This window comes from Photorhabdus thracensis (assembly GCF_001010285.1).
GTDB classification, from domain to species: Bacteria; Pseudomonadota; Gammaproteobacteria; order Enterobacterales; family Enterobacteriaceae; genus Photorhabdus; species Photorhabdus temperata.
On record NZ_CP011104.1, the window covers coordinates 5,013,151 to 5,128,493 of the forward strand.

The window sequence follows — 115,343 nt, forward strand, 5'->3', positions numbered from 1 at the left end:
ATTTCAAGTCATTAAGATTAGATGTAATAAGTGATGGCCTCCGCCATCAAGCGGGTATGATAACGAAAATGATTTTCAACGAGTAGTAATTTGTAACCCGGTAACAGAAAATCAATAATAAAATGGGAGGTCTTCCCCTCCCATTGATTGATTATGAAATCCCTCACATCACAAACTATAGGATAAACACCTCAGATTGATGGCAACCACCGGTTTAACTGGCTGTAGTTTAACTTAACCCTCATTCAGGGCTGGAACCAATCATCAGCACTTTCCCATGTCTCTTGCAGAATTTCTTCAACGGCTTTCCGGTCATCGGGAGTACCACCACGGATAGAACCGGCCAGAACATGACTTACAATCGATATCCTAAACATTTCATGTCTGAAAACTTCGATATCCCAGCAAAAAGTGTCACAATAGGCGAATTGTTTTGTCCATCTTATTTGGAACCAAACCTGAGAATCCATGATACACGCACCTTCTTTTCAACGCTCACTGCTTCATCCCCGTTATTGGCTTACCTGGTTTGGTATCAGCCTGCTTTACTTGCTGGTTCTGCTCCCCTATCCCATTATTTATTGGATAGGTACCCGTCTGGGCAGATTCTCCATGCGCTTTCTGAAAAAACGCGCCAGAGTTGCTGAAAGAAATCTTGAGCTATGTTTTCCCGATATGCCTCAGGAAAAGCGCAATGAGCTGCTAATAAAAAACTTCGAATCCGTCGGAATGGGGGTATTTGAAACGGGTATGGCCTGGTTTTGGCCCGACTGGCGGGTAGAACGCTGGTTTAAAGTTACCGGAAGGGAAAATATCCAAAAAATCCAGGCTCGCGAACAAGGAATTATTGTTATCGGTATTCATTTCCTGACGCTGGAACTGGGTGCCCGAATTCTCGGTTTACTCAATCCGGGAATTGGTGTTTACCGCCCAAATGATAATCCGGTTATGGATTGGTTACAAACATGGGGACGACTGCGCTCCAACAAATATATGCTGGATAGAAAAGATGTCAAAGGCATGATCCGCTGTCTGAAAAATGGCGAAATCGTCTGGTACGCACCCGATCATGATTACGGCCCACGAAACAGCGTATTCGCGCCGCTATTTGCTGTAGAACATGTCGCAACAACCACAGGCACCTCTATACTTGTGCGTCTTTCTGATCCGGCAATGATCCCATTTACCCCCCGCCGCCTGCCTGACGGAAAAGGTTATGAATTAATTATTCAACCCGCGGTAGATGGATTCCCTAAAGGCGATGAAGTGAAAGCAGCAGCTTTTATGAACAAAGTCGTAGAACAGGAGATCTTACAGGCTCCTGATCAATATATGTGGCTACATCGTCGCTTTAAAACCCGGCCTGATGGTCAGCCTTCTCTGTACGGGCAGTCCGACAAAGTCCATTAAATATCATTAACGGCTGTTTCTTCATCTAAGAAACGGCCATAATGACTTTCACATACAGCCTAATAATCCATTATTTTATTCCAATATTGATGTTGTACCTTTTAATCTGATTTATTACCGATGTTTATATAAAAAATATAAACTAAAGTAGCTAAATAAACACGTAGCTAATAATCAAATGACTGTACTTTTTTACCTTTCATTATCACTCTCAATATCTGGCCTCTGAAAAGATTATTCATATATCATCGCTATTACTTAATTTATTACTCTAAAATCTTTTCATTTACAAAAACATGAAAAATATAAATAAGTCAATAGGGCTCATCATCACTTTAATCAACCCGTGGTGAGAAATGAGATTTCTGTCGAACTTTACTATGAAAAATGGAATATAAAGTAAGAAATATTCGGTTTGTTAATAAAATTAGCCGAAAAGTATGTTAAAAATATATTAATAAGACAGGACGTCATTTAATAAAAAAACGTGGCTTTTTGGTTTACTCTAAACCAAAGCTGAAAGAGCTTTTTAAAAGCTTGATTTGTTGCACACATGACACTCCTGGAGTGCAGTATTATAGGAAAACTTAGATGCAATCCTCCATTAACAACACAAAAAACCGAACCTTCTTCGGACATCCTTATCCATTAAGTTCCCTGTTTTTCACAGAAATGTGGGAACGTTTCTCTTACTACGGCATTCGCCCACTACTGATCTTGTTTATGGCAGCATCTATCTATGATGGTGGCATGGGTATTCCCCGTGAACAAGCCGCTGCTATCGTCGGTATTTTTGCCGGGAGTGTTTATCTGACTGCCCTGCCTGGCGGCTGGCTGGCGGATAACTGGTTGGGTCAACGTCAAGCCGTCTGGTATGGTTCGATCATTATTGCATTAGGGCATCTGTCTATCGCTCTCTCCGCTTTTTTAAGTCATTATTTGTTCTTTATTGGCTTATTACTGATCGTATTAGGTACAGGATTGTTTAAAACCTGTGTCACCGTTATGGTCGGAACTCTGTATAAAAAAGATGATCCACGTCGTGATGGTGGTTTCTCCCTATTTTATATGGGGATTAATATCGGTTCCTTCATTGCTCCTCTGACGACTGGCTTGCTGGTTCGTGACTATGGCTGGCACTGGGGTTTTGGTATCGGAGGATTGGGAATGCTGGTTGCCCTATTGATATTCCGTTTCTACGCGATCCCTTTGATGCGCCAATATGATAAAGAAGGTGGTTTAGATTCAAGCTGGGACCACCCTACAGTAAAGCGTAAAAACGTTGGAAAATGGGTTTTTACTACTGTTATCGCTATCATTGCCATTATTACTCTGCTAATCCTTGGTGTCATTCCATTCAATCCGGTAGCCGTAGCCAGCGCAATGGTTTATGTGATCTCATTTTGTGTAACACTTTACTTTGCCTATTTGTTCCTGTTTGCCGGCTTAAGCAGTAGTGACCGTTCGCGCCTGCTGGTCTGTTTTATTCTGCTAATATCTGCTGCATTCTTCTGGTCTGCATACGAGCAAACGCCAACGTCATTCAACCTGTTTGCCAATGATTATACTGACCGTATGGTGATGGGGTTTGAAATCCCGACAGTATGGTTCCAATCAATTAATGCGCTGTTTATTATCCTGCTGGCCCCCGTATTCAGTTGGTTCTGGCCCAGATTGGCAAAAAACAACATCAACCCGAGCAGTATCAGTAAATTCATTATTGGTATTCTGTTCGCTGCCGGTGGTTTTGGCGTGATGATTCTGGCTGCGCAAAATGTACTGGCAACAGGTGAAACCGTTTCTCCTTTCTGGCTGGTATCCAGTTCTCTGTTTCTGACACTCGGTGAGCTGTGCCTTAGCCCGATTGGCCTTGCCACTGTGACGCTGCTGGCGCCATCACGAATGCGTGGTCAGATAATGGGCTTGTGGTTCTGTGCAAATGCACTGGGTAATCTGGCTGCTGGCCTGATTGGTGGACATGTTCGTGCTGATCAACTGGACAGCCTGCCTGATCTGTTCTCCCGCGTCTCTCTGGCCCTGGTGATTTGTGCAGCCGTGCTGATGGTGTTAATTGTGCCCATTCGCCGCCTGCTTAATAATGCCGATAAATCAGAAATGAAAACTCAATAATATCTATAGCCAGCATAAAGCTATCTTATGATTCAGATGGCTTTATGCTCCTAACAACAAATCCATCAGTGCACTGCCGTTATGATTGATGGCTTAACTATCTGTTTTACATTCAGTGATTCCGTCTGATATGCATGATTACGTACATCCCACAATTCAACAGAATGCTGAATATTAAGCCAAAACTCAGCAGTATTCCCCAAGGCCGCAGCCAACTTAATCGCCATAGGAACAGTCAATGCGCCTTTATCATGCACAATTCTGCTTAACGTATTGCGATGAACGCCCATAGCTTCAGCCAATACATTAATTTCAATATTAAGAGGCTCCAGAAACTCACTCACCAATATGTCACCCACAGTTGCAGGGCGACGTTTTGTATTTCTCATTATTTATTTCCCTCAGTTTAATAGTTATGAGGATCCAGATATGTATCAACTGCAATACCATCAATCCATTGAAAAATAAGCCTGTATTGCCTGTTTACTCTTATTGAGCATCATCCCCTTAAATAACCATTCAAATGTTCAAAATGGTTTCCCGGAGGGATTCTTAAGTCGGCTTCTTTAACCGAAGCATCCAGAATTTGCAGTTTTCTGTATAAAGCGCTCTGTAGAGAAACGGGTATACATTTGTGTGGTAAATCTTGTTCATAAAAGCTTTCTAACCACCTATCCCTGAATTCAATCGCCATAACATCCTCGTTGTCTGTATATTACGCACAATATCATTGTGCATCAAGTCATAAAATTCTGAAAATATCATTTTGTCTTACGCAGCCTGGCTGGTGTGCAGCCATAATGCTGACTAAATGCAAAGGTAAAAGCTGACTGGGAAGCATAGCCGGAAAGAAAAGCAATATCAGTCAAAGGCTTATAACTGTTAACCAATAAATTATAAGCAAGTTTCATCCGGCATGTTTTCAAATAAGCCATTGGGCTCATGCCAGTTGCAATAAAAAGTTTGCGGTGCAAAGTGCTGGCAGATACCGCGCAAATATCGGCCATATCCACCACCGTCATTTTTTCATGCAAACGCCCGGCAAGCCCCTGATGTAGTTTTGCTACCAGGGCTGAAAGCGAGCTTATTTGTGGTAACTGAGCCAGTAGTAAACGGGCAACATCAGCATGGCAGGCGGGTAGCTGTGGGTAATTCCAACTGCCCGTTATAGCCAAAAACAAACTGCCATAACCCCTGATGGCTATGGCTAATAGTTTCAGCTGAATACCGGCGTAAATATAATGAAGGTAATTGATGAGACATATTTATTGTCGCTGATTAAGGCAGGTTTGCTGGCTTTGGCATTCAATCCTGCCGAAATAATTGTGCCAACCCGCATGTCGACTTTTTCAAAATCAGCCCACTCAATCTGTTCCATATCTTTCTCCACTCAGTATGAAATCATTATATTCACATGACCGTAGAGGAAATTCTTTCGAAAGGCTGTCAACAATTATCGACAAGCTGCTTTTTCCGGTAACTCACTCAATTCACTATTCAAATAGCTTTGAATAGTGATCATTTCTTATCAAAAAAGTTACTTCTGGTCATTCCCCCGTTCTGTTCAATTCGATTAGCGCGCTCAATATCCCGCAGGATTGAATCATTGATCCCATAATTAAATCGTTCATTATTCTGCCAGTGTTCGGCATATCTTTTTGTTTCTTTAACCTGTCTTTCCTGTTCCCATTTTTTCACAAGTTCATTATCCTCAGTGAGTTTATCCACATTCAAACGGTTGGGCTCAAGATTTTCTCTCTGCTTCATATATTCTGCTGATGGCTTATTGTCTGCCGGAATATCACTTTTATAATGGAAATTTAAAGCAAATGCCTGGAAAGAAATTGCAGATAAAATGACAAAAATGTAACGCGATCCTTTAATCATCGTATGATCCCTCTTTAAAACCATAACTCCAAACAATTATTAAATGATTATTGTCAATAAGAATCAACAACATTTACGTATAAAAAGTCAGTTATTAATATCAGGTTTACATTTTATTTAAACTGGGATTTTTCCACTAACCTAGTAGAAATTAACCCGCCGGTACCGGCGGGTTAATAGTCATTAGCATGTTCATCAGGAATACAAAATTATCATTATCACAATTAAATAGTGTTTCCTTGCCGATAAGCCAGAGCAACTGCCAAAGATTGCACTAAACACAACGTTGCAGACAGGGAACGAAATGCATCCACCTGTGCTTCTTTAACCACAAAGCAGACATCACTGAAACTGGCAAGAGGGCTAATCTGACTATCAGTAATCACTATCTGTTTTGCCCCTGCCTTCACCGCCCTCTCACTGATCATCAATGTTTCTTCTGCATAAGGGGTAAAGCTGATTGAAACGACAACATCTTCTTGCCCAATTAAGTTAATCTGCTCCCTGAACATCCCCCCCAAACCATCCACTAATAATGGACGACATTCCAGATGACTCAATGCATAAGAAAGATAAACAGCCACACTGAAAGAACGGCGCAGCCCAATAATGTAGATATTCTTAGCCTGAGCCAATAAATCTACCGCGTTTTTTAAATCTTCAGGGGCTGTTCGGGTAGCCAGCTGTTGCATAGCCTGCACATTAGAACGGGCAAATTCCTGCAAAATATGTTGTGGATCTTCCAACGGCTCCTGCTCACCATCCAATTCCCTGAATAATCTGGCTCTGTCTGCATAACTGGCAGTTTCTTCTACCATATGCACACGAAATAGCTGTTTCATCTCATTAAAGCCACTGAAATTAAACGCATTAGCGAAACGAATTAATGTTGATGGAGGAACATCAGCTTCTCTGGCTATCACAGCAACAGTATCAAAAGCCACACTATTGGTATTATCCAGCACATACTGGGCTACTTGTTGCAAGCGTTTACTCAATTCACCATAGCGTGAACGGACTTGTTCTTGAAATTCATTCAGATTCGATGCTACAGACATAAATCCCCCATAAAATTTATTGCCGGTAATTGTAATAGTTTTATCCTATAAGATGAATCATATTTCATTTTTATAGTTGAGAATGAAATACATAATCCACTCATTGTAATGGTTTATTATTATAATGATATTGATTAACAACTAATTAGTCACCGAATTACCTGTTATTCATAAAACATTACTTCGATCACACTAATTACTTATCGTTCCAAATATGATTGAAAATGAAACAAATATTTCATATATCTATTATCAAAGTTTCTGATTCAGTACAAACATTAAGATCTGTAAGAGAGGCTCAGAATGGAACAAATAAAGAATTATGTTAGCGGGCAACTCATTCCTAGTCACAGCGCCCGTTTTTCTCCTGTTTTCAATCCAGCAACGGGAAAACAGATACGTCAGGTAGCACTAAGCACAGCTTATGAAGTTGAACAAGCAATTGAAACTGCTCATCAGGCTTACAGCGGATGGTCTAAAATTTCACCGCTTAAACGCGCCCGTGTGATGTTCCAGTTCAAAACCTTGCTGGAAGCCAATATAGACAAATTAGCGCGATTGATTTCAGAAGAACATGGAAAAATCTACTCAGATGCCATCGGTGAATTAACCCGTGGCCTAGAAGTTGTTGAATTTGCCTGCGGCATTCCTCATTTGCAAAAAGGTGAACATTCCGCTAATACCGGAACAGGCATTGATAGCCACTCATTGATGCAGCCTTTGGGGGTTTGTGCGGGTATTACCCCTTTCAACTTCCCGGCAATGGTTCCTATGTGGATGTTCCCCATCGCGCTGGCTACAGGGAACACTTTCGTATTGAAGCCTTCAGAAAAAGATCCTTCTGTTGCTGTTGAATTAGCTCTGCTGCTTAAACAAGCCGGTTTACCCGATGGTGTATTTAATGTTGTCAACGGGGATAAAGAAGCAGTCGATGTCCTGCTAACTGATCCGAGAGTACAGGCCGTTAGCTTTGTTGGTTCTACCCCCATTGCCGAATACATCTATACGACCGCCTCTGCACATGGGAAACGTTGTCAGGCACTGGGCGGAGCAAAAAACCACTGTATTCTCATGCCGGATGCTGACCTTGATATGGCTTGTAACGCAATTATAGGCGCGGCTTTTGGGGCAGCAGGTGAACGTTGCATGGCACTGTCTGTTGTATTAGCGGTTGGGGATGAAACAGCAGATGCTCTGATTGCAAAACTACATCAGCAGATCAGCAAAATGTCTGTCGGACCCGCTATTAATGAAGGCAAAGAGAATGATATGGGTCCGGTTATCTCGGCCCAACACAAAGCCAAAATCTGTGACTATATCGCCAGTGGCGAAAAACAAGGAGCCAGCCTATTGATCGATGGCCGTCAACTCAACGTTCCCGGTTATGAAAATGGCTATTTTATCGGCCCGACGCTGTTTGATAACGTCACGCCAGAGATGAAAATATATCAGGAAGAGATTTTCGGCCCAGTCCTAGCCATTGTTCGTGTACCTGATTATGCCACCGCACTAACGTTAATTAATCACCATCAGTATGGTAACGGTACCGCCATATTCACCTGCGATGGAGAAACCGCCCGCCAATTCAGCGAAGATGTACAGGCCGGTATGGTCGGCATTAATGTCCCAATTCCGGTGCCTATGGCATTCCACAGCTTTGGTGGCTGGAAACGTTCGATTTTTGGTCCACTCAACGTTCATGGCAATGACGGTGTTCGTTTCTACACCCGCATGAAAACAGTCACCAGCCGCTGGCCGGAAAGTATCAGGTTAGAACATCATTCCAGCAGTTTTATCATGCCAACGATGGAATAAAGTGGAGCTCTGTGAAATGAACAAATCAACAATGACAACCGCTCAAGCATTGGTGAAATTCCTGAATCAACAATATGTGGAAGTAGATGGAGAACAATACCCATTCATCAGAGGCGTTTTTACCATTTTCGGTCATGGTAATGTTGTCGGATTAGGGCAAGCACTGGAGCAAGATCCCGGTCACTTGACAGTTTACCAGGGATGCAATGAGCAAGGCATGGCTCATATCGCAACCGGTTTTGCTAAACAGAAAAAGCGCAAACAGATTTTTGCCGTGACCTCATCTGTCGGCCCTGGCTCCGCCAATATGGTAACAGCCGCTGCAACCGCCACAGCTAACCGGATCCCGCTGTTGCTATTACCCGGTGATCTATTCGCCTGCCGCCAGCCTGATCCGGTCTTACAGCAAGTTGAACAATTCCATGACTATACCATCAGCACAAATGACTGTTTCCGCCCTGTTTCCCGTTACTGGGATCGTATCTCCAGGCCAGAACAACTCATGAGCGCGATGATTAATGCCATGCGGGTTCTGACCGATCCCGCGGATACAGGCGCTGTCACAATTTGTCTGCCGCAGGATGTTCAAGGGGAAATTTGGGATTTTCCGGACTACTTCTTCCAAAAACGGCTTCATCGTATTGAACGCCGCCCGGCATCTGTCGCCATGATCAACGATGCGGTGACACTAATAAGCCGTAAGAAAAAGCCTTTGTTAATCTGCGGTGGCGGCGTGCGCTATTCAGAAGCACATGACGCTTTCCGTCAGTTTGCAGAAAACTTCAATATCCCTTTTGCTGAAACACAGGCAGGTAAAAGTGCTGTGGTTGCCGACCATCCACTTAATTGTGGTGGTTTAGGAACAACAGGCTGTCTTGCAGCCAACCTGATAGCCAAAGAAGCCGATTTGATTATTGGTGTCGGCACCCGGTTTACTGATTTCACAACTGCATCCAAATCCCTGTTTCAGAATCCAGATGTTGAATTTCTCACTATCAACGTCGCGGAATTCGACGCCTGTAAACTGGATGCGCTTCCTGTCGTGGCAGATGCCCGGGCAGGATTAAATACCATTGCAGAGCAGCTTATTCAATCGAGTTATCGCAGTAGTTATCAAGATGAAATTCCTCAGGCGCGAGCAGTGTGGCGAAAAGAGTTAAATCGTCTGTTAGAAGTGCAGTATCAGGAAGGTTTTACTCCAGAAATCCCCGGTCATCTTGATGATAAATTAGAAGAGTACAGCCAAACATTACAAACCCGCCTGACACAGACTAGGGTATTGGGATTATTGGATAAACACCTTGAACCCGAAGCGATTATTGTTGGTGCGGCGGGTTCCCTGCCCGGCGACTTACAGCGGGTATGGCAGCCGAAACAACCGGATACTTACCATCTTGAGTATGGCTATTCTTGTATGGGCTATGAGATAGCCGCGGCTATTGGCGCCAAACTCGCCTGCCCTGACCAACCCGTTTATGCCATAGCGGGTGATGGCTCTTATATGATGCTTCATTCGGAGCTGCAAACCGCGGTACAGGAAAATATCAAGATCACCGTGTTGCTGTTTGATAACGCGGGATTCGGCTGTATCAACAACCTGCAAATGAGCCAAGGGATGGGCAGTTTTGGCACAGAAAACCGTTACCGGAATCCAGAAAGTGGTTACATGGATGGAAAACTGATTAAAGTCGATTTTGCCAAAAATGCAGAAAGCTACGGCTGCAAAAGTTACAACGTTCACGATGAACAGCAACTGTTTTACGCGTTACAGGAAGCGAGAAAACAGACCATACCCGTGTTGATAGATATTAAAGTATTGCCTAAAACCATGACACATGGCTATGAATCATGGTGGCGAATAGGAACGGCACAGGTAGCCGAGAATCCAGCTATAGAATCTGCATCAAAGAAAATAAAGGAGATGGTTGCAACCAAAATACGTCAGTATTAAAAAAGTTGATGGCCTGCCAAGAGGCAGGCCACTTTTCCTAATGACTTCCGATACTATTTTTGAAATTTTTATTTCGAAAATGAATTGCTTTATCTTTTTATTCAATCTTTATTGTTAAGCGTAGCAATGACTTAATCGAATCAGTATTTTCATTTGTTTTTAAAGGAAAAATAGTTTATTCCGGCCAGTATGAATCTTACTTTACGTGATCTGTTTAACATAAATTTAATATTATGATTACAAAATGCTATCCGGCACACAAAAATATAATTTCCAAATATAGTTAAATTGAAATAAATGTTTTATTTGATATATTCCTGAATATCCCACAAGCAGTACCCAGGTATCAAGGAGCATCTATGTTTAACATTGCATTATTTGGCGCTGGGCGTATTGGTCAGGTACATGCGGCGAATATCGCGAATCATAAAGAAACCTGCCTTTATTCCGTTGTCGATCCGAACCAAGAGAGTGCTGAATCTTTAGCACGGAAATACCAGACAAAAGTACAAGCCATTGAACAGGCAATATCTGATCCGGAAGTTCATGGTATCCTTATTGCTTCAGCGACGGACACTCATGCAGATCTCATCGAACTCGCAGCAAAGCATCACAAAAAAATCTTCTGTGAAAAACCGGTTCACCTTGATATTGAACGTGTTCATCACTGCCTTGAAACTGTTAAACAGTATCAAGTCCCCTTATTTATTGGCTTTAACCGTCGCTACGATCCGCAATTCCGCCGGTTAAAAACACTGTTTGATACCGGCATGATAGGAAAAGCCGAATCTCTGTTGATTACTTCCCGTGATCCCTCTCCTCCCTCTGCTGAATACGTCAAAGTCTCTGGTGGAATGTTCCGGGATATGACAATACATGACTTCGATATGGCACGTTTTATTATCGGTGAAGAGCCATGCTCAATATATGCCCAAGGCAGTAATCTGGTTGATCCGGCAATTGGGCAAGCCGGCGATATCGACACCGCCTTTATCATTATGAAATTCCCATCAGGGGCAATGGCAGCCATTACTAACAGCCGACGCTCCGGTTATGGCTATGACCAGCGGATTGAACTACATGGTGAAAAAGGGTTGCTTAGTGCTGGCAACATCAAAGAAAACAGCGTTGAACTCTGGGAAAACACCGGCTGTTTAGCAGCCAGACCTGAGCACTTCTTCCTGCAACGTTACCGGGAAGCCTATATTGCTGAATGGGATCATTTCGTCAATGTCATGGCTGACCGTGCCACACCAGAATGTAGTGGTTTTGACGGCGAACAGGCACTCTATCTGGCAGATAAAGCACTTGAATCCCTGCATTCCGGTAAAGAAATCAAATTATAAAACAGGCCCACACCTGAATAACTGACTCACAATTTATTTTCACAATAAAAACGGGAAAACCCCCTTTCCCGTTAGCACATTGCTGCCTGAAAACCGTAAATCAGGCGTGGAGGATAGTATGCTCGCTTTTCTCTCATTTATCGGATTTACCTTATTAGTCGCTGGTTTTGCTTATTACAAAACACATAATTCCCGCCTGACAGAATCTACTGAAGGTTATTTTCTTGGTGGTCGTTCTCTCACCGGTATTTATATCGGTAGTTCCATGTTGCTGATGAACCTTTCTACAGAACATTTAGTCGGTTTGAATGGGCTAGCATTCCGAACCGGATTTATTGTCATGGCCTGGGAAGTCATAGCCGCTATTACTATTGTTTTATTTGCTCTTTATTTCCTGCCTAAATATCTGAAACTCGGCATTTCAACCATTCCGGAATATCTTGAACGCCGGTTTGACAAAAATACCCTGCTTATTACCTCAATACTATTCCTGGCTATGTATGTCATTTCGCTGCTGCCAATTGTGCTGTATACCGGTGCGATCGCATTGGAAAGTCTATTCCAAGTTTCAAATGTATTCAGTGTCGATAAAACCACAGCATTATGGATTATGGTTTGGGGTGTCGGTGGATTAGGTGCCATTTACGCTATCTTTGGTGGTATTAAAGCGATTGCCGTCGCGGATACTATTAACGGAGTCGGCTTAATCGTTGGCGGATTAATGGTAACAATTTTTGCCCTGCTCTATGTCGGCAGTGGCAATGCCTGGCAAGGATTAGTTGAGGTTTACCAGGCTAACCCTGATAAATTTAACTCTATCGGCAGTGAGGATTCGCTGGTTCCTTTCTCCACATTATTTACTGGCTTAATTATTTCCAATATGTTTTTCTGGTGTACCAATCAATCAATCGTTCAGAAAGCCCTTGGTGCAAAAAATCTGGCTGAAGGGCAAAAAGGCGTCATGTTATGTGCCTTCTTTAAACTCATTATTCCATCCATTATTATTCTGCCAGGCATTATCGCATTCCATATTTTCAAAGGACAAATAGACAACCCGGATAATGCCTATCCACAATTGGTACATCTGGTTCTGCCTGAAATATTGGTTGGCTTTTTTGCGGCTGTCGTTGTCGGTGCCGTATTCTCCACGTTCAGTGGCGGACTTAATTCATCTGTCACACTTTTTATCGTTAATATCTACAAACAACGAATCAACCAAAAAGCAACCGAAGCTCAAACAGTCGCTGTCAGTAAATATCTGGGACTTGGATTAGCTTTAACAACCATGATTGTTGCTCCATTAGTTGCTAATGCGCCGGATGGCCTGTTCTATCTTATACAACAATTACAGGGAATTTTTAACGCTCCAATTCTCAGTGTGGTACTGGTCGGTTTAATGACTAAACGTGTACCTCCTATTGCCGCTAAACTCGGCCTGTTATTCGGTATGTCCGCTTATATTATCTGTAACTTCATTTTAAAAATTGACCTGCATTTCTTTCATTTGGTTGGTATTTTATTTGCCCTCAATATTATTCTCATGCTGGCTATTGGCTACTTCTTCCCAGCCAAACCATTTGAAGATATTTATACCGAGCAGGTAGATATTACGCCGTGGTCTATGGTGAAGCCTATTGCATGGTTAATTGTTCTGGGATCGATCTCTATGTACGTATTTCTCGCACATAATGTTCCCACAATAATAATGATTATTTATTATCTGATAGCTGCATTAATACTGCTTTATGTATTCTATAAAATGGGTAAGGCTCTATTTAGGAAGCAATAGAAAAATCTCTTCCCTGTAATAAAGGGAAGAGATGGCTTAACTAAAGCCAATACACACTTTTCACATACACCAAAATAAAGATGAAATAAAAATTTCATCCATCTACTTATTTTCATCCTTTATCCTTGGATAATGTGCAACTTATTAAAAAATTAACTATATATAACGCTATGTTACCCCAAAAATCCTGATCAGATCACAAACCGGAACTAATATTTCCAACCATATTGAATTTGAAATAAATATTTCATATAACAATTGTGCGACAACAACCAAGGTTAACGAACAAACTCTCAAGAACCTACTGCGCACAACAAACGGTTTGTCAGCTTTAATTCGGAGAAACAATGATGAAAGAGATTCGCATCGGATTAATCGGTACTGGTTACATTGGGCGGGCACATGCAATTGCTTATGCACAAGCTCCGACTGTTTTCCCTCTGTCTGGCAGACTCGTTCGTGAAATGGTAGCGGAAGTGACTACTGAACTTGCAGCAAAACAATCTGAAGCATTAGGTTTCCGGCGCTTTACCGATAATTGGCTCGAATTGGTGGCAGATCCTGATATTGATGTTGTCGATATCTGCTCCCCCAATTTCCTTCATAAAGAGATGGCGCTCGAAGCGATCAAACAGGGCAAACATGTTTATTGTGAAAAACCGCTAGCATTCAATTCAACTGATGCAAAATTAATGGCCGAAGCAGCCAAAAAAGCCGGAGTGAAAACACTGGTAGGTTTTAACTATATGAAAAACCCCACGGCACAACTGGCTAAAGAGATCATTTCAAATGGTGAAATCGGTGAAGTCGTTCATTTCTACGGCACGCATAACGAAGATTATATGGCTGATCCACTCACTCCTATTCACTGGCACTGTTTCAAAGATAAAGCTGGATTAGGTGCATTAAGTGATCTTGCTGCTCATATCATCAATATGGCGCAATATCTGGTTGGTGATATTCAAACTGTTTGCGGGGATATGGAAATCATCGTTAAAAAACGCCCGGAAGAAACAGGTTCCGGCATCATGGTGGCGGTAGAAAACGAAGATCAAGCGCATACGATGGTGCGTTTCAACAGCGGAGCAATGGGTATTATTGAAACTTCCCGTGTTGCCTGTGGCCGAAAAATGGGATTGAACTACGTCATCACCGGAACAAAAGGTACGTTGAGTTTCACGCAGGAAAGAATGGCTGAATTAAAACTTTACCGCCACGATGAACCTGCAAACCGCCAAGGTTTTAAAACTATTCTTGTCGGCCCGGAACACCCTGATTACGCACCATTCTGCAACGGCGCAGGTCATGGCATCGGCTTCAATGATCAAAAAACAGTGGAAATCAGGGACCTGATTAACGGCATCGCCAACAATCAAGAGATGTGGCCGGATTTCACCGAAGGCTGGAAAGTCTCGCGCATTCTGGATGCTATTGCCCATTCTTATAAAGAACAACGTTGGGTGAATATCACTGAAATTAATTAATTTCTCTTATTAACGTTCCACTATCGGAGCACACCATAGCAACACTTGATGTTGTACTCAATAAGGAGTTGTTCAATGGATCAGCCAAAAAAGTTTGATGTTATCTGTATGGGAAGAATAGCCGTTGACCTGTATGGTCAGCAAATCGGGGCTCGACTGGAAGACATGGGAAGTTTTGCAAAATATCTTGGTGGTTCTTCCGGTAACGTTGCCTATGGTACTGCCCGTCAGGGACTTAAATCTTCCATGCTGGCCAGAGTCGGTGATGAACATATGGGGCGTTTCCTCCGGGAAGAGTTACAACGTGTTGGTTGTGATACCAGCCATCTAATCACGGATAAAGAGCGTCTTACTGCGCTGGTGCTGCTGGGGATCAAAGATAAAACAACCTTTCCGCTGATTTTCTATCGTGACAACTGCGCCGATATGGCAATGACCCGTGATGATTTCAGCGAAGAATACATTGCATCAGCCCGTTGCCTGGCAATCACCGGAACACACCTTTCTCATCCGAATACCCGCGATGCAGTCTTGACTGCCCTTAACTACGCCCGCCGTCATGGTGTAAAAACGGTTATCGACATCGATTATCGCCCTGTCCTTTGGGGGCTGACTTCTTTGGGAGATGGTGAAACCCGTTATATCGAATCAGCACAGGTAACAGCCCAGTTACAGGAAGTATTATCGCTGTTTGACCTGATTGTTGGAACGGAAGAAGAGTTCCACATTGCGGGTGGTTCCACCGATACCATCGAAGCACTACGCAATACCCGTAAGCAGACTTCGGCTGAACTGGTCTGCAAACGTGGAGCACTGGGATGTTCTATTTTTACCGCTGAAATCCCTGATGATCTGGACGATGGCATTACCGTACAGGGCGTTCAGATTGATGTTCTCAATGTGCTGGGTGCGGGGGATGCTTTTATGTCTGGCCTGTTGCGGGGCTATCTTCATGACGAAGGCTGGGAAAAAACCTGTACCTATGCAAATGCCTGTGGCGCATTAGTCGTTTCCCGTCATGGATGTGCTCCGGCTATGCCAAATAAAAAAGAGCTTGATAACTATCTGTCACGAGCCAATCAGGTGCTACGCCCTGATTTGGATGAAACACTGAATCACCTTCACCGTATTGGCACCCGTAAAAATCAGTGGGATGAACTGTGTGTGATGGCATTTGACCACCGTACCCAATTTATCGAAATGGCCCGTCAAGCAGATGCCAGTATCAAGCGCGTTCCATTATTAAAACAACTTTTACTGCACGCCAGCCGGGAAGTTGCCGCAGAAGCAGGATTACAAGGAAAAGCGGGCCTGCTATGTGACAGCACTTTTGGTCAGGATGTTTTGAATGAAATAACGGGTCAGGGTTGGTGGATAGGCCGGCCAATAGAACTACCTGGCTCCCGCCCGCTCTGTCTAGAACATGGCTGCATCGGCTCCCAACTTATCGACTGGCCACTGGAACACATCGTCAAATGTCTGGTGTTTTTTCACCCAGAAGATGCTCCCGCTCTTCGCCTGGCACAAGAGAAAAAAATTCAGGAAATCTATGCCGCATGCGGTAAGTCCGGCCATGAACTTTTGCTGGAAGTGATTTTACCTGCGGAAATGGAACATTCAGATGAAGACTATATCCGTGCGCTCAAACGCTTTTATAACCTCGGCATCAAACCGGATTGGTGGAAACTTCCTCCTCTCAACGCCGATAGCTGGGACAAGATTAACCATTTAATCCAGCAACGGGACCCATATTGCCGCGGCGTAGTTATTCTTGGTCTTGACGCTCCACAGGAAGAGCTAAAAGCGGGTTTCAATGCCGCGGCTGGAAAATCTATCGTCAAAGGTTTTGCTGTCGGAAGAACCCTGTTCGGCCAGCCATCGCTACAGTGGCTAAAAAATGAAATTGATGATAACGAACTGATTCAACAGATAAAAACTAACTATCACAACCTGATTAGTTTGTGGCGTCAGCGCGGATAGGAACATAACAAAATTATTTCATCTTACAGGAGATTCATCATGACTGTGCAACTTGGTATCAACCCTCTGACCTGGACCAATGACGACTTACCCACTCTCGGCGCAGAAACGCCTCTGGAAACCTGTCTAACTGAAGGTCGTCAGGCAGGCTTTACCGGTTTTGAACTGGGCAATAAATTCCCTCGTCAGGCCAGCATATTAGGCCCTATTCTTGCCGCACACGATCTAAAACTGGTATCCGGTTGGTACTCCGGCGAATTGCTTACCCGTTCGGTAGCAGAAGAGATTAAAGCGGTACAATCTCACCTGACGCTGTTACGCGAACTGGGGGCGAATGTGATGGTATTTGCTGAAGTGACAAATTGTATTCACGGCGATCAGAGCAAGCCGGTTCATCTTCGTCCTCAATTTCCCGCTGATCGCTGGCAAGAATATGGTAAGAAACTGACTGAATTTGCTCGTTACACTCAAGAACAAGGGGTTCAAATTGCTTATCACCATCATATGGGAACCGTCATTGAAACTGCGGAAGATATTGATTATCTAATGGAAAATACCGGAGATGAAGTTGGGTTGTTGCTGGATACCGGCCATCTGACATTTGCTGGCGCTGATCCATTGGTGGTCGCAGAACGCTGGGTGGAACGCATCAACCATGTTCACTGTAAAGATATTCGCCTTGATGTACTCAAGGATGTGAAAAACCGCAAAACCAGTTTTCTTGATGCTGTACTGAGTGGCGTATTTACCGTACCGGGAGACGGTTGTATTGATTATCCGTCAATTTTTCAGGTACTGAAAAAACACCACTATCAAGGCTGGCTGGTGGTTGAAGCAGAACAAGATCCGGCTGTTGCTCACCCACTCACCTACGCAACGATGGGCTATAACAATTTGCGCAAATTTGCCAGAGATGCCGGATTGTTTTAAGACTTGATTCACGCAAAAGCAATGCTGAGGCAGGTAATATGTCCAAATTACTATCAAAATATCATGCACCGGATCGGAATAAACGAACTCAACATATCACACCGGAATTTGCAAACTGGAAATATGTCCACTTCGATGTTTATGAGTTAACTACAGGTGAGAAAATCACACTACCCGCATCAGAAAATGAAACCTGTCTGGTGCTGGTGGCAGGGAAAGCCACGGTTATCACGCCACATCAAAAATTTGAGCATATTGGTGATCGCATGGAGCCATTTGAACGCAAAAAGCCCTATGCCGTCTATATCACCGCGGGTGAATCTGTTGACGTTATTGCCGATACAGCTCTCGAACTGGCGGTGTGTCAGGCTCCGGGTAAAGGAAGCTACCCGACTCGCCTGATTACACCGCAGGATATTGATGCAGAAAAACGTGGGAGCGGCTTCAACCAACGCTATGTTCACAATATCCTGCCGGATAACAAACCTGCTGATAGCTTATTAGTGGTCGAAGTCTTTACCGACGAAGGCTGCACCAGCTCCTATCCCAGCCATAAACACGATACGGACAATGAACCACAGGAAACCTATCTGGAGGAAACCTATTACCATCGCCTGAATCCATCACAGGGATTCTGTATGCAACGAGTCTATACCGATGACTATTCACTGGATGAATCAATGGCGGTTTATAACAAGGATGTGGTAATGGTTCCCAAAGGCTATCACCCCGTGGCAACCATTGCTGGTTATAACAACTACTATCTCAATGTAATGGCGGGACCAACCCGCAAGTGGCTATTCACCTGGGAGAAAGACCATCAATGGGTTAACAGTGAAGAATATGCTTACAAGCATAAGAAATAACCTATATCAAGCAAAATTAACTTTTTCTAGCGCGCTCAACTGGGCGCGCTGCTGCCTGTACGGCAGTGAACTGTTATCTTGCATATGCTTTAGAACTGCAAGCTTTCTAAGCTGCCTGTGCGGCAGTGAACAACTGGCTGCACTCGTCAAAGCGAAGCGAACAGTTTCTAAGCTGCCTGTGCGGCAGTGAACCAGAGATGAATAATGTAGTAGCAAACCCATTTTTTCTAAGCTGCCTGTGCGGCAGTGAACGCCGCCGCTGTGACCCGCCGTTGTTACGTCGTTTCTAAGCTGCCTGTGCGGCAGTGAACGTTTAGAAGCCAGGAACAAAGGGGTCAAATTTTTTCTAAGCTGCCTGTGCGGCAGTGAACGTCAAATTACTGGCGGTCGTGCTGGTTATCCGTTTCTAAGCTGCCTGTGCGGCAGTGAACATAATATCTGTCACGCAAACCTTGCCATTTTGTTTCTAAGCTGCCTGTGCGGCAGTGAACAGATGGATTCATGTTCCTTCGGGGGCTTTGTTTTTCTAAGCTGCCTGTGCGGCAGTGAACTTACGTCTCCGTTGCAGTAACGGCATCTCACATTTCTAAGCTGCCTGTGCGGCAGTGAACACAACTCAGTGATAGAGTTGAATTGATTGCTATTTCTAAGCTGCCTGTGCGGCAGTGAACTATAGGGTTAGGGGAATCAGGAATCAGGTTAATTTCTAAGCTGCCTGTGCGGCAGTGAACTGGACACCAAGATATTTCTAAGCTGCCTATGCTTTCTAAGCTGCCTGTGCGGCAGTGAACTGGTTCCAATTGCCGGACTGCTCGTGATTTCCGTTTCTAAGCTGCCTGTGCGGCAGTGAACGGGTAAAGACGGATTAGCGACTCAGGCAGGTTTTTCTAAGCTGCCTGTGCGGCAGTGAACTGTTAAATACTAGCTTTAACCTACTGATTATTAAAGAGCATAGTTAAAAAAAGCGGAAAAAACCCTTTTTAGAAGCAGCGGCTAATCTCTTAAATAAATCAAAAGGTTATAATTAACCGCTAAAAAAGGGTCAAAACCAGGGGATGGTAGCTGATGCACTTAATCCATAAGAACTAAAAACTCCTGGAGTTGGTCTGTCTTCTATTGGTCCCTGTTCGACAAACAACGGAAAGCTTTGCCCTGATGACAAACTCTTAAGACTCAGAAACGGTAAATCAGTACGTTGTTCTTTGCTTATTGGGATGCATTGCCGAGCTTGCTCCTCAGTTAACCACCTCTTTTTGATCGAACGACGACGAAGCCGCTCTGCGTTGCTTTTAACCTGTACCCGGCTAACACAACGATATTGAGTGTCTTGAGGTACTGGCTGACTATCGGTCACCTCCGTATAATCCCTGAGCCCTTTTAACCAAGGTAACGCTTGTAAATCCTGCAACGCTTCGCTTGAACCGTGAATCCTCAACGTGTTCCCCAACGATTTTCCCGCACGCGGAAAGCTGACACCAATCCGCCCATTGCCCACCTGCCCCAAGGCTCGATGCAGCTTAGCAAACAACGCATCCATAAGCGTTTGCGGGCTGAACTCAAGATCAGGAAGGACGCGGATTTCAAGGTAATAATCCATCGTATCCCCTTATTCACCTTTTTCACCAAAAACACCACCACGAATCAGAATCGCCATAACGTAGTGTTGTTGCTCTACTTCTGGTGCTTTTCCTTTGACAACCCAGTTATCCAGCAGAGTATAGAAATCCATTTTTACTTTAGGCTGACGATAAGCTTTACCCCGGCTGGTTACTGAACCATAGGGTTCAACAGCTATGGGGCCAAGAGCCAACTCAGATGCATCAGGATACCAAGTATCAATAGTGCGAAGCGCATTACCTACTTTCTGTGAGTGCAACGCAGCGATCTCGTTGACCTGATACAACACTTTGCTTTTTTTACTGTTGCTGTCGAGAACTAACTCTTGAGAAGGGAAAACTTCCTGACCACAGCCTAAGTGAACAAACGCTTCAACGTTAAAGAATGTTGATCCACTACCCGCCAACCCTTCCTCAATTTCGGCAGCAAGTTTAGCCAAGTTACCTTCTGCTTTACCGAATTCACGTAAACTAAAATCTTCGCTGTTAAAGGTCCACCATTCGCCACTTTTACCCTTCACACGAACCTTAATTTCTTCTGCGCCAACCCGGTTACGCCACAAGAACCGTCCATTAGCCAGATTTTCTGCATAACGTGCAGCAAGCGTTTTAAAACCATGCTCGGCAATGTAACCGTTAATTACATTTGCCAGTTCAGCCTGATAATCCTGATCATTACATACCGATGGCGTTGAAAGATTTCCTAAAACCCGTAATGTGAAGCTCACTTTCAATGTATCGGCATCAAAAGGCAATGCGGCAACATCGACACGTTGCAGGTTTGCTTTTTGAATTTCCGCATCCAGTTTAGCCGGGTCGCTGGTTAAAGCGTTTTTCAGGCGGTTGGAAATCGTCCCTCGGACAGCTTTTTCTTGAATAGCAATAGGTTGCCACTCTTGCGCTTTCCCCCACCCCTCCCAGTCTCCTGCAAACATGACAGCATCAGAATTAGAAAGTTTACGTTCAAACGCCAGTACAGAAGCCGTTTTAATGGTTGATTTAGACATATGAATATCCTTTTTTAAATTAATCAGTCGATTCTTACTTTCTTATTGGGTTTGGATTGATGGGTAACAGACTGCTGATTGCAGCATCGGTAAACACCCTCTTGGTAATGATGACACCAAAGTAACTGGCGAATATCATTAATACGGTGTGGGCTTCTCCACTCACCTACCCCATAGATTGCTTCAACAAAACAAAATGGCGTATTAGGATCACGGGTTTTTTCTACTTTCCCTGCGGGATATAACGGCGATATAGCCTGATAACCTGTCATCAAAGGGACTAAATATCCAGAACCGGGTTTGGGAACATATTCCCAATGTGCCGGGTCGCCAATTTCAGGTTGCTTATCTTCCTGAACAGGAATAGCCCGCATTTTGATGGCAGCAAAATCAAGCCAGGCGTCGATCAATTCGACCTGTGGGTTATCTTGTTTTAATGCATTGTAATGATCAGTTAACAGTTCAGAGCGATCCAACAGGGCAAACCCCGGCAACAGACGGCGCATTAACTTACGAGTTTCCTGTTCTTGCTGCGGAAAAGCAATAACATCTACTTTAGCAATTTCAGTGATAGTACCACCTGCTAGCCTCTGAGTTTGGCAGATCTCCCATAAATGTTTTTCTAAATCTCTAGCACCTTCGTCACCATTTTCAATTTCACCAAGGCACTCAATTAATAAAGAAACCGTCATATGCATTCGGCCTTCTTCATTAAATGCCGCCGTTTTTGCTTCTTTAGTTAACGGGTTTCGGGTTAACGCAAAAACTTTATCCCTAATAGGATCAGATTGATAAGCATGTAATTGGTGGTTATGGCAGATAACGCCGCAATTTTCTAGTCTTAAATCATGGTTCTGCTGTAATTTACGTGAAAGTGCATGAGTAAACCCAAGAAAATGGGTGATTGCTGGAAAACCATAGGTTAAACCTGCAATCGCATTCGCGTTTTCCACTTTAACATGGCGCAAAACAATTAGATAACTCATGGTATCACCTCCGGTAATTCATCCTCAAATTCACGTAACCGTTTCTTAAACTCAGAAACCCACTCACGACGTTCAGGTAATTCCATTTCCAATCGCTCATGCTTCAAACTCTGGTTCAGCCAATAACTAAAATCTGCGGCTATTTCTTTTTTCCAATCGCCACCTTCACGTTCAAATCGGAATTCTTTATCTAGTTGGCAACGATAAGGATCAAGCCAAAGCTGTTGAGCACGTTTTAACTCACAATCATCACTGGCACTCCAACCTTTAAGCTCAAACAGATTTTGTATACCAGCAACATAGTTAAACAAAATATCAATAATTTGATCGACAAATTCCTGACGGAGTTTTCTGATTTTTCTATTATTCTCGATATCTTGAACAACGAATAAGTATTGCCGCATCTTTCCGATAGTTTCACGAGCTAATGAGACAAACTCACTACGCCGATCAAAAATGGACCTGCGCTCCATAGGAGGTTTGGTAATATTTAGCCAATTGGGAGAAGCACAAGATAAAAGCCAAGTGCTCCCACCTCGTACACTGTTAAGGTAAGATATATTTTGCGGCTTAGTTCCACCTATATTCTGTACAGCAGTACTAAGATAAATAACTCTAGCTTCAGGATGCCAGTATTCTTCTTTCTTCGCCTTATTAATTTCTTTAGATGACTCACCAAAACGGGCTTCGATAATATGCTGATGTATTGCATTCGCCAACGATGAAGAAAAAAGCGGGCTTAATAAATGATATTCACCGGGGCTGACGGGGAAATAGAGTTGTTTTGCCAGTTTATGTGAAGAAAGTGTTTCATCTGACAAAACTTGTCGGAATCCGTTAATCCACCGCTCAAGTTGTTGCTCGTTTTCCGCCAGCTCAGCCAGTGCCGTATAATCCTCCCGATTCAGACACTCTACCAATGAATCTTTCTGGTATTCTGTTTGCAATAATTTTGCAACATCAAGAGCCGCGGCATTTCCTACAGCATCTATTGCTGGTTTATTCAAAGCGGTAATAGAAAGATATTCAATATTTTCTTTTCCGCTTGCTGATGTTGCAAAAATACTACTGCCTTTTGCATCGCTATGAGTAAATTTCAAAGCATGCGTTACCAAGCTAATTTGTTTTGCCCGATTTGCGGCATCATCCAGCCAATTTCTTACCTCAAAACGTTCTTCCAATTCTTTGAGCTGTTCGGCAATCTCTTGTTGAGCAACAGAGATCTCCTCTGCTGAGGTTAACTTCGCCAGTTTCTTTTCCGCCTCTTTATCAAAAGCCTCCAGCTTTGACTGCTTACGACTTTCGATATAATCGACAATAAATCGGCTCAATCCATTTTCATTCATAGGCTTTTACCTACCTTATCAAAATGATTATCCAGGTGCCCGCTAAATTTAGCGCAAAAAAATGCTTTGGTACATCATCAACCAATAAATATCTTCAACCCTGACTATCATCCCATGAGAAGCAAAGTATCAAGACATCCAATCATCAATGGTTATTCATAAGATAGTTTATTTCTTCAAGAGTTCAACTTATTGTTAAAAAAATGCAATCCCACCTTTCCACTGAGTCTATGTATTGACTCCCAACTTCGGTGCAAAATAATATTTAATATAAATACTTTTGAAGGAAAATATAAAATTTTTATGTAGAATTTAATCCTCTAGACATTTATAAGTTAAAAACTGCCGTACAGGTAGCTTAGAAATATTTTTATGTCTATTACCTTAAGACAAAAACCAACTGCCGCGCAGGCAGCTTAGGCAGCGCCGCCCAGTGCGCTGCCATACACCAGGGCACGAGCATACTTTGACTGCTATTCATCCAAAGAAAACTCTTGCCCGATAATCATCGCACCAACCCGCTTTTTTAAGCTTGTTCCTTTGGCTCGGTGCCCCGCAATCGCATTGTTTGACCAGATTCAGGACGATACGACGGAATAAGGCCAGATTCTCAACTGCACCCTCCAGAACAATTCGTGAATCATCTTCTTTAAAGACCACATCAAGAATATAGTGCTGGGTATTTTCAATCCGCCAATGCTGGCGAATATAATATCCCAGTGATTTATGCTTGGGCGAAAGGGAACTCACATAATAAGACGTGTCCACCGTTCCTTTGCCATTTTGTGTCCGGTGACGTTCTACGGCGATAATGCTACGAATGGTCGGCCATTTCTCGATTAATTCTGCCGTAAATTGGGGCTTTAACTGAAACACATAACGCTCTTCACGCCGGCCATGGGCTTCTTGCTTAACTTCCGTGATAATTTTTTCTTTACCGGCATCAAACACCGCCTGAAATTGCGATTGGACGGCTTCCCACAGATGGGGTTGATTTTTTTTCACCTGAACCACGACATGGGCTTTCTTTTCGCTGATTTTTTCCAGCGTTTGGCGCTGACAATGCAAAGCATCCAGCGTGACGATGCTGCCTTTCAGGTCAAGGATATCCAACATCTGCCGCACGATACTGATTTCCCCGTTTTTCGTGGCAGTGGCTTTCTGGCTCAGGACTAATCCTTGTTCCGTATCATATGCCGTGACCAGTTGGACGGCGTTTTGCTTTTCATTACGGTAGGCGCGTCGCAGAACTTTTCCATCGAAGGCAATGACCGGTTTCCCTGCCTGTTCACGTTGTTCATTGATCCAGTTGAGCAAAGCCTCCAACAGCGAATCAAGTTCAATAGCGCGCACAATTCTGGCAACCGTGTGTCGGCATGGTATTCCACTGAGAAAGGGGCGATATTTTTTCAGCCACGTAATTTTGGCCCGACCATAAGTTTCAATATCTTGCCAACCTTCAGCGCCAGCGAGAATGGCGCTGATGACAAGAAAAATAACATCAATCAGCTCGTATTGACGATTGATGTCAGAACGAGTTTCTTTCACAACGGTTAAATGTTCAATCAGGGTCTGGTTCGGATTCATGGGCGAGTATTAAAAAGAAAAATAAGGAGAATGAGATCATATAATTACGGTTCATTCAAGGGGGGGGGGGGTAAAAAAGTATGCTCGCGCCCTGGCCATACACATCCATTACAAACTACCAATATCTTTATAAAATCCCTGTCTATAGCGACAAAATATATACACCTTCCGACCTCTTATCATATTCAACTCATTATGAGAAACGTTTGCACAATTTAGCCAGATGACAAAAAATAAAACATACCCCAAAAACCTCCCCATCCCCTTCATTCCCTATCTCCTCATTCGAATATGCTCATGGAACCAAATCAAAGTGATTACTTTTTGATCTTTATAGACATGGGAGACACCATAAATCAATGATTTTTTAAATTTTTTACATATGAAAAATTTTAAAAATACATATAAATAGGTTAAATAAAATATCAAAGCACCAATGAATAGAATTTTGAAATGCCAAGAGGGACCCATTCTAAGCGCCTCTTGTTTTGAATTTCTCTAATGACCTTATGTGTGGGCCTTAACCCACCGTAATCTGAACAGGTTTCCTTTATACGGGTTAACATATTAACCAATACGTTAATGGTGAATTTACTTACCATTTTTTTCACAACATCAGATACTTTTGGTCGAGAAACGTGCAACATCGTTGCGACTTCAGTTTGTTTCATTCATTAACCGTTCTTTGATTTGCAGTATGTTTTCTATTTCTCGTAAAGAGGTTACATGAAGTTGTTGAGCCTCTTGTTCAGTAAAACCTAATTCAGAAAATATATTATGTCCGGCTGGAGTTACCCTACGAATTTCAGTGTCAATTTTAGTGGTCATTTGATATTTCTCCGTTGCGGGATAACTACGTTGTATCGCAGGGCTAACGCATCAAAGCTCATTATATAAACAAACTCAAGGATTCGAATAAATAATCATCATTTAAACAACAGAGCCTGCGTTTATTTTCCATGCTTAACTTACGGGATTTATTCTGTTTCAGCATATTCAAAATCCATTTTCTGAGTACAGCTAAATTTTCACCGGCAAATCCTATCCGGGCCTGGAGTTTATCCTCTCGAAACGCAACATCAAGTGACCAGTGTAAATGATTCTCCACCGACCAGTGAGAGCGTGTTGCTTGCAAGGCTTTCTCCGCATTCATTGGCTGGCTACTGATATAAAATCGGACAAAATCATGCCCACGTCCTTTTTCTGTCCGTTCAGATTGGACTGCTATTATCGTCTTTGCTTTCCATTTCTGACAAATGGGCATCTGCTCACCAACAGGGAATTGCCAGCATCGGCGATGTTCCTGGCGACCATGCTGATTATCAAATTGTTCGTAGAAAGAGGGGCCGGCAAGATCTTTTGGCGTATTCGCCCAAAAAGCGTGAAATTGCGCGCTGACTTCAGCGGCCAGTGTCGGCTGATTATCTTTGACTGCCAGCAAATAATCCGCGGATTTTTCCAGAATAATCTCGGCGATTTTTGTTTGCGTTCCCGCAGCATCAATGCTCACAAGACATCCTTCCAGCGCCAATAATTGGAGAAGTTCAGGAATGGCTTTTATTTCATTGGATTTTTTCTCCACTTTTTGTTGCCCAAGGCAGAGTCCCAGTTCAGTTGACCAGACATTGACGGTATGGATACGATTAGCTCCCCGACCTTTTGCTGTTGCCCTTAACGCCTTACCGTCAACCGCCAGTTGCCCTGAAAGACCTTCCTTTTTCAAAATATGATCCACCCATTCCTGAAACAATGATTGCAGGGTACTGGCTGGCATAATGGCAAAAATCCGGTTAAAAGTGTCATGTGAGGGAACCCCATTTGCCAGGGTTAACCAACGCTTAAACCATTTTTCGCGTTCCTGAGCAAAGAGCGCAATTTCGGACCAGGTATCAAAACCACACATCATGGCACAAAGTGCCATAAAAATGACCTCAGATAGCACATGAGAACATTTTGCTTGTTGACGTGGGTCAGGTAAGGCTTCGAGGTAGTCAAACAGGGCTTTCTGAGTCATAAATAAGGCCATTATTACGGGAAGTTGTGGATAAATAACGGTAAACAGATAAGATTGCAACAAGAATAAAGCGTGGCTTATTTTGTACGGTTAATTCGTCATCTTATGGATAAAAAATGATCATGCGTTAGCCCTGCGTTGTATCGTACTTAACAGCATATCACCAAATTGGGTTTTAGGTGTTTAGTCCCAACATTTAGTTGTCAGGTTACTAAAAAACCCATTTAAAAAGAGAGTTGAATGAGTATTTAAGCGTTAAAAGATCGCGAAAATGGTTTGAAAAGTAACGATATGAATTGATTTTAATATCAAACCACATTTCATAAACCAGACTGATTAAAATAGCGTAAAAGCAAATTTAATCTGGCGTATTTAAGGTATTGTATTCTATTAATTCATTTGAAAACTTTCTTATAATCGATTATTTAACTGGTTTACGAAAAAGTTTATTGCCAGTTGAAAACGTTATTAAATCCAACTCCTTTGGGGAAATAGATTGTCTGATCAAACTACTCATATTTTTATTTATCCTTCTTTCCAAGGGGTATGAGCATGAATAAACCCAATTTTTGTTTCTCATTTTCTCGCTGATGGTTTTATAATAAGCAAGTTTTAAATTATTGTTAAAAGTCATTTTCTTAACCTCTGGTTTTAATCGGTATAAGGTTTTAACCCTTAACTTTACCACTTTTAATCCCTGCTTTTTATTAAGTTTAATTATCATGGGGCATCGTGTTTTATGTTTAATCTTCGTTAATCATATCCGCTTTTTATCTTTACTGACGCTATTTTACTGGCAATCATGAGCGGTTTTAACAAGTCATCACCCGCTGTTTTCTTTTCATAAACCAGCCGGTAAATGGCCTGATGATATAAAGAGACGCCTTTATGTTTTTTCAGATAATCACCCCGTTTTTTCCGGGTCTAAATCCTGCCAAATTAACCATTTTACTATTTTTTTATTACATGATTTTTATGGCTTGATTCGTAAAATAACGGCGAGAAAAAACTTTAATATGAACCTGTTTAAATAAAATTTTCTTCGTGCCGATTTCTTTTCAACTCTCTTTTAATGTTCAATGGAATTAGATTAAACGCAATTTCCTCTCTATCTGAAAAACTTCTTTCTTAAGTTAAATCCACCTTTTATATAAAAGTGTTGATTTCTTTACATTCCCGCTTTTAAATGATCAAGCAGGTATAAATAAATGTAGGATAACATCGCCGATAAATAAATTAAACGTGACAGAAAATAAGCTGTTTTCAGTCACATCGTTTTTTTAATCGGGTCTTAATGGGGGTCTATTTCTTTACTCTTATTTAACGGATATCTGAGTTAATCACCGATAAAAAGGTGATTATAATCGCCAAAAACGAAGGGTTTCTATTGAACAGTTTTTTAAATCTAATCATTTTTCGGTTTCCTGCCTCGTATTTAAACTTTACTATTCTCATTAAACTGATATTTAGGTTTTCTCTTTTTCCGGTATTTGATTTTTAGGTTTAAAACCAGAGAGAGCAAAAAATATGCCAATGGAATTAAAAGCAAAGCCCATTGCTTTAATCGTTTTTAATACGGCTAAACGCTATCTTTTTCACTATGCGATTAACCCCATTAAATGTTTTAATATAATCTCATATTTTTGCTATTGGGTTAACTTTACCACCGGGTTAATCGATTTAAAACTCGTTTTAAAAAAACCTTAATCACGGTTTTTACCTTTGATGATTAAAGTTTTTACCTGTTTTTTTCATGATACGCTTATCCTTATTGACCAGATTTTAAAAATACCGCATATTGTTCAGCCAATTTCGCCAAACACCCCTAAAAACGGATGATAACACCATGCTTCTCCGTCATCTTTTTCCCTAAGACAGATCTCACCAAAACGTAAACTAACATCCTTTAACTCTATCTCATAAGTATCAGCCAAATGCTGATAAATCGTCTCAGTATCAAGTTCAATCCAGATACTCACCCCCGGCGAAAACGATACTTCCGATACATAATCAAAAGATCCACTTTCTTTCATTCCTGCCGGGCCGCTGTCCAACGCCATAAACTGCGCTTTTTCACCCTCTTCTTCAAGCCATAGATAATGCAACTCATCGGGCTCAGACTGACGAAACGGCTTATGACGCTGTAATTCCGCACACCATGAAGCCTGTTCACGCCACCAAAAAGCAGCACAATAACGATAATCATCATTAGGATCACCTTGAAGCTCTTCCCACAAACGTTGATGTTCAAGATCGACCAAATTTTCAAAAGGTGAACGCTCTCCAGCATTATCGCGTTTCTTTATTCTTGGTAATGCACTGATTAGCTCATATTGGTCATGTTCTAATAACTCGCCTAAATCATGACTGGCAAGGAGGTAATCTTTCGACTCAAATCCTGGCCGACAATAAACCGGATGTTCTAAATTAGCCGCTTTAAGTGCCTTATAGTTTTTCGCCAGAATATGCAGATTGGGTATCTTTGGCTCTTTTTGCCGATGGCGTTGAATACGTCCGGCAAGTTGTATCAGCGAGCGCATTGAACTCGGTTCAGCAATACTCCAATCATAATCGTGATCCCTACCAACCTCTGCAACAGACGTTGCCACCACGACGAAAATATGATGCTTTTCCGGCATCTCCTCCAATGCCTTACGGATTTCTGCCACCTGCCACAACGCCTTTTCATTGTAACGCGTTAATGTGGAATCCAACCGATGTTCAAGATGGGAACGTATCGCCAGTGGATGCTGACTGTGATAGACACAGTAATGGATATGTACATTTTTAGAAGACGGTATCTGCAATAACCGCTGTGTTACGGCAACGAGTGGATCGATGTTTGCCATGCGAATCAAACCGATAGAAACGGTTTTGCCCGATGGGTGGATTTGATGGTGTTCCTTACGTAGTCTCAACATGGAGTGATGCATCACCTTTGCCATGGCTTGGATCACAACCTCGTCTTTATGCTTTTCAGCCGTTATCGGCACCAATTCAGCTTTACGCAATGGCACCTTTTTTTCTAAACAACCAACGCGCTTAACGATAAAAGCATCATGCTGATCTTTAAACTGTTGCGCATTGGCAACATCCCGTTGCGCCACATTATATTCATCAAACCAGGCACAACAGATATTCACCGGTGCGCCTGGCCGACCACATGCTAATTGGTAATCCTGACGTCCAGCCCGATAAGCGTTGAATAACGCCTGAATTAACGCCGGCGGCAATGTGGCCGATGAAAGCAATACCCGCGAGCCCAACAAGCCTGCCCAGTTCACCAATCGGCATAAAGCCGGTAAGTCGTTAATATCAAAATCATCCGGTTCATCCAACACCAGATCAGAAGTGAGTAATCTCAACATAGGTGCAATTTGCTTCCCGCCACGAATGCCTTCAGTAGCCGGAATTAAATGATCGATGGTCGCCACCAGTACAGGGGCACTGAGCAGTTTATTCAGTTTATTGTCTTTACTCAGCCAGTGGCTTAGGCGACCATCATCCAAGCTACCGTCATAACTGACATACTGATGTTCAGCAAATAGTGCTTCAGCAGATACACTGCCGGTATCAGGCTCAGTCCCTTTATGACGAAGCTGATGTAACTCTTTTACTGCCTGCGAACCAATAAGTACCGCCAAGTCATCTTCTTCCAGATGCAGTTTTTTACGTAACGCATCACCGGTTTGCAGCGTTAACGTCCGTAACCCTAAGGCGACAGAAAAACGGCATCCCTGTTTTTCATCGGCTAGACCATACATAATCCGTGCATTGGCAAAGGTTTTACCACAACCCGTGGAAGCCATGTTAATGCCAAAAAAGCCCTGTTCTGCTGAACGTTCGCGTAAAGCACATGCGGCATCGAACGCTTGATCCTGCCAGCGGTATTTTTCATCTTTGCTGCGTTGCTTAAATCCTTTATGACGGGTAATCGTGGGTAGCGTTTTACGAAGATGTGGCAAGCTTCGCCCCAGTAGCAAAGCATTCTGCCCAACACCAATATTATGTTCATCTAACCGTTGTTTACACTTCCCGGTGGTTCTATCGGTATTGGCAAATGCGCCATAGTTAATATCTTGCCAACCAAGGGTTGCAGGTAATGATGAATAATGATGATCGGCCAGCATTAAGACTAATCGGGACATATGGCTGGTGAAACGCTGGTTCAAATCGCCATATTGCAATAATGATGTTGATTGCAGCGCTCTGTTCGCAAATTTCTGTGCTTTCTGGCGCCAAGTCTGACTACGGATAGGTGTACCATTTAGGAATGTCCAGACATCACGTTTATCCTGATGACTCCAGTTTTTAGCCGTCATGTTGACTGAGTTCCATGATGACTCTAACTGTTTGGTCAGCCAACTCTTAATACTTTCTAACTGTGGTTCACTGGTGTATCGCTCATTATAACGAGGATAAACGGGAAGACGATGATGCGAGAGGATCAGCCAGGCGACAGTGGTTGCTAATGGCGGTAAGTTAATAAAAGGGTTTACATAGGGATCAATACCATCTTTAGTCAAGCGGGAAAGAACTTTATCCTCATCACCAGCATCTATCTGACTTAACGAAGTCAGCCACTCCTTATCATTTTGCTCCGCAACAAATGCCTGAAACAGCCGCAAAGATACCCATTCATGCCGGTACGGTTGAAACCGCCCATCTCCCAGTAAACCTTGCTGGAACAACGCATTAGCTTTACCAAAATCATGGAATAGCCCGGCGATAGCGGCCAATAAGCTGATGGCTTCAACACTGTGCCAATGATTTTCATCCTGACTTTTCAGCACATCACGTTGTGTCGTATTGGTAGGTACAATTCCTTGCTGGTTAAAGCGCCGTAAATTTCCGACAATCCATAACAATTCAGTTTGGTTTCCACTCTTTATCCAATGACAGGCAACTGCGGTATTACGGCGCGCTGTTTTACGCAATAACTTACGTAAAGTGTTCAAACCTTCCAATGTAATCGCCGTCTGCCAGGTTCTATCACCTTTTCGTTCAGCAAATTGATCCAATATTCGGCGGGTTTCAGTTAACGCTCGTTTATTGCATTGGGAGACTAAAAGAATATTCATCGCGACACCTGACTCAGTTGTTGAGCGGTTGTTTGCAGTGCATCAATCATCGTGTCCAATGCACCAGATTTTTGAAATCCACTGATGCAACGTTGACGAAACTCCTGTTCATCTTCCCCAGCCATTGCCGCGATAAATGCTTGCGGCAATACCAACGCATCTTTAATCAGATCAGCAACATCGAAAACCAAACCTCCGCGACGGGTTTTTCCATGTAACACAGCCAGACCATGCGGTAAACCAATTACCCAAGTCGCCACAGCCGCTAATCCGTAAGCCAAGTAATTACCATGATCAAGAAAACGGTTTGCTAAATCTACACCACCACCCCGTTTTGCCCGGATAAAATCGCCATAACTCACAGCCTCCGCTGCCAGCTTGTATAATGCCTTAGTCATCACAGCTTCTTGCGCCATTAGATCCTGATTATTGCGGCAATTTTCAAGGTTCTGTTCATAACGGGTGAGTAATGACAATAAACGCTCACGATTAAGCATAAAAGAGCTATCCCGAAGCATTCGACTACTCAGCCAATGTTCACGGATTTGTGCAATGCGAACTTTCTGAAAAGCAATCGCTGCTGCTAATCGTTTTTCATCATCAAACCAGAAACTCACCCAAGCTTGTAAATACTCAGTAGGGCGATATTCACTTTGTGGCGTTAGCCAAGACACATCAACCTCAACATCATTAGCTGCGAACAGCGGTGTTCCGCCGCCGCCACAAAAACCAACCAGAACACCCGCTCTGGCGAATTCACGCATTGCAGCCTGAGTAATAGATGTACCCGTTCCCAACATAATAACGGTGGTATTTGCAATTGGGATATTCCAATACAGGGATTGCTTTCCTTCGTCAGTGACATATTCAACACGGCCACCATTCACTAATACCCGACAATATTGCAGGTAATAAATATTCGAGCGTTTGGAATGCAAAATCGTTTTTAGGTCACTCGGAGAGAAGTTGTTATCCATAATTTAAGAATTACCTAAATAATTAATTTAATTTATGGAAACATTATGCATAAATTTTACACAAGGTAAAATATCGCAAATGAAAATCAAAAAAATTTACAATTCTTTGCTAAATTATTACATAACACTTTGCAAAAACAGGGATAGCTCCGAGTTTCCGATAACTGCCTGTACGGCAGTGCACGTTACATATTAACTCTAATCTATTGATTATCAAAGAACATAATGGTTAGAAAGTGATAACCCCCTTTTTATGAGAGATATTTTATTCTTCTTTAAAATCAATACATTAAGATTATATGCAAAAAAAGGGTATAAATTGGGTACCGTGCAAATATCATCATTTATAGTAAAAAATACAAATCTGGGTAGAAATTTAGTAAACATTAGGTAGGTAGACTTCTATCGTAAACTTTGCAATCACTGGAATAAGGAAATAATGCATTAGCCCACGACGATAAAGATAAGTATACATACGAATGAATTCGCCAAACAATGTGGTGCACTCATGTATGACAATAAGGTGTGAATCTTAGGAAAACTATTTAGAAACATAAGGTTAGAAAGAAGTGGCGGAGGAGGAGAGATTCGAACTCTCGGATGGTTTCCCATCGGCGGTTTTCAAGACCGCTGCCTTAAGCCGCTCGGCCACCCCTCCGCAATGGCGTGCACTATAAACAGCACCAAGACAGATGTAAAGCCCTCTCTTGTTCAATTGCCGTAAATTTACTCTTTTTCACTGTTATTGGCTTATTTTCTCCGCATATATACAGACTATCCTTGGGTATAAAAGTGTTTTTTGCTAAATTACTATCATCTTTTTTTGATGGTTAAACGATTATGTTGGTATTCGAAGGTCGTGAGATCGAAACCGATGCACAAGGTTATCTGAAAAACAGCAGTGATTGGCAGGAAGCAATGGCTTCATTACTCGCCGAACAAGAAAATATTGATTTAAGTGAGCAACATTGGGAAGTCATTCGTTTTGTCCGGGGATTTTATGAAGAATTTAATACATCCCCGGCGATCCGTATGCTGGTAAAGGCAATCGCACAAAAGTATGGCGAAGAAAAAGGCAACAGCCGCTATCTTTACCGCCTGTTTCCCAAAGGGCCAGCAAAGCAGGCAACTAAAATTGCCGGGCTACCAAAACCAGTAAAATGTATCTGATAACAATCTGGCTCAGTGGCGGACGCTAAAGTCTGCCACATTCTCCACTGCGCAGGACTGAGACGAAAAACTATCGATCCGCGCCCCCGGTGGCCCACCCTGTTCCAACCAATGGGTTAATTTATCCAGTTGCTCACTTTCACCATAAGCGACAATTTTGACGCTACCATCATGCAAATTACAGACGTAACCTGTCAGCTTATTGGATTTCGCCCAACGAAAAGTTTGATAGCGAAATCCAACCCCTTGGACCCGACCATAAACATAAATGGTTAACCCATATTTCATCATAATGCCCCCTATCTACCCAGTCACCTTGCGGTATCGCTCACATATATAGTTAAGCACGCCATTCTCGGTTGTGTTTTATATTGACTACAGCTAACCTGAAATTAGGTGAAGTCGCTCTCGCAATTATTAAAGCAAGAAAATGACTTCAACTACCGGGTATGCTCTTGTAATTCACCTTACTGCCCTCATATTCGTATCAATGCAAGGTTTTTTTGGAGGTGGCTATGATTATTGCCAGCAAATTCGGTCTCGGCCAACAAGTACGTCACAAGCTTCTGGGTTATTTGGGCGTTATCGTAGATATTGATGTGGAATATTCTCTGGAACAACCCCAAGAAGATGATATTGCATCCAATGCTGCCTTGCGTTCTGCTCCTTGGTATCATGTTGTGATGGAAGATGACGACGGCCAGCCTGTACATACTTATTTAGCCGAAGCGCAATTATCCTATGAAGCATCCGATGACCATCCAGAACAACCTTCCCTAGATGAGTTAGCAGAATCCATCCGTAATCAGTTACTGGCTCCACGACTGCGCAATTAACCTATATTATATTTCTCGAAAGGCAGTTACTGGATTTTTAAACTGCCTGTACGGCAGTGCACAAACTTAGTCGCTTCGTCATAATGTTTCCTCTTTTCTAAGCTGCCTGTACGGCAGTGCACGGATCAGTCTAACCAGTCAGCCCTGATTGGACTTTCTAAGCTGCCTGTACGGCAGTGCACTAGTTAAATATGGGAACAGCAACATTAATTTTTTTCTAAGCTGCCTGTACGGCAGTGCACATCCTCGGCAATCACGTTGCCGTTGTAGCAGATTTCTAAGCTGCCTGTACGGCAGTGCACATTGATTTGACTGGGATGCTTGGTGATGAAGTTTTCTAAGCTGCCTGTACGGCAGTGCACTCCTGCATTGTTCAGCGGCCTTTTTTATCCACTTTCTAAGCTGCCTGTACGGCAGTGCACTATTGCTGTAGTTGATCTGGAAGAAATGAACTTTTCTAAGCTGCCTGTACGGCAGTGCACTCAAGTTAAGACCTTTACAGTTCCACACGTCATTTCTAAGCTGCCTGTACGGCAGTGCACTCAGTCATGAGGCTTGATGATGGGTATCAATTTTTCTAAGCTGCCTGTACGGCAGTGCACTCTGCCAATGTGCCGAGTGGAATATCTGTAAATTTCTAAGCTGCCTGTACGGCAGTGCACAAATTAATTCCTTTCGCATAGCTCGCTTTCGTTTTCTAAGCTGCCTGTACGGCAGTGCACACGTAAAGATAGCCCATCACACGGAGGTGTTTTTTCTAAGCTGCCTGTACGGCAGTGCACCATTGATATGCAAATCAATTATTTGTTATCGATTTCTAAGCTGCCTGTACGGCAGTGCACATAACAAAAGTGGTCAATTCAATGCGCCGTTTTTTCTAAGCTGCCTGTACGGCAGTGCACTAAGGCAAGTATGGACTCACGGGCCGCACAAATTTCTAAGCTGCCTGTACGGCAGTGCACTGGGTCAGCAATTTTATGAACCTGCGCAAGGTTTTCTAAGCTGCCTGTACGGCAGTGCACGAATAAGAGAGTAAATAACGATGAATAATGGATTTCTAAGCTGCCTGTACGGCAGTGCACCGAAGGGGCACACTCTCAGATATATGGCAAATTTTCTAAGCTGCCTGTACGGCAGTGCACAAAAATTACAAAAGGCAGAGGGTGTTATTGAATTTCTAAGCTGCCTGTACGGCAGTGCACGTTAATTGAAATAAACTTCAATTCGGCATATCTTTCTAAGCTGCCTGTACGGCAGTGCACTAAAGCCGAGGCCCTTTGCGACCGTTGTAATGTTTCTAAGCTGCCTGTACGGCAGTGCACCAATGACATCTTTCAATGAGAGTTTCTTCATTTTTCTAAGCTGCCTGTACGGCAGTGCACATTCCATTATGCCACCTATGAGTTTAGGTCATTTTCTAAGCTGCCTGTACGGCAGTGCACTAAGTCGTTGCTTACAACACGAGCAATTAAAATTTCTAAGCTGCCTGTACGGCAGTGCACAATAAAGCAGCGGTTTCTTGTTGCCCATTTTTTTTCTAAGCTGCCTGTACGGCAGTGCACGGTTGCATATTACCTCTAACCTGCTGACTATCAAAGAGTATAGTTATAAAAAGTGAAAAAACCCTTTTTATAAGGGCTAATTTATTTTACTTTAAAATCAAAACGTTATTGATTATCGATAAAAAAGGGTCAAAATTAGGGTCCGTAGAAATACGGTATCTTATGGCAATATTTGGAACCTAAGCGCCGCCTGCCATCTTTACCTCCAAAGGGTACTCCCGCCGACATCAGGCGGGAGGGGAATTTGGACAGGCTTGAAAAGCCTGTAGAATCACCAGCCACGCTGATGTTGAATGTATTGTTTCACCACTTCCAGCGGTGCTCCACCGCATGAACCCGCAAAGTAGGAGCGAGACCAGAGAACTGCCTTTCCGTATGCTCCGCGTCAGTCCAGAAACTCATTACGTAAGCGACGGGAGGTGACTGCTTTCAGCGAGTTAACCCATACCGATAGCTAAACGGTCGGTGGATACTCAATCAGCATATGAACATGATCTCAATCGCCGTGACTCTCTTTAAGTTCTGCGCCGAAGTCACGGCAGATTTCACCTGCATACTGATGAAAGGCGGCATGTCGTGAACGATTAATTTTGTATTTTTGCATTGAAGTTAGCCGAAGGCACAGTAAAATAGAGAATAAACCGACCACACACTGAATGATAATGCTAATACTGAAAGCCTACAAATTCAGACTGGAACCCACCGAAGAACAGTCGCAGCGTCTGCGGCAGTTATGCGGCTGTGCGCGTTTCGTCTGGGATCACGGGCTTGACGAGACGAAGCGCATTCTTGAGTCAGGCGGCAAACTTCCCTCCGCTTTTGCGCTGAACAGGATGCTCACGGTGTGGAAAAACAGACCGGAACACGCCTTTTTGCAGGAAGCCTACACGGATAACCTTCAGCAAAAACTCAAAGATTTACACGGGGGCGTGGAAACGTTGTTTTGATAAAAAATTGTCGGCAAAAGCGCCTGTATTTAAAAGAAAAAATGACGGACGCGATGCGATCCGCTTCGTTAATTTTGAGAAATATTGTCGACTTAAACCTCGTCGGGTAAAACTGCCTTCGGGTCTCGGTTGGGTTAAATTCCGGCAATCGCAGGAGGTGAGCGGAAAAATTAAAAATGCCACCATCAGCCAGTCAGCGGGTAAATGGTCCATCTCATTTCAGGTCGAAATTGAGACGCCTGACCCCCAGCATGAATCATCTTCAATGATTGGGCTGGATGCGGGGGTCACAAAACTGGCCACGCTCTCTGATGGCACAATATACGAACCTGTAAACAGTTTTAAGCGCAATCAGCGCAAGCTGGCGAGGCTTCAGCGTCAGTTAAGCCGAAAAGTTCAGTTCAGTGCCAACTGGCAGAAACAGAAGCGTAAAATCCAGCGCCTACACTCACATATCGCTAATATCCGCCGCGATTACCTTCACAAGGTCAGCACGACAATCAGCAAAAACCACGCAATGAGAGTCATTGAAGACCTGAAGGTTGCTAACATGTCAAAGTCAGCAGCGGGGTCGATAAGCCATCCGGGGCGCCATGTCGGGGCAAAATCTGGCTTAAACCGTTCGATATTGGATCAGGGCTGGTACGAACTTCGCCGCCAGCTTGAGTACAAGCAACGCTGGCGGGGGGGTCAGGTATTAGCAGTCCCTCCTGCCTATACAAGCCAGCGTTGCGCCTGCTGCGGTCATACAGCGAAAGAAAACCGCCTATCACAAAGTCAATTCGAGTGCCTTGCATGCGGATATACGGAAAATGCCGATATCAACGGTGCTCGTAACATTTTAGCGGCAGGACATGCCGTGCTTGCCTGTGGAGGGAGGGTGCAGTCAGGCCGCCCGTCGAAGCAGGAACCAGACACTGAGCAATCAGTCGTCACCCACTAACGGGGATCCCCCTCCTGAGTCACGAAGGGCGAAGGTGGGGGAGGATGTCAAAACCTTATAACTTGGACGATCAATTTTCTCACTGACCCCTACCAACGCAATAGTTTTCACTCGTCTCAATATGTCCGCAATTTGCTGGTCACTCATTTATTACTCCTTAACAAAATCCAGTATTTTCACTTTGTTTATCCAGCCAAAGCAATACCTTAAGGCTTACGCTGAACAGGTACATTTAACCGCTCTAGTTGATGCACAAACACGGATGGATTCTTCTTGTCCCGCATCAACCAGACCTGCTTCTTCGCCCGGGTTAATGCAACATATAAAAGACGGCGTTCTTCCGCATCAGGAAAATCTTCCGGTTGTGGCAATAAAACCAGCTCCATCACCGATTCCCTTGCCAGTGCAGGAAAACCATCTTTCCCCTGATGCAATCCAAGAATAATCACATAATCCGCTTGTTGCCCTTTCGAAGCATGGATAGTCATAAACTCTATTTTAAGCTTAGGCCAGCGAGTCGCTGCTTTTCTCAGTAGTTCAGGTTGCAAGTGGTGATAACGTGCCAACAATAAAATTGTTTCCTGCTCGGTGACATAGCCACTCATTTTATTCAACAAAGGTTCAAGCTGATCTTCTGGCAGGATGACAACAGACTTTTTGTTACCTTTAGTCAAACTGTTTAGTTGCTTCTTCAATTGATTCGGGTTTTGTTGCACAAACGCGTTAGCAACCTCACCAATCCGATCATTAAACCGATAAGAGGTATCCAGTACACATTCAGTACCTTTGCCAAAATAATCAGCAAATGCAGTAGTCAACATTAACTCAGCACCATTGAAACGATAAATTGCCTGCCAGTCATCCCCTACGGCAAACAAGCAACTTTGGCTGTTTTGCGCCCGCAATGCAGCGAGCAATTTAGCCCTTAATGGTGAAATATCCTGAAATTCATCAACCAAAATATACTTCCACGGGCTGATAAACCGTCCTTTCTCCAAAATATTCACTGCCTGGTGAATCAACCCTGAGTAATCAACAGCGCCTTCTGTTTTCAATTCAGATTTCCACGCTTTTAGTAAAGGCCCCATCAAGCGAATGCATTTTTGAAACTGATCCAGATACTCTTCCTGAGCCTGCTCTGTCATAGCCTTCTGACTACCACCGTGCATGCGCATTAAACTCAGCCAGCGCTCAAGCCTGCCTGACAAACGGTTAGCAAGCTGTTCATCACGCCAAAACTCACCTTCCGGCACTTGCCATTTCAGCCCCTCGGTCAGCCATTCCCGCCACCCCTTAACTTGTGCTTTTTTCTCACTGCATTGCTGTTGCCAGTGTTTAATCAGAAAATCTCTTCTTTTTTGCCCATCAGTTTCTAGTGTGCTGATTTTAGGCGCTTTATTACTTCCTTGTTGAATGATATACAGCGCCAGCGCATGAAACGTTTTCGCTTTGATATCTTTCACACCAAGACGAATCTGAATCCGCTCATTCATTTCATCGGCTGCCTGATTACCAAACGCTAACAGTAATATCTGTTCAGAAATCGCCTGTTGACGAAGCAATAGCCACCCCGCTCTCGCCACCAGCACGGATGTTTTTCCACTACCCGCACCAGCAAGAACCAGCACTGAATTTTCGCCATTAACAACCGCCAGGCTCTGAAAAAGATTTAAAGGAGATGTTTCTACCCGCTGAAAAAAGTCACGGTGTTGTTCCAACATACGTTCTGTCCATTGCAGATTTATCTTTTCAACAGACTTTTCACCATTCTCAAGCCAGCGCAAACAAATTCGATACCCGTCCCGGCAATTATCAAATTGCTCCAGACGCTGTAATGGCAATGGTAAAGCCTGAAATGCTGCCTGAATCCGCTGCTGTAACTGAAATAAATCCGCTTTTTTAAACCAGTGATCCTGCTGCTCAATTTTATTGATTTCATTAACCTGAGCCGCCAGTACATCAGCACTGACATCACTCATTTCCTGGCTCCATTTCTGCCATTCATCAAGCAGATAATGGTAAAAACGCTGAGTTTGCTGCCATTCAGTGCCATGAAGGCGAATAGCTTGTCCACCGGGCAGATCAAACTCCAGCTCACCCCAGACAATGCCCCGTTTGCACTGAATATCAATTAGCTGGTTAAATGGGATAAGGTATTGATGCTTCTCCCCACTGACTTCGATACCCGCATTCAGCAGACGCACCCGGTTATAAGGATGTTGAGCAAGGCGTTGGCCAATTCGTGTTGCTTTAAGTTCCATTATCGTAGCGCCATGCCTAAAAAATAGTTGAACTCTGTCTTATAAGGGTTTTTTATCACTAATAAACCTTTTATCATAATGGTTATTTATGACCGTTATCATTACCTCAGAGGTATTTTGTGCTAACTGTTTCCCCCGGTCCGCGCCGTTTTCTTTATAACAGTCATCTTCTCTATTATGTCCGCATCCTGATCGCCCTGACTGGAACAATGTTAGTGCCTTGGTTTCTGGATAAAGAACGTGACTGCTCCCCGCCGTAAAAAACGGCGAGGCTTCCCACTTCTCAGGCCGCAACCGTCTTTATGACGGATTTACACTGGCCTCCGTGGGCAGAAACGACGAGTCCCGCCGCCTGTAATGCTGTTATGCCCTTGCGCTGGATGTTGAGCGCCGCATTGATATCGCGAGCATGTTTGACTCGGCAGAAAGGGCATTGCCAGATCCGCTTATGCAGCGGCATTTCCGGCATTTTGTGACCGCAGCAATGACAGGTTTTCGAACTGGCGAACCACTGATCCCGTTTGACCAGATAGACGCCCGCTGCTGCGGCTTTGTATTCCAGTTTCTTGATGAAACCATGCCAGCCCGCATCACCGATAGCGCGGGCAATGCGGTGATTCTTCATCATGTTGGCCGATTTTAGTGTCTCAACAATGAGCGCTTGGTTTTCGTCAACCATTGTCCGAGAGAGTTTGTGTTGAAAATCGGCGCGGGCATTGGCTACCCGCTCATGGACTGCCGCCAGACGTAATCGGGCCTTCCCGCGGTTAGCGCTGCCCTTTTGTTTGCGGGACAGCGATTTCTGCTTTCGACGCAGGTTACGGGTGGCGTTGATAAGGTGACGCGGGTTATTGACCTTCTCCCCGTTCGACTCAATAAGATAGTGGGACAAACCCATATCGCAACCGGTCACGCGGGTGATAACGCCCGGCTTTTCCCGCGCATCTTTTCCATCGTCACACAGGATAGCGGCGAAATACTTTCCCGTGGCGGTTCGGGACAGCGTAATGCTCTTCACTTCCCCTTCAATTTCTCGGTGTATCCGCGCCTTTATCGGTGACAATTTCGGGAGCTTCACCGCACCCTCCAGCACTTTCACCCCAACACAGTGATAACTCGATTGCTTGCCCTGTTTGCGTTTGAACGTGGGAAATTGGGCGCGCAACTTCGGATTGAAGAAATTATCAAACGCAGTATGCAGATTGAGCACCGCCTGCTGTAACGCGATAGCATCATATGCCTTGAGCCAGGCGTACTTGCGGGATTTCTTCGCGACCGCCAGGAGCGGTTTGAGGTCTTTGCGCGGATTTAAACTCACGCCGTGACGTTTGTAAGCCTGCTTTTTAATGTGCAGCGCCTTGTTGTACGCAAAACGGACCGCACCGAACTGGCCATTAAGATACTCGGCCTGTTCGGGTGTGGGGTAGAGGCGGACTTTGGTCGCTCTTAACATATTCAGCGCTCATTGATAAAGTGCATTCATTTTAGCCTGTTTTACCGGCAGATATCAATTCAGTCAGGAGACGTCGCAGTAGCCCGCCTTAAAGCCCTTTGGGCTTTTCGCCTGATATCCCCGTCCGCACTGGGCAAGGGTTTACGGCGGTTTTTGCTAAAATAACCATACCATTAACCTTGGGCGTTGTTGCCGCAGCACTGGCTGATCTTGATGATCGTCTGATTGGCCGTGTACGCAATCTGGTTATCACGCTGATTTCTTTCTTTATCGCTTCGGCCTCTATTGAATTACTGTTCCCTTACCCCTGGCTTTTCACTATCGGGCTGGCATTATCCACCTGTAGCTTTATCTTACTGGGCGCCCTTGGGCAGCGCTATGCAACTATTGCGTTTGGCGCGTTGCTGATTGCGATTTATACCATGCTGGGCGCGTCTATTTTCCCACTATGGTATCAGCAACCGCTATTACTGCTGACAGGGGCAATCTGGTATAACCTGCTCACCCTCACCGGCCATTTACTGTTCCCTATCCGCCCGTTACAGGACAATCTAGCGCGTTGTTATCAGCAACTTTCAGCTTATCTTGATGCCAAAGCTAACCTGTTTGATCCTGATATAGAAGAAGAATATCAGCAATCTGTCATTAATGTGGCAATGGCAAACAGTGATTTAGTGAACACACTAAATCAAGCCAAAGCCTCCTTGTTAACCCGCCTGAAAGGCGATCGCGGCCAGCGTGGAACCCGCCAAACTCTGCATTATTACTTTATCGCACAAGATATTCATGAACGGGCAAGTTCATCTCATGTGCAATACCAAAACCTGCGGAGTATTTTCCGCTATAGCGATGTTCTGTTCCGGTTTCAACGTCTTCTCGCCATGCAAGCCCGTGCTTGTGAACAAGTTGCTCAGTCAATAATTTGGCACAAGCAATATCAACACAATCCGCGCGTTGAACGTGCATTTAACTATTTGGAAAGTTCCCTGCAACAACTCAATGAACAACAAAAACATAATCTCAAAATTACTGCATTATATAACCTGCTGAAAAACCTGCGAGCGATTGATGCGCAATTATCAAGCATCAGTTCTGGGCAGTACAATCTTTCCAAAGAAAGAAAAGATGAAACCCAATTGTCTGATGAACATTTAACTGGCTGGCGCGATATCCGTCTAAGGATCAGTCGTCATCTGACGCCACAATCAGCTTTATTCCGCCATGCGATCCGTATGTCTGTTCTATTGTGCAGTGGCTACGCCATGATCCAATTGCTGGATCTACAACGCGGGTATTGGATTTTACTCACCAGTCTGTTCGTTTGCCAACCCAACTACAGCGCTACCCGCCGCCGTTTGGCACTGAGAATAATAGGCACCGTTGCCGGAATATTAATCGGCTTGCCAATCCTCTACTTTGTGCCATCTATTGAGGGGCAATTGGTACTGATTGTTATCTCTGGGGTATTGTTTTTCGCTTTCCGTAATATTCAGTATGCACACGCGACCCTGTTTATCACACTATTGGTATTACTATGCTTCAATTTGCTGGGTGAAGGCTTTGAAGTCGCACTACCAAGGATTGTTGACACATTAATTGGCTGTAGTATCGCCTGGTTAGCAGTAAATTCCATTTGGCCAGACTGGAAATTTCGCCAGTTACCACAAGTGATAAGCCGGACGATGGACACCAATTGCCGCTACCTCGATGCCATTTTAGTTCAATATTATCAGGGAAAAGATAATGGCCTGAACTACCGAATTGCCCGCCGTGATGCTCACAATAGTGACGCGGAGCTGGCATCAGTTATTTCAAACATGTCTGCCGAGCCGAAAAGTTATCAAACTTCCCAAGAAGAAGCATTCCGGCTACTGTGCCTGAATCACACTATGCTGAGTTACATCTCTGCGCTAGGGGCACACCGGGATAAATTGGATAACAAAATTATTCTGGATATTCTTAATGATGCGATTTGTTATGTCGATGCAACATTAAAACCGGCATTAATAGATGATGATAGAATTGAGCAAATATCTGTCAACATAGCGAAAAGAATTGAGCAAACCCCAGCAAAAAGAGACAGTAAAGAACAGCTGGTATTGCAACAAACAGGTTTATTAATAGGATTGTTGCCTGAAATTGTCATTCTTATTAAACAAATTAATCAATCATAGCCAGATTGATATACTGGGGCAGTTGACTGCCCCTTTTATTTAGCTATTCACGATAAAGATCTAACAAGCCAGCTCCTTATGCCAGCGTAATAAGTCATTACGAATCTGTACCGGTAAAACGGCTGAATGGCATCCTTCAATTGCACCAGCCAAAGCAAGTAATAAACTAACATTAGATTTTCTTTTATATTGATGCAGTTTTAAATAACTGGCTTTCGCACCTAACAGCCGTAAATCTTCAACTTTACATATTCCTACCTTCCATAACTGGCGTTCAAGAGACATTCCAAGATTAGGCAAATCTTTCAAACGTGTCGGCATCTTCTTTTTACCCGTCATTTCAATTAGTGAGTAGTGATAAGCCAAATACGCATACTGAGATAGTAACTCTTGATCTTGCCAAAGAGATTCAACAACCTGGTAATAACGCAAAGTTACCGGTACTCCCTTTTTCGAGTAAATATAGTTTTTCATCCCTCTGGCTTTAAATAGCACTTCAGCATGGCCATTTCCCCGTAAATATAGTTCCCCATCAGCAATAATCGCAAACATAATCCCGTCAGCCAGCAGGCTGTAACCGCCGAACTGTGGCTTCCTTGTCAATCTTCCAAATGAAGAAAAACCATTTTTGAGTTGAGTAAAACGCACCTCAGACAACAACATACAGATCACTCCATGAGTTTTGTGCAAATAAATCTTTTATCCATAGATTTGTCCCAGCTATTAGAAAAATAAATAACAGGAACAAACAATTGAAAACATACGCAATTCAATTTTCCCTGCCAATGGTTAAATGAGTTTCAAGCCATTTATCGTAAATATTTGCGAAGCTCTTTGAAAAAATAGACTTGATCTTAGCCTGACATGAAGATACTGTATATTAATACAGTTACTTGTGGCGGGGTTCATTATGGGCATTCAATCAACCTGGGTTTACCTTCCTAAACATCAGCTAACAGAAAAGCGACTATCACGCTCTTCACCTGAGCAAGATAATTCAGCCGGACGTGGTGGTATAGTGAGTGAATTGATTTATAGTGATAACCAAGCTGTCATTAATCATATATTGCTACCTTTGTTACGCCAGTCAGGAAATGAAGCCCGCTGGTTGCTATGGGTTAGCCCTCATAAAAAACTGAGCCGCCAATGGCTAATTCGCTCCGGATTACCTTTAGATAAGATTGTGCAATTAAATCGCATCAACTCCATTACAACGGTAGACGCAATGGAAAGAGCGTTAGCAAGTGGTAATTACAGCGTGGTACTTGGCTGGCTGCCAACGTTATTAGCAAGAGATACGGTAAGATTACAGTCTGCGGCACAAAAAGGTAATGCATTGGCCTTTATTATGCGCCCACAAGATGTAAATAAAGGAGCCAATGGCACTGAATCGCAATCAAATTTACTAAAAATTCATTCTATTTACTATCATTGACCAAAATTAGGAATTATCTCAATATTCATGACACAAAATAACCAATTTAGGCTCAAAATCACTAATCACAACTAAAATCAATTAATTAAGATGAGATTAGTTGTAAAGAATAGTAAAGTTTTTTTTAAAATCATACATTATCTTTTAAATTTTTTGCTCTATTAATCAAGGGCCACTTGTAACTTTTTAACTTCGTTGTAGACTTTACACCATTAAAGGTTACTGCCCTTGGTTCCTTATGTATTGTTTGGTCCATTTGATTTGATGAAAGTGCAGTATTCCTAACTGAGTTTTTTTAATCAATATGGCTAATAGCCTATCTCAGTAGATATAATTTAGTGCAGGCCATTCTTATGGATAAACAGTGAACACAGATAGCGTACAAAATTCAAAACGTACATGCAGTAACAGTACATGAAGAATTTGGGCCCTGCTCAGTACTCACTATTATTACTAAAGAGTGGCAAATGAAATAACCTAATGGGATAGGCAGTAAGTAAAAAGGCTCCCGAAGCCAATTGCCTATTGGGTGATGATAATAACGAGGCGTTAAAATGAAAAAGACAGCTATCGCGGTAGCAGTGGCAGTGGCCGCTTTCACAACTGCAGCGCAAGCAGCTCCAAAAGACAACACGTGGTATACCGGTGGTAAATTGGGTTGGTCCCAATACCATGACGTAAACTTCTACGGCAACGGTTATACCAATGAAATCGGTAATGGTCCTACTCACAAAAACCAGCTGGGTGTTGGTGCTTTCTTAGGCTACCAAGCCAACCCATATCTTGGTTTTGAAATAGGTTATGACTGGTTAGGCCGTATGCCTTATAAAGGTAACGTAAACACCGGTGCCTTCAAAGCTCATGGTTTCCAACTGGCGACTAAATTGAGTTATCCAATTATGGATGATCTGGACATCTATACTCGTCTGGGTGGTATGGTTTGGCGTGCAGATTCCAAAGCGAATTACGGCGCCACCAACACTCATCTGAAAAATCATGATACAGGCGTTTCCCCACTGGCCGCTATTGGCGTTGAGTATGCTCTGACTAAAGATTGGGCTACCCGTCTGGATTACCAATGGGTTAACAATATCGGTGACGCAGGCACAGTAGGCGCACGTCCTGATAACGGCTTGTTGAGCGTAGGTGTTTCTTATCGCTTCGGTCAAGATGAAGCAGCCGCGCCGGTTGTTGCCCCAGCTCCGGTTGTCGCTCCAACGCCAACTCCAGCGCCAGTTGTTGAGAACAAACGTTTTACTCTGCGTTCTGACGTTCTGTTCGCATTCGCCAGCGCTGAGCTGAAAGCAGAAGGCAAGCATACTCTGGATCAACTGTATACTGAATTGGCAAACATCGACCCAACTCAGGGTAAAGTGCTGGTTCTGGGCTACACTGACCGTATCGGTAAAAACGAGCACAACCAGCCATTGTCTCAAAAACGCGCTCAAAGTGTAGTTGACTATCTGGTAGCTAAAGGCGTCCCTGCCGGTAGCATCAGCGCAGAAGGCCGTGGTAAAACAAATCCAGTAACTGGTTCTACTTGCGACAAAATCAAAAAGCCGAACCTAATTAACTGCCTGGCTCCAGATCGTCGTGTAGAGATCGAAATCCAAGGCATTAAAGAAGTTGTTACTCAAGCGCAAAAAGCTGCTCATTAATCGCCTTTATTGATTACATTAGTCATTAAAAGCGCAGAAAGCCCCATTTTCAGATCTGTCTTTCATACACAAATCCCCTGATAAAAAATCGGGGGATTTTTTTGAATCTTTTTCTATTTTGCTGATCTTAGTAATAACTATTTCATTGAGGTACGGTAAAATGTTCCAAACTCACGCAGAAAAATGGGCTTATGAGACTTTTTCTCGCGCAAATTTGGGCGATAGCCGACGAACCCAGCGTCTTATCAAATTCACCGCCTCTTTAGCCAACCATATCGGGCAATCTATTGTGCAATCACTCAAAACACCTGCGGATATTGAAGCCGCTTATCGATTTACGCGTAACCGGGCCATTGACGCAACGGCCATTGCAGAGGCCGGATTTGCAGCAACGGCTGAACAAGCTAAGTCCTATGACTGTTTGCTGGCATTGGAAGATACAACCTCACTGGAGTTCACTCATCAGACGGTTCGGGATGAAATGGGCTATACCTCATCACGAAAAAGTGCCACCGGCCTGCATGCCCATTCCGTTTTGCTTTTTGCCCCCAGAGAAGAACAGGTCATTGGCCTGATTGAACAAACGCGCTGGACGAGAGAGCTGAGTCATTATGGCAAGAAAGCGCAACGGGCTTCCCGGCCGTATAAAGACAAGGAAAGTTATAAGTGGGAACGCGCCTCTCAGGCAACAGAAACTCGTCTTGGCAGTGATATGAATAAGGTCATTTCAGTTTGTGATCGCGAGGCAGACATTATTGACTATCGGACCTATAAAATCACGCATCAGCAGCGTTTTATTGTGCGTTCAATGCAAAGCCGTTGCATTGAACAAAGCTCAGATAAACTTTATCTGTTCAGTGAATCTTTGCAGCCCGCAGATAAAAGAACCGTTCAGGTTAAACAACGAGGTGGGCGTAAGGCGCGTGAAGCTCTCTGCGACGTCCGTTACGCCCCTGTCACGCTCAAAATGCCGGCCAATAAACGAGGGGAGCCGATACCGCTGTATTATGTGAGTTGTCAGGAAACGAATAACGACAAGGAGCTGAGCTGGCACATTCTGACATCGGAGCCGGTAAAAGGTAAAGAAGATGCCCACCGTATTCTGGACTACTATGAAAAACGCTGGCTCATTGAAGAGTTTCACAAAGCGTGGAAAAGTGGCGGGACACAGGTAGAAGCGCTGCGGATGCAACGTAAAGCAAATCTGGAAAAAATGGTGGTGATCCTGGCGTTTATCGCCGTGCGTGTTCATCAGTTGCGCTATGTGGGTCTCAATAGATCAGAGGCGGAAAAACAGAGTTGTGAAACGCTATTAAGCCCGCTAGCGTGGAAGTTATTGTGGGTAAAGCAAGAAAAGAAAAAGGTCCCTAAGACAGCGCCAAGTGTTTACTGGGCCTATATTAATTTGGGAAAACTAGCGGGTTGGTATGACTCAAAACGAAATGGCCGAGTGGGATGGGAAAGGCTGTGGCAAGGATGGTTCATGTTACAAACCATCCTTGAAGGTTATTTACTGTCCAAGTCTCTTGATCTATGAAATATGATCAAGAAACAGGCCGTAAAGAGGGTTTACGGCGGTTTTTGCTAAGAATCTCATTGTAATACCAACCCACAACAACTGAGGTTACTCGTTCTTACCCAGAATAGCTTCCAAGTCATGCTTCAAACTGGACATTTGGTTGGCATATTTTTCTTTACGTTCAGCATCTTCAATTAACTGTACGATAGTTTCGGACAGCGTGTTACCCCGTCTCTGAGAAAGTGCAGATAAGCGATGCCATACGGGAAAATCTAAATCGATAGATTTCTTGCGCGTATGTTGATGTTCCGCATTAAAATGCCGTTTACGCCGGGCACGGATAGTTTGTTTCATTCGGTTGAACAAATCAGGATTCATATGCTGCTCAATCCATTCAAGTACCCTTACCGGTTCACTCTCAAGTTTGATGAGTTTATCAACCGCAGCATGAGCTGCACTGTTTTCTATATATTTAGTAATTGGCTCACCTTCCTGATGTTTTCTAATCAGATAAGCCCATTTCCAGCCACATTCCAGATTTTCCAGTTGTTGATATTTCATCTTACTTTCCCGGTGACAGCGTAACTTAAAAATAAGCATAGCAACTATTTAAGTAAATTGCTTATAGCCAAACTGATGAATGCCTATTTTTTACTCAGAATAATGCCTCACATAAAGCGCCTGAAATAGCAAACATTCAAGCATGTTGGTTTATATCTTAATCTTGTATAATCGACGCTTTCCTACTTTACAATATATAGCGATCACTTTGACCAATAACAAACTAGACTGGCAGGCATTACTGCCGAATTGCGCACCCTATGAAGCGCTTTTTCATTCTGCTTCCCAACAGACGCCTGCCAGTATGGAATCCGTTCAATTACGGCTGCATAGTGGCTTGCAGCTTTTCTGCCGGATGGATTCCCGCCAGCCTTTTATGCTGTTGAAAGCCGAAGAATGTGATACTTATTTGTCAGCATTGGCTGAATCTATCCATCCATTACTCCCTAAAGACATTCCCCAAATTGGTGGCGACTATCAAATAGAGCAACAAAAAATCAGCTGGCAACCCTCAACAGAGGGCCATTTCACACCTAAGTTGCGAGTAGCCTATCGTGAATGGATAGAAGCAGAGCAATTATTTGGCTGCGTCCATTCTCACCACGGAGAAATTCACCTGCAACCCGGTCTGGTCCATCAGGTAAATGGCGGTGTACTTATCCTGCCATTACGTACCCTGTTATCTCAGCCATTAATGTGGGTTCGCCTGAAACAGATGATTATTCAGCAACGTTTTGAATGGTTATCTCAGGATAATAATAAACCTTTGCCATTACCAATCCCCTCCATGCCATTAAATCTGCGTCTGATTCTGGTTGGGGATCGTCTGAGCCTTGAAGAGTTTCAGGTTACAGAGCCTGAATTAGTAAAAAATGCTCTATATGGCGAATTTGAGCTGGATATGCCACTGCATAATGAGCAAGATTTAAGTCTGTGGTGCAGTTATATCAATGGGCTTATTCAACAGTGGCAATTGCCACCATTGAGCGATAATGCCTGGCCTGAATTTATCCAACAAGCAACCCGCTATACAGAAGATCAATACAGTTTGCCTTTGGATATTCTCTGGCTACAACGGCAACTGATCGCTGCGGCACTCTATCAGCAAGAAAATCAGATTACCGCTCTATCAATTAAACAAGCAGAAGAAAATCGTCGCTGGCGCCACAACTATCTGCCCGAACGTGGCTTAGACGATATTCATCAAGGTCAGATTCTTATCCGCACTCAAGGCATGGTCATCGGTCAGATCAACGGATTATCTGTACTGGAATATCCCGGCCACCCAGATCCCGTCGGCGAGCCATCCCGTATTACTTGTGTGGCTCATATGGGAGATGGAGAATTTATTGATGTTGAACGTAAAGTCGAGCTAGGCGGTAATATCCATGCGAAAGGTATGATGATTATGCAAGCCTTTCTGATTTCCGAGCTAAAGTTGGATCAACCACAACCTTTCTCTGCATCTATTGTATTTGAACAGTCCTATGGTGAAGTTGATGGCGACAGCGCTTCACTTGCCGAATTATGCGCACTGATAAGCGCTCTTTCCCAGCAACCTATCGATCAACAACTGGCAGTCACAGGTGCGGTGGATCAATTTGGTTATGTTCAACCCATTGGTGGTATTAACGAAAAAATAGAAGGTTTCTTTGAAATATGTCACCGCAGAGGGCTCACCGGCCAGCAAGGCGTTATCCTGCCAACAGCGAATATCCGCCATTTATGTCTCAATCAAGCGGTTGTAGATGCGGTAAAAGAACAAAGATTTCATTTATGGTCAGTAGAACATGTTTCTGAAGCACTACCTTTATTAACAGGTGTCCCTTATTATGATCAACAAGAAGCACACCTGTTAGCTATGATACAGGAACGTATAACCCAAGCGAATAATCAGGAACGACCTAAATTTCCGTGGTTTCTTCGCTGGTTAGATTAATTCAAAATGTCTGATCGGAGTTGTTCAGCGTACAAGTGTACACTATTATTTACCCTACATTAAATATAAGGCTATTTTAGAATATGGTTGATAAACGCAAATCCTACACAAAAGAAGATCTTATGGCATCTGGGCGAGGTGAATTGTTCGGAGAAAATGGGCCGCCATTACCATCAGGCAATATGCTGATGATGGACCGCATCATTGAGATGACAGAAAACGGTGGCACCCACGGTAAAGGCTATGTAGAAGCTGAACTAGACATTCATCCTGATTTGTGGTTTTTTGACTGCCATTTTACTGACGATCCGGTAATGCCGGGCTGTCTTGGCCTTGATGCGATGTGGCAATTAGTGGGATTCTTCCTTGGCTGGGTAGGTGGCGAAGGCAAAGGCCGCGCGCTTGGTGTTGGCGAAGTTAAATTTACTGGTCAGGTATTGCCAACAGCTAAAAAAATCACTTACCGCATTAATTTCAAACGTGTTATTAACCGTAAATTGATTATGGGTCTGGCGGATGGTGAAGTACTGGTAGATGGCAAAATTATCTATACTGCAACAGATCTGAAAGTGGGGCTGTTTAAAGATACCAGCACTTTCTGACAAATAATCAGTGAAATATCAAAAGGAAAGGTGACTGGCCGATTGCTTTTCACCTTTTTATTAAAAGCGAAACATCAAGTAACACAGTGTCTATATCTGGAGTGGCTTCTCCCCGCCCTGTCGAGGGTTTATGGCAATTTTTGCTAATATACTCTTCCCACAAAGATCATTCCGGTGACACCTCAAAATCTGGGGTTTGATACCCAGCAATGGCAATAGAACAGCTCTGAATTTTAGACCTGCCTGCACATATTTCAACGTAAAACCATACCGGATCAACCTGCATCATGGACACTCATTCCCTTTGACTGATTAGTACGCAATTGGCAAATTGTGCTATGCTCAAATGGACCTGGCATATCAAATAAGCTCACAAGAGCATACTGATAACAGGCAAAAATCATTAATAAAATTTATAATTAGTAATTATTATTAACAAACACAACCAAGGGTGATTTATATGAACATCAGAAAAATAGTGCTCATAATCATAGCATTGACTCTTACACCAACTGCTATAGCAAAACTAGATAGGATTGACGGTACTGTCGAAATGCTAAAAGCACCTAACACTAATGGAGACTGCTATGGAAAAATATCGACTCCTACTCGCGTACAAGGATTTAGATGGGTATGTACTATTAATGGTGGAGCGACGTTATTATCATTGCTTCAAACAGCCTATACAAGTCATGAAATTATAACCATATCAATCGATGGGATTGAGGAATATAGCCGTCTCTTTTGGGTTGAATTACATCATAAATGTTTATCAAACCCAGCTTACTGCAATTATTGAATTACTTCATTCCTCGCATTAGTAAGTAGATTATTTAATGGCCGCAATATCAGCCATGTTGAACAGGTTAAATAGGATATGTCACCTGGCGGCCATTGATTCACATTTTATTGAATTCGCAAATAAAATCTCAAAGGAGCACAACAACATGAAAAAATTGGAATCCTGACATTACTAATACTTATCGATTTATTACACACTGTGCATCAAGACCTTTATCGTACAATGTCTTAAAATAGATATTATTAGTGCCGTGATAAATTTATTTTATGTGATATGACCATTTTTACTTTAATCACCACAAAGAGAAATCTAAGCAGGAAGAATATCAACAAGACTTAATCTGACAGATATCTGTATTAATCAGTCACTGCCAGATCAAATTTAGGTTAATATACATTTATAAAAAGTAGAGATTTTGCTCACTTAATTATTACTTAATTCGTGGCCTTAGTTTGCCAGACTAAGCCATTGTTGCCCTGTCTTCCATAGCCTGACGCCACCCTCCTAACCAGTGAGAACGGGCATCTAATGAATAATAGGGGCAATGCTCCCTTGGACGTCCTAAAATGCCTGCATGATACCCTTTCGACAACGCACGTGCTAAACGATCTCGTTTCTGTCTCTTCATGCCTTATTTACCTCATAAGCTATATCAGTAGAAAGAAAACAGTGGTCGACATTTATCCAACCACAATTTAGAAATACCCTTATAAGTTTTGAAAATCAAGTCAAGAAATTCATATTAATGTAATATTTGTTATATCCGTACAAAAGAATCTATAACAGGCTAATAATAAAGAGAAATTTTTATCTTGCTGATAATAATTATTTATCTTCTCCGGGCGCAAAAGGCTTTAACACCCGGAGAATGACAGAGGTTAAGATTGGGAGATGAGTTGATTGGCAATAGCCTGCGCTAATTGGCTCCATCCTTTTGCTAATGTGCGAACTAAATCATCGTAACCATCTTCTTCCTGTTTTAGCTCCAGATTAAAAGGCTGTTTAACAACGCTCCCCTGATGGGTTAATGTCCAGTAACCTTGCAGAATCACCTTACCATCATAACGACCATGAAAACGGGTAACTGTCACATTCAAAGAATCCGGCTTATTAACCAATGGTTGGGCAGAAACCAAACGTCGGGGCAACGCCACGGTTAATTCAGCTACCAGCACTTGTTGTAATTGTTGGTCCAGTGGACTGGCCCATAAATGATTCACTGCACTAATATAACTGACATCACTGCTTTGATATACCACACCGGAGGATGACAGATAATCGGATAACATAACCCGTTGTACCCATAACTGACGATCATGCTGTACAGCAGCACTCTTTTGTGGTGTTACTTCTACTACCGGCAATTGGTAATACGTTTTTTCCGGCTGACTACTACAAGCAGAAATAAGAATCACTAAGATTAACGCCAATATTCTCATCATTTTTTAGCCTTCTTCGGTTCTGGATCTTCAATTGGTTTAGCCTCAAAAACTAACGCATTACTCTTATTATTCAGTGTCTTCAGCACGGGACGAAGCTCACTCAATACTTGATCCAGTCTCTGCATATTATCCAGCATCTTGTTATAAACCGGTGAGCCAGGCTGGAAACCTTGCATACTGCGGTTAAACTCCTGCAATGTCTTCTGTATATCTTTCGGCAGCTCTTTCGTTTCAGGATTTGCCAGCACTTTATTCAATTCATCAAGGGTCTTTTGCGCTTTTCTGATCGCCTTCTGGCTCTCTTCCAGAGTACGGATAGCCTGATTAAACATCGGTTCAACCGGCATATTATTAATTTTATCCAGCGCTGAAATGACTTTATGCTGAATCTGAGCAAGGCCACCACTGATTGTCGGTAATAACGGATAACCTGCGATCTCATACGGTCCAGCCCACCCTTTTTCATTCGGATAAAAATCCAAATCAATAAACAGAGCGCCAGTCAACAAGTTACCTGATTTGAGAGAAGCCCGCAGGCCACGTTTAGTTATGCTGTTCAGTTCTTTCTCAACATCAAACCCTTCTCCCAACTCTTTCTCAAAGCGTCCTGGTTCAATAGAGATAAGTACCGGAATACGAAAATCGTTATCCATACGCTGTATCATCCCTTCCGAATAGAACGGTACCTTTGCCACCGTCCCCAGACGAATCCCGCGAAACTCCACTGGCGCCCCCGGTTGTAACCCACGAACGGAATCAGAGAAGAGCAACAGATAATCTTTATGTTCGGTATATAAAGAATCCTGAATGCTTTTTTTATTATCGAAAAGTTTGTAAGTGGTCTTTTCTTTAACCGGTCCCCCCAGTTCCCAACCTTTAGGTACATCAAAGCTCACACCACCACCAAACAGAGTTGATAGCGAAGCCATGTCAACACGCACCCCTTGGGAAGACAGATCCACCGTGATACCACTTTCTTTCCAAAAACGGACATTAGTTGTCAGCAATCCGTCATAAGGTGCATTAATAAACAACTGGTATCGCATCAGGTGGGATTTTGGTTCAAACTCGCTGATTTCAACAGAGCCAACCCGATAGCCCCGAAACAACACTGGATCTCCCGGATTGAGCTGACCCGCTTTATCACTGATCAGTATTACACGGATACCTTTTGCGTCAGGTGAAGCCAATGGCGGTGAATCCAACAAATTAAATTTATCTTCTTCATCACCCAGTGTTCCCGGTTGAAGTTCAATAAAAGCCCCGGACAGAAGAGTACCAAGACCAGATATGCCATCACGGCCAATCTGCGGTTTCACCACCCAAAAGGCACTATCACTGTGTAATAGGGTTTCCATACCATCATGCAGCCGGGCCTTGATAATAACCTGGCTAAGATTATCACTCAGCATGACCCTCTCAACCACGCCAACATCCACACTGCGGCTCTTAATTTTAGTTTTACCTGCTTCAATTCCTTCTGCGTTGGAAGTAATCAGCGTCACTTCCGGCCCTTGGTGGCTGAAATGGTAAAATAATATCCAGGCACCAATAAGCACCGTCACAATCGGCACAATCCAGACTGGCGACCAACTTTTAATTTTATCGATTCTGGCCTGACTGTGGTCTTCAACTTTATCCGTCACTTTGACACTCCTTCATTGCCTTATAACGAATGTTTAACGTTGGTTCTATCCCAAATTAAACGAGGATCAAATGTAATTGCCGCAAACATAGTCAAGATCACAACTAAAGCAAAAATCACCGCCCCCATAGCAGGGTAGACACTCATCAATTTCCCCATACGCACCAGTGATGACAATATTGCAATAACAAATACATCAATCATTGACCAGCGGCCAACAAATTCCACAATTTCATAAATAAAGTGCATCTGTGCGGAATCCCGTTTACCGTGGCCTTTGGCATCCCAACACAACCAGCCAATCGCCAGCATTTTCAATGACGGCACCATAATACTGGCGATAAAAATGATTAAAGCTACCGGATATGAACCGACACTCCACAGTAATATCACCCCAGCAATAATCGTGGAATCACTCTGATTGCCGAGCGATTCGGTCACCATCATTGGCATGACATTAGCGGGAATATAAAACATTAAAGCCGTAACCAGCAGTGCCATTGTCCATTGCAGACTGTTACGCCGACGGGCATGTCCCCGGGTATGACAGCGTGAACACACCAGCTGGTCCACCGGTAAAATAGCCGTACAACACTGACATAGCCGTACACCCTGCACCAAACCCGATTTCCCAGCCTGTAACGGTATATCTACTTTAAGCGCGGGCACAATCTGGTTCCATAACCAGTGGCGATCCAAGCACTGAAATGCCCTCACCTGGAGAAGACAAAACAGGCAATATGGCAGAAAACTTACACCTAACTCAATATCACCATAAGCCATTAATTTGACGAAGCTGACTAATACCCCTGCCAGAAAGATTTCAACCATACACCAGTTTTTCATCTGAAATAGCACCCGGGCCAGCCAAACTCTTATCTTCTGAGAAATAACAACGCCCTGGCACAACAGGATAACCGCTACCATACAAAATGCAGGCACCAGCTGAACACAGAGCAGAAAAAATGTTCCTATACTGGCGTAATCTTCATTGAACAGTACCTGTGGGATTTGAGATAAGGTAATTTCGCTGCCAATTCCTGCCACATTCATGCGAACAAACGGAAATAAGCAAGCAATCAACAGCATAAATAATGCACTGATTGCATAACCCGTTGGTTGATGTTTAGGTTCCTTCCACCATGTGACTAACGTTGTTTTACAACGAGGACAAACCGCCTTCGTTCCCTGAATCCATTCTGGCAATACCACCAGCAAATCACATTGAGGGCACAATACCATGTCATGATGATGGTTATTGGAACACAAGGTCTTTCTCCTGTAAGGAAACCGGGAATATCCGCAGAATCATACTCAGAGTGATCTACGGAATAATTCCGCTAAATATGATGATTATTAGCCGTTTTTCAATGTTTCCAATTCCTGCCAGCGATCAAAAGCAGCTTCTAATGCTTGCTCTCTTTCAGACAATTTTGTCAATATTTTCTTGGTCTCTGCATGAGGTTGACTAAAAAACTCAGTATCACTCACTTGAGATTGTAATTGGTCAATCTCTTCTTCCAATTTCTCCAACAATGACGGTAATTGCTCTAATTCACGCAACAAATGGTGACTCATTTTGTTACCAGTACGTTTTGGTGACTCTTTAACCTTCTCTGCTTTAACTTCAGCCTGAAGTTTTTTCTCACTCTGCTGGCGCAGTGATACAGTCTGCGCACGCTGTTGCTGAGCATCGTAATAACCACCAACATAGTTTTTAATCACGCCATTGCCTTCAAAAATCCAGCATTCAGTCACTGAGTTATCAACAAACTGACGATCATGGCTGACCAGCAATACTGTACCTTTATAACTGTCCACCAGCTCTTCCAGCAATTCCAGTGTTTCCACATCCAAATCGTTGGTTGGTTCATCAAGCACCAGCAGATTACTGGGTTTCAGGAACAAACGCGCCAGTAACAAACGGTTCCTCTCTCCACCGGAAAGCGCTTTAACCGGCGTCATCGCCCGTTTAGGGTGAAACAGAAAATCCTGCAAATAACCCAGAATATGACGAGAACGGCCGTTAACCATCACTTCCTGCTTACCTTCAGCCAGGTTGTCCATCACCGTTTTTTCAGGATCAAGCGCTGCACGATGCTGATCAAAATAAGCAATCTCCAGCTTAGTACCACAATGAACGCGGCCGCTATCGGGTTGCAGATCGCCCTGCATCAATTTCAGTAAAGTTGTTTTACCGCAGCCATTTGGCCCCACCAGTGCAATTTTATCCCCACGCTGAATCTGAGCACTAAAATGACTGACCAGTTTCCTGTCACCAATCTGATAATTAACATTTTCCAGTTCAAATATAATCTTACCGGAACGACTTGCTTCTTCCATCTGTACTTTAGCTGTTCCCATCACCTCACGACGTTGGGAACGCTCAACACGTAATGCTTTCAACGCCCTGACGCGCCCTTCATTGCGGGTCCGGCGCGCTTTAATCCCCTGGCGAATCCACACTTCTTCCTGCGCCAATCTGCGATCAAATTCGGCGTTCTGCATTTCTTCCACACGCAACGCTTCTTCTTTGCCTTCAAGAAACTTGTCGTAATTACCCGGCCATGAAACCAATTTACCGCGATCCAAATCAACAATACGGGTTGCCATATTGCGAATAAACGAACGGTCATGGGAGATAAAAACAATACTGCCTTGAAAATCTTTCAGGAAATTTTCCAGCCATTCAATGGTATCAATATCCAGATGGTTGGTTGGCTCATCAAGAAACAAGACTTTTGGTGAACTGACCAGCGCCCTTCCCAATGCCGCCTTACGCAACCAGCCACCAGAAAGAGCAGAGAGTTTCTCTTCAGCAGGTAAAGAGAGCTGTTTCAACACGTCATTAATACGACTGTCCAGTGACCATAATCCACGGATATCCAGCACTTCCTGCAATTCCGCCAAACGGTTGAGGTTCTTCTCACTTGGATCATGCTCCACCAAACGGGAAACCTGATGGAAAGATTTAATGTATTCCGCCTGTTCCTGAACACCTTCGGCAATAAAATCAAAAACAGTCCCTTCTACATCACGGGGAGGATCCTGTTGTAACCGGGAAACGATCAGATCCTGTTCATAAATAACCTGGCCGTCATCCAGCGGTTGTTCTTTCGCTAATACCCGCAACAAAGTCGATTTTCCGGCGCCGTTACGGCCAACCAGACAAACCCTTTCATTTTCTTCTATATGCAATTCTGCATTATCAAGTAACGGCGCATCACTGAACGACAACCATGCACCGGATAAATTGATTAATGACATAGTAATTATTTTTCCTCACCAGCATGACGTAATAGCCAGCAGTTATGAATCTGACGGTTACGGGCAAAATCCTGCGACTGGGTTTTGCTGGTGATCTCTTCCACCACCAGGCCAATTTTTTCCAGCTCAGAAAAATCCATTTTAAAACCGCGTTTATTGTTGGAGAACATCAGAGTTCCACCACGACGCAACAGGCGCTTAAGCTGTTTCATCAACATGATATGGTCGCGTTGTACATCAAACGTATCTTCCATCCGTTTAGAATTGGAGAAAGTTGGCGGATCGATAAAAATCAAATCAAATTGTTCATGGGTCTGTGCCAACCAAGCGAGACAATCAGCCTGAATTAACCGGTGTTGACGTCCGGTCAACCCATTGGCCTGTAAGTTCCGTTCAGCCCACTCAAGATAAGTACGGGACATATCTACTGTCGTCGTTGAACGCGCGCCTCCCAGCCCAGTATGTACCGTTGCTGATCCGGTATAAGCGAACAGATTCAAAAAATCTTTTCCTTCACTCATTTCACCCAGCATTTTCCGGGCAATACGATGATCAAGGAACAGGCCCGTGTCCAAATAATCAGCCAGGTTGACCCAAAACTTTGTGCCATACTCATTTACCAGAAAGAATTCTTGTTTCTCTGCTATTTTCTCATACTGGCTTTTGCCCTTCTGGCGCTGACGGGTTTTAAGCACTAACTGATTTGATGAAAGCCCAAGAACCTGCATTGTTGCACTGATAACATCGAATAAACGCTGACGTGCTTTATTGGCATCAACACTTTTCGGTGGAGCATACTCCTGGATCACCACTTTATCCGCGTAACGGTCGACAGCAACGTTATATTCCGGTAAATCGGCATCATACAGACGATAGCAATCAATGCCTTGCTGTTTCGCCCATTTAGTGAATTTCTTTTCATTTTTGCGAAGACGGTTGGCATAATCTTCCGCCATATCCATCTCTGATGAGTGAGGTTTATCTGACAGTTGATAGTTTTTCTGTACGCAATCCAGTGGGCCATTTTTGGCTTTAAATTCACGTTCAGCCCGTAATTGCAAGCAACTTAACAATTCAGGCGACGCACTGAATAGAGAGAGGCGCCAACCAGGGAAGCGGCTTTTCATCACCCGGCCAAATAAACTGTGCAGTGCAACCAATGCCGGCTCACTTTCCAGACGCTCACCATAGGGTGGATTACTTAATACTGTTCCCACCGGTCCTTCCGGTAACGGGTTTTCCAAACGGCTTGCATCACCTTGCTGGAAAGTTATCAACTGTGCAACACCTGCTCTGCGGGCATTGGATCGCGCCATATCCAGTACTCTGCGATCAATATCAGAACCAACAAAACGGGCATTTGTCTCTTGAAGGCCTTTACGGAAACGGATCTGTGCTTCCGCAGTGACTTCACGCCATATTTCTTCATCATGTTTCAACCAAGCGGTAAAACCCCAATGATCACGATGCAACCCTGGCGCCCGATCAGTCGCCATCATTGCCGCTTCAATCAATAATGTGCCTGAACCACACATGGGATCGACCATTGGAGTATCAACCTGCCAACCTGAGCGCAGGATAATAGCGGCCGCCAGATTTTCTTTCAGCGGGGCCTGACCGGCAAGATCGCGGTAACCGCGGATATGCAGGCCTTCACCACTCAAATCCAGCGCAACACTGGCTTTTTCTTTATTCAGGAAAACATTAATACGGATATCCGGCTGCTGCTTTGCCACATTTGGACGCTGATCCAGCTTACGAATAAAACTATCAACAATGGCGTCTTTAACTCTGAGCGCGCCATATTGGGTATTCCGTATCTCTTCATTTGTGCCACTGAAATGCACAGAGAAAGTGCTGTCTACAGAGAAAACCTGGCTCCAATCAATAGACTGAACCCCAAGATAAAGATCTAAATCGCTGTAAATATTAAATTCGTTTAGCGGTAATAAAATGCGTGACGCCAGCCTGCTCCACATCAGACTTTTATACATCACGCTGTCATCACCTTGAAAATGAACCCCTCCCTGCACAATTTTGCATGATTGTGCACCCAGCATTTCCAGTTCGTTCTTTAAAAGTTCTTCTAATCCGCGCGCCGTGCTGGCAAACAGAGAGTTCATATTGCATATCACCAAAAAGAAAATTGTTACGCATTATAGCTAATCTGGGTGACATGTCATAAAGTTGCGCGTGTAAAAATGTTTCCCGAACTACATACATAATTCCCTGAAAAAATCGAGCACGATGATTATTACTATAATGAATTAATTATTACCATAACGAATTTATAACTACTGTCATAAAATGATTACACTCTAACAGGAGCTAACGCAACTCAATCAAAACAGTATGAAGGAGCAAGTTATGGCACGTATTGTCATTGCAGCGGTCGCAACACCCGGACATGTCTATCCGATGTTAAAGATCGCTCAATCACTGATAGCACAAGGACACCAAGTAACCGTATTCACCGGCGCATTATTTCGCCAACAAACAGAAGCTTTAAGTGCACAATTTGTCCCTTTTGATGAGCAGGTAGACTTTGATTACCGTCATTTAGAACAACATTTCCCCGACCGTGCACAGCTTCCGCCAGGAAATGTACAAATGGCACTGGCATTTAAAAATTTCTTCTCCGCCCCAATCCCACTTCTCGACCGTCAACTACGCCAGATTATCCGTGAACAACAGGCGGATCTGCTTATAGCCGAGAACTGCTTTTACGGCATATTGCCACTGCTGCAAGAAGAAAAGGCCCATCGTATTCCAGTTCTCACCATTGGCATAACGCCTCTGGCTTACTCTTCGAAAGATTCAATTTTCTGGGGACCACGTATCCCACCCGCAGTACTACCGCCAGAATTGACACATGAACAATTAGTGGATGAAGAAAACCGACAGCTGATAACCGAAGTGCAGGATAGCTTCAATGCCGCATTAATTCAGTCCGGGTACTCTACATTAACCCGATCTTTCAACGATGAAGTCATTTTCGGCTCTGATCGCTTTTTGCAACTATCAACCCTGGCTTTTGAATACCCACGAAAAGGATTACCTGATACAGTCCATTTTATTGGCCCACTCCCCAACCCTGCACAGACAACAGAATCACCTCAATTATGGGAAGAAGATGATCCACGGCCATTGGTTATAGTCACTCAGGGCACCATTTCCAATACAGATCTCAATCAGTTGATTTTCCCCACATTGCATGCACTGGCTAAATTACCTGTACGTGTATTGGCAACCACCGGTGGCAGATCGGTAGAAATACTGAGTAAAGATCTACCTGAAAACGTGCGCGTCGAAGAATTTATTTCATTTGAGCACTGGCTGCCGAAAGCTTCATTGCTGATATCCAACGGGGGCTACGGAACCATCAATTATGCTCTCAGCCACGGAACACCATTACTTATTGCCGATGCAGGAGAAGGCAAGCAGGAAGCAGCGTTTCGTGTTGTATGGGCTGGATGCGGTACTAATCTGGATACAGCACATCCCACTGAATCTCAACTTAAGCAAACAGTGGAAAATATGCTGAGTACAGACTTGTTTAAACAACGTGCGCAAATTGTCCAAAAAGATTACGCAAAACATGATGCATTAGCAGCAATATCCCGTCACGTAGAACAATTAATTCTCGAATAAAACCAATTAACTAAACCCTAGATACCTTCTTCTTTCCTCTCCGTTTTGGTGCTAACGCAGACCGACAGGGAGAGGAAATCGGCATATTTCATTACATCATAAAAAATAAATCAAAGTGATTATTGTAATAATTAATTATTATTCCTGTAATTAATTTATAATAGTAGTCATAAAATAATCACCCCCTGAGTCAGGAGCTAACTAGCGTAATTAAATCAAAACAGTACAAAGGAGCAAATTATGGCACGAATTGTCATTGCCGCGGTTGCAACACCCGGGCATGTCTATCCGATGTTAAAGGTAACTCAATCACTGATAACACAAGGACATCAAGTAACTGTCTTCACCGGCGCATTATTTCGCCAACAAGTAGAAGCTTTAAACGCAAAATTTATCCCTTTTGATGATCAGATAGACTTTGATTACCGCCACTTAAAGCAACGTTTTCCTGACCGAGCTCACCTTCCACCAGGAAATCTGCAAATGGCACTAGCATTTAAAGATTTCTTCTGTAGTCCAATCCCATTCCTCGACCGCCAGCTACAACAAATCATCCATGAACAGCAAGCAGAATTACTTATAGCCGAGAACTGCTTTTACGGCATATTGCCACTGCTGCAAAAAGAAAAAGCTCATCGCCTTCCAGTGATCATCATTGGCATAACGCCTCTGGCTTACTCTTCAAAAGATTCAATTTTCTGGGGGCCACGTATCCCACCCGCATTATTACCATCAGAATTGACACATGAACAACTCGTGGATGAGGAGACCCGACAACTAAAAACCGAAGTACAGGATAGCTTCAATGACGCATTAGCTCAGTCAGGATGCGCGACGTTAACCCGATTTTTCAACGATGAAGTCATTTTGGGCTCTGATCGCTTTTTGCAACTTTCAACCCTGGCATTTGAATACCCACGAGAAGGATTGCCTGATACAGTCCATTTTATTGGCCCACTCCCCAACCCCGCACCGACAACAGCACCACCTCAATTATGGGAAGAAGATGATCCACGACCATTGGTTATAGTCACTCAAGGTACCATGTCTAATACCGATCTAAACCAGTTAATTTTCCCCACATTACGTGCACTGGCTACATTACCAGTACGTGTATTAGCAACCACCGGTGGTAGATCGGTAGAAATACGACAGGAGAACATACCTAACAACGCACGTATTGAAGAATTTATCTCATTTGAGCACTGGCTAGCAAAAGCTTCATTGCTAATATCCAATGGGGGTTACGGAACCATTAATTACGCCCTCAACCACGGTACACCGGTGCTCATTGCCGATACAGGAGAAGGCAAACAGGAAACAGCGTTTCGCGTCGTATGGGCTGGATGTGGTATTAATCTGGATACAGCACAACCAACTGAATCTCAGCTTAAGCAAACAGTAGAGAACATGATGCGTACAAACTTGTTTAAACAACGCGCACAAATCGTCCAAAAAGATTACGCAAGCCACGATGCGCTGGCAGAGATTTCTAAGCACGTAGAACAATTAATTCTTGAGCAATAAAACCATTAATGCTTTGTTTCTCCTTTCCAATCCTCCGACTGACCGCATCACACGCCTACCACTCCGGCAGGCGTGTGCTTTGTTATGGAGTATTCAATATGTTCAAATACAAAAGATTTGGCGGATATACAGCCTGAATCAATGTGCCAAGCGGATATATAATCAAGTGTCGTATACGCACGTTTGCTGGTGAAAGTGTCGTATTTTTGCTACTCTTATTGATAATATTTTCTGGAGATATCCCATGACTATCAAGGCCCGAATTCAGGTACGCTTGAAACGATCAAAACGATATGTCTTCACCCGCAATGACTTTAAGGACATTGCCGGTTACGATCAGGTAGGAAGGGTACTACGCACTCTGGTCAAAGAAGGCCAACTGCTTAAAGTGGGATATGGTATTTACACAAAAGCACGGAAAAACGCCATTACCGGGAAAATTATGCCTGCTTCGCCCGGAGGCTCTGATGCTGTCATTCTTGAAGCGCTGGAACGTTTAAAAGTGAGATACTGCCTGGATGGTGCTTCTGCTGCTTATACAAACGGTAAATCAACACAGGTTCCTGCTTATACTCAAATCAAAATCACACCTCGGTTTAAACGTGTGTTATCCGTAGGGAATAGTCGGTTAAATGGATGATTTACCTGGTTTATTTGCGGATGTTGCCGATGCGCTAGGTATCGGATCAGTTTCTATTGTGGAAAAAGATTACTACGTCGTTGAACTGCTTCGTCTTCTCCAGCCTTTAGTGTTTGATACTCATAAGCTGGTGTTTGCTGGCGGGACAGCCCTGGCAAAAGCCGGGATTACACTCAATCGGATGTCTGAAGATGTGGATATCAAACTGGTTCCACACAACCTAACTTCTTAGCAGATACCCATTATTCGCGGACACAACGCAAAAATATCAGAAAGGCTATTCTCCAGACGATATCAGAGGCCATTACAACATCTGGTCTTTTTGGGTTTGACGATAGCAATCCAAAGATTACACGGGATGAATACCGCTACAATGATATTCCGATTCTCTATCCCCAGCACGTTGTACAGGCTCCTTGTTTGAAGCCATTTATCAAACTGGAGTTGATGGAGTCTGATCTTCTGGAAACAGCGGAACAACGTGATATCCGCTCATTTGTCGCGGAACTGACAGATAAAGGGCGAGTAGTTGCAGGGTTTCCTTGCGTGACAATTATCAGCACACAGGCCGAAAAATTGGTAGCTATGTTGAGGCGGACTGCCGCATTTATGCGTAATATCGACAGAAAAGATGACGAATCACTAGTGCGCCATCTGCATGATAACTACTGTATTGTGAATGCGCAGAGAACGAATATCCACCAGCTTGCCCATTTTGTACAACAGGCCATTGAACAAGATATTCAGCGTTATGGCCGCCAGTATCCCCAGTTTCAGATTTCACCTGTTGATGAAATCAGGACTGGGCTGGAGGAACTGGAAAATAACCCCGTATACCAGCAACGCTACCAGCAATTCGTGATACCGATGGTCTTTGAAAATAACAGAGTCTCTTGGGCAGAAGCTTATGATTGTTTTCGGCAAACGGCTTTATCTGTCCTGGACGTACTACATTAACTACCTAACCAATAACTTCTTACACTACTTACTCAATTCTGTTGAAGAATAGAAGACAGAAGAGAGTCAGAAAAGGGAACAGCTGATACATACTCCAAGGAGTGGAGGAAATTAACTTAAAGCGCTTCTTTATTTCCCAAGCCGGCCATATCCCCTACTCCACTCTATTATCATTGTTCTGAAACAATGGAAAATATTGCAATGGGTGATCTGTAACTATTACATATCATGGGTAGGTTTCCACTGTAATAGTGAACCGATCATTTTAAAACAGCGAGAACAACAAGGAATAAAAGTGCTTTACAGATATCCGGTAGGAAGGTGTAAATATGGTAAAATTTCCTCAGATGATAAAGAACCACTTTCTCAATTAACAATGGTAATTATACTCTGGTTTATCGTTGTATTCCAAAAAGTGGTTTTACTTCCAAGAATCGCAGAGCAAATAGATCTTAAACTCAAATCAAACCGCAGTGCCATAAATTGGCATACGGACAGGTTCCACAAATGGCATCAATCGATCATTCATAATTTTGATTGGATCGCAAAAGCTCATTACGCGATCAGATAACGTTAATTTCGGTTGAGCCAGCAAACAAAGACTCGCACTATCTCCAGCCTCCGCCACCAGAAATATAGCCTCTGTTCTGCAATCCTGAAGCCGTACCTGAATTAACTCTCCTTGTACAGGCTTTTCTATCATAGCAAACCGGGAAAAATACCAGCTTCTTGGCATTTGCGGCTTTATAAAGCGAAAAGCAACTAACGCATTAAGAATTAATTCGGCCCTGAATTCATCTGAAATATTAATCCGGCGTGTCTGTTCTTCAAAACAATAATAAAGCGCCGCATCTTCTACAGAAAATGAAGTCTCTCCCATTGCATAAGGTGTCAGCATCTTTGCAGGAAAACAGGAACGAAAAACCATACCCTTAGACAGATCGAGCATTACGCGGTCATGGTCAGTATCAAAATACCAGCGCCATTGGTCATCAGGTTTAAGTTTCATGGGTCATCCTTATTATGCAAAAAAACTGACATCGCTAAATAGATGCACTAAACAGATTGTAAATAACTTGTCCGCTATTCAGTGAAATAAGCCTTGCCATATAGTTCGATATATGAAGGACTGATAAAAATTTAGACGATCAGAGCGAATATAGACGAGTTGGGGGCAAAAATAAACCCCCAATGATAAATTAACAACAAAATTTAGATATGATTGACGATATCTTTGACTAATTTTGGACCATGATAGATAAATCCGGAGAAAATCTGTATTAAAGAGGCCCCTGCGGCTATTTTTTCTCTGGCCGCAGTCAGTGAATCTATTCCTCCAACACCGATAATAGGAATTTCACCTCTTAGCTCTTGAGAGAGCTGGCGAATAACGTCTGTACTACGTAACTGAATCGGTCGGCCACTTAATCCACCAGCTTGTTGGCAATAGTTAAGACCCTCAACTAATTTCCTGTCTAATGTTGTATTAGTCGCAATAGCACCATCGATATTATGACGAATTAAACTATCTGCAATTTGGATCAACTCTTCTTCAGAAAGATCTGGTGCAATTTTTACCGCAACAGGAACATATTTTTGATATTTTTGCTGAAGCTCACCCTGCTTACCTTTAATCGCAGACAATAAATCATCCAGCGCTTCGCCATATTGCAGTGTTCTTAAACCAGGAGTGTTTGGTGAAGAAATATTAATCGCAATATAGCCGGCATAAGGATAAATTTTCTCCATGCAGATTAAATAATCATCTTTCCCATGCTCTACAGGCGTATCTTTATTTTTACCAATATTGATCCCAATAACTCCACCATATTTTGCCTTTTTGACATTTTCCACCAGGTTATCGACACCAAGATTATTGAAGCCCATACGGTTAATTATCCCTTCAGCTTCAACAATACGGAATAATCTGGGTTTATCGTTTCCTGCCTGAGCTCGTGGGGTTACAGTACCAATTTCAATAAAACCAAATCCCATTGCACCAAATGCATCAATACAATCGCCATCTTTATCAAGACCTGCGGCCAGACCAAGGGGATTTTTAAATGACAGGCCCATACACGTAACGGGTTTTGTAGCAACTGATTGATGGATAAGAAATTCGAAAGGACTACCGCTAATGCGCTTGAGCTGGCGGAAAGTTAACTCGTGCGCCCGTTCCGGATCAAGCTGGAACAACGCCTTCCTGATGAGAGAGTAATACATGCGATCTCCTGAGATCAAGATAACAGGGAGTGACTGCCGTAAATTAAGCGCCGGGCATCTTAATAAGATCTGATCCGAAAGTAAACGATGGCAAGAATAAATTTATTATCCTGGATAACAAGTCAAAAAAAATATCGGGCTAAAATAACCATTAGCCCGATAAATAGCTATCAGCTTTCTAACGCCTTAGTGATTTTCTCAAACAGATCACCAGACAGGTTTTCCAATCCTTTCAATTGCTCCAGCGCATTACACATCATGCTTTGGCGTTTTTCGTCATAACGTTTCAGACGAATCAACGGTTCAATCAAACGGGAAGCAACCTGTGGGTTACGGCTGTTAAGATCAGTCAAAATTTCCAACAGGAACTGATAACCACTGCCATCTTCAGCATGGAATGCCATCGGGTTGTTAACAAATGCACCAACCAGAGCACGCACTCTGTTTGGGTTACTCATGCTAAATGAACGATGATTCAATAGATTACGCACATTAGTGAGAACATCTGCCGCCGGACTACTTGCTTGTAAGCTAAACCATTTATCCATAACCAAGCCATCCTGATGCCATCTCTCATCAAATTCCACCATCAGTTGATCACAGCAAGGCAGTTCCGCTATCACCGCGCCAGATAACGCCGCCAATGCATCAGTCATATTGTCAGATTGATGATATTGATTTGATATCAGTTTATCGGCCTGCTCCTGAGAGCCAAAGGCCAGATAATATAAACAGATATTACGTAGAGAACGTTTGGCAATATCCTGATGATCGACGCGGTATGCACCTATATTGATAGAGTTATAAACCACAGCAAACTCATCCGCCATTTCCTGCGCCAAAGTACAGGTGATTGCATTTAGAACTTCATGAATCGCCTTCGGATCGATAATCGTAAATAATTCCGCCATCTCACCTTCTGACGGCAAAGTCAGAATATGAGCAGCCAGAGCCGAATCAATATTACTATCCAGCAACACCGCGCGGAAAGCATCGACCACATGCATTGGCAATTCGATCGGCTGCTTCTGCTGGTAACGGATAACATTCAGTTTGATATGGTTTGCCATCAGCGACTGAGCCGCATCCCAGCGGGAAAACGCATTACGGGCATGTTTCATCAAAAATGCCAATTGCTGATCGCTGAATGGGTAATCCAATTTCACTGGTGCCGAGAATTCCCGTAATAAAGAAGGAACCGGCAATGACGGCACATCATCAAATACAAATGTCTGCTCTGCGTTGGTTACATTCAGCACATGGTGAACCGGCTGACCATCATAACGCAGTGGGATCACATGGCCTTTGCTGTCATAAAGCTCAATATCCAGTGGAATATGCAGAGGTTGTTTCTCTTTTTGATCGGCGGTAGGAGGGGTCATCTGGCTGACATGCAACTTATACTGCCGCTTTTGCGCATTATATTCATCACGAACGGTCAGCACCGGTGTACCAGACTGGCTATACCAGCGACGGAAAAGAGACAGATCGACATTTGATGCATCTTCCATTGCCTGAACAAAATCATCACATGTTGCAGCACTGCCATCATGACGATGAACATAAAGCTGCATCCCTGCCTGGAATTGCTCTTCACCCAGCAGGGTATGAATCATACGGATAACTTCCGCGCCCTTCTCATACACAGTCACTGTATAGAAGTTATTCATCTCAATCACTTTATCAGGGCGAATTGGATGCGCCATTGGGCTGGCATCTTCAGCAAACTGGGCTGCACGCATAACGCGCACGTTATTGATACGATTAACAGAACGGGAGCCAAGATCAGAGCTAAATTCCTGATCGCGGAATACCGTCAATCCCTCTTTCAGACTAAGCTGAAACCAATCGCGACAAGTGATACGGTTACCGGTCCAATTATGGAAATATTCATGGCCGATCACGGCTTCTATACCAAGGTAATCTTTATCCGTCGCCGTTTCAGATTTTGCCAGCACATATTTGGAGTTAAAAACGTTCAGGCCCTTATTCTCCATTGCGCCCATGTTGAAGAAATCCACCGCGACAATCATATAAATATCAAGGTCATACTCAAGACCAAAACGGGTTTCATCCCATTTCATGGCATTTTTCAGGGAAGTCATTGCCCAATCAGCCCGGTCGAGATTACCACGGTCAACAAACAGCTCCAGTGCAACTTCACGGCCACTACGGGTGGTAAAAGTATCGCGTAAAACATCGAAATCACCTGCAACTAGCGCGAACAGATAACTGGGTTTTGGGAATGGATCCTGCCATTTCACCCAATGACGCCCATCATCCGTTTCCCCTTGTTCAACCCGGTTACCATTTGAAAGCAGATACGGATATTTGGCTTTATCAGCTGTAATGCGAGTTGTAAAACGAGCCAGTACATCGGGACGATCAAAATAGTAGGTAATGTGGCGAAAACCCTCGGCTTCACACTGGGTACAAAGTGCATCGCCAGAGACATACAAACCTTCCAGAGCGGTGTTTTTCGCTGGGTGGATCTCATTAACAATTTTCAAAGTGAACTGAGCCGGCAATTGCTCAATGACCAGAGTTTCATCCTGTTCACGGTAATGTTCCCACGGTTGGCCATCCACATGAAGACTTTTCAATGTCAAGTCTTCACCATTCAGCACCAACGGCGTTATTTCATGACTCAGACGTTTTATCTGGCTAATGGCGGTGACTTCTGTGCTATCAGCATCAAGATTAAAATCAAGTTCAATATCAGAAATCGTATAGTCCGGAGCGCGATAATCCCGGCGGTATTTAGCTTGTCGCTGTTGTGTCATAAGAAACCTTTTTGTCGTTTCGTACTTATGGAATTAATTCAATACCAAATCTTACGCTGCCACAGAAAGAGGTTAAAGTTCAAGAGTGAAGTAACGCACCTTCTGGCATTAAACATGCATTAAGAACACGTATGATGTTATGTAAAGAATAGTTTGCTAATTTGGTGCTTGTTATCACTTAATGATCAAATAACATGATAACATTTAACCAAAGACCTTTTTAATTTCGATCTTCATGGTGAATGATATGATGTTATGTGACTTCAATAACAAAATAATCCCGGTATACTCTTCCAACTTTATCGATTTAGCTGACACGAATAGGCTCCGTGAGGATGCATAACGCGCTATGACCCTAGACGCTACCCCGATTATTAAATCACTGCTTGATACTGACGCTTATAAACTTCATATGCAACAAGCAGTGTACCACCACTACAGCCACATGCCTGTCGTTGCAGAGTTTCGCTGCCGCGGTGATGAACTGCTGGGTGAATATGCCAAAGAATTACGCCATCAGGTTAATATGATGGCTGATCTGGCATTAACCGATGCTGAGTTTAATTATCTTTCCAGCCTGCCTTTTTTCAAGGCTGATTATCTGGACTGGTTTAAAACCTTTCGTTTCAATCCACAGCAAGTCAATATTTCTGTAACCGATAGTGGTCAGTTAGCTATCCGTATTTCAGGATTATGGCATGAAGTCATTATGTGGGAAGTACCATTATTGGCGCTGCTCAGTGAGCTGGTTCACCGTTATCACCCACTGGATAACGCGGCTGAAAATGCAGTCAACCAGCTTCGCAAATTAATTAAACTGTTCTATCAAGACGCGGAAAATGAAGGAATCGATCTCTCCGGTTTCAAACTGATGGATTTCGGCACACGCCGCCGTTTCTCACACAGTGTTCAACATGCCATTGTCAGTGAACTACAACAGAATTTCCCTTACCTGATTGGCACCAGCAACTATCAACTTGCACAACAACTTGGGATCTCCCCTGTTGGTACGCAGGCGCATGAATGGTTTCAAGCTCACCAGCAAATCAGCCCGGAACTGGCAAGCAGCCAACGGGAGGCATTACAAAGTTGGTTAAATGAATATCCTAACCAATTAGGTATCGCCCTGACTGACTGCATCACAATGGATGCTTTCCTGCGGGACTTTGATGCCCAGTTTGCCAACAGATACCAGGGCTTACGCCATGATTCAGGCGATCCGATTGAATGGGGTGAAAAAGCGATCGCCCACTATCAAAAACTGGGCATCGATCCGCTGACGAAGACCCTGGTATTTTCTGACAGCCTGGATTTCCAGAAAGCGCTGGCGCTTTATCGCCATTTCCACAACAGAATAAACCTGATTTTCGGTATCGGCACACGGCTGACCTGCAACATTCCAGGCGTTAAGCCACTGAACATCGTTATCAAACTTGTCGAATGTAATGGCAAACCGGTAGCAAAACTGTCAGACAGCCCCGGCAAAACCATTTGTGAAGATAATGAGTTTGTTAACCGGCTACGTGCCGCTTTTGATATACCGCAGGTCAAGCAAGCTTGTTAACACAATTTTGTTTAAAACACGACTGTGCCGCTGGCAAATAAAGCAGCGGCACATCTGAAAAAAACCGTTTCCCTCTCATTCACCATGCAAATTAGTGATTTCCACTTGTTTCCTGGAATATGGCAAGTAACATAGAACAAGCTGCCCCTTGTATAGGGGTATTCATTTTCACCAACTTGAATTGATAAAAGAAGAGAGAAATTTATGAGCGTAGCGCCTGTAGTCGACGTACTGCAAGGCCGGGTTGCGGTTGATAGTGAAATCACCGTTCGCGGCTGGATCCGTACAAGGAGAGATTCTAAAGCTGGTATCTCTTTCCTCGCCGTCTATGACGGTTCCTGCTTTAATCCATTACAGGCCGTCGTTAATAATAATTTGCCCAATTATCAGAATGAAATTTTGTCTTTAACCACCGGCTGTTCTGTCGAAGTCACAGGGACAGTTGTTGCTTCCCTTGGTCAGGGACAGAATTTTGAACTGCAAGCGACGAAAGTGGTGGTGATCGGCATGGTTGAAGATCCTGATACCTATCCGATGGCCGCCAAACGCCACAGCATTGAATATCTGCGCGAAGTGGCGCATCTGCGGCCACGCACCAACCTGATTGGCGCAGTTGCCCGTATGCGTCATACTCTTGCGCAAGCTCTGCACCGTTTCTTCCATGAAAACGGCTACTTCTGGGTTTCAACCCCGCTGATCACTGCGGCTGATACAGAAGGCGCCGGTGAAATGTTCCGTGTCTCCACGCTGGATCTGCAAAATCTGCCGCTAACTGATAAAGGTGAAGTGGATTTCAACCAGGATTTCTTCGGCCGTGAAGCTTTCCTGACCGTATCCGGCCAGTTGAACGGCGAAGCCTATGCCTGTGCATTAAGCAAAGTTTACACATTCGGCCCGACTTTCCGTGCTGAAAACTCTAATACCAGCCGCCATCTGGCAGAATTCTGGATGCTTGAGCCGGAAATTGCCTTCGCTAACCTCAACGATGCCGCCTCACTGGCTGAGAATATGCTGAAATATGTTTTCAAAGCCGCATTAGAAGAACGCGCTGATGATCTGCAATTCTTTGCTGAACGTGTAGATAAAGACGTTATCACCCGTCTGGAGAAATTTATCCATTCTGACTTTGCTCAAATTGATTACACCGATGCCGTTGAAATCCTGCAAAATTGCGGCCAGGAATTTGAAAACCCGGTATTTTGGGGTGTTGACCTCTCATCAGAACATGAGCGCTATCTGGCAGAAAAACACTTCCAGGCACCGGTGGTAGTGAAAAACTATCCAAAAGATATTAAAGCCTTCTATATGCGAATGAACGACGACGGTAAAACCGTTGCAGCAATGGATGTTCTCGCGCCGGGCATTGGTGAGATTATCGGCGGCTCACAGCGTGAAGAGCGTTTGGATAGGCTGGATAAACGTATGGAAGAGATGGGACTTAATAAAGAAGATTACTGGTGGTACCGTGACCTGCGTCGCTATGGCACTGTTCCTCATTCCGGATTCGGATTAGGCTTTGAGCGTTTGGTCGCTTATGTGACCGGTGTCGCAAATGTGCGTGATGTTATCCCATTCCCACGTACTCCAAGAAGCGCCAATTTCTAATACTTCCATAAAGTAAATATTAAAAAATCATTATGTATATAAAGCCAGCGAAAGCTGGCTTTTTTATTTCTTTAATCCAATTTTCGATCAAAAATCTGCTTATATTTACATTTTCACACACATTATTTTCACTTTATTACAAAATACATCACTTTGTATCAATTTAATGGTGGATCAAGCTCACTACCAATGAAAGACTGTGCCCCGACACGGACAATTACGGCGTTCTCATAAATAGTTTCAAAGATTTTCTTAAAGGAATTATTTCTGTAAGTAACAAAAGTCCGGATAACACCAATGATGGTAATTAATGAAGCAATGTAAGGTAACAATTAATGAAAGGTAGTATTTTTGCAGTGGTCATCCCAGCATTATTAGCCGCTGGGGCAGCAAACGCCGCTGAGATTTATAACAAAGACAGTAACAAACTCGATCTGTATGGCAAAGTTGATGCACGTCATCAATTCTCTCAAGCCACCGAAAAATCAGAGGATGATCCTATCCGTAGTGAAGATGGTGATGCAAGCTATGTTCGTCTGGGTTTTAGAGGTGAAACCCAAATCAATAACCAACTGACGGGTTATGGGCGCTGGGAGTACGATATTCAGGCTAGCAACGCTGAATCAAACGGCGCTGAAGGCAACAAAACCCGCCTGGGTTTCGCTGGCTTGAAATTTGCTCAGTACGGTTCTTTGGACTACGGCCGTAACTACGGTGTTCTCTATGACATTAACGTCTGGACCGACGTACTGCCAGTATTCGGTGCTGATTCCATGTCTCAGGCTGACACCTACATGACAGGCCGTGCCACAGGTGTCCTGACTTACCGTAACACTGATTTCTTCGGCCTGGTTGATGGCCTGAACTTTGCCCTGCAATACCAGGGTAAGAACGACGACAACAACAAAAATGGTCGTAATTCACTTCGTAAGCGAGGCGACATCATCAAACCGAATGGTGGCAGTAATGGTGATGGTTTTGGCATCTCTGCTACTTATGATATTGGGTACGGTATCAGCGTGGGGGGAGCCTACTCCAACGCTGACCGTCCTATTATTCATGAAAGACTCGTTACCTCTGTCGCTCGCGGTGAAAGAGCTGAAGCATGGAATATTGGTGCTAAATACGATGCAAACAACGTATATCTGGCAGCGATGTACGGTGAAACCCACAATATGACATCCTTCGGTTACCAAGATGTCGTCTCGGCAAAAACCCGAAATCTCGAATTAACTGCTCAGTATCAGTTCGATTCTGGCCTGCGCCCATCGCTGGCATATGTTCAATCCAGAGGGACAACCTTTTTCACCAAACAGGACTGGGTAAAATATATCTCCATTGGTTCCTATTATAACTTTAACAAAAATTTGTCTGCCTATGTTGACTACAAAATCAATTTAGTAAAAGACAGCATGTTTACCCGATATTTCGAAGTTAACACCAAGAACGCGGTTGGTGTAGGTCTGGTATATCAGTTCTAATTTAGCTGAAATAAATATAAAAGACTCAATTAATATGTGATGGCGCTCACTTAAGCGAGCGCTACTCTTTTTTCAAGAAGAATAATCATCAGTCGTCTGTTGAAAAATAGTATATGGCATACAGACAATAACATCAGCAAGTTACCTAAAAAAATCTGATGATAAAACGAACACCATATTATTTTACTCTTTTTACTAATCTTAATAGATAATTTCTCCTCTTCACTGGCAGCAATTCATTCCCACTTTTTTGACAAACTGGACTGACCAGAGTTCAAAAAACAACCCCTCATTTACACTTTGAAACACTTTGTTACAAATTCTTACTAAATTTTCTTTTTTGTAGCACTTTGTGAGTGGATAAAAATAACAACCAATGAAACACTTGACAGAGAAACAGACGACACTAAACTCTCACAAATAGTTCCATAGATTTTTAAAGAATTATTTTTGGCAGTGGCAGGTGTCCGATATAACACCAATGAGGGTAATAATAATGACGAAGTGCAATATTCTTGCAGTGGTAATCCCAGCTCTGTTGGCTGCTGGCGCAGCAAATGCAGCTGAAGTTTATAACAAAGACGGTCATAAACTGGACCTGTATGGTAAAGTTGAAGCACGTCACCAATTCGCTAACAACAGCAGCGGCGAAGATGGTGATGAAACTTTCGCCCGTCTGGGTTTCAAAGGCGAAACTCAAGTCAATGACCAACTGACCGGTTTTGGTCGTTGGGAATACAACATCAAAGGCAACCGTGCAGAAGCCGTTGACGAAGAAACCAAAACTCGTCTGGCTTTCGCTGGCCTGAAACTTTCCGACTACGGTTCACTGAACTATGGTCGTAACTACGGTGTTGTTTATGATGTCAACTCCTGGACCGACGTGTTGCCAGTATTTGGTGGTGACTCCATGGCTCAAACTGACAACTTCATGACTGGCCGTTCTACGGGTCTGTTAACTTACCGTAATAGTGATTTCTTCGGCCTGGTTGATGGTCTGAACTTTGCCCTGCAATATCAGGGTGAGAACAGTAACAACACCTCAAATGGTCGTGCCAACCGTAAAGACAACGGTGATGGTTACGGTTTCGCTGCGATTTATGACGCAGGTTACGGTATCAGCGTCGGTGGCGCATACTCTAACTCTGCCCGTACTTCTGCACAAAAAACCGCTTTTGGCGTTGTTAAAAACAAGGACAATAAAGAAGAACCTGCTGGTTCTGCTGCTCTAGGTGACCGCGCTGAAGCTTGGAACATCGGTGCTAAATACGATGCCAACAACATCTACCTGGCGGCAATGTACGGTGAAACCCGTAATATGACTCGCTTCGGTGGAAAAGTTGATGGTGTAAACTGGCAAAATATCGCCAACAAAACCCAGAACATCGAATTAACAGCTCAATATCAGTTCGATTTCGGCCTGCGTCCATCTCTGGCATACGTACAGTCTAAAGGTAAAAGCCTGTTCGGTGACATTAAAGGGGAAGAGAAAGAATCTGGCAACCACGATCTAGTTAAATATGTCTCTGTTGGTACTTTCTATAGCCTCAACAAAAACATGACCACCTATATTGATTACAAAATCAACCTGCTGGATGAGAACGAATTCACCAAAGCATTTGGCATCAGCACTGACAATGTTGTTGGTGTAGGTATGGTTTACCAGTTCTAATTACCATTGATAAATATGTTTAGCTGAATAAGTTAAGCATCTTTAAACGAAAGCAGCGCTCAGGCGCTGCTTTTTTATTCTATCTTTTCTTGCTGTTATCTAAACTTTTTCTCACTCCGCAAACTGCTTCACAAGATTATATTCTTTTTGCTACAAATAGTTGGCAAACTGTTTCTGCGGCGTTAACCTGACTACCTTTTTAGACTTAACCCTGAGCTTTGGAATCACCAACATGTTTGAGAAAATCATAGCAGCGCCTGCCGACCCTATTCTTGGCTTAGCCGATACTTTCCGTTCTGATCCTCGTACAAATAAAATCAACCTTGGCATCGGTGTCTATAAAGATGAAACAGGAAAAACCCCTGTTCTCACTAGTGTCAAAAAAGCAGAACAATATCTGCTGGAAAACGAAGCAACAAAGAATTACCTGCCGATTAGCGGCCTGGTTGAATTTGGCAATGTGACGCAAGAATTGCTGTTTGGTAAAGCTCACCCTGTGGTAACAAACAAACGCGCCCGTACAGCGCAAAGCCCAGGTGGTACAGGTGCTTTACGTATTGCTGCGGATTTTATTGCCAAACAGACTAACGCTAAACAAGTCTGGATTAGCAATCCAACCTGGCCAAATCATAAAAACGTTTTTTCTGCCGCTGGCCTGGAAGTCCGCGAATATAAATACTATGACGCTGAAAAACACGCCCTGAATTTCGAAGACATGCTGGCAAGCCTGTCTGACGCTCAAGCGGGTGATGTTGTTCTGTTCCACGGCTGCTGCCACAATCCGACGGGTATCGATCCAACCCCAGCCCAGTGGGCCAAACTGGCAGAAATGTCTGCGGAAAAAGGCTGGCTGCCCATTTTTGATTTCGCTTACCAAGGATTTGCCAAAGGTCTGAACGAAGACGCGGAAGGCCTGCGTATTTTTGCGAAAAATCATAATGAACTGATCGTCGCCAGCTCTTATTCCAAAAACTTTGGCTTGTACAATGAACGCGTGGGCGCCTGTACTATTGTTGCCAGTGACAGCGATACAGCAGAAAAAGCATTCAGCCAGGCTAAAGCCATTATCCGTGCCAACTATTCCAACCCACCCTCTCATGGTGCATCTGTTGTCGCCACTATTTTATCAAATGAAGAACTAAAAACCGCCTGGGAACAAGAGCTGACCACCATGCGCGAACGTATCCAGCGTATGCGTCAACTGTTTGTAAACACCTTACAAGAAAAAGGTGCAAAACAAGATTTCAGCTTCATTATTAACCAGAATGGTATGTTTTCATTCAGTGGCCTGACAAAAGAACAAGTTGAGCGCCTGCGTGTGGAATTTGGTATATACGCTGTCAGTTCCGGTCGTATTAATGTCGCTGGCCTGACGCTGGAAAATATGGCCCCACTGTGTGAAGCCATTGTTGCGGTACTCTGAATCAACATTCATCTTATTACGAAAAGCCGCTCAATTTCAGCGGCTTTTATCGTCTGATATAGTTGCCAATCGGACAACTATCCCCAGAACCCAAATCGGCTCTTATTCAATTCCACATCACCAACTTGGAACTTCATCCTGTAAAAATGGATTAGTCTGCCGTTCATAACCCAGTGTAGACATTGGCCCGTGCCCTGGAATAAATTTATAATCATCACCAAGTGGCAGAAGTTTATCTTTAATTGAATTAATTAACTGCTGGTGATTACCACGCGGAAAGTCGCTACGCCCAACTCCCCCTTTAAACAGTACATCCCCCATATAGATCAATTTATCTGTATGATTCACAAATACGACATGCCCTGGTGTATGGCCCGGACAGTGCAATACAGACAAATCGACCCCGCCAACATGTAACTCATCACCTTCATTCAGCCAGCGGTCAGGTTCAAATGATGCACACTCCTCAATGCCAAACATCCGGCTCTGAGCCGGCAAGCCTTCGATCCAAAAAGCATCTTCCTGCTGTGGTCCGTAAATCGGCACATTAAAATGTTCAGCGACTTCTGCTGTTGCACCAACATGGTCAAAATGACCATGAGTCAATAAAATCTGGGTCAATTTCAAGCCACGGCCTTCGATCTCAGCGATCAGCCTTGCCGCTTCACCACCTGGATCAACAATTGCCGCTTCCTTACTCTCTTCATTCCAAATAAGGGTGCAATTTTGCATAAAAGCAGTCACAGGAATAATTTGGTATTTCATTATTTCATTTACTCCATAGTCAAAACAAAATAGTTACTCACCGATTACCACGTCCTGACGGGACCTGTATCAATATGAACGAAATTACTGTGTGGATAATATCCCACACCGCCCGCCTTCATTTTCAGAGCGGCTTTACAGATATGTTTAAGAGCAATACCTTCAATATGGAAATCCATCGCCCGCCCGCAAGTATGGTAACTCTGTTTAGCCACGCCTTTACTTTTCTTGCGCAACTGATTGTTGGTCACCAGTGAGCGGTAACCAGAAATGAGTTGTACAGGCTTATTAATGCCCATCATCATTTGCAGCAAATAGATCTGATCAAATAATTGAGGATCGATAGTTTTAACTTTATTTTGCCGGTAATCCCGAAACAGATGATTCAGACGAGCCAGCTCATCTTTGTTGTAACGACGGCCATCGAAGAATTCGGCTTTAATAGTTTCACCCGTATGTAAGTTATCAACACGTAAAATTCGTGGGCGGGGAGTAGCCAGAATCGCAAAAGCGTGTCCCGGCAACAAACACAAGCCTAAAGCGGCAGCCCCCACACCAAGCCACTTACGGCGATTATGATCGATTATATCCATGAAGAAACATCTACCCAGATTATGAAAAAATAAGTCACTGGTCACTATGACAACTAATAATGAAAATTAGTTGCATTTAGTTTTGTAAATGCAACAACTTTGACAAAAACTGGGAACCTTGTCTCGCACTGTTATCATAGTCATAAATATCAGTGCGATACTGAGGCACACCCTGCTCATCTACCCAGGCAGTCAAATAATACAAATAAACCGGAACACGCTGTGGGATATTGACATAAGCGGTATTGCCCTGCTTCAGGGTATTATCCACCTTGTTTTGGGTCCAGCCAGCATCTCCCAGTAACATACTTGCCAATTCTGACGCCTTATTAACCCTGACACAACCAGAACTGATCGCCCTGATATCTTTATTAAACAGACTATGATTCGGCGTATCGTGCAAATAGATGGCATCAGAATTTGGCATATTGAATTTATAGCGGCCTAATGAATTAGCCGGCCCTGGAGCCTGCCATACCCGATAAGGAAAATTAGCCGGCGTAATCACATTCCAATCAATAGTGTAAGGATCGATCACGCTGGCATCAGCACGCCAGTTTGAAAAGATAACATACCCCCGGCGCTGGAAATATCCGGGATCATTCACCGCCCGCGGCGCAATATCTTTTCTTGCCAGACTGGTTGGCACACTCCAGGGGGGATTAATCACGACATTATTCAACACATTACTCATAATTGGCGTTTTACGGCTTGGACGACCAACGATCACCTTCGAGTTCAGCACTTCCTGATCATTAAGATAATAATGCAACGAATAATCAGGAATATTGACCATAATTCCGGTGGAAACATGCCCTGGGACAATCCGCAAACGCTGAATATTAAGCGCCATTAATCCAGCTCTGGTTTGAGGTGACGTATTCAGCCAATCTCTGGTACGTTTACCAATCACGCCATCGGGCGCCAATCCTTGCCATTGCTGGAAATTTTTCACCGCAGCAACCAATTCAGGGTCATAGATATTACCTGATTTAGTTGTCGCATCATTCAGCATACCGATACGGATAAGTATTTCTCTTAACGCCGTGATATCAGGACTACTCTGCCCCGGTTTTAATGCGCTTTTATCAGAAACCTGTGGCCACGGTTGACTATCAGCCAATAGCTTCATCATCTCCTTATGCATATTTTCATATTGAGGGTGCTGTGGCACCCATGCTGCAACATAAGCGGCCACATTGCGATCTGTGATAACTTGCTGCCACCGGTCGATGATCGCAGATGAAGGTAAAACAATTTTGTATGGCATCGTGCGATAGAGCCAGTTTTCGCCCTGATGACTGACATCGGAGACAAATTGCAAATAACCCAGCATAGCATCAGATAAAATGAGATCGCGCCCCATATCGCTCAATTGAGGATCATTGAGTTCAATCAGCCATTGGCCGAATTGCGGTTGAAATCCAGCCAATGCCAGTTCTAAAAGTTGTTGTTCAAAACGCTGAACGGCAGTTTTGTCCTGCCATAAAGGTTGCATCTGGTTAGATGAATACAGACTGACCAATCGGTCAAAGAAAATGGGCTTAACTTGCTTCGGTAACCAGCTTTGAAGCACTCTGCGATTCTCTTCCTGTGCAACCACATAAGTTTGAATTTGCACTTGTTTAGGTATTGCTGTCTCAGATACCTTTTCAGTCTGCATTTTTGACAGATTCTGCGTATCACTTTCCATCAGCCTACTCTGCTGATTGGCTAAAGCATAGCTAGCTACCATTAATGTACTGCAAATAACCGAAATGCACAGCGGCTTTATCGCTTTTTTTACCATATCAACATACCCACCTTCAGAATATTCTCATAAATTAATTATAACTATGGCAGATCCAGAATCTAATAAAAGAAAAGCAATAAGAGCCAAAAAACGCCAAAACACCCTTTTCAAGAGATTTAAACCTTATTCCTGGCTCAACCAACATGATTAATGCCGGTATTAAAACTGAGAGTTAACAATGACTTCCTCACCAAACCGGCCTGCTTTAGGCAATGGTTGATAAGTAGAATTTGCAGCACGCAGGATACGGATGCCCTGAATATTCAACTCACGGGCAGCAGCAATATCTGCATCTGAATCACCATAATAGATTTTCAATTTATTTTCTTTCATCCAACTGACTTTATTATTCTGGCCTGGTTCATCTCCGGCAAAAATAACCGGATTCATTTTATCCGCAGGAATATTCAACCCCTCCTGCAAGTAATGCGTGACATTTTCAGTCTTGGTTTTACTGCGCCCAGTGATGAAATAGATGTTATCACCGCGTTTCAGGTGCATTGCCACCAGTTCAATCCCGACTTTCTTGGGAACACTGAACTGATCCCAACCGTTATTCATTTTTTCCCAGAACTTAGGGTTTTTCAGGTAACCAAAATCGTTTGGAGAAAACTCCAGTTTACCGCGATAGAAACCCAATTCACTGCCTGCTGTTGAGCCAATTCAACAACAGTGACACCTTGGTTAACCTGAGCAGGCATCAATATTTTTGCCTGAGAAAATCCATTCAGGCCAAAAGCAAAAACAGCGGCAACCAGAGTTAAAGTGACTTTACGCATGATCATTCTCTTGTCTTTATTCGACGATATAGCAACTCCCTACCTGGATAACAGGCAGATCCTTATTCAATTCCTCCCAATAGCTTCCATTATGGTGCAACTATTGTTGAAGAGGTATTATAATACAGCGAGAAACGACCAAACTGCGATCACAATTCTCTGAGATCTCTCCTCCCGGGTTGGTAAGCCGCTCAGATTATTCAATTGTCTGGCTGCACTGAGATTTACCACAGGGAAGCCAATCACCATCTTTTCCTCCAAAGTCAGCCACGCTGATAGTTATTCGGGCTTTTCAAGCCCGTCCAAATTCCCCTCCCGCCTTATGTCGGCGGGAGTACCCTTTGGAGGAAAAGATGGAAAAACTATCAAAGCGACAGAGAAAGCCTTACAAAAAGGTAAGGTAGCAGAATTAAAGAATCTGATTATATTGTTCTTCCGATAGATAGTTCTTCGGAGGAAATTGGAGCAGCTCTTAGATTAGTCGCTGTATCGGTTAAATCAAGATCCCAGCCATAAAAAAGCTGGGATTTTTTTCCCTTTTTGGACGATTGGCAAGCTGTTTTCTTTTTGGTGATGAGTTATCTGAGGATAAAAAACAGGTATCCATTAATACCAGATTTTGAAAAGGTACAGAATAACTAAAAACGGCTTATTCCCTGTCATGTTTAATGTATTCACCGACAATGTTATCCTCCGGTTATTTTACATTTAACTTCCCTGTCGTGACTATTTAAAAGAATGAAAACAAAGATATTAAAGCTTTTATATAAAAGACGGATTTAACTGTAAATACAAATTTTTAAAATGACGTTAATTAAATTTAATCGAAATCCATTAACCATAAAAAGAAAATTAAAAATAAAAATAAAAATAAACCAGAAAAAAGAATATTATCCGAAAAAATATAAAATGCTATCTTTATGCCATCAAGTAAAAACTACTCAGGATTGCCAGTAAAACAGCGTCAGTAAAGATAAAATCGAGTATAATCAACATTGATTAAACGTAAAACACAATATACCATGATGATTAAACTTAATAAAAAGCAAGTATTAAAAGTAGTAAAAACAATGACTAAAACCTTATTATACCAGTTAAAAACAGAGGTTAAAAAATGGCTTATAATAACAGTTTAAAACCTGATTATCATAAATCCATCAGTGAAAATGAGAAAAACAATTGGCTTTATTAATGCTTTACATACCCCGTAAAAAAGGATAAATAAAAATATGAATCGGTTAACCAGACAATCTATTTCCAAAAAGGAACCGATTTTGATAACGTTTTCAACTGGGGATAAACTTTTTCATAATCCCGTTAAATAATCATTCAAAAAATACATTAAATACGACCACTTAAACTTGTTTTACACTATTTTATCCCGTCCAATAGCCTTGTTTTCTTACGGTTTTATTTAAATAATGTCTTAAATGTTATTTAACGATAAAATCAATTCATATCGTTATTTTTCCAAGTTATTTTCGTGATTTATTAACGTTTAAACACCCATTTAATCATTATAACCTTTCAGGCTAATTAATTCGCCAGACTTTTTATTATTATTGATGCAATAAAGCGTTATTAAATGAATTTACCAAGCCATTTAAACATCATTTATACCCGCTTAACTTGAAGATGCAGTATTCATAACCTGGAAGTTGTCATTAATACGGCACGACAGGTTCCCGGCCAGTTCCGGTAATATTTCCGTAAAAAAGCGATGTATTGCCTGCTTGAACAAGGTCGTCGAGGCGAAATAATGGTTATTCCTGACTTGTTCATTCATCACCTTCCACAGCCTTTCTATCGGGTTCAGATTCGGGCTGTACGGTGGCAGGTAATGAAGCTCAATATTCATCACATAAGCCCAGTCTTTCACCAGCCTGCTTCGGTGGTAACCAGCTCCGTCAAGGATAATATGAACCTTCTGACTGACCGGATAGGTTTCACGCAGAGCAATGAAAAACTCTGCGATGTGATAACTGTCGATACGGTCATACTCGCGTACTACCGTTTTACTAATATCAGCCAGATTAAGGGCCCCCATCAGGTTCAGACGGGTACGGCTTCCCGTGGTTTTCACCGCGGTTTTCTGGCCTTTTCGCATCCAGCCATAAGCCAGTTTCGTCCCCTGCGTGGGATGGACGCCATCAATGAACAGGATGGGCTCATGGTCTCCGGCTTCCTGCTTGAGTTTCCCGTAGGTTTCTATAAAGGCCCGCTGCTGTTCCGCGTTGAACTTGTGTGGCACGCCGGTCGGCTTTTTATAACTGAATCCCTTGTGGTGCAGCCATTTATTCATGCCGGGAACGGTGTAACGGATATCCCACGCTTCTTTGACAAGGCGGATAACCGCCTGTGTGGTGGGCAGAAGATTTGCGGTCAGATAGGCGATAAGTTCCTGAGTCTGTGTTTCGCTGAGATGGCTCTGAGAGCCGCCATTTTCGGGCTTGATTTTACGGTGATTAAGGTAATCGCTGATATGACGATGAACGGTCGTTTCATGAAGACGCAGGGCCTGAGCGATCATGACAGAACTCCAGCCCTCAGAGGCCAGGAGGACCGCTTTGATGCGATCACACTCTCTCTTATCACGGCAGGTGTGATGGAGATGTTCAAGTTCGGCTTTTTGTTCATCGGTAATGAATATTTTCATGACAGATACCATGAACCTCATTTGGGCGAAAATCAAGCAGTTTCAATGATTACGGGTATAAATATACATGAGTAAATGGGGTTAAGCTAAAATCATATAACGATACTATTTTATTTAAATAAACGATTTTAATTTTAAAAATGACATTAAGAGCCTATCCCAATAGGATTTTGTTCCAGACTATAATCCCGCAGGCAAAATGTAACATAGCTTCATAGTTTTCGACCTTCTTTTCCCATCGGATCAGTATCCGACGAAAGCGATTCATCCAGCTATGCGTCCTCTCGATAACCCATCTTTGAGCTTTAAAGTCCGTATTTTGGCAGGCATCTGATTCCTCCTTGCGAGACTGAATATGCGGCTCGTAATGCCGACTTCGTAGATAGTCTTTCAGCCATTTAGCATCATATCCCTTATCCAGACACAGCCTGACCTTTTTACCCGGCTTGCCTGTCTGAAGTGCATCGAGCGTATCTGCAACCAGTTTGATATCGTGCGTATTTGCTGCGCCAACAACGAGTGAAAGAGGAAGCCCGTTAGCCTCGGTCATGAGGCTGCGTTTTACGCCTTGTTTCCCTCTGTCTGTGGGGTTACGACCTGTTTTTTTGTCCCCGCTAAAGGGGATTTGGTCATGCAACCATCCAGTGATAACCACGACCAGTCGATGATCGCGAGGTGCTTGCAGGCCAGCAAACCGTTCTGCCAGAAGCGTTCAAAAACGCCGGCGTCACGCCATTCCTGAAAACGACGGTGAGCCGAACTTGACGAGCATATTCCTGTTGCATTCAGGGCATTCCATTGGCAGCCTGTTCTGAGCACAAAGAAGATGGCATCCATAGCGGCGCGGTTATCAACCCGTTTGCGATGTGTACCTAGCGGATGCTGAGTTTTATGTTCGGGGATAAGTGGCATCATTTTTTCCCAAAGCTCATCACTGAGCCGCCATTTGTTGTTTGTCATACTCTCTATACCTTCAGAAATTATCCGTTCTAGAATATTATACAACATGACAATTCCTTTTGGGATAGGTTCTTAATCCAAAATGGAATAATATATACTTCATCTTTATAATTAATAAACACATATCAACTTCATAAGAATATAATTACCTAATACATAACATTGTTATAAAATAAAGATAGATTATTAAATCAAAAAACACAAATTACAGAACAATTAAATTAAAAAATTTTATTTAAATATATGAGAGACAAGACAGAGAAAATTCAAAAACAACATAATTTCAATAACATATAAAATAAATTATTTATCAATATTTACATGTTATCTATAATGACGTAATAACTACTGGTTTTTCATATCATAATAATATAAACAACCTCATAAGATTACAATTTATGTATGAATCTATCACCAATAAAAAGCACCGAAATCATGAATGTTTCGGTGCTGTATATTCTGAAAAGAAACATTTAAAACTAACAATCACAAAACTGAAAAAAGATATAAAATCTTATTTTGCTAATAATACATAAGAAATTATAACATCTATTTTTGCTGGTTTTTCAAGCCACTTATTAAATACATTCCCTATTCCAAGTTTCTTGTATTGGTCATCACAACTCGCTGATGTTCCTGTCACACCAAGCCCGTATGTGCCTCCTCCCTCAGCTTTAACTTGACACTTATGCTTAGTTGTAAAGTCATTATATAACCATTTCGGTTCTATTGTACTAAACTCAATAACAACTCCAGGTTTTTTATTTGTCAGATAACTTTGCGAATAGGTATATTGGGGAGCAATGCCACAAAAACTTTCTCCTTTAACACAAGGAAGGCTTTTATACTTATTCTGGTGAAATGCTTTATATTCCTTTATTTCCATCCCTCTATACCAGTACATCGCATTTTTTGCTTCATCATCACGTTTTGCCGCTTTCTTATTGACTAATGTCACTTTATTAGGTGTATTTGCCAAGACTGAAAGTGTGCAATTTTTATACATAGACATCACTTTGGTATTTTCCAGTCCATTTTTAGTGATTATTTTTTCTATCTGTGGATCTGTCTTACATGCCATACTAAAACTACTCATAGCGAGTAAAAATGGGGAAATCAGGAAAACTTTTTTATTCAAAATCATACTTATCTCCTTGCTTTATTTAATTAATAAGTTTAACTTCAATGGAATAAAAATAAATTTCATTGTTGTTATTAATATACTTATTTTAAAACATATCATTACAGATGACATATGATAAATTAACCGATTACATTATTCTCTCTTGCTACTACCTGACTCAAATAAATATATGTTATTAAATCATAAAAAACAAAAACAAATTCCAATATGATTAAAACAAAAAATATTTAATTTACATATCAAGACAACATAGAAACAATATAATAACAACATTAATTCAAAATAATTTCACAAATAGATAGAATGGAATAATTATCTAATTCCTTATACTACAATGGTCTAAAAAACATATTAAAACCGTCGTAGAAACACAATTTCGACAATAAAATCGAATAACTATTTAAATAAACTCTAAAAGTCTCAAATATAATTAAAGAAAATAAAGATATATCCCCATAACATTAAAAATATATATTTAAACAATCTCTACATTTACTTTAAGTTAATTTAAACGCGATTTCACATAGTCAGTACAACATAATTACTCTACGAGTAAACAGGTTCGTATTTATTCACACAAAATGTGTAAGATACCTCCTTGCCCAATACGGCATAGGTATCTACACAATTTTCGTCAAAAATGGTATTGATATTCAGTATGCATTCAATTTTTCCATCGCCGGCCTCAATGCCCGGCTCAACCGTCGATATCAATCTTTGGTTAAACAACATATGACTCCTTGCTCCGGCGATTAAAGATATCGCCAGTACCCAGAAGACCATCTTTGCCACCACTCAGGCCGTCTGGCGTTTTCTCCTGCAACTGATTCAACAACACCGTATTGTCTAGGTGGCGTAAATCCAATTCAGGTTGCGTCCGAGGATCATCCCCGGTATAGACAATATTTTCAGTCATCACTTTATTTTCACCCAAGTTTGTTGCTGAAATCAGCGGGATTAACGCGGCGAGACAACGCAAACGCGTGCAACATCTGGGCACCGCTTAACCACGCCTTCCGACTACAGACAGCGGCGGCAAAATAGCCTCATCAAAGATTAATCTAGGACAGCCCCATGATTTGGCGACGCTTTCGAATAAAGAGTGATATGTCATTGGGTGCCCTCCATTTTCTACTACAATTTGCTTTTGGTTGGGATAATTTTTATGCTCTCCATCACCGCGTGTTGTTGGGTGCATTGTTCTCAGCCAGAACGGTGTAAAAATCAATGGTGAGGAATTGGAGAAATGGCACAACGCTTGGAACAATGCTAAAACGCTAGATTTCACAGTATATTAATCAAGCGTTATTTTTTAAAAACAGGCGTTTCCCTTGCCTCAGAGGGTTCTTGATATGTCCCTAACAAAACAACAATAACCACAATTGTTTCCCCTGCGTGCGCTGTCTCTTGATCTATGAAATATGATCAAGAGACAGGCCATATAGAGGGTGTCGCAAAAGGGTTGAGGTCACTTTTTCAAGCATCAAGTTAAATTCAATCACTGACTTTGGGCAGCCTGTTATTTGTATGGATAACAGGCTAAAAATAATCCCTAATATCAGAGCCACCGCTCTTGATAAGTTATAGGCCATTGCATGCAGGGAAAACTCCAGCTTTACCGCTGACAATCCCTTACGCCGAAAGCGTTCCAGTCTCTGAATTCCCCGTAATGCCGAAAATACCGGTTCTACCAGGCTCTTCCGTTGACTCAATATCTGTTTTGACTCCGGTCGGGCCATATGCAAACGAAGTGTCTCCCGCCCTTCATCTTCCGGATAACGTTTTATTTTTCTTCCTCCTTTAGCCTTTGTGCAGCCCGCTTTCTTCGGGCATCCGGCACAATTGTCAGCGCGATAAACCCGATAGGTCCGCGTTTTTTCAGTGGCTTTCACTGTACTTTGCAGGGACAATTGGTGATGAGCAGGACAAATATAGCAATCTTGCTCAGCATCATAAGTAAATAAGGATTTAGGATAGATTTTTCGGGTACGCTGTCGCTCTGAATTTTCTGTACAAAACAGCCAGATCTGATGTTTCTTCGCCTCAGCAATCACATCGTCATGGAAATAACCGGCATCCAATAACAGCTTTTCCGGGTGACCTCCCGAGATAGTGAGATTCTGCGCCAATAACGCGGCCATCACTTGGGTTTCACTGGAGGGGTCGACCGTTTGAGCGACGATAATACGTCTGTTGTTGACTAAAACAGACGGTTTATAGGAAGTTGAAAATCCTCTTCCCCGCTTGAGTTTCTGGACGACGGCTTCGGGTTCTGTTGGATTGATACGCAGTTGGCTGGCATCCTTCCCTTTTTTTTCGCGATTTTCTTGTCGGCGCCGTAATACGTTGGCTCCCTGTTCCAATTGCTTTATGCGTTTTTCTGTCTGCGCTGTGGCAGGGGAGGCCGTGAGAGTATTTTTTTCACGTGAAATCGCTTCCTGAGTTAAAAGGTGGTAATGAGAACAGGCCGCCTCTATCACTGTCCCGTCACCGGCCAGGCACGAGCCGTCCGAACGACTGCGGTGCAAAATGGATAAGGTCAGTGCCTTAAAAAACGGTCCCGTCAGGACGGATTGGTGCTGATAAATAAAACGCCCAAGACTGGCATGATCGGGCGTAATTCCCTGGCTGACAAAAATACAGCCTAAATCTAAACGCGCAAGTCGTTCAAGTTCTCTGAGCGAGCAGTGTCCTTTCATGATCCCATAAAGCAGGATCCCCATCATGGAGCGTGGAGAATAAGGGGCTCTCCCTGTCGAAGCATAATGGCGTTCAAAGGGGCCCCAATCTTGCTCATCAAGAATGTCAGCAACAATAAATGCGCAACGCTCCCCCATTTGCCTGAGATAATCAGAAAGGGAAAGGGAGCCATCCAATACAGGTAAGTGCTGAGCTTTGACAAACTGACGTTTGGTGTAAGCAGACGGTTCCCGTTTTCGAATGAATAAGGTCATAAAAGAGCTGCGCCTAAAGGAAGAGCGCAGATTTTAATGGATAACATGACCTTTTGCGACACCCTCTATACCGCGGGTACGGCGTGATGGGCTGATCTCCTAATTCATCAAACAGGGGTTGCAACCGTTTACGGTAATAATTGAATACCTCTATCTTTCTGAGATTACCGATTGCCGAAGCATGTGTAGGCCGCCACTGTACCCACAATAAAACCAGCGTGGCATACAACCGATAATAATATCGCCTTTGCAAATTATAAAATAATGAACCCACGCTGGCAGCGAACGTCTTATCACAGAACCGGCAGTAATATTCATCCCGATGAGAGGTTGTCACATGCCGGTTCCCGCACCGGGGACATTCATACACCGCACCCAAAGTCGGATTTTGTTCATCCAGACGATCAGCTAATGCCCTAAGTACCGGTTCTCTTTGCCATACATGTCTTAAATGCTGGTATTGTGCTTGCGTGGTATGCGCAAACAAGCGCCGAAACCAGTCCGGTTCAGGTACCTAGTCATTCGGTGTTTTTTCGGCAAACGGATCAACCCCCTTAGGTATGTCAGGATACATCACAAACTGATGCCGGCATGCGTCACAGTGAACCATGGAGTTACCCGCTGGCATCTCCTCAACGTAGTTCAACCGCGATGATTGACACGCCGGGCAGCTTATTCCCTGTTGATCGGGTGAAAATCCCAGCAGATAACGGGGATACCGCGTCACAGGACGGCCACTCGTCAACGCCAGAACTGGTGCCAATCGCTGGCGATAACGTTCCCACGTAGACTTTTTATGACAGTGGCTTATGCGTATTGCGTTTTCAATACACCAACAGCCCCACAACGTGACCAGGACCGCATATAAACGGACATGCAGGTGATGATCAATCAAATGGAATGGCGTATCGAAATAATCGGCATGGTCACACTGGCAGGAGTGACAATAGTATGCCTGATGTGTATGTTTCGTCAGTTTTACGGCCTGTTTTTCCTGACTGCCTCTGAGATGATATTTATCAAGTTCCGCGGCTAGTTCACGCAACACCGGCTCACGCTGCCAGATTTGACACACCAGGGCATATTCATTTGCATCCAGGTGAGAGAAAGCGCGCGGATACCAGGCAGGCAGCGACAAAGCGTCAACAACATTGTTCATAGATAACAAAAGTCCTTACAGTTCATTGATTAATGGATTACAGACTGCATGAGCAGTGCATAACGATTGAGTAATTGATTAAAACGGGTGTTAATTTGCTGACACAATGCCGGGGAGGCCGTGCCGCTTTTTTGCTGTTCGGCCAGTTGGCGCAACAATTCTTCCAATGGCGGTGTACTCGCCAACGGTTGCTGAATGCCAAATACCATCGATTTCAATTCAGAACCCGTGAGATAACGACCGCGTCTTTCATCCAGCCCATCAAGGCGGGCCGCTAATCGTTGCAGACGCAATTGAGCCAGGTGGTAATTTTCCAGTTCAGAGACAGGTAACGCTGTGGCTTCACGTTGCTGTTGCCACTGTTTCTCCATCTCTCGCACCGTTTGGCTGGCCGGCCATAATGTTCGCAGTTGGCGTAATAGCTGCGCCCCATACGTCAATCGCCACAACACAGGCAAGGTATCCAAACTTGCCAGCCTCTCCCGACTGGCTGCCAGCGTTTCATCCTGCAACCGGCTCAACAGTACCGCGTTGTCCGGGTGGCGTAACTCCGCAAGCTGCGTTGGGGGCAACGTCCCCGGCAAAGGTTGCGTGGTCGCCCGCAGTGCCTGCACCAACGGCGGTGCTTGTCGCATTTCATTCATCTCCCAGACGCCGGTCACTGCCAACACGCACAACGCAACACCCGCGACAAAACCGTGCCAAGCTTTCCAACGGGGCACAGGTAAAACCCGGACCACGTTGATTTGGGGTTGTACATGGGCGGCAGTTTCACGCGCCATATATATCCGTTGGGGTTGAGCCGGTTCCGGAGGCGTCAAAATAGCATTGCCCCTAGGTTGCGCTGAGGAAACAGAGACAGGCATCCCCCCCTTTTCCTGAGCCACTCTCTCTAAGCGCCGGGCATTGTTGTGAAGCTGCACACGGAGGCTATCGAGTTGGCTGACATGTTTCAGCTCCAGACGTTGCAACTCTTCACACAACTGTTCAAGGGTCTTTTCTGTACGGTAAATCAGCGGCAAATCGATGCAGGCGAAGACACAAGCCCGCAACGTCTGCTGCAACCGTGCAACCAGCCAGACGAAAATTTCAACCCGCGCCTGTGTCGCTTGAGGCCAGAACTGCGACCATTGATAGCTCACTAACCCCTCAATCAGTATCAACCCTTCGTCAATACCCGCTAGTCCAGCCCGTTGCGCCCGGGCCAGGGTGTACCAGGCAGCACTTTGCAGCTCTACGCCATTTAAGCTAAATAACGCCAGACAAAGCTGTTCAACTCTGGCCCAATCAACGTCAGGCCGTGCCGGATGACTCAGTTTGCTCATTTCGTCTTTCAGCGCACTGAATTCAGGTTGCGTCCGGGGATCATCCCCGGTATAGATAATATTTTCAGTCATCACTTTATTTTCACCCAAGTTTGTTGCTGAAATCAGCGTGATTAGCGCGGCGGGACAACAGAACGCGTCGGCGAAATAGACAGTCCCACCTCAGATTAATCTATCCGCCCTTGTTGGCGCAGATGGCGGATCAAGACTTTCCCTTCCGGGACAAATTCCGTGTCAAAATGCACCCGCCCCACCCCTTTCAGTTCGGCGTGGATGTGATAACGCAAATGCGCCGGTTCGATCTCCGGCAATAACGTGACACTGACCTGCTTCAGGCGGGGTTCATAGGTCAACAGCGTGTGTTCAATCGTCGAGATCAAACGCTGTGACGACGCGGGTAATCCTTGCAGGATAGTACTGAGATCAGGCAGGCCATAATCCGGCAGATGGGTCAGTGAACCCGCCCGGCAATTGAGGATACACTGCATATTGTCCAGTACCGATAAAATCACCTGGTTTTCTTCGCTGACCTGATGCAAATCCAAACCGCCGCTAAAGTTGCCGAAAAGGCATTCATGCAGAGAAGGCTTGTTGATTTTCTTTTTCATCAACTCACTCCTTTTCAGGCAACAGAGTCAAGCCACCGGCATTCAATTCAATCGTGCGGGGCTTATCCGGTAACAGCGCATTGCGCTTGATGAGGGTGCGCCAGGTCGCCCCGGTTAAATCGGGTCGTCTGAACAGCCCCACCACCGCAACATATTTCGCCTGTGCCGCCATCGGCATATTGAGAGCGGCATGTCCCCCCGGTTTGACCACCACCTCGCCGCTCGCCAGACAATCGGTGCCGAGTACACGGTCACCGTTCTCCAGCAAATCCGCATAATCCGCTTTTTCCAGCGCGTTGTTATCCCGCAACTGATAAACCCGGACCAGCGCAGGGACAGACAGGGCAACATTTTCCCCGCTATCCGTGTTGACCGCTGCCCGGGGCGTAAAATCCAGCCGCAATGTTTTCACCTGTCGATGAAAAAGGGCATGTGTAACGGATACCGTGCCCTCCGTTACCGTTTGAGTCAGACCGCAGCCGGTCAGCAGTAAGGTTATTGCCGCTATCATCGGCACGGCTTTATATAAAGGCATAGTTAACATCGTGTCCTCCTGTGTTTTGATGATTATCCGGCGGTAGCCCCTGATAATCCCCCAGATCTACCGTCATTTTGTCAGGTACCGCTCCCCGATTATCTTCAGCCTTCAGCCCTAACACCCCAGTCAGCCCCAGTTGAACCGGCTTCTCGCTGCCCAACACCGGCACCGGTAATATTCGGGTCTGAAGGGTCAATTGCAGCCGGGCCCGGTACCGCCAGCCCAGATAAACGCGCAACAACACGAATAAATCCGTCTGCAATTGCCCGCCCGGCAGCCAGCCCCGCGCTTCCTCTGGGCAATCCGTATGCAGCGCCAGCAATAACTGGCTGTTGATATCCGTGCCGATCCTGCCTAGCACGGTACGTTGCGACAGGGAAATCGGCTGCGAGTCTGAAAAACCGGCCGGTTGCATCAGATGGATCTGCCGCGGGCAGGATGGCGTCACCACGACACGGGTCTGCGGCGCCAGCAACGTCACCAGCGCCGATACCCCTTCCGCCGTCCGGGTCGGCAGACGCATTACACTGAGCAACGCCAGAAAACGGGAGGCCGGCGTGGTAATCTGCTGCTGACTGCCCGGGATACCCAAGCCAATCAGCCCCAGTAAACACTGAGATGTTTGGTCGCTGCCCCCGGCGGCAAACGTCGCCGGGTAGGAGTATTTACGCCAGATACGGTAAAACTGAGTGAATATCCGGTGATTAAACATATCCAGAAAGGCTTCAACCGCGTCATGTCCTTCCCGGTGTTGAGCGATATCATTCAGGTAAGCGGTCGGCAACGGGGAATCCACGCCGTACAGCCCCATAAAGGTGGTTCTAGCCGTCGGTGGACGATCCGGATGACGACTGTCCGTTTCTATCGTTTTCAGTTCACTGATAGGGAACCCCATCCCCGGATGGGGCCGGAAACGTATCACGTCATCGGCGGGATTATCCGTACTGCCCAGGGGGTGCCGATCCGGGACCGTGCGCTCAATGGCCTGACAGAACTGATAGAAATTGAGCGTCGAAATATCGGCTTTCAGTACGGACATTAGCCGGGAATGCACTGACTGTGTTTCTCTTGCCATAACAAACGTTCCCCTGTGGGTTGTAAGATCAGCGTCAGCCGGTTAAACAAATGGATATCGGTGTACAAGGCAAAAAAGCGACTGAGCATCTCCCCGAACAGACAGATATCCCCGGCCCCTGAAAAGCCATTGCTGTCCAGCGTGACTTCGATATGCACCCCCCGTTGCAGGCATCCCTGCTCAAACCGTTCGATAAGCCCATGTTTCACCGCCACAATGGCTGCCAGACGGCGCGCGTTCATGTCATCGTCGGTCCAGTCGTACAGCGCCAGCGTACCGCGCAACACTTCCGGGTTATCCATCAAACTGAGGAAATGGGAGCCGAGATGACTGAGTACCCGCCAGTGAAAGCGATCCCGGTTTGGCGGATAACATGGCAATGTCGGTTCACACAGATTACGCACGGTCAGTCCCGCCAACGGGGGAGACACCGCCGTATCCAACAGCGTCTCCTGCAATGCCCGGCGAGGCAGTTGCCCATTAGTGCCGGTCATCGTGAGTGACAGATTTTCTTCTTCACGCGATCCCGCATTATTATCAACCGCCTCCCCGCCCAGAATCAGCCAGGTGTCGTACAAACCCGACGGCCCTCGTTTCACCCGGGTATGGTAGTAACGCTCCGGCGCGTCATGGCGCAGCATACCGCCTTTGTGGCGGAAACTACTGAAGGGCACATACGACTGGTGCTCACTGCGTTTTGAGGAGACCACCGCATCCACCGAATAAATCTCGGTATGCCCGTCCTGAAGGCGCATCGGGTGCAGCAAATACTCCGTTTTCAACGGCGACAGCGGCAACGGATCGGATTCCAGCGGAAACAGATTAATCACCGGGGCGCAATGCAAACGGATATGCTCCGCAGAAAACGGCCACTCACCAGGCCAGCTTTCACGCAGCACCACATCCAGCTCAAACCACGGCGTTCTGTCGGGGATCGTCAGCTTTTCCAGCCCACAAAGCGCAACAAACATGAATTTCTCGCGGAAGGTAAAATACTCCAGCAGCAGCTGATAACCACTGAACGCACTGTCCCCTTTCGGCCACAGCCTTTCCTCATCGCCAAATCCCCGCGGCGAGAATCCCCCGTCAAACGGCTGGCGGTCAGGCTGGCCGGGCAGGCGTAAATAAAGCTGTTGCGTCTGAAGGGTCAATGCCCGATGTAATGCACAGGCCAGCGGGCTGTCCGCACTCAGGTACAGTGGCAAACAACTCAAATCAATCTGGCGCCAGTCCACCAAAGTTCCACACTCAAACCGCAAGCGAATGACAGAACGGCCATCCGGTTCAGCCTTAAGGGCGGCATCAGTCAGCATCATAGGCAACAATTGAACCGCCTGGGTGGTGGTATAGCGACACCGGGTCTGTTGTGGGCCGATCGGTTGCGAAAGCACCTCAAAGCCCTTTTTCACCTGCACCGGATTTTTCAGCTGTTTCAACTGTGCCCAATCCGCGCCCAGTTCCACAATGGACAGTGAAGGGATAGTGCGCAGGTAATGCGGCCACAACAAACTGACCAGCCCTTCCGTCAACTCCGGCAAGTCATCATCCAGCTTCTCGCGCAGGCGGCCCATCAGAAAGGCAAAGCCTTCAAACAGACGCTCCACATAGGGGTCACGTGTGCCGACTCTATCCAGATTGAGCATGGCCGCCCGGTCAGGATAGGCTTTTGCAAACTCTCTGCCCGCTTCACGCAGGTAGCGCATTTCTGCCTCGTAGTAGCGCAGGATTAAATCATCCATCGGATTGTCCTCAAATAAAGGGTTCAGAATAAATACAGTGAAGAGGGTAAAACGGGTCGGACAGGGATAAGATTGCCCTGCCGTGTTCCAAGGGCAATCAGCTACACAGCACCGCCGCCCTGATGGGATCAATCGCCACTAACTCAGCCAGCAATGTCTCTCTGTGTTGTGCCATGTTCGCCTTATCGTGTTCACTGCGTTGCGCTTTCATCCGCAACAACTTAAGCAGACACGCTTTGACCTCAAACATCAGTTCCGGCTCCCATTCGTCAAGACTGAATAGCCCATTGGCATTCAATTCAGCCAACAAATGCAGGGCCATGTCAGGCTTGCCGCATTGTTCAGTCACCCGTGCCATCAGCAAGCGCTGTAACCAGCGGTGGCGAACCCCCTTTATCCCCGGCAGTTGCTCCAGCCAACGCAGCGCAGCCTCCATGCCTTCACTGTCCGCCAGTTGTAATGCCTCCGGCTCAAGGGACAAAATGTCATCATCAGGCCGGGATGGCATCGGCTTGTGCTCAAACTGCCAATCTGCCTGATTGGCGTGAACCTGTTGGGCTATCCAGCCGGCGGTCACCTCATCGGCAAAGGGCGTACCGTCGTTATAAGCCATACTCTCCAGCCCCGGCAGCCGTTCAAGCAGGCTGCTCAAGTCCTGTTTAACAATGTCGGCCCACCCGTCATAAGGGCATCCCAATTGTTTTAACGCCTGACAAAGGTACCACTGTAAATCCAGCCAGAAATGATTGACGCTTTTCGTAAATATCTGATCAGCCTGTTCTAACAGCTCACGCCAATTCTGTTGCCGATAGAGCCGTTTTAGCTGAACGCGATACTCTGTGCGGGGCGGGGCTAGCCGGGTCAACCCGGTGACATCCTGTGGAGGCAGCTGATGCACGGTATCCCAGCGGATACTGCGCATCAACCGGGCTGAAGAGAGCCAGCCCTGGGGTTGATCGCGCAGATAACGCGCCAATTCACGAGCCTGATCCAACAGATCGCGCCCGGATTGTATCGGGCGCCATGCGGTCAGAGGGGGTTGTACCGCAAAGGGGGAGACTGGTGCCGCCGTTTGGGGGATGACTGCCTCCACGCCGCCCGATTGCGCCAACCGATTTTCCAGTGTTCCCGCCAATCCGATAAGCGCTGGACGGGTATCTTCATCCCAGGTCGCAAAGACGTGTTCCAGCAACGCCAATGCGACCAGAATGTGCTCAAAGTCAGACCGATCCACCTCGGGATAACGTGACAGACTGTCCTGAATTTTAACGCCGGTCAGCCACTCGAACGCCGCTTTACGACTGTCCGCCCGGCAGGGCAGCAACGCCTCACCAAAACGTTCGGCTAATGCGGCTAACAACGTCAGCCCTTCTGCCAGGCCACGTTCGCCATCCTGATGCAGACGCGCCCACACATAATAGGCAGCTACACGCACATCTTTACATTGGGTGGTCAGCAGCTTTTCCGCCAGTTCACAGATAAGGGCCGTATCAATGCCACTGAGTTTATTGACCTCTTCGCGCATATGCTGAAAATCGTCGTTATAGACCGGATCATCACCAACAGGTGCCCCGGCACTGATGGGCAGCAGCCAATTTTCCCACCGTGCGGTGCTTTCCCGTGCTTCGGCAAGCGCATCTCGCCCGGAAAAGCAGCTTGCCAGGAGTTGTTGCAACATTATTCTGCCTCCCAATCATCGTCATCCGTCGCCGGCATATTGGCGCTATCACCCGGCGTCACCATAAAAATCGCTTTCGGCAGGGTAAATCCCCGCAGTTTCAACAACGCCAGCGGCCCACTGCCCATTTCCGTGCGTAATATCCAGGTCACCGGTAAACCATCCGGCATCATAAATGTCAGCCGATAACGGCTTTCATCCAGCTTTTCCGCCTTCGCCTGCGCTAACCAGCGGATCAGCCCCCAATTCCCCGGATAATCACCAAACAGACGCGCCCCGGCATTAACGCTGGTCCAGGTCAGCATCACCCCCGGTTTATAGGTCTCTCCCGGCCAGCGAAAACGCTGCCAGCTTTCCATTTGGTTAAAGTAACGCAGTTTCTGCCCGTCTATCGTCAGGTCGGTTTCCACCACATCCCGTGCGGCTCTAGCCCGCAGTTCAAACCGCAGCCCCTGACTGCCGTCTGCAAACAACACATCCGATAACTGACTGAGCTGATTCACCGCTTTCAGGAAACGCGGATTAAAACGCAATCCCTGATCGTTCACTTTATCCGGCACCCAGCGGTTACCCTCTTTATGCAGCACGCCACCTAACTGACGCGTCAAAAACTGCTCAATGCGCCCGGTGTCCGGGCGGATAAACTGCCCCAACATCGGTAACGAGATGTCACTCTCCCCACCGGCAAACGGGTAGCGACCGGCAAAGGCGGTGTTCCAGTTGGCGACAATTGCCGTCTGCCACTGGGCATTCAGGCTGGCCGCAGACGGTTTCAGTATCTCCTGCCACGCCTGGTTTAATGGCTGCACGAACATCGTCTGACCAAAACCGCGCCATTGGTCACCCAAATTGGCCGCCATCAGATTGCCGTAGCCTTGCGTCTCCGTCAGGTCGGTGCTTTTGCCCTGAAACACCGTCTGGGCCAGCCTTCCCGCCATCTCCAACGGGTCGTCACTGGTGTTCATCTGTTGCAGTTTCAGCCGCACCTGCGTGACTCGGGTCAGGAAGGTTTGCAGATTAAGGGTGTTGTCCGCCGTCATCACACTTTGTGGATTATTTTTCCCCATCAGCGCCAGTAACGGACCGAAAGTGCGGTCCATTGGCCCGCTCAGTTCGGGGGCTTGCGGGTTAATCACCGGCACCGCCGTTTTATTCAGCAACGTCTTAGCGGATTTCACCAGTGACGCCGATAACGTCGGGCCTTGCTGGCCGGTCTGTCCCTGATACGCCACGGTGTTCATCAACGCTATCAGCGGGGACTGGCGACCATCCGCCATCAGGGTTAACTGATCTGTCACCTCGGACAGGTTACGCGCTTTGTTCCAGCGCAGGCTGTTAAGAAAATCCTGCCAGGCCCCGGCGAAATCAGTAAAGTAACGCGCGGTCAGACGGGCTTTCAGCTCTGCCGGTGAGACGGCTGTCGGGACGGCCTGACGGTTATCACTCAGCACCCAGTCAATCGCTTCCTTACGAGAGGCCACCGCGTTATCAATCGCTTTCTGTATCTGCCCTTCCCACGCCTGACGGGTAAACATTCCCGGTACCACCCGCGTGGTGGTAAACAGCTGCTCCGCCTCGGTGTCGCCGGTCATCTGCCTTAAGGTCAGATCGGCATAATCCTTCGCCACCGATTGCAGCATCTGCTGGTAGAGCGTGGCTTCCGCATTGTGCCGACCCATCTGCGCTAGCAATATCCGGCGCACCTGACTGACCAACGCCGTGTCCGGCGTAATCCGCCATTCAGGATGGGCGGGCAGATTTTCTGCATAAAAATCCCACAAATCCGACGCGGCACTCAGCCAGACGCCGGGGGCAATACCGGCCCGATCCGGCTCGTTTTCACTGAGGACGCGGGTTAAAAACGCGGCATCCGCTTTTTGTGGGTAGGCCATCATCAGATACGCTTTGAGTTGGTTGTGCGCGGCTTTCGCCCGGAAGGCTCGTTGCGGGCTGCCCGGCGGCAAATTCACCAGGGCGCTCAATTTTTGATGCAGTATCGCCGCGGCTTTATCCCGTATCAGCCGGTTATTTATCTGGGTGTAGTACGGCAACACCGCCGTCAATAGCGGCTGATTTTGATTCAGCCCGAAACGCTGATACCAGGGGGCACCATGTTCGGCCCGGTACTGCAACCGGCCCAGTTCATTACGCAGAGCCTTAAACGCCAGCAACTGGGCGTCGGACGCCTCAGGACGGGCTTGCAAATCAGTCACCGCCGCGTTGACCGCCATTATCTGGTCGCGGTTGGTAAAAAAGGAAAGCACACTGCCGGCCCCCCACAATAAGGCCAGCACCATCAGGCCACGATGGACGTTGCGCTTCTGGACCCGCCCTAACCGTCTGCCGTGCCGGTGCAAACTGTCGGCCAACACCCCCTGCCAGGCAAAATCGGGCAACCAGCTTTGCGGTCCCGCGTCCGGGTTTGCTTTCAGCGGCAAACTGAACATCAACCCGCGCAGCAACACCACCTCACTGTACTCCGCTAACCACGGTGTCAACACATTACGCCAGTGGGCAATCCCCTGTTTCTCCAGGGTGGATGACAGACGATAAAGGAAATCATGGGCATTCTCTGCCAGGACTTGCTGCATCCCCCGCTTGCGTATCGGGTCAATCAACTGTTGCAGCTGGGTTTCCACAATCTCGGGGGTACAGCGTTCAGGAAAAAAGCCCCCCACTGCCTGAGTCACCCGTCCTTCTTGTGACCAGATACTGTGGCACACCTGCCACAAATAGACAGGTGCCTGCCAGCGTAACTGTTGGGCCTGTTTCTGCAACATCCGCAGGGCTTTATCCATCCAGCCCGGTTGGGCGCTTTGTTGTTCGGTCAGCGCCCAGACGATACCGTTGAGCGGACGGAAACGGCGCAAGCGACGCAGGGCCGCCAGTTGCGCGGCATCGGGTTCAGTTTGCAAACTGCCGCCCCACAGCAGGAGTGTACGATGGCCCTCCTGCCAGTGTTGGGTCGTCAGCCCCGGCGCGATGGCTTCCACGAGCGCCTTTTTACCTGTCACCAGTAAAATCCGCACTTTAAAACGCCAGAAATAACCATAGCGCCGACGAACACAGCTTTTTAGCGCCCAAAAATAAGACGGCTCTTCCGAGGAAAGCGCTTTTCCCCTGAAAGCGTTGACAGGCATTTTCTGTGGGGGTGTCCTCTGTTTGCCGTCACGAATCAGGTTCAACAACCAGATAACACCCACCATACTGACTATCCAGACGACTATCTTGAGCGCCGGCGTATTTAATCCTAACTGATCCCCTCGGAGATATAACAGCCCGCCTGACACCAGTGCTATCAGCAGGGTGATCAACCCCACCCCCAGATTACGGGTAATAAATGCTTTAGACATAGGAACTTCCTGATGAAATCGCCGGGTTTACTGGGGAGACCGTCCCCAGTTGTAACGTAGCAGACTGAGAAAGCAGAAAAAGCTGAGGGACATGTTGATATTCCGCCATCCTCATGGCGAGCGTCAGAGTGAACCAGTCAGTGAAATCCCCTGATTTCCCCAGCCAGTGGCTCACACACTGGTGATCTGGCATGACTGGTGCTGTCGTCACCTCCGGTGATAACGAAGATGTCAACACTTGATTCAGCTGAATAAGTAAGCGATCTTTTATGACGGGATCAATATCGTTGTCCCACAGCGTCCTCGCCGTGACAGCCGGGCATTGATAATGCAGAAACCGGGCGATATCCCGTTGAGCATCATCAGGCATTGTCGTCATTGTACGATGCAAACAACATTTTGCCGGCAGCTTAGAAGACGATGCTGTTAATAACCAGGCCACTGCGCCATCACTGGCCCTGCGGTGTCTATCATGACTTTCCCACGACCATGTGATTATCAGCATCAGATCCTGGCTTTCCGTCACCAGCCAGTCATTGAGTTGACTGGCATAATCCGCTTTCAGCACGACTGGACCTTGTAACTGCGACACAGAAAACCCCAGCTTTTGCCAAACCTGGCAGAATTGATGCCAAACGGTTTCTGCGACCGGTAAAGGGAAATAGATAGTCAACTGACGGCGAGTAACATGTTTCAGCAAACTGTGGCGCATCGGCCCTAACACCTCTTCAAACAAGCGGGTATGCCCTGGAAAAGGCGGTAAGACCAGGGCGCTATCGCCATTGACTAACACCGCACTGTCCGTCGGGGATGGGACTTCAGGCGGAAAAACCGCCTGATAATCCACGACCTTCATGCCCTGTGAAGCCCACGCTTGCCAATACGCTTCCTGCCAGGCGTTTTCCTGCGTCAGTCGCTCTGCCTGCTCCAATTCCACGCCGTAACGAAAAAACTGCCAACCGGCTATCAATCCGAACACAATCGCGTTTCCTACTACCACAACCAAAGCGTAAAACACGCTACGGGGATCTTCAAACACGTACCAAAAACCACTGGCGGCCACCACGACAACAAAACATATCAGACTGAACAGCCGCCACCAGAGTGACCAGTTCAACGACGCCGGCCAGTGCACAACATGCGGTTCCGGAATTTCCCAGGTCATCACGCTTCCCCTCCGGTACCCATTTTCGATGTGCTGGAAATGACATAACAACCGCATTGACAAAGGGCTTTATCAAAAGCGACCGGCTTGCCATCAGAGATAAATTTGGCATTGGCTTTGACAATACGGTTAATACCATGCCCTTCCAGCGGACAACTGACTACATCATGCAATAACGCGGCGCTTTTACCGTCAATTTCTATTGAGGAAGAAGCAGAAATCACTTCACCGCCGCTGCTGAGCTTATCACCCAGGCGAATAATGCCTTCAAACATAATGGCTCCGGTATAATTAAGGATAAATTTTTCACATCTCAAGAGCAGCAATAACTACTGTTTATCACCCTGATTATTTGACGCCGCCAGCGACAGCGTATTAACGACTTTTTCCAGCTCGGCTCTATCAATAAATTTCGTTGAACACACTATGTCGATTTTTCCCTTTAACTTAACGGAAACAATTACTTTATTTTTACGTTGTTCAACCTGTTCAATACATCCATAAGGCAAAAAAATCGTTTTACTAAAAGTGGTCGGGGTTAACAAAAAGCCGTTCTCTTTCTCGGCAAAGAAATAACGATCTTTTATTTTACGATATGAGACATAATGCATCACCGCCATCGTGATACACGTACTACTTAAACCTTTGATCAAGACTAAAATAGCCCCCCGCTCCAAATTAACGCTTTGTATCGATACTCGTCCCGTAAAAAATAAACCGCGCTATCTGGGATGGTATTATTATTTTCACACTCAGCAAATGAAGAAAGTGCCACGCGTTGAATAGACAATAAACACCCAATAAAATAAACCACCCCCAACGGAAAAACACAGGACACGATAAAAGAACTGATTTTTGCATATTTTGGCATTTTGATAATAATAAATAAATTAACAATTTGTAGGAAAATGAAAACCTGTAACACTTTATCCACGATAAATAACTTATCAACCACGCCCTGTAATTGATAAGAAAGATCATCATAACTGGCATAAAGTTCCCTGGTCGCCGCCAGTGAAGCCAAACATATTAATACATTAATGGCAAAACCGACGAAAACCATTTTATAGATCTGTTTCATAAAAAAACCTCAATTTACACAAAATTACCTATCACTCGAATAGTATTAGATAACACTTTACCTTCGATAATTCGTTGCTGATTTTTTCAAAGTTTCGCTGCGATTCTAGGTCAATAAATTGGGTTGATTTCAGAATCACAATCAATCTGATCAAAGAAATAATATCTGTAAACATAACCGTTTCTTACCCGATAATTACTTGAATCAGTAATAGTAGTAATGGCTTACGAAATAATACTTATCTGGCAAAACTATTCCACTCTCTTTACTGGGTTCCCTATTAGGAGAATTAGCCTTAATTTCCTTAAGCCTTTTTTTTGTTAATCGTTCAAGATTAACCTCTGTAGGGTTAGGGAATCCTAACGCAGTGAAAATATCTTCAGCCAACCTGAATGAAGGTTTTGGGTTTTTCATGCAGGAAATATAGATGAAGGGCGAAAATACCACCGCCATAATAATACAAAATAAAGACATGAATTTTATATATCCTACAATATCTTCTCTAATGAGAAGAACCCACATCACCATAAACATAGAAAAAATAACTGAAGAGCCATACCAGGTCCCACGTATCTGATATTTGGCGTTTGCATGAATACCTAGTTTGCAACGCGGTGTCATGGAAATAACCCTCAGCTTAGGATTGGCAATGGCATAAACCACATAGCATCCCGCCTGCTCTATCACCGCTAATTCAACGTAATCACCCACTTTTGCGGAGGTAAATCCCAACCAACCGTGGAAAGGAATACCATTGATTTTTCCCTGCACAAAATCACAGACATCACCCAGCCTCACTTGCGTCTGTGAAGTCACCGCCGCCGCTGAACTATTTCCTATCATAGAAAGCAACAATGCTCCATATTGATCCCGTTCCTCCTTGCGGGCAAAGGCGGCGGGATCATATTCCCGATCGGAAAAGTAGCCCCTCACACAGAGCGTCTCAAATTCTTCCAATATCCCACTGACTTTGATTAATGGCTTACGCGGCGGTAATTCCGGTGGGGGCGGCTCTTTTGCTAATATTGCATCCAATGCCGGGATTTGAGCCTGAAGCTCCGCTATTGCTTTTTCCACTTCGGCTCTATCTTCAGGACAACGTTGAATCCTTTCTCGCTTAACCTCTATCGATATATCAATGTCTTTTCTCTGACTTTTTATTTCCTTAAAGTCAATGGCATCTTTAAAAGGGCGACAAGTACTCATGACAAATCCTTAATTGCATCAGCAAAGCTTTTACGTTGTTCTTCATATAGCGTATTTCTCTGCGATTCAGGGTCAATCAATTGGGTTGATTTCAGAATTTCAACCAATCTGATCAAAGAAATAATATCTCTAAACATAACAGTTTATTACCCGGTAATTACTTGAGTCAGTAATAGTAATAATAGCTTACGAAACAAGCTCTATCTGGCAATACTCTTTCACTGTCTTTACCGGGTTCCCTCTCAGGGGAATTAGCCTTAATTTCCTTAAGCCTCTTTTTTGTTAATCGTCTAAGATTAACCTCTGTAGGGTCAGGGAAACCTAACGCAGTGAAAATAGCCTCAGCCAACCTAATTGAGGGTCGAGGTTTTTTCATACTTTGGTAATATGTACTGGGTGCAAATATCGCTATCATCAAAGCACAAAATGGAAGTACGTATTCCAGAAATACAAACATATTTTCCCCAATAAAAAAAATATTTGCCATTACTAAAAAAAGCAGGTAAGTCGAAAAAAAACAGCAAGCATTAAATACCTGCTCTTTAGAGTCTGCATGAATTCCCTGATTGCAACGCGGGGTCATGGAAATAACCCTTAATTCGGGATTAGCAATAGCATAAACCACATAATATCCCTCCTGTTCCGTCACCACTAATTCAACGTAATCACCCGCTTTTGTTGTAGTAAATCCCAACCAACCGTGGAAAGGAATACCATTAATTTTTCCCCGCACAAAATCACAGACATCACTTTCCCGCACTTGGGTTTGCGAATTTACTGCTGCCGCCGAGCTATTTCCCATCATCGCCATCAATAATGCGCCAGACAATTCCCGCTCCTCCTGATGGGCAAAGGCAGCCGGATCATATTCCCGATCGGAAAAATAGCCCCTCACACAGAGCGTCTCAAATTCTTCCAATACCCCACTGACTTTGATTAATGGCTTACGCGGCGGTAATTCCGGCGGGGGCGGCTCTTTTGCTAAGATGGCATCCAGTGCCGGGATTTGAGCCTGAACCTCCGCTATTGCTTTTTCCACTTCGGCTCTATCTTCAGGACAACGTTGAATCCTTTCTCGCTTAACCTCTATTCGTGTATTAAGGCTACTTCTCTGACTTTTTATTTCCTTAAAGTCAATAGCCTCTTTAAAAGAGCGACAAGTACTCATGACAAATCCTTCATTGCGTTAGCAAAGTCTTTACGTTGTTCTTCATACAGCGTGTTTCGCTGCGATTCAGGGTCAATAAATTGGGTTGATTTCAAGCCTGTTGCCGGCTCCAAACCAAACACACAATTCCGACACCATTTTTGTAACTCATTATCAGAAAAATACGTCACTAATTCTTCGACAATAAAAATAACGAGCATCGCCTCCCAACTGAGCAGCCAGGCAAAAGTTTCCCATGCCAAAAGCCTTGCCGTCCCTTCAAGAAGTAAGTTCTTAGGTACAAGCAATGCCCTATCAACTAATACTTTTAATAAGCCGTTTAATGCTTTGGTAAGTTGCGCAAAATCATAAGCACCTTTAAGGCCGTAAAGACCAATAAACTGCCAACGCCCTTGACCATGACGTTCAGATCTAAAGTCACTGATATCGACGCCCAGATTTAATGCAGAAGCAAGCGTACCGGCACTCACCCCAATAAATTTAATGGAATCAGTCGCCGCCATATTTTTTATGCCGTGCTCAACTGCCGGCGTCACAATCTCCATCGCCGTACTCAGTGTACCTAAAAACGCGGAGGTCACCTGGGCGTGGCCCTTTGTATCCCCTTTACTCTCTTTTAACTGATTGGCAAACTCCAACCCATTGAAAATCAAAACCAGTAATTTAATCCGCGATTTCTTTAACGCCGGTTCCCCTTCCGCACTTTGTGCGAATTCTTTAAAATCACGGTTATAGTTATTTTTAGTTTCAAGGCGAGCATCCGATCCCGATGCCTTAAGCTCCTTCGACACCTGCTGCCTAAACTCATCGCCATCTTTAAGCTGCGATACCGACAGTTCAACCGCCTGATCAAACGGCACGCCGGAAATCACCGAGAACAACGTCTTACTCAGCATTTCATTCCGGCTGTTCAGCACTTTCCCTAAACGGGTAAAGTTAAAGAACCGGTCACCCAGCGTGACCAGTCGCCGGTCACAATGCAACATGGCACGGGCAAATGAGCTATTGGCCGTGGGCGGTTTTTCCAGCGCTTCATTCGCCTTATCGTAAGCCTCGGCCAGTTTCCCGCTCAATGACGACACAATGTCCATAAATTTTTCAATGTTTGCGGGTTTCACATCCCCCTTATTCATGGACATCTGTTGCAAAAATCCGCTCATTTCCGCCATCACATCCGGGTTATTCAGCAGTAACGAGCGCCAGACAATATTGCTCTCCGATAAGGTTGAATACTGGTCGATTAAGCGGTCTAAAAATGCGCTGCCGGTTTCTGTGATATTCAGTGAAGCCATGGCATAATCCACCGCTTCCCGATAATTCAGGTTATCCGCCAGCCGGGTTGAGTAGAAATCCCGGCAACAGGTGATAAACCGACTCTCCTGGAGCCAGCTCACCCTGAGCTGGGCCAGTTGCTCCAGCTTTTTCGCCACTTCAGTACAAAAATCGGCATACTTTTGGTGAAATGCCTGCCGTTTCGCCAGATTCAGCTCTTTCGTGTATTTCCCCCAATCATGGGCAAAAGCTTGCTCAAAAGTTTGCTCATTCGCTTTCACCATGATACGAGTCACATTCTCTCTGAGCTTAGCTTTCTGCTGATCGGAAAAAACCCCGTACTCCTTCTGCTTAGTGACTTCAAGAACTTTATCAACCTGCCCTTGCACATCCGCGGCGTTCATTTGACGCAATTGATTCTCCGCCCCATTCAGTGAACTGTCCGTCATAAACTCAATCGACAGTTCATCCAGCCAGGTTTTATGCGCCCCGACGATATCATCACTCCACCCGGCCAGTTCATGAGCAATACCAATCGGATCGTGCAAGGCCAGCAACACCGGCGATACCGGGGAGCCATCTCTTGCCTGTCCCCGTCTTTGCATCGCTCTGACTGTCATGTCAGCACTCCCGGCCCGATTTTTGCTCCACGGATAGAGGGTACCCTGCGGGCCAACCGCGTTAGGCGTAAACGTATAGTAGGGCGCCTCTTCCATTGTCCGGCTGATACGGGCCGCTGTAGGGTTGTGAGGCAGAAGGTAGGTGGGGCAATACATATCTACCGGGCGGTAATCCATCACCGTATTCAGGGTGTCTGCCGTAACCTCACTGATCCCCTCCCCTTCCGGCACCCCTCGCCATTGCCAGGATTTCACGCACTGCATCCGCTTTTCCCGCGCGTCGGGGTGATCGTGATAATACTGTATTGTCTCCGGACTCCAGGCCGAAGGCGAAAAGGCCAGCCAGGTATCCTGACGCAGCGCGATATCCTGCAATACGATAAACTCCACATTGGCGCTCTGATGCGTCGGGGCGTGACAATCTGCGGTTTTCTTAGGGAAAACACCAAAAGGCGCATTGTATTGCTTCCACAGCGCCCCGTCCTCGCTGATACTCCAGGTCTCCCAGCTCTCCTGAGCAAATATCCCGGCATTGCAATAATAAACATATAAAAAACCCTGCCGTAAGGCGCGCAACGCATAATGGTAGCCTTTGGCCGCTGGAAACGACGTCTCCGCCCATTCCGGCAAGGTTTCATGGAGACTATCCGGCACCACCGAATAGCGTACCGGCAACAGTGCGGGGCCGGTTGCCTCACACATTTTGCATAATGGTCGATTCATGACTGTATCTCCTTATTTTATGAAGGAATAATGGACGTTTTGGGATGACAACATTCTTGAGCCAGCGCCAGCCACGTTTTTTCTGGCAATCCGGCTGTACGATCAGCATAACCATGGGTACTGTTACCCTCCTCACCGGACAGCAAGGATTGTATCCGGGGGTGCAAATCGATCTCTGGGTGGTATAGCAAGCCATGTAAAGCACACGCCTCCAGATCACGAACATGATTAAAGGCATCGCGTTCAGCGACCCGGCGCAGTAAAGCCAGCATAATCGCCAAGGCTTCGGACTCTGTCCGGCGTAACTGGTTACGATGTGCCTGACGATAGCGGCGCAGTGCCCGGCTCATCGGGCCTGACCAGGTTATTTCCTGCACGTTTTCCGGAGACAACGCCAGTGAGAAGGTATATTGCACCGCCGCAGATTTAGCGTTGTCCCGGTGCAGTAACTGACCGTCACCGTTGATCAAGTACCAGTCTGTCAGCGGCCCCAGCAGACGCGAACGTTGCCAGGTATCCAACAACGGCCACAAGGCATTGTTCACTGTCGGATCATAAAAACGCAGCACGATTTGCCGTACCGATGACAAGGTTTGTACCGCCGTCATACCGAGATGTTGCGCAATCGCGGATACCGGATGAGCACTGAACAGCCAGCCACAAACCATTCGACCTCGTCCGGCAATCAACTCCGCCGGGTCGGCCTCCTGCAACGCTTGCGTAATACTCAACTCCAGCATGTGAGCATCCTCAGGCTGGTTGATATCCAGCGGTATCAGCCAGGGAGAATAGCGGGGTTCGAAGCGGGGATGCTTTATCTGGATCGCTATAGCGGCAGGCTGATGGTTAAGGATTGCCGCAGGCAGCAACTCATCCTGTCGGCTATTCAGGAAAACCGCCGGATCAACCAGCAGCAGCCCCTGTCCACCCTGTTGGGTAAACGCGTTATGCAAGTCAGCCAACAAGCAGATTCTTTGCCTGTCTATAACATCAGGAGAAAAATCGTAATCAATTTGAATCTGAGTCATCAGATATTCCTTATTCCACCACGCTATCGTGAGCAGTTGCTACATGCTCTTCCGTTGACGCACAACGGTCAGGCAATGTCAGGGTTGAACTCTGACTGGCGGGGCCTGCTTTTTGGAAAACATCGCACTGAAACCGGGCATTCTTCGGGCCGGCAAACGAAATATGACCGTCTTTCAGCGAGATATAAGCGCCACCGCATTCCAGCCGCAGTTCAGTTTTCGCGGATATCGTCACCGTGTCTTCCTGGCTGACCAGGCGCAGCGCCTGCTGGGCCAGTAAATCCATCTCACCGGTCTGGGCCTGAATCTCCACTTTACCGGAGGCGGCCAACAACTTCATACCCAGAGTTTTGGCAAATAAACTCAGGGTTTCACCCACCGCCAGCCGGAATTTTTTGGTGATGCTCATATCCGCATCACGGCCAACTGTCGCTATCAGATTTTCACCGGCAGAAAGCTGCAAGCTGCCCGGTGTCACCTGAGCAATGCCTGACGGTGCTGAAAGTAACAGCGCTCGCTGTTGCAGCTCTTTGAGGGTATGATTCATAAATGCGGTCTGGGCTTCGATATCCGCCAATTCCGCTTTCGCCGCTTCAGCGGCGTAACGCAATCCCGCCGCAGTCTGAAGGGCCGCATCCAGCTCCGACAACGCCGCCGGCATTGCCAACACGTCTCCCTCCGCGTTGGTCTGCCCATCCGCACTGATAAACAACCCCTTACCGGCCCGGATCGCGCCCCAGTCATCAGTGCGCAACTCAAAGCCCTCACCCCGTTTATCCGGGTGCGGTTTCTGGCTGTCGACCAGATGCCCCAGATTGAGCTGGCTCTTACCGCCATATTCGGTACTCAGTTTGATGTGCTCCCGACCGCGCTCATCGTCCATGCGCAATTTGTTATTCGCCGGGGTACGCAGGACATTGCGTTTGTAGTTGAACAAGGTGACGTGATCCGGGTGTTTTGAGTCGTGCAGCGCATGGGCGATATAGGGCCGATCCGGGTCGCCCCCTTCAAATGCGATCGCCACCTCGGTACCTTCGAGCAACGGCCAGTGAAAACCGTAGGTGTCACCCGCATAGGGACGAGCCAGACGCACCCACAGGCTTTCTCCCCCCTGCGGCCATTCCGCCCGGTCAAAATCAAACGCCACCCGGTACAACCCGTCTTTATCAATATCCCCGTACCGGTCGTTCACGACCGTGCTGCTCACCCGGGCCGGCAAGGTGCCCGCTATGCGCGGTTTCGGGATCAATTCAGGCCGAAAACAGATGTTTTCCGCGTAGGGGATCGCAGTGAATGCCATTTCAAAACTGCGATCCCGGCGCGCACTGCTGCGAATAGCGGTTATCACTGCCCCTTTACGGAAGGCTTCCGGCGCTTCACCCCTGACTTTCAACTCCTGGCCCGGTAACAGCGTCGCGGATGTCGTCAATCCCCGCAGTTGAGTCTGTCGATTCAGGTAACGTTCATGTTGCAGCCGGGAATAGAACACCCCGCTTTCCACTGCCGGATCCAGGTCGTAACGGTTGCCTAACACCCGGTAGTTGTTATCCCGATAATGGTACGCTTCGCCATACAGGGTCTCATTGCCCCGCGTCACATCCACTTCGGCATCCATACCGTATTGCGGCAGCGCGTCACGGTAGTCATAATCGCGGGTCACCACTTTGCCTTCCACCACCTGATGTGCGGTTTCCATGCCCCACACCACATCTTCCTCCCCGCCGTGCATCCCTGACGGATTGCGGGCCGGCATATAGACATTAAACTGGTAGTAACGCTGATCGTCGTAAAACTCCACCACGTCAATTTTCAGCCGATCGTCCGCGGTCAGTTTGTACCAGATCCCCACTTCCGCCAGCAGGCGTTGCACAAAACGCAAGTCATCTTCGTCGTATTGCATCACCTGCTCCCGCTTCGGGCAGGGGTACGCCAGGGTGAATAAGAAATCCTGGCCGCGAAAACCGTGTCGTTCACGCAGGATTTTTTCCACGATTTCCGGTACCGACATCTTTTGATAAATGGCGAATTGGCGGCTTCTCGATAACAGAGCCAGCCACGGCTCCAGGGTCACTTCGTAACGGCTTTCATCCCGCGAGGTGGACAACAGCTTAAATTCGCTGATTACCCCGTAGATTGTGCGCAGCGGCGCCGGCGGTATCACCGGCATGCCCCGCATTCCCGGATTAATCGCGGGCGACGTCAGGGTAAACGAAGCGTCCCGCATCAGCATCTGCGCCGGTTTGATATCTTTCACCGGGCTGGTGAATTCAATGGCGTAACGAAAAGGCCGGCTTAAGAATTCCTGCCCGCTAAACGCCACCACATCCAGCGGCGCAGTATTTTTCCACACGTTCAGTTTGTAGCGGCTGTGATCAAAGATGATCGCCGGGGTTGTGTTGTTCATCATTTTCTCCCACTTGCTTCAGGTATGATGCCGCCCATAGCCGTATACTGAGGCCCATAAGGTCATCGCTGGCAAGAGACGGTATTCAGGGCCGAACGGAACTCAATCCGAATAAAGATCCGGGAGTCAGTCAGAATAAATCCGGAAAACAATAAATCAGATTAGGTATTTCTCAACCGGAGTAAAAATAATTAATCGGGCTATCCCTACGCCATCAATGATGATTCCTTAACAGCATGGACTATTAAGGAATCATCACATCCTCTTAATGGGTGCATATATAAATCAAGTCTTTTTTTATCAAATAGCACAACATGTCAAATGCAAAATAAATATAAAAACCGATAAAACAAGATAACAAATACCTTATCTTAATAAAATACAAATAAAATTACATTTATTTACATAAAAAGAATTTATTTATCATAAAAAATAGCATGACTCGCCAGATTTAATACAACAGCGCAGACAATCCATAATTAAATTATTTATTTTGATTATAATCAATTAGTTAAAATTAAAATAAAACAAACAGCCTCATTTTACATCCCGCTACCAAAATAGGTAAAAAAGAGTGAAAAATAATGATTCTCATTCATAATATGCGAATGAGAATACCTTCAGTGATAGCCAAAAACAGACGACAATATTCTTACCACCACCAATCAAGCCTAATCCTTCTCGCAAAAACAAAGCACGACTTATTAGATGGGAATATTATTACGATATATGTCATCCCGGTGAGCAGCGGAAACCCATTTAATATTTTCATGATTTTCCGGTGATAATGGTCAGCAAACCCGTCATTAATCCTCATTAATGAGGAAATATCTGCCCCTCAGTCTGCGATAAGATTATTCCTGACCATAAATTGATATAACACCGAATTAAACCGGTCACACAAGATTATTCTGCCGCCCCATCATCGTCATCCATCGCCGGCATATTGGTGCCAACACCCGGCGTCACCACAAAAATCGCTTTCGGCAGCGTAAATCCCCGCAGTTTCAATAACGCCAGCGGCCCGCCGCCCATTTCCGTGCGTAATATCCAGGTCACCGGCAAACCGTCCGGCATCATCAATGTCAGCCGGTAACGGCTTTCATCCAGCTTTTCCGCCTTCGCCTGTTCCAGCCAGCGAATGAGCCCCCAGGTTCCCGGATAATCACCAAACAGCCGCGCCCCGGCATTGACGCTGGTCCAGGTCAGCATCACCCCCGGTTTATAGGTCTCCCCCGGCCAGCGAAAACGCTGCCAGCTTTCCATTTGGTTGAAGTAACGCAATTTCTGCCCGTCTATCGTCAGGTCGGTTTCCACCACATCCCGTGCAGCTCGCGCACGCAGTTCAAACCGCAGCCCCTGACTGCCGTCCGCAAACAGCACATCCGATAACTGACTGAGCTGATTTACCGCTTTCAGGAAACGCGGATTAACCTGCAACCCCTGACTGTTCACCCTGTCCGGCACCCAGCGGTTACCCTCTTTATGCAGCACCCCGCCTAACTGGCGCGTCAAAAACTGCTCAATGCGCCCGGTGTCCGGGCGGATAAACTGCCCCAACATCGGCAATGAAATGTCACTCTCCCCACCGGCAAACGGGTAACGACCGGCAAAGGCGGTATTCCAGTTAGCCACGATTGCCGTCCGCCACTGGGCATTCAGGCTGGCCGCAGACGGTTTCAGTATCCCCTGCCACGCCTGATTTAACGGCTGCACGAACATCGTCTGACCAAAACCGCGCCATTGGTCACCCAAACTGGCGGCCATCAGATTGCCGTAGCCTTGCGTTTCGGTCAGGTCGGTGCTTTTGCCCTGAAACACCGTCTGCGCCAGCCTGCCCGCCATCTCCGAGGGGTCGTCACTGTTGTCCATCTGTTGCAGTTTCAGCCGCACCTGTGTGACTCGGGTCAGGAAGGTTTGCAGGTTGAGGTTGCTGTCCGCCGTGATTACATCCGATGCCTTATTTCTCCCCATCAGCGCCAGTAACGGACCGAAGGTGCGGTCCATTGGCCCGCTCAGTTCGGGGGCTTGTGGGTTAATCACCGGCACCGCCGTTTTATTCAGCAACGTCTTAGCGGATTTCACCAGTGACGCCGATAACGTCGGGCCTTGCTGGCCGGTCTGCCCCTGATATGCCACGGTGTTCATCAACGCTATCAGCGGGGACTGACGCCCGTCCGCCATCAGGGTTAACTGGTCTGTTACCTCGGACAGATTACGCGCTTTATTCCAGCGCAGGCTGTTGAGAAAATCCTGCCAGGCCCCGGCGAAATCAGTAAAGTAACGGGCGGTCAGGCGGGCTTTCAGCTCTGCCGGTGAGACGGCTGCCGGGACGGCCTGACGGTTATCACTCAGCACCCAGTCAATCGCTTCCTTGCGTGAAGCCACCGCGTTATCCATCGCTTTCTGTATCTGCCCTTCCCACGCCTGACGGGTAAACATCCCCGGTACCACCCGCGTGGTGGTAAACAGCCGTTCCGCCTCGGTGTCGCCGGTCATCTGCCTTAAGGTCAGGTCGGCATAATCCTGCTCCACCGATTGCAGCATCTGCTGGTA

The 115,343-nt window shown here is 45.0% G+C and carries 84 protein-coding genes, 1 tRNA gene, 8 pseudogenes and 2 CRISPR repeat arrays (1 of these 95 running past the window's edge); of the genes and pseudogenes, 31 read left to right on the forward strand and 62 right to left on the reverse strand.

Annotated features, from left to right (window positions below; genetic code table 11):
* Positions 1-245 precede the first annotated feature (245 nt).
* The gene (locus tag VY86_RS25060) at positions 246-470 is read right to left on the reverse strand and encodes a DinI-like family protein (RefSeq protein ID WP_052760891.1); all 225 of its coding nucleotides are present in this window, start codon (positions 468-470) and stop codon (positions 246-248) included.
* Here VY86_RS25060 and VY86_RS21910 point away from each other — a divergent pair.
* A complete protein-coding gene (locus VY86_RS21910) occupies positions 469-1,410 on the forward strand; it encodes a Kdo(2)-lipid IV(A) acyltransferase (RefSeq protein WP_046976554.1) in 942 nt (313 codons plus the stop codon). The two genes, VY86_RS25060 and VY86_RS21910, sit on opposite strands and share 2 nt — an antisense overlap.
* Before the next feature lie 591 nt (positions 1,411-2,001).
* Positions 2,002-3,540, forward strand: coding sequence for a peptide MFS transporter (locus tag VY86_RS21915; protein ID WP_046976555.1), 1,539 nt, complete (start codon positions 2,002-2,004; stop codon positions 3,538-3,540).
* A gap of 65 nt (positions 3,541-3,605) precedes the next feature.
* Here VY86_RS21915 and VY86_RS21920 read toward each other — a convergent pair whose 3' ends face one another.
* The 6 genes and pseudogenes from VY86_RS21920 to VY86_RS21935 all read right to left on the reverse strand — a co-directional run bounded on the left by VY86_RS21920 (position 3,606) and on the right by VY86_RS21935 (position 6,485).
* Positions 3,606-3,929, reverse strand: a complete 324-nt coding sequence (locus VY86_RS21920; RefSeq protein ID WP_046976556.1) for a HigA family addiction module antitoxin — start codon at positions 3,927-3,929, stop codon at positions 3,606-3,608.
* A gap of 17 nt (positions 3,930-3,946) precedes the next feature.
* A pseudogene (locus tag VY86_RS23845) lies at positions 3,947-4,234 on the reverse strand (type II toxin-antitoxin system RelE/ParE family toxin).
* Positions 4,235-4,301: 67 nt separating this feature from the next.
* Positions 4,302-4,721: a helix-turn-helix domain-containing protein gene (locus VY86_RS21925; RefSeq protein ID WP_238591530.1), complete on the reverse strand. Its 420-nt coding sequence runs from the start codon at positions 4,719-4,721 to the stop codon at positions 4,302-4,304.
* A 35-nt stretch (positions 4,722-4,756) separates the two neighbouring features.
* The gene (locus VY86_RS23850; RefSeq protein WP_387695315.1) at positions 4,757-4,918 is read right to left on the reverse strand and encodes a hypothetical protein; all 162 of its coding nucleotides are present in this window, start codon (positions 4,916-4,918) and stop codon (positions 4,757-4,759) included.
* A 140-nt stretch (positions 4,919-5,058) separates the two neighbouring features.
* Entirely contained in the window at positions 5,059-5,427 is a 369-nt protein-coding gene (locus tag VY86_RS21930) for a hypothetical protein (RefSeq protein ID WP_046976557.1), read from the reverse strand.
* Positions 5,428-5,651: 224 nt separating this feature from the next.
* Complete coding sequence (locus VY86_RS21935) at positions 5,652-6,485, reverse strand: MurR/RpiR family transcriptional regulator (protein ID WP_046976558.1); 834 nt, start codon at positions 6,483-6,485, stop codon at positions 5,652-5,654.
* A gap of 303 nt (positions 6,486-6,788) precedes the next feature.
* Between VY86_RS21935 and VY86_RS21940 the strand changes: the two genes are divergently transcribed.
* From VY86_RS21940 to iolB, 8 genes are all read left to right on the forward strand, one after another.
* Positions 6,789-8,300: a CoA-acylating methylmalonate-semialdehyde dehydrogenase gene (locus tag VY86_RS21940; RefSeq protein WP_046976559.1), complete on the forward strand. Its 1,512-nt coding sequence runs from the start codon at positions 6,789-6,791 to the stop codon at positions 8,298-8,300.
* A 16-nt stretch (positions 8,301-8,316) separates the two neighbouring features.
* A complete protein-coding gene (gene iolD, locus VY86_RS21945) occupies positions 8,317-10,251 on the forward strand; it encodes a 3D-(3,5/4)-trihydroxycyclohexane-1,2-dione acylhydrolase (decyclizing) (protein ID WP_046976560.1) in 1,935 nt (644 codons plus the stop codon).
* A 359-nt stretch (positions 10,252-10,610) separates the two neighbouring features.
* On the forward strand, positions 10,611-11,597 hold the full coding sequence (gene iolG / locus VY86_RS21950; RefSeq protein ID WP_046976561.1) for an inositol 2-dehydrogenase: 987 nt from the start codon (positions 10,611-10,613) through the stop codon (positions 11,595-11,597).
* A 118-nt stretch (positions 11,598-11,715) separates the two neighbouring features.
* A complete protein-coding gene (locus tag VY86_RS21955) occupies positions 11,716-13,386 on the forward strand; it encodes a solute:sodium symporter family transporter (protein WP_046976562.1) in 1,671 nt (556 codons plus the stop codon).
* A gap of 350 nt (positions 13,387-13,736) precedes the next feature.
* Positions 13,737-14,870, forward strand: coding sequence for a Gfo/Idh/MocA family protein (locus VY86_RS21960; RefSeq protein ID WP_046977038.1), 1,134 nt, complete (start codon positions 13,737-13,739; stop codon positions 14,868-14,870).
* A gap of 75 nt (positions 14,871-14,945) precedes the next feature.
* The gene (locus VY86_RS21965; protein WP_046976563.1) at positions 14,946-16,850 is read left to right on the forward strand and encodes a bifunctional 5-dehydro-2-deoxygluconokinase/5-dehydro-2-deoxyphosphogluconate aldolase; all 1,905 of its coding nucleotides are present in this window, start codon (positions 14,946-14,948) and stop codon (positions 16,848-16,850) included.
* Positions 16,851-16,889: 39 nt separating this feature from the next.
* A complete protein-coding gene (gene iolE, locus VY86_RS21970; protein ID WP_046976564.1) occupies positions 16,890-17,780 on the forward strand; it encodes a myo-inosose-2 dehydratase in 891 nt (296 codons plus the stop codon).
* A gap of 38 nt (positions 17,781-17,818) precedes the next feature.
* Positions 17,819-18,646 (forward strand): 5-deoxy-glucuronate isomerase, encoded by an 828-nt coding sequence (gene iolB / locus VY86_RS21975; protein ID WP_046976565.1) that lies wholly within the window; start codon positions 17,819-17,821, stop codon positions 18,644-18,646.
* A gap of 103 nt (positions 18,647-18,749) precedes the next feature.
* Positions 18,750-19,558: a CRISPR direct-repeat array (repeat unit 28 nt; unit sequence TTTCTAAGCTGCCTGTGCGGCAGTGAAC).
* A gap of 130 nt (positions 19,559-19,688) precedes the next feature.
* Here iolB and cas6f read toward each other — a convergent pair.
* From cas6f to VY86_RS22030, 10 genes and pseudogenes are all read right to left on the reverse strand, one after another.
* Complete coding sequence (cas6f, locus tag VY86_RS21980) at positions 19,689-20,243, reverse strand: type I-F CRISPR-associated endoribonuclease Cas6/Csy4 (protein WP_046976566.1); 555 nt, start codon at positions 20,241-20,243, stop codon at positions 19,689-19,691.
* 9 nt (positions 20,244-20,252) lie between these two features.
* Entirely contained in the window at positions 20,253-21,269 is a 1,017-nt protein-coding gene (csy3, locus tag VY86_RS21985) for a type I-F CRISPR-associated protein Csy3 (protein ID WP_046976567.1), read from the reverse strand.
* A 23-nt stretch (positions 21,270-21,292) separates the two neighbouring features.
* Positions 21,293-22,255, reverse strand: a complete 963-nt coding sequence (csy2, locus tag VY86_RS21990; RefSeq protein WP_046976568.1) for a type I-F CRISPR-associated protein Csy2 — start codon at positions 22,253-22,255, stop codon at positions 21,293-21,295.
* Positions 22,252-23,601, reverse strand: coding sequence for a type I-F CRISPR-associated protein Csy1 (csy1, locus tag VY86_RS21995; protein ID WP_046976569.1), 1,350 nt, complete (start codon positions 23,599-23,601; stop codon positions 22,252-22,254). The genes csy2 and csy1 overlap by 4 nt, the downstream gene beginning before the upstream one ends.
* A 477-nt stretch (positions 23,602-24,078) precedes the next feature.
* Positions 24,079-25,188 (reverse strand): ISAs1 family transposase, encoded by a 1,110-nt coding sequence (locus tag VY86_RS22000; protein ID WP_046973751.1) that lies wholly within the window; start codon positions 25,186-25,188, stop codon positions 24,079-24,081.
* Between the two features lie 520 nt (positions 25,189-25,708).
* Positions 25,709-26,016: pseudogene (locus VY86_RS22005) on the reverse strand (helix-turn-helix domain-containing protein).
* 61 nt (positions 26,017-26,077) lie between these two features.
* Positions 26,078-27,202 carry an ISAs1 family transposase gene (locus VY86_RS22010; protein ID WP_046973730.1) on the reverse strand — a complete coding sequence of 375 codons (1,125 nt, stop codon included), beginning with the start codon at positions 27,200-27,202 and terminating at the stop codon, positions 26,078-26,080.
* 1,802 nt (positions 27,203-29,004) lie between these two features.
* Positions 29,005-32,283 carry a type I-F CRISPR-associated helicase Cas3f gene (gene cas3f, locus VY86_RS22020; RefSeq protein ID WP_046976571.1) on the reverse strand — a complete coding sequence of 1,093 codons (3,279 nt, stop codon included), beginning with the start codon at positions 32,281-32,283 and terminating at the stop codon, positions 29,005-29,007.
* Positions 32,280-33,260 (reverse strand): type I-F CRISPR-associated endonuclease Cas1f, encoded by a 981-nt coding sequence (gene cas1f / locus VY86_RS22025; protein WP_046976572.1) that lies wholly within the window; start codon positions 33,258-33,260, stop codon positions 32,280-32,282. Before cas1f ends, cas3f begins: the two co-directional genes overlap by 4 nt.
* Positions 33,261-33,830: 570 nt before the next feature.
* Positions 33,831-33,918, reverse strand: a tRNA-Ser gene (locus VY86_RS22030).
* 182 nt (positions 33,919-34,100) lie between these two features.
* Here VY86_RS22030 and tusE point away from each other — a divergent pair.
* Complete coding sequence (tusE, locus tag VY86_RS22035) at positions 34,101-34,430, forward strand: sulfurtransferase TusE (RefSeq protein ID WP_021326537.1); 330 nt, start codon at positions 34,101-34,103, stop codon at positions 34,428-34,430.
* Positions 34,431-34,442: 12 nt separating this feature from the next.
* Here tusE and yccX read toward each other — a convergent pair whose 3' ends face one another.
* Entirely contained in the window at positions 34,443-34,721 is a 279-nt protein-coding gene (gene yccX, locus VY86_RS22040) for an acylphosphatase (RefSeq protein WP_046976573.1), read from the reverse strand.
* 224 nt (positions 34,722-34,945) lie between these two features.
* Between yccX and hspQ the strand changes: the two genes are divergently transcribed.
* The gene (gene hspQ, locus VY86_RS22045; protein ID WP_021326539.1) at positions 34,946-35,266 is read left to right on the forward strand and encodes a heat shock protein HspQ; all 321 of its coding nucleotides are present in this window, start codon (positions 34,946-34,948) and stop codon (positions 35,264-35,266) included.
* Between the two features lie 34 nt (positions 35,267-35,300).
* Positions 35,301-36,828: direct repeats of the CRISPR family, unit length 28 nt; unit sequence TTTCTAAGCTGCCTGTACGGCAGTGCAC.
* Positions 36,829-37,099: 271 nt separating this feature from the next.
* Here the strand turns inward: hspQ and tnpA are convergent.
* A pseudogene (gene tnpA, locus VY86_RS23855) lies at positions 37,100-37,432 on the reverse strand (IS200/IS605 family transposase).
* A 58-nt stretch (positions 37,433-37,490) separates the two neighbouring features.
* On the opposite strand from tnpA, the pseudogene VY86_RS22050 reads away from it, so the two are divergent.
* Positions 37,491-38,718, forward strand: a pseudogene (locus VY86_RS22050) (RNA-guided endonuclease InsQ/TnpB family protein).
* Between the two features lie 48 nt (positions 38,719-38,766).
* On the opposite strand, the pseudogene VY86_RS26135 reads toward VY86_RS22050, so the two are convergent.
* A pseudogene (locus VY86_RS26135) lies at positions 38,767-38,865 on the reverse strand (CoA-binding protein); the annotation flags it as partial.
* A 59-nt stretch (positions 38,866-38,924) separates the two neighbouring features.
* Positions 38,925-40,979, reverse strand: coding sequence for a DNA helicase IV (helD, locus tag VY86_RS22055; protein WP_046976574.1), 2,055 nt, complete (start codon positions 40,977-40,979; stop codon positions 38,925-38,927).
* A gap of 119 nt (positions 40,980-41,098) precedes the next feature.
* Here helD and VY86_RS25065 point away from each other — a divergent pair, with 119 nt between their 5' ends.
* Entirely contained in the window at positions 41,099-41,239 is a 141-nt protein-coding gene (locus VY86_RS25065) for a hypothetical protein (RefSeq protein ID WP_158020003.1), read from the forward strand.
* A 23-nt stretch (positions 41,240-41,262) separates the two neighbouring features.
* On the opposite strand, the gene VY86_RS22060 is transcribed toward VY86_RS25065, so the two are convergent.
* Entirely contained in the window at positions 41,263-42,432 is a 1,170-nt protein-coding gene (locus tag VY86_RS22060; RefSeq protein ID WP_046976575.1) for an RNA-guided endonuclease InsQ/TnpB family protein, read from the reverse strand.
* A 98-nt stretch (positions 42,433-42,530) separates the two neighbouring features.
* On the opposite strand from VY86_RS22060, the gene yccS reads away from it, so the two are divergent.
* Entirely contained in the window at positions 42,531-44,606 is a 2,076-nt protein-coding gene (gene yccS / locus VY86_RS22065; protein WP_046976576.1) for a YccS family putative transporter, read from the forward strand.
* Between the two features lie 60 nt (positions 44,607-44,666).
* Here yccS and VY86_RS22070 read toward each other — a convergent pair whose 3' ends face one another.
* Positions 44,667-45,269 (reverse strand): TfoX/Sxy family DNA transformation protein, encoded by a 603-nt coding sequence (locus VY86_RS22070; protein WP_046976577.1) that lies wholly within the window; start codon positions 45,267-45,269, stop codon positions 44,667-44,669.
* A gap of 247 nt (positions 45,270-45,516) precedes the next feature.
* Here VY86_RS22070 and sulA point away from each other — a divergent pair, with 247 nt between their 5' ends.
* The 3 genes from sulA to VY86_RS22085 all read left to right on the forward strand — a co-directional run bounded on the left by sulA (position 45,517) and on the right by VY86_RS22085 (position 49,236).
* Positions 45,517-46,041, forward strand: coding sequence for an SOS-induced cell division inhibitor SulA (sulA, locus tag VY86_RS22075; protein WP_046976578.1), 525 nt, complete (start codon positions 45,517-45,519; stop codon positions 46,039-46,041).
* Positions 46,042-46,595: 554 nt separating this feature from the next.
* Positions 46,596-47,699: a porin OmpA gene (ompA, locus tag VY86_RS22080; protein ID WP_046976579.1), complete on the forward strand. Its 1,104-nt coding sequence runs from the start codon at positions 46,596-46,598 to the stop codon at positions 47,697-47,699.
* Between the two features lie 160 nt (positions 47,700-47,859).
* Complete coding sequence (locus VY86_RS22085) at positions 47,860-49,236, forward strand: IS4 family transposase (RefSeq protein ID WP_046976580.1); 1,377 nt, start codon at positions 47,860-47,862, stop codon at positions 49,234-49,236.
* An 87-nt stretch (positions 49,237-49,323) separates the two neighbouring features.
* Here the strand turns inward: VY86_RS22085 and matP are convergent, their stop codons facing one another.
* Positions 49,324-49,779: a macrodomain Ter protein MatP gene (gene matP / locus VY86_RS22090; RefSeq protein WP_046976581.1), complete on the reverse strand. Its 456-nt coding sequence runs from the start codon at positions 49,777-49,779 to the stop codon at positions 49,324-49,326.
* 208 nt (positions 49,780-49,987) lie between these two features.
* Between matP and VY86_RS22095 the strand changes: the two genes are divergently transcribed.
* The 3 genes from VY86_RS22095 (at position 49,988) to VY86_RS22105 (ending at position 53,119) form a co-directional block, all read left to right on the forward strand.
* Positions 49,988-51,718, forward strand: a complete 1,731-nt coding sequence (locus tag VY86_RS22095) for an AAA family ATPase (RefSeq protein WP_046977039.1) — start codon at positions 49,988-49,990, stop codon at positions 51,716-51,718.
* 83 nt (positions 51,719-51,801) lie between these two features.
* Entirely contained in the window at positions 51,802-52,320 is a 519-nt protein-coding gene (gene fabA / locus VY86_RS22100; RefSeq protein ID WP_046976582.1) for a bifunctional 3-hydroxydecanoyl-ACP dehydratase/trans-2-decenoyl-ACP isomerase, read from the forward strand.
* A 460-nt stretch (positions 52,321-52,780) separates the two neighbouring features.
* The gene (locus VY86_RS22105) at positions 52,781-53,119 is read left to right on the forward strand and encodes a hypothetical protein (protein WP_046976583.1); all 339 of its coding nucleotides are present in this window, start codon (positions 52,781-52,783) and stop codon (positions 53,117-53,119) included.
* A 463-nt stretch (positions 53,120-53,582) separates the two neighbouring features.
* Here VY86_RS22105 and rmf read toward each other — a convergent pair whose 3' ends face one another.
* From rmf to rlmKL, 6 genes are all read right to left on the reverse strand, one after another.
* Entirely contained in the window at positions 53,583-53,750 is a 168-nt protein-coding gene (gene rmf, locus VY86_RS23860) for a ribosome modulation factor (RefSeq protein ID WP_071881064.1), read from the reverse strand.
* Positions 53,751-54,000: 250 nt separating this feature from the next.
* Entirely contained in the window at positions 54,001-54,564 is a 564-nt protein-coding gene (gene pqiC, locus VY86_RS22110; protein WP_046976584.1) for a membrane integrity-associated transporter subunit PqiC, read from the reverse strand.
* Positions 54,561-56,210, reverse strand: coding sequence for an intermembrane transport protein PqiB (pqiB, locus tag VY86_RS22115; RefSeq protein WP_046976585.1), 1,650 nt, complete (start codon positions 56,208-56,210; stop codon positions 54,561-54,563). The genes pqiC and pqiB overlap by 4 nt, the downstream gene beginning before the upstream one ends.
* A 20-nt stretch (positions 56,211-56,230) precedes the next feature.
* Positions 56,231-57,451 carry a membrane integrity-associated transporter subunit PqiA gene (gene pqiA, locus VY86_RS22120; protein WP_228939694.1) on the reverse strand — a complete coding sequence of 407 codons (1,221 nt, stop codon included), beginning with the start codon at positions 57,449-57,451 and terminating at the stop codon, positions 56,231-56,233.
* A 114-nt stretch (positions 57,452-57,565) separates the two neighbouring features.
* Positions 57,566-59,476: an ABC transporter ATP-binding protein gene (locus tag VY86_RS22125; RefSeq protein WP_046976587.1), complete on the reverse strand. Its 1,911-nt coding sequence runs from the start codon at positions 59,474-59,476 to the stop codon at positions 57,566-57,568.
* Between the two features lie 5 nt (positions 59,477-59,481).
* Complete coding sequence (gene rlmKL, locus VY86_RS22130) at positions 59,482-61,599, reverse strand: bifunctional 23S rRNA (guanine(2069)-N(7))-methyltransferase RlmK/23S rRNA (guanine(2445)-N(2))-methyltransferase RlmL (RefSeq protein WP_046976588.1); 2,118 nt, start codon at positions 61,597-61,599, stop codon at positions 59,482-59,484.
* Between the two features lie 244 nt (positions 61,600-61,843).
* Between rlmKL and VY86_RS22135 the strand changes: the two genes are divergently transcribed.
* From VY86_RS22135 to VY86_RS22150, 4 genes and pseudogenes are all read left to right on the forward strand, one after another.
* On the forward strand, positions 61,844-63,127 hold the full coding sequence (locus VY86_RS22135) for a glycosyltransferase (protein ID WP_082111286.1): 1,284 nt from the start codon (positions 61,844-61,846) through the stop codon (positions 63,125-63,127).
* 240 nt (positions 63,128-63,367) lie between these two features.
* The gene (locus VY86_RS22140) at positions 63,368-64,654 is read left to right on the forward strand and encodes a glycosyltransferase (RefSeq protein ID WP_082111287.1); all 1,287 of its coding nucleotides are present in this window, start codon (positions 63,368-63,370) and stop codon (positions 64,652-64,654) included.
* A 244-nt stretch (positions 64,655-64,898) separates the two neighbouring features.
* Complete coding sequence (locus VY86_RS22145; protein WP_021324919.1) at positions 64,899-65,294, forward strand: DUF6088 family protein; 396 nt, start codon at positions 64,899-64,901, stop codon at positions 65,292-65,294.
* Positions 65,287-66,251 (forward strand): annotated as a pseudogene (locus VY86_RS22150) (nucleotidyl transferase AbiEii/AbiGii toxin family protein). The gene VY86_RS22145 and the pseudogene VY86_RS22150 overlap by 8 nt, the downstream one beginning before the upstream one ends.
* Before the next feature lie 463 nt (positions 66,252-66,714).
* On the opposite strand, the gene VY86_RS22155 reads toward VY86_RS22150, so the two are convergent.
* The 3 genes from VY86_RS22155 to pepN form a co-directional block, all read right to left on the reverse strand.
* A complete protein-coding gene (locus tag VY86_RS22155; protein ID WP_046976589.1) occupies positions 66,715-67,260 on the reverse strand; it encodes a cell division protein ZapC in 546 nt (181 codons plus the stop codon).
* A 203-nt stretch (positions 67,261-67,463) separates the two neighbouring features.
* Entirely contained in the window at positions 67,464-68,474 is a 1,011-nt protein-coding gene (gene pyrD, locus VY86_RS22160; protein ID WP_046976590.1) for a quinone-dependent dihydroorotate dehydrogenase, read from the reverse strand.
* A 170-nt stretch (positions 68,475-68,644) separates the two neighbouring features.
* Positions 68,645-71,257, reverse strand: coding sequence for an aminopeptidase N (gene pepN / locus VY86_RS22165; RefSeq protein WP_046976591.1), 2,613 nt, complete (start codon positions 71,255-71,257; stop codon positions 68,645-68,647).
* 349 nt (positions 71,258-71,606) lie between these two features.
* Here pepN and pncB point away from each other — a divergent pair, with 349 nt between their 5' ends.
* From pncB to VY86_RS22190, 5 genes are all read left to right on the forward strand, one after another.
* Positions 71,607-72,821 (forward strand): nicotinate phosphoribosyltransferase, encoded by a 1,215-nt coding sequence (gene pncB / locus VY86_RS22170; RefSeq protein WP_046976592.1) that lies wholly within the window; start codon positions 71,607-71,609, stop codon positions 72,819-72,821.
* Between the two features lie 204 nt (positions 72,822-73,025).
* The gene (gene asnS / locus VY86_RS22175) at positions 73,026-74,426 is read left to right on the forward strand and encodes an asparagine--tRNA ligase (protein ID WP_046976593.1); all 1,401 of its coding nucleotides are present in this window, start codon (positions 73,026-73,028) and stop codon (positions 74,424-74,426) included.
* 335 nt (positions 74,427-74,761) lie between these two features.
* Positions 74,762-75,907, forward strand: coding sequence for a porin (locus VY86_RS22180; RefSeq protein WP_046976594.1), 1,146 nt, complete (start codon positions 74,762-74,764; stop codon positions 75,905-75,907).
* Positions 75,908-76,403: 496 nt separating this feature from the next.
* Positions 76,404-77,579 (forward strand): porin OmpC, encoded by a 1,176-nt coding sequence (gene ompC / locus VY86_RS22185; protein ID WP_046976595.1) that lies wholly within the window; start codon positions 76,404-76,406, stop codon positions 77,577-77,579.
* A 232-nt stretch (positions 77,580-77,811) separates the two neighbouring features.
* On the forward strand, positions 77,812-79,002 hold the full coding sequence (locus VY86_RS22190) for an amino acid aminotransferase (RefSeq protein ID WP_046976596.1): 1,191 nt from the start codon (positions 77,812-77,814) through the stop codon (positions 79,000-79,002).
* Between the two features lie 117 nt (positions 79,003-79,119).
* Here VY86_RS22190 and VY86_RS22195 read toward each other — a convergent pair whose 3' ends face one another.
* The 9 genes and pseudogenes from VY86_RS22195 to VY86_RS22240 form a co-directional block, all read right to left on the reverse strand.
* Positions 79,120-79,767 (reverse strand): MBL fold metallo-hydrolase, encoded by a 648-nt coding sequence (locus VY86_RS22195; protein ID WP_046976597.1) that lies wholly within the window; start codon positions 79,765-79,767, stop codon positions 79,120-79,122.
* Between the two features lie 44 nt (positions 79,768-79,811).
* Complete coding sequence (mepK, locus tag VY86_RS22200) at positions 79,812-80,360, reverse strand: peptidoglycan L,D-endopeptidase MepK (protein ID WP_046976598.1); 549 nt, start codon at positions 80,358-80,360, stop codon at positions 79,812-79,814.
* Between the two features lie 76 nt (positions 80,361-80,436).
* On the reverse strand, positions 80,437-82,149 hold the full coding sequence (gene ldtD / locus VY86_RS22205; protein ID WP_046976599.1) for a L,D-transpeptidase: 1,713 nt from the start codon (positions 82,147-82,149) through the stop codon (positions 80,437-80,439).
* A 162-nt stretch (positions 82,150-82,311) separates the two neighbouring features.
* Positions 82,312-82,931 (reverse strand): annotated as a pseudogene (gene aphA / locus VY86_RS22210) (acid phosphatase AphA).
* Between the two features lie 1,624 nt (positions 82,932-84,555).
* Positions 84,556-85,587: an IS630 family transposase gene (locus VY86_RS22215; RefSeq protein WP_046976665.1), complete on the reverse strand. Its 1,032-nt coding sequence runs from the start codon at positions 85,585-85,587 to the stop codon at positions 84,556-84,558.
* Between the two features lie 154 nt (positions 85,588-85,741).
* A pseudogene (locus tag VY86_RS24320) lies at positions 85,742-86,547 on the reverse strand (IS5 family transposase).
* 514 nt (positions 86,548-87,061) lie between these two features.
* Entirely contained in the window at positions 87,062-87,691 is a 630-nt protein-coding gene (locus VY86_RS22230; RefSeq protein WP_046976600.1) for a hypothetical protein, read from the reverse strand.
* A gap of 546 nt (positions 87,692-88,237) precedes the next feature.
* Entirely contained in the window at positions 88,238-88,423 is a 186-nt protein-coding gene (locus VY86_RS25220; RefSeq protein ID WP_046976601.1) for a hypothetical protein, read from the reverse strand.
* Complete coding sequence (locus VY86_RS22240) at positions 88,413-88,691, reverse strand: hypothetical protein (RefSeq protein ID WP_158020004.1); 279 nt, start codon at positions 88,689-88,691, stop codon at positions 88,413-88,415. The genes VY86_RS25220 and VY86_RS22240 overlap by 11 nt, the downstream gene beginning before the upstream one ends.
* Before the next feature lie 107 nt (positions 88,692-88,798).
* Here VY86_RS22240 and VY86_RS26650 point away from each other — a divergent pair, with 107 nt between their 5' ends.
* Positions 88,799-88,912, forward strand: coding sequence for a hypothetical protein (locus VY86_RS26650; RefSeq protein WP_420800634.1), 114 nt, complete (start codon positions 88,799-88,801; stop codon positions 88,910-88,912).
* 191 nt (positions 88,913-89,103) lie between these two features.
* Here the strand turns inward: VY86_RS26650 and VY86_RS24325 are convergent, their stop codons facing one another.
* The 20 genes from VY86_RS24325 to VY86_RS22330 form a co-directional block, all read right to left on the reverse strand.
* On the reverse strand, positions 89,104-90,645 hold the full coding sequence (locus VY86_RS24325; RefSeq protein WP_046976603.1) for a transposase: 1,542 nt from the start codon (positions 90,643-90,645) through the stop codon (positions 89,104-89,106).
* Positions 90,646-90,658: 13 nt separating this feature from the next.
* Positions 90,659-91,132 (reverse strand): hypothetical protein, encoded by a 474-nt coding sequence (locus VY86_RS25070; RefSeq protein WP_158020005.1) that lies wholly within the window; start codon positions 91,130-91,132, stop codon positions 90,659-90,661.
* Positions 91,133-91,159: 27 nt separating this feature from the next.
* Positions 91,160-91,804, reverse strand: a complete 645-nt coding sequence (locus tag VY86_RS22760; protein WP_052760893.1) for a zinc ribbon domain-containing protein — start codon at positions 91,802-91,804, stop codon at positions 91,160-91,162.
* A 29-nt stretch (positions 91,805-91,833) separates the two neighbouring features.
* Positions 91,834-93,201, reverse strand: a complete 1,368-nt coding sequence (locus VY86_RS22255) for a VasL domain-containing protein (RefSeq protein WP_046977042.1) — start codon at positions 93,199-93,201, stop codon at positions 91,834-91,836.
* 95 nt (positions 93,202-93,296) lie between these two features.
* On the reverse strand, positions 93,297-93,737 hold the full coding sequence (gene tssE / locus VY86_RS22260) for a type VI secretion system baseplate subunit TssE (protein ID WP_046973928.1): 441 nt from the start codon (positions 93,735-93,737) through the stop codon (positions 93,297-93,299).
* A 4-nt stretch (positions 93,738-93,741) separates the two neighbouring features.
* A complete protein-coding gene (gene tssJ, locus VY86_RS22265; protein ID WP_046973927.1) occupies positions 93,742-94,281 on the reverse strand; it encodes a type VI secretion system lipoprotein TssJ in 540 nt (179 codons plus the stop codon).
* Positions 94,259-95,350: a type VI secretion system baseplate subunit TssG gene (tssG, locus tag VY86_RS22270; protein ID WP_046976604.1), complete on the reverse strand. Its 1,092-nt coding sequence runs from the start codon at positions 95,348-95,350 to the stop codon at positions 94,259-94,261. Before tssG ends, tssJ begins: the two co-directional genes overlap by 23 nt.
* The gene (gene tssF / locus VY86_RS22275) at positions 95,314-97,089 is read right to left on the reverse strand and encodes a type VI secretion system baseplate subunit TssF (protein WP_046976605.1); all 1,776 of its coding nucleotides are present in this window, start codon (positions 97,087-97,089) and stop codon (positions 95,314-95,316) included. The genes tssG and tssF overlap by 37 nt, the downstream gene beginning before the upstream one ends.
* A gap of 97 nt (positions 97,090-97,186) precedes the next feature.
* Positions 97,187-98,767, reverse strand: a complete 1,581-nt coding sequence (tssA, locus tag VY86_RS22280) for a type VI secretion system protein TssA (RefSeq protein WP_046976606.1) — start codon at positions 98,765-98,767, stop codon at positions 97,187-97,189.
* Positions 98,767-102,120 (reverse strand): ImcF-related family protein, encoded by a 3,354-nt coding sequence (locus VY86_RS22285; RefSeq protein ID WP_046976607.1) that lies wholly within the window; start codon positions 102,118-102,120, stop codon positions 98,767-98,769. The genes tssA and VY86_RS22285 overlap by 1 nt, the downstream gene beginning before the upstream one ends.
* On the reverse strand, positions 102,113-103,285 hold the full coding sequence (locus VY86_RS22290) for a hypothetical protein (protein WP_046976608.1): 1,173 nt from the start codon (positions 103,283-103,285) through the stop codon (positions 102,113-102,115). The genes VY86_RS22285 and VY86_RS22290 overlap by 8 nt, the downstream gene beginning before the upstream one ends.
* Complete coding sequence (locus VY86_RS22295; RefSeq protein ID WP_046976609.1) at positions 103,285-103,560, reverse strand: PAAR domain-containing protein; 276 nt, start codon at positions 103,558-103,560, stop codon at positions 103,285-103,287. The genes VY86_RS22290 and VY86_RS22295 overlap by 1 nt, the downstream gene beginning before the upstream one ends.
* Positions 103,561-103,614: 54 nt before the next feature.
* Positions 103,615-103,938: a hypothetical protein gene (locus VY86_RS26140; protein ID WP_238591532.1), complete on the reverse strand. Its 324-nt coding sequence runs from the start codon at positions 103,936-103,938 to the stop codon at positions 103,615-103,617.
* Positions 103,939-103,940: 2 nt separating this feature from the next.
* Positions 103,941-104,366: a hypothetical protein gene (locus VY86_RS26145; protein ID WP_238591534.1), complete on the reverse strand. Its 426-nt coding sequence runs from the start codon at positions 104,364-104,366 to the stop codon at positions 103,941-103,943.
* A 204-nt stretch (positions 104,367-104,570) separates the two neighbouring features.
* The gene (locus VY86_RS22305; RefSeq protein ID WP_046976610.1) at positions 104,571-105,572 is read right to left on the reverse strand and encodes a putative type VI secretion system effector; all 1,002 of its coding nucleotides are present in this window, start codon (positions 105,570-105,572) and stop codon (positions 104,571-104,573) included.
* A 166-nt stretch (positions 105,573-105,738) separates the two neighbouring features.
* Entirely contained in the window at positions 105,739-106,740 is a 1,002-nt protein-coding gene (locus VY86_RS22310) for a putative type VI secretion system effector (protein ID WP_046976611.1), read from the reverse strand.
* Entirely contained in the window at positions 106,737-109,355 is a 2,619-nt protein-coding gene (locus tag VY86_RS22315; protein WP_046976612.1) for a T6SS effector BTH_I2691 family protein, read from the reverse strand. Before VY86_RS22315 ends, VY86_RS22310 begins: the two co-directional genes overlap by 4 nt.
* Before the next feature lie 17 nt (positions 109,356-109,372).
* On the reverse strand, positions 109,373-110,383 hold the full coding sequence (locus VY86_RS22320; RefSeq protein ID WP_046976613.1) for a DUF4123 domain-containing protein: 1,011 nt from the start codon (positions 110,381-110,383) through the stop codon (positions 109,373-109,375).
* 10 nt (positions 110,384-110,393) lie between these two features.
* Entirely contained in the window at positions 110,394-112,787 is a 2,394-nt protein-coding gene (locus tag VY86_RS22325; RefSeq protein WP_046976614.1) for a type VI secretion system Vgr family protein, read from the reverse strand.
* 906 nt (positions 112,788-113,693) lie between these two features.
* Positions 113,694-115,343: the 3' portion of an ImcF-related family protein gene (locus tag VY86_RS22330; RefSeq protein WP_082111289.1), read on the reverse strand. It continues 1,737 nt past the right edge of the window; the window shows 1,650 of its 3,387 coding nt (coding positions 1,738-3,387); its start codon lies off the right edge, out of view; it ends in the stop codon at positions 113,694-113,696.

What these genes read in the sequence shown, in the direction of transcription:
- VY86_RS21910 (WP_046976554.1), top strand. Translation starts at nt 469, where the DNA reads ATGATACACGCACCTTCTTTTCAACGCTCACTGCTTCATCCCCGTTAT.
- VY86_RS25060 (WP_052760891.1), bottom strand. Translation starts at nt 470, where the DNA reads ATGGATTCTCAGGTTTGGTTCCAAATAAGATGGACAAAACAATTCGCC.
- VY86_RS21915 (WP_046976555.1), top strand. Translation starts at nt 2,002, where the DNA reads ATGCAATCCTCCATTAACAACACAAAAAACCGAACCTTCTTCGGACAT.
- VY86_RS21920 (WP_046976556.1), bottom strand. Translation starts at nt 3,929, where the DNA reads ATGAGAAATACAAAACGTCGCCCTGCAACTGTGGGTGACATATTGGTG.
- VY86_RS23850 (WP_387695315.1), bottom strand. Translation starts at nt 4,918, where the DNA reads ATGGAACAGATTGAGTGGGCTGATTTTGAAAAAGTCGACATGCGGGTT.
- VY86_RS21930 (WP_046976557.1), bottom strand. Translation starts at nt 5,427, where the DNA reads ATGATTAAAGGATCGCGTTACATTTTTGTCATTTTATCTGCAATTTCT.
- VY86_RS21935 (WP_046976558.1), bottom strand. Translation starts at nt 6,485, where the DNA reads ATGTCTGTAGCATCGAATCTGAATGAATTTCAAGAACAAGTCCGTTCA.
- VY86_RS21940 (WP_046976559.1), top strand. Translation starts at nt 6,789, where the DNA reads ATGGAACAAATAAAGAATTATGTTAGCGGGCAACTCATTCCTAGTCAC.
- iolD (WP_046976560.1), top strand. Translation starts at nt 8,317, where the DNA reads ATGAACAAATCAACAATGACAACCGCTCAAGCATTGGTGAAATTCCTG.
- iolG (WP_046976561.1), top strand. Translation starts at nt 10,611, where the DNA reads ATGTTTAACATTGCATTATTTGGCGCTGGGCGTATTGGTCAGGTACAT.
- VY86_RS21955 (WP_046976562.1), top strand. Translation starts at nt 11,716, where the DNA reads ATGCTCGCTTTTCTCTCATTTATCGGATTTACCTTATTAGTCGCTGGT.
- VY86_RS21960 (WP_046977038.1), top strand. Translation starts at nt 13,737, where the DNA reads ATGAAAGAGATTCGCATCGGATTAATCGGTACTGGTTACATTGGGCGG.
- VY86_RS21965 (WP_046976563.1), top strand. Translation starts at nt 14,946, where the DNA reads ATGGATCAGCCAAAAAAGTTTGATGTTATCTGTATGGGAAGAATAGCC.
- iolE (WP_046976564.1), top strand. Translation starts at nt 16,890, where the DNA reads ATGACTGTGCAACTTGGTATCAACCCTCTGACCTGGACCAATGACGAC.
- iolB (WP_046976565.1), top strand. Translation starts at nt 17,819, where the DNA reads ATGTCCAAATTACTATCAAAATATCATGCACCGGATCGGAATAAACGA.
- cas6f (WP_046976566.1), bottom strand. Translation starts at nt 20,243, where the DNA reads ATGGATTATTACCTTGAAATCCGCGTCCTTCCTGATCTTGAGTTCAGC.
- csy3 (WP_046976567.1), bottom strand. Translation starts at nt 21,269, where the DNA reads ATGTCTAAATCAACCATTAAAACGGCTTCTGTACTGGCGTTTGAACGT.
- csy2 (WP_046976568.1), bottom strand. Translation starts at nt 22,255, where the DNA reads ATGAGTTATCTAATTGTTTTGCGCCATGTTAAAGTGGAAAACGCGAAT.
- csy1 (WP_046976569.1), bottom strand. Translation starts at nt 23,601, where the DNA reads ATGAATGAAAATGGATTGAGCCGATTTATTGTCGATTATATCGAAAGT.
- VY86_RS22000 (WP_046973751.1), bottom strand. Translation starts at nt 25,188, where the DNA reads ATGAATCCGAACCAGACCCTGATTGAACATTTAACCGTTGTGAAAGAA.
- VY86_RS22010 (WP_046973730.1), bottom strand. Translation starts at nt 27,202, where the DNA reads ATGACTCAGAAAGCCCTGTTTGACTACCTCGAAGCCTTACCTGACCCA.
- cas3f (WP_046976571.1), bottom strand. Translation starts at nt 32,283, where the DNA reads ATGAATATTCTTTTAGTCTCCCAATGCAATAAACGAGCGTTAACTGAA.
- cas1f (WP_046976572.1), bottom strand. Translation starts at nt 33,260, where the DNA reads ATGGATAACAACTTCTCTCCGAGTGACCTAAAAACGATTTTGCATTCC.
- tusE (WP_021326537.1), top strand. Translation starts at nt 34,101, where the DNA reads ATGTTGGTATTCGAAGGTCGTGAGATCGAAACCGATGCACAAGGTTAT.
- yccX (WP_046976573.1), bottom strand. Translation starts at nt 34,721, where the DNA reads ATGATGAAATATGGGTTAACCATTTATGTTTATGGTCGGGTCCAAGGG.
- hspQ (WP_021326539.1), top strand. Translation starts at nt 34,946, where the DNA reads ATGATTATTGCCAGCAAATTCGGTCTCGGCCAACAAGTACGTCACAAG.
- helD (WP_046976574.1), bottom strand. Translation starts at nt 40,979, where the DNA reads ATGGAACTTAAAGCAACACGAATTGGCCAACGCCTTGCTCAACATCCT.
- VY86_RS22060 (WP_046976575.1), bottom strand. Translation starts at nt 42,432, where the DNA reads ATGTTAAGAGCGACCAAAGTCCGCCTCTACCCCACACCCGAACAGGCC.
- VY86_RS22070 (WP_046976577.1), bottom strand. Translation starts at nt 45,269, where the DNA reads ATGTTGTTGTCTGAGGTGCGTTTTACTCAACTCAAAAATGGTTTTTCT.
- sulA (WP_046976578.1), top strand. Translation starts at nt 45,517, where the DNA reads ATGGGCATTCAATCAACCTGGGTTTACCTTCCTAAACATCAGCTAACA.
- ompA (WP_046976579.1), top strand. Translation starts at nt 46,596, where the DNA reads ATGAAAAAGACAGCTATCGCGGTAGCAGTGGCAGTGGCCGCTTTCACA.
- VY86_RS22085 (WP_046976580.1), top strand. Translation starts at nt 47,860, where the DNA reads ATGTTCCAAACTCACGCAGAAAAATGGGCTTATGAGACTTTTTCTCGC.
- matP (WP_046976581.1), bottom strand. Translation starts at nt 49,779, where the DNA reads ATGAAATATCAACAACTGGAAAATCTGGAATGTGGCTGGAAATGGGCT.
- fabA (WP_046976582.1), top strand. Translation starts at nt 51,802, where the DNA reads ATGGTTGATAAACGCAAATCCTACACAAAAGAAGATCTTATGGCATCT.
- VY86_RS22105 (WP_046976583.1), top strand. Translation starts at nt 52,781, where the DNA reads ATGAACATCAGAAAAATAGTGCTCATAATCATAGCATTGACTCTTACA.
- rmf (WP_071881064.1), bottom strand. Translation starts at nt 53,750, where the DNA reads ATGAAGAGACAGAAACGAGATCGTTTAGCACGTGCGTTGTCGAAAGGG.
- pqiC (WP_046976584.1), bottom strand. Translation starts at nt 54,564, where the DNA reads ATGATGAGAATATTGGCGTTAATCTTAGTGATTCTTATTTCTGCTTGT.
- pqiA (WP_228939694.1), bottom strand. Translation starts at nt 57,451, where the DNA reads ATGGTATTGTGCCCTCAATGTGATTTGCTGGTGGTATTGCCAGAATGG.
- VY86_RS22125 (WP_046976587.1), bottom strand. Translation starts at nt 59,476, where the DNA reads ATGTCATTAATCAATTTATCCGGTGCATGGTTGTCGTTCAGTGATGCG.
- rlmKL (WP_046976588.1), bottom strand. Translation starts at nt 61,599, where the DNA reads ATGAACTCTCTGTTTGCCAGCACGGCGCGCGGATTAGAAGAACTTTTA.
- VY86_RS22135 (WP_082111286.1), top strand. Translation starts at nt 61,844, where the DNA reads ATGGCACGTATTGTCATTGCAGCGGTCGCAACACCCGGACATGTCTAT.
- VY86_RS22140 (WP_082111287.1), top strand. Translation starts at nt 63,368, where the DNA reads ATGGCACGAATTGTCATTGCCGCGGTTGCAACACCCGGGCATGTCTAT.
- VY86_RS22145 (WP_021324919.1), top strand. Translation starts at nt 64,899, where the DNA reads ATGACTATCAAGGCCCGAATTCAGGTACGCTTGAAACGATCAAAACGA.
- VY86_RS22155 (WP_046976589.1), bottom strand. Translation starts at nt 67,260, where the DNA reads ATGAAACTTAAACCTGATGACCAATGGCGCTGGTATTTTGATACTGAC.
- pyrD (WP_046976590.1), bottom strand. Translation starts at nt 68,474, where the DNA reads ATGTATTACTCTCTCATCAGGAAGGCGTTGTTCCAGCTTGATCCGGAA.
- pepN (WP_046976591.1), bottom strand. Translation starts at nt 71,257, where the DNA reads ATGACACAACAGCGACAAGCTAAATACCGCCGGGATTATCGCGCTCCG.
- pncB (WP_046976592.1), top strand. Translation starts at nt 71,607, where the DNA reads ATGACCCTAGACGCTACCCCGATTATTAAATCACTGCTTGATACTGAC.
- asnS (WP_046976593.1), top strand. Translation starts at nt 73,026, where the DNA reads ATGAGCGTAGCGCCTGTAGTCGACGTACTGCAAGGCCGGGTTGCGGTT.
- VY86_RS22180 (WP_046976594.1), top strand. Translation starts at nt 74,762, where the DNA reads ATGAAAGGTAGTATTTTTGCAGTGGTCATCCCAGCATTATTAGCCGCT.
- ompC (WP_046976595.1), top strand. Translation starts at nt 76,404, where the DNA reads ATGACGAAGTGCAATATTCTTGCAGTGGTAATCCCAGCTCTGTTGGCT.
- VY86_RS22190 (WP_046976596.1), top strand. Translation starts at nt 77,812, where the DNA reads ATGTTTGAGAAAATCATAGCAGCGCCTGCCGACCCTATTCTTGGCTTA.
- VY86_RS22195 (WP_046976597.1), bottom strand. Translation starts at nt 79,767, where the DNA reads ATGAAATACCAAATTATTCCTGTGACTGCTTTTATGCAAAATTGCACC.
- mepK (WP_046976598.1), bottom strand. Translation starts at nt 80,360, where the DNA reads ATGGATATAATCGATCATAATCGCCGTAAGTGGCTTGGTGTGGGGGCT.
- ldtD (WP_046976599.1), bottom strand. Translation starts at nt 82,149, where the DNA reads ATGGTAAAAAAAGCGATAAAGCCGCTGTGCATTTCGGTTATTTGCAGT.
- VY86_RS22215 (WP_046976665.1), bottom strand. Translation starts at nt 85,587, where the DNA reads ATGAAAATATTCATTACCGATGAACAAAAAGCCGAACTTGAACATCTC.
- VY86_RS22230 (WP_046976600.1), bottom strand. Translation starts at nt 87,691, where the DNA reads ATGATTTTGAATAAAAAAGTTTTCCTGATTTCCCCATTTTTACTCGCT.
- VY86_RS25220 (WP_046976601.1), bottom strand. Translation starts at nt 88,423, where the DNA reads ATGTTGTTTAACCAAAGATTGATATCGACGGTTGAGCCGGGCATTGAG.
- VY86_RS26650 (WP_420800634.1), top strand. Translation starts at nt 88,799, where the DNA reads ATGTCATTGGGTGCCCTCCATTTTCTACTACAATTTGCTTTTGGTTGG.
- VY86_RS24325 (WP_046976603.1), bottom strand. Translation starts at nt 90,645, where the DNA reads ATGACCTTATTCATTCGAAAACGGGAACCGTCTGCTTACACCAAACGT.
- VY86_RS22760 (WP_052760893.1), bottom strand. Translation starts at nt 91,804, where the DNA reads ATGAACAATGTTGTTGACGCTTTGTCGCTGCCTGCCTGGTATCCGCGC.
- VY86_RS22255 (WP_046977042.1), bottom strand. Translation starts at nt 93,201, where the DNA reads ATGACTGAAAATATTATCTATACCGGGGATGATCCCCGGACGCAACCT.
- tssE (WP_046973928.1), bottom strand. Translation starts at nt 93,737, where the DNA reads ATGAAAAAGAAAATCAACAAGCCTTCTCTGCATGAATGCCTTTTCGGC.
- tssJ (WP_046973927.1), bottom strand. Translation starts at nt 94,281, where the DNA reads ATGTTAACTATGCCTTTATATAAAGCCGTGCCGATGATAGCGGCAATA.
- tssG (WP_046976604.1), bottom strand. Translation starts at nt 95,350, where the DNA reads ATGGCAAGAGAAACACAGTCAGTGCATTCCCGGCTAATGTCCGTACTG.
- tssF (WP_046976605.1), bottom strand. Translation starts at nt 97,089, where the DNA reads ATGGATGATTTAATCCTGCGCTACTACGAGGCAGAAATGCGCTACCTG.
- tssA (WP_046976606.1), bottom strand. Translation starts at nt 98,767, where the DNA reads ATGTTGCAACAACTCCTGGCAAGCTGCTTTTCCGGGCGAGATGCGCTT.
- VY86_RS22285 (WP_046976607.1), bottom strand. Translation starts at nt 102,120, where the DNA reads ATGTCTAAAGCATTTATTACCCGTAATCTGGGGGTGGGGTTGATCACC.
- VY86_RS22290 (WP_046976608.1), bottom strand. Translation starts at nt 103,285, where the DNA reads ATGACCTGGGAAATTCCGGAACCGCATGTTGTGCACTGGCCGGCGTCG.
- VY86_RS22295 (WP_046976609.1), bottom strand. Translation starts at nt 103,560, where the DNA reads ATGTTTGAAGGCATTATTCGCCTGGGTGATAAGCTCAGCAGCGGCGGT.
- VY86_RS26145 (WP_238591534.1), bottom strand. Translation starts at nt 104,366, where the DNA reads ATGAAACAGATCTATAAAATGGTTTTCGTCGGTTTTGCCATTAATGTA.
- VY86_RS22305 (WP_046976610.1), bottom strand. Translation starts at nt 105,572, where the DNA reads ATGAGTACTTGTCGCCCTTTTAAAGATGCCATTGACTTTAAGGAAATA.
- VY86_RS22310 (WP_046976611.1), bottom strand. Translation starts at nt 106,740, where the DNA reads ATGAGTACTTGTCGCTCTTTTAAAGAGGCTATTGACTTTAAGGAAATA.
- VY86_RS22315 (WP_046976612.1), bottom strand. Translation starts at nt 109,355, where the DNA reads ATGAATCGACCATTATGCAAAATGTGTGAGGCAACCGGCCCCGCACTG.
- VY86_RS22320 (WP_046976613.1), bottom strand. Translation starts at nt 110,383, where the DNA reads ATGACTCAGATTCAAATTGATTACGATTTTTCTCCTGATGTTATAGAC.
- VY86_RS22325 (WP_046976614.1), bottom strand. Translation starts at nt 112,787, where the DNA reads ATGAACAACACAACCCCGGCGATCATCTTTGATCACAGCCGCTACAAA.